The organism is Aliivibrio sp. 1S175 (assembly GCF_001690985.1).
Lineage (GTDB): Bacteria > Pseudomonadota > Gammaproteobacteria > Enterobacterales > Vibrionaceae > Aliivibrio.
Map to the genome: position 1 here is coordinate 1 of NZ_MAJS01000046.1, position 115343 is coordinate 115343.

The following is a 115343-nucleotide window of genomic DNA, read 5'->3' on the forward strand; positions in this document are numbered from 1 at the left end:
AGAAGTCACCATTACGGTGACGGGCTCGAACGATGGCCCAACCATCAGCGGAACAGATACAGGCTCCGTTGTTGAAGATACCGTGGCTGAAGCGACAGGCCAATTGGATGCAACAGACGCCGATGTTACCGATACACACTCGTGGTTAGTGACAGATGGCGCAGGTACTTACGGTGAATTAACCGTCGATGCAACCGGCAAATGGACCTACACGTTAGACAATACACTGGCGGGAACGCAAGCCATTTCTAATGGTGAAGTCAAAACTGAAACCTTTGACATCGTTGCGGATGATGGCAACGGTGGAACCGTAACACATACCGTCACCGTTGAAGTGACGGGCACCAATGATGCTCCAGTAGTTTCAGGTTCATCTATCATTTCTGGTGGTGTTGTCGAAGAAACAACACTTAGCACCAGTGGCGATTTATTTGTTGATGATGTAGACACATTAGATTCGCATACATGGACATTACTTACATCTAATACTGATCCATACGGTTCAATTACGGTAACAACGAATCCCGATGGCTCTGGTAAATGGGAATACACCCTAAATAATACCGCAGCGCAAGTTCAAGCCTTGGCAAATGGTGAAAGACATACTGTTGAATATCAAATTCAAGTTGAGGATGGAGAAGGTGGTTTAACAACAGAAACCATTTCCATTGAGATTACAGGCACAAACGATGAGCCTGTGGTGTCAGGTCAGTCTACTGGTCTAGTGAAAGAAGATACCGCAACTCAATCAGAGGCCGAAGGTCAATTGACTGTCGATGATGTTGATTTAATCGATGTTCATGGTTGGAGTGTAGATACTAATAACGGCACTTATGGCTCGATTACGATAGATCCTGCTACGGGTAAATGGGTTTACACCATAGATAACGGACTAGCAGCAACACAAGAATTAACCGAAGGTCAAAGTGTCGAAGATAAATTTATTGTTACCGTTGATGATAATCAAGGTGGTACAGATACGATCGAAATCGTAATCACCGTAGTTGGTACCAATGGAGTTCCTGTTATTGGTGGCGATATTGTAGGTGATGTTACCGAAGATACAAAATTAACGACAACAGGCACGTTAACCGCTGCAGATGAAGATGCAACAAGCTCGTTTAATTGGGATATCGTAGGTTCAGATACCGGTACTTATGGTAAATTTACATTAGATGCGAGTACAGGAACTTGGGTATATACATTAGATAATGACGCTGCTCAATCTCTTGGTGCAGGTGATGACCCAATCAAAGAATATTACACCGTAGAATTAAGCGATGGTGCTGGTGGTGTAATTACAGAAACCGTTGAAATTACAATTAATGGGACTAATGATGATCCAGAATTATCAGGGCAATTATTAGGTTCCGTAAAAGAAGATTCAATAGAAACAACAGAAGGCCAACTCATTGTTGACGATGTAGACCTTTCAGATACCCATACATGGGAAGTTCTGCCGGCAACTGGCTCTTATGGTTCAATTACGGTGGATGCAAACGGTAAATGGACTTATACCATCAATAACTCATTAGATATCACTCAGCAGCTTGCAGAAGGCGAAAATGCAGAAGATCGTTTTATTGTTACGGTTGATGACGGACAAGGTGGCACTGATCAAAAAGAGATTATCATTTCTTTAGAAGGAACCAATGATCTACCAAGTGTTGTCGACAGTAATGATACCGGAACCGTTAAAGAGGACGAGATCTTAACTATTTCAGATACATTAACGGTTGATGATGTTGACTTATCTGATGTGCATAATTGGTTTGTGATTGGGGCCTCTGAATCGAAATTAGGCAGTTTTTCAGTAGATTCAGTGACAGGTAAGTGGACGTATACACTTAATGGAACTGAATCTCAAGTTCTTGCTGCAGGAGAAAGTGTCGTTGAAAGTTTTGTCGTCGTCGTTGGTGACGGTAATAACGGTTATGCCCAACATACTGTTGAAATAACTATCGAGGGCACTAATGACCAACCTGAAATTACAGGGAGAACAACAGGCACTGCTGTAGAAGATATTATACCGACAGCTACAGGAGCATTAACTGCAGTAGATGTTGATTTTACTGATGATCATACTTGGTTTGTTGATGGTGGTGGCGCCGGTAAGTACGGAACAATGACTGTTGATGGTGATGGTAATTGGTTATATGCCTTAGATCCGTTGAATAGTGATACTCAAGCATTGGCAGAGAACCAACAAGAGTTTGAAACGTTTACTATTCATGTCGATGACGGTAATGGTGGGATGAATACCATCGAGATAAGGGTTGAAGTATTAGGTACGAATGATGCTCCTATCATAGGTGGACGTACAACTAGAACCATTACTGAGGATGATGCAGCTTCCGTTTCGGGTAAATTAAAAGATGGTGATGTCGATTTAACAGATTCACACACTTGGACATTACTTACCGATACACAAGGTGATTATGGCTCATTATCATTAAATGCAAATGGCCGATGGACATATACTATTGATAATACGTTAGCCTCGACTCAAGGTTTATTGGAAAACCAAAGTGAAACTGAAGAATTTATTATTCAAGTAGAAGACCAATACGGTGCTATTGATACAGTTACAGTCACAGTCACAGTCAAAGGAACTAATGATGTTCCTGAGCTATCAGGAGAATTAACTGGAATTGTAGAAGAAGATTCAGTGATTACTGAGATTGATGGACAACTGTACCCTGATGATCAAGATATTGATGACACTTATACATGGTCGTTAGATTCAAGTACCGGCTCGTACGGGACATTAACATTAGATACTAATGGTAAATGGTTTTATGTTCTTGATAATGATAAAAGTTCAGTACAGTCATTGTCTGAAGGAGAAATAGTTCAGGATACCTTTACGGTAACAGTTACGGATGGTTTCGGAGGTTCGACGTCAAAAGATATTGTTATTGATGTTGCTGGTAATAATGACGAACCATCAATTACGGGCGCAACAACGGGCAGTACGATTGAAAATACCACAGGAAAAGATGTCGCAACCGGTGAGTTGACTGCGGTAGATATTGATCATTTAGATAATCATACATGGTCAATCGTCACCCCAGAAGGAGTCTATGGTGAATTAAGTATCGATCCTAATACTGGTATGTGGACGTATCAATTAGATAACTCAAAACCAGAAACAATCGCGATTTCATCAGGGCAGGTAGTGCAAGATACGTTTACCGTTCAGGTTGATGATGGTAAAGGTGGCACTAACCAAATTGAAGTGGTTATTGATATTGCTGGGACAAATAGCTCTCCTGGTATTATTGGTGATACTACAGGTGAAATAAAAGAAGATACGGCTCCAAATGAAATCTCAGGTGATTTACAGTCTGGTGATTTAGATTCAATGGATACCTTAGAATGGGAAATTATTGGTTCGGCAGGCCAATATGGCCAGTTTACTCTCGATAATGACGGGCATTGGACCTATACCCTTAATAACAGTAACAATACCGTTAATGGGCTAAAAGAAGGTGCAGAGCTAGTTGATACCATCACTGTAAAAGTAACCGATTCATTTGGTGAAGTTTCTGAAAAAGACATTGAAATTACGATTGAAGGGACAAATGATGCACCATCATTAAGCGGAGCATTAACCGGGACAGTAATAGAAGATCAAACAACGGTTATTGAAGGGCAACTAGATAGTTCAGATCCTGATGTAGGTGATATTCATGCATGGAACTTACTAAATGGTGTCGGTCAGTATGGTTCATTAACAATGAATTCTAGTGGTCGTTGGACATACACACTAATGAATTCTCTTGCTGCAATTCAAGCACTTGGGCCGAATGAAACATTTACCGAAACATTTACGGTAACGGTAACCGATTCTATGGGATTAGAGTCTACAGATGACATCGTTATTACTATTCAAGGTACCAATGATCTACCAGAAATAACGGGTGGGTTAACCGGTGAATATATTGAAGATGTATCTTCTGATATTGTTGTTGGTCAGTTAATTGCTACTGATATTGATGCCGGAGATACAACAACGTTTGAAAACCGAACTTATGTAGGTAACTATGGAACGTTTTATTTAGAAGCTGATGGTTCATGGCGTTATGAGATAAATAAAGATTCAGCGGCAATTCAATCATTGAACGAAGGTGAACAAATTTCAGAGACGTTTACCGCGGTAGTGCATGATTCTAACGGTGGTTTTACTAGCGAGCAGATTGATTTCACTATTACTGGTACCAATGATTTACCTGTAGTCTCTGGTGAAAATTCAGCAACCGTTCTTGAAGACGCCCAAGAATTTATTCCAGGAGAGTTTACAGGTCAGTTTACAAAAGTATCAGGAAATGTTCTTGCTGACGATATTGATTTAGGTGATGAAGTTGTTAGTTGGCAGGTAACAAATGGTAATGGTACTTACGGTATATTTACAATTGATGAAAATGGCCAATGGACTTATTTATTAGATAATTTTGATAAAGATACAAATGATTTAGATTTTGGAGAGGAGGGTACCGAGACTTTTTATGTTACCGCGACTGATTCTCATGGTGGTGTTTCTGTTCCTTTCCCTGTAACTATTACTGTTGTTGGGAATACAGATAATGATGGCGGTGGTGGTGGTAATATAGACCAAGTTATTGACGTTGATGCAATTGAAGAGGGGGTTGATGGTAATGGCAGCGTTGATTCTGGAACTATTACTCTACCTGCAGGCTGTACAATAAGTGATGTTAGTTCAACGAGCGATGGCGTTTTTGGTTCATTGACAGTTAATGATGATGGAACGTGGAGTTATGAGGTTAATGATGACGCGAGTTATGTTGATGCTTTGTGTGAGGGCGAAGTAGTAACTGAAAAATGGTTCGTCACCGTGTCAACAAGTTGTGGAGATAAGGTTGTTCAGGTAAATGTGACTCTTACTGGTTCAAATGATCAGCCAATAATTATTGCAGATACCGCGACTGGAGAATTAGGTGAAGTGGTTGAAGACAGTATTCTTGATGTATCTGGTCAATTAGAAGTTGTAGACCCTGATTCTTGTGATACTCACACATGGTATTTAGTTGATGCAACTGGCAATAAGATAGGTTCGCTAGACTCAAGTGGCGAAAACATAGTAATTCAAGGTATTTATGGCGAACTGACATTAAACCAAGCAACAGGAGAGTGGACGTATGTGCTTGATAATGACAGTCCACTTGTACAAGCATTAACGCCGGATCAAATTGAAAAAGAATACGTACGTGTTGTTGTTGAAGACGATAAAGGTGCAGTTAGTGCCGATTCAACCATTAATATTAATGTTATTGGTGTGGCAGATGATGCTCCTGCGGTTGCCATCATTGAAGAAATTGCATTTAAAGAAGATGGAAGTCCATTAACTCAAACTGGAGTATTAGACAGTGTCGCCGGCTTAACTCCTGATTTAACCTGGAACCTTGTCACTGGTGATGGTTCATATGGGAACTTAACGCTAGATAATAACGGCAATTGGACTTATGTTCTTGATAATAATTCATTAGCAGTTCAGCAACTGAATGAAGGTGAGTCAGTTACCGATACCTTCAGTGTTACTGTGGTAGATAAATTTGGTAAAACAGTTGTCGATGAAAATGGCGATCCCGTTGAAATGATTTTCAAGGTCGACGTTACCGGTACAAATGATGCGCCAGATATATCTGGTAAATTGAATGGAACGATTTCAAATATAGATTCAGACGGCAAGATTTCAGGAAACCTTAATGATGGTGATGTAGATACCGGGGATACTCATACTTGGAATGTGACTGATAATCAGGGTGATTATGGACGACTTATCCTTATTAATGGCAAATGGACTTATACATTAGATACCAGTCTAGATGCAGTAAAAGTATTAGGTATAGGTGAAACATTATCAGATACTTTTGAAGTTAGCGTAACCGATTCTTATGGTGAAACATCAACAGAAACAATCACCGTCACGATCGATGGGTCTAATTTACCTCCAGAAATAGCTCAAGATGATCAAATCATCATGGAGCTTAAAGAAGACGATAAGACGAGCGATACCAATACATTAACAGCAACGGATCCAAATAGTGATGATGTTACTTTTAGTGCTAAAACATTAACTGGGACGTATGGAACATTTGCCATTAATGAAAACGGAGAGTGGACTTACACCTTAGATAATAATGAGGCTCACATTCAAGGCCTAAAAGAAGGAGAGGTTGTATCCGAAGTCTTTACTGTATTTGCGGTTGATGAACATGGCGCAAAAACGGAACAAAAAGTCACCGTTAATATTACGGGAACAAATGATGAGCCTAAAATTTCAGGAATGGATACCGGAGTCGCTCAGGAAACAGACGGCAGTACTACGTCAGGTAACTTTGTAACCTCAGATGTAGATGTTGGTGATAATGTCGTTGTTACTGCAGGTACACAAGGCAGTTATGGTGCTGTCTCTGTCAATGATGCGACAGGAAAATGGACATATACAGTAGATGGTGAAAACCCAACAGTTAATAGCTTATCAAAAGGTGAAACGCTAACAGATACCGTTACGATCACGGCAACTGATGAATTAGGTGCGACGACCGATATGACGATAACTATCACTATTAATGGTGAAAACGATGCACCAGATTTAGTCGTTACGGTTCCGCCAGAATTAACAGAAGACAGCGGTGTAAGTGGTGCAAATACGATTGAAGTGACAGGTAATTGGGATGATGGTGATCCTGATACTGCAGATTCACATTCTTGGGTTGTATCAAATGGCGATCCTTTAGGTACGCTTACTTTTGAACCTAATGGAGATTATAAGTTAGTTGTTGATAATTCAGCTCTGGCAATTCAACAGCTTGGTGTGGGTGACTCTTTAGAGTTAATTTATACCGTAAAAGTCACTGATGAATATGGCTTAAGTAGTACGCAAAATATTACCTTTACTGTTAATGGTACCAATGATGATCCAGAAGTTGTTAATACAAGTATTACCTCTGTCGATGTGGCAGAGGATGGGGTATTAACTCAATCAGGCCAATTAGATATTTCTGATATTGACCAACTGGATACGACGTTTGATTTTAGTGTGACTAATTCGCCATCAGATGCTTACGGTGAAGTGACAGTGGATTCAGATGGTAAATGGACTTACGTATTAGATAACGATAAAGCACAAGATATCGGTGATGAAGTTATTACAGAAACGTTCACTATTCAGATTGATGATGGCAAAGGCGGAGTGATAACACAAGAGGTGACGGTGAATATTACCGGCACCGATGATGATCCGATTATAGATACGACAGTCACTCAAGTGACAGAAGGAACGGTAGTAGAAGATGGAACACTGACAGCTACCGGTCAAATTGCTTATGTGGATCCTGAAGGGGATGTGATTGATTACAATGTAATTAATCCACCGGCATCATCTTATGGTACTTTTACTGTAGACGCTAATGGTGTATGGACGTATGAGCTAAATAACACCTTAGCTCAAGAAATTGGGATTTCTGGCGCTCAAGAAACGTATACTATTGAAGTTACAGATCAAACTGGCGGAACAATACAACAAGTCATTACTATCAATATTACGGGTGAGAATGATAATCCAACGATTGATGTTTCAAGCGTCATTATTGGCAGTGTTGAAGAAGATGGTACAGCAACGGCTATTGGTCAATTAGATGTATCTGATGTTGATCTTACCGATACAAGCTTCACTTATTCCGTTATTTCTGGTCCAAACACCGCAGGGACACCAGGAGATCTTACGGGGTTATATGGCGCTTTAACGGTTGACGGTAACGGTGAGTGGACATATGTACTTGATAACGATAAAGCCCTAGTCTTAGGTGATGCTGTTGCAACAGAAAAATTCACGATTGAAGTTGCGGATGGCAATGGTGGAACGGTAACTCAAGAAATTACGGTTAACGTTACAGGCAATGATGATCAGCCAATTATTGATGCAGGGGTTACGCAAGAAACAACAGGAACAGTGGTCGAAGATGGTACGTTGCATACAGAAGGTACCATTGCTTACTTAGACCCTGAAGGTACAGATATAGGTTATACCGTATCAACCTCATCCACACCTTTATATGGAACATTTAGTGTTAATCCAACAACAGGTAAATGGGAATACGATCTAGATAATTCCCTTGCACAAGAGATAGGTGTTGATGGCGCTCAAGAATCTTTAGTCATTGATGTGACAGATGCAACAGGCAAAGTGACACAGCAAGTTATCACCATCGATATTACTGGGGAAAATGATTCTCCGGTGATATCAGGAAGTAGCACCTCTGATGTAAAAGAAGGGGTAGTAGAAACAGTTACAGGTCAACTGACAGCAATTGATGCTGAAAATGATCCAATAGGATGGCAAATCGCATCGACGTCATCAGCAACGGGAAGTTACGGAACCCTCAGTATTAATGCGGCAGGGCTATGGACATATATACTTCTTGAAGGCAGTACGTTAGCGCTGGCTGCGGATACGACAGATGAATTTACTATAGAGGCTTCTGATGGAAAAGGAGGGGTGACTCAACAACTCATTACAGTGATCGTTGCAGCTCCGACTATTATTCAAGGTGCTATTGGTTCAGATATTTTAACGGGAACAACCAATGATGAGCTTTTATTTGGTAATCCATTAGATTTATCAGATGTTGGTACAGCTGATACGTTTACATGGACAAATGCCTCTATTGGTGGTGATTTAGGTCGAGATGTCATTAAAGATTTTGATCTCGATAGCGACAAAATTGACTTAAGTGACATTGCAAACATAACAACAGTGTGGGATTCAGCAGTATTAGCGTCTCAAATCCAAATTACAGAAGTCGATGGAAGCACTGAAATTTATATTAATGAAGCAGGAGCAACTGTCCAAACCATTATTGTAGATGGGATTACCCTTGATGATTTAGCGGGAGAGCCAACTGCATCAATGACAGATGAAGAAAAGCTTAATGCATTAACTAACTCAGGTCATTTAGTCGTTTCAGATGCCTTTGGTAATGAGAGCGATAATATATTATACGCATCAGGTCAAAATGATATTTTAACTGGCGGTGGCGGTAATGATATTTTCTATTTTGCAGGAGAAGTGGCCGGAGACGCAATGGACCCAGCGCAAACATCGATTGCTGATTTTGCGGTTGATGGTGTAGCGGCAAATGGAGAAGCTGATATTTTAGACTTAGCTGAGTTATTACCTGATTCAATTCAAACGAACTCAAGCATGGATGACATGCTGCAACACATTAATGTGAATATTGATGATGGTAACTCTCAAACGGTGCTATCAGTCACTGATGAACTAGGAAATCAAACAGATATAACATTAGAAGGTGTTGATAGTACTACGCTTGGAATTAGTGATTTAGGCTCAATGAGCGATCAGGATATTCTGAGTACAATATATAACGATTTCAACATGTTTAAAGTAGATTAATAAGGTTAGTATCATTTAATTTACGCAATTAAAAAGGCGAGAAGGGGTTACCCATCTCGCCTTTTTTAATGCTTTTAAATAGCATCTTGAATTACGTTAGATACTTATACAACGCGACAAGCAAAACCTTTTAGGTAGAAACCTTCAGGATAAGCAGAATCAAGAGGGTGATCCGCTGCTTGTTCAAAACGTTCAATAAATTGAACAGTACGTTTAGCATCAAGTGCCGCATCAGCAACAATTTTTTGGAATAAACCTGTATCCATTAAACCAGAGCAAGAGTATGTTAATAGCGTGCCGCCTGGGTTCAAAATTTGCATCGCAAGCATGTTGATGTCTTTGTAACCACGACACGCACCAACCAATTGGTTTTTAGATTCAGCAAATTTTGGTGGATCCATAATCACAACATCAAATTTAGTGCCGTTATCACGATATTCACGAAGCAACTTAAATACATCAGCATTTAAGAATTCAGCTTTAGATAAATCAAAGCCGTTAATTTCTGTGTTGTTTTTTGCGTTATCCAATGCCAGTTGAGAAACATCAGCGTTGATAACGTGCTTAGCGCCACCTTTAAGGGCGTATAGGCCAAAACCACCCGTATAAGAGAAACAGTTAAGTACTGATTTGTCTTTTACGTATTTGCATGAACGCTCACGGCTGTCACGTTGGTCAAGGTAGAAACCGGTTTTATGACCATTAACGATATCAACGCTAATTTTTACGCCGTTCTCTTCAATGATGACAGATTCAGGTGGCTCTTCACCGTGAAGAACGCCAGTGCGTTGTTGTAGACCTTCTTTTTTACGAACAGAAACGTCAGAACGCTCGTAAATATTACAGTCTGGGTAGCATTCGATTAATGCTTCGACCAACATATCTTTAGTTGCTTCAGCGCCAGCGCTTAGAAGCTGACATACAAAATAATTTTGGTAACGGTCAATAGTGATACCAGGTAAACCATCAGACTCCGCGGCAATTAAACGATAACCCGTTAAGCCTTCACGTTCAGCTAATACGTCACGTAGGCCTTGTGCTTGGTTTAATCGACGAACAAAGAAGTCTTTATCGATGGCTTCATTTTTGTCAAAAGTCCAAACACGAGCACGTATTTGAGATTGTGGAGAAAAAGCACCACGAGCAAGCCACTCACCGCTGTTTGAATAGATCTCTACTGTTTCACCTAGTTCTGGTTTTCCTTCCATACGCTCAATACCGCGAGAGAAAATCCAAGGATGGCGACGACGTAATGCTTTATCACGTCCTTTTACTAAATAAATTGAAACAGTCATATCGATGCTCTGATGAGTAAATTAGGGGGCTATTCTCTTTGATGTGACAAGGAAAAGCAAACGAAGAAGGAGGGAGCAGGAGAATTATCTAAAAGAGAGAGGAGAGATAAAAAGAATGCAGTAATAAAATTAATTATTACTGCATGATATTAAGGCTATTGAAAGGTAAGAATTGATTATATTTACGCTTTTAGTCCATTTAGAAGTAATTCTAAATCTTGTCCTTTTAAGCGTAACTGTTCAATATTAGATTCTGAATCTTTGATCATCTTATGCACTTGGTTCGATTGAACTCGAACATCTTCAACTGTTGCGGCAATACTTGATGCGACTTCGCCTTGTTGAGTTGCTGCAGTGGCAATTTCATTATTACTTTCAGAAATTGTATTGTTGCGATCAGCAATATTTGAAATGTCATTATGAACTTGATGCATTAGTTTTTGGCCAGTTTCTGCGTTACTTACCGTATTCGCTGTTAAGGTTAATAACGATTTACTGTTATTTTGCAGCGCTTCAATCATTGATTGAATCTCAACGGTGGCTTGTTGAGTTCGGCTTGCTAATGTACGAACTTCATCAGCAACCACGGCAAATCCACGACCTTGCTCACCTGCACGAGCCGCTTCAATCGCTGCATTTAACGCTAATAAATTAGTTTGTTGGGAAATACCATTAATAGTCGCAACAGCATCATCAATTTTTGCTGCATTGTTATCTAACTCTTGAACCGCACTGGCTGCTTGATTGATCTCTTCTGATAAGGCTTGAATCGCTTTTACGGCAGAATCTACTTGAGATTGACCAAGGCGAGCAGAGTTCATTGCATCCGTTGATTGAGAAGAGGCTTCATGAGTGTAATTCGCCACTTCTTGAATTGATGTTGCCATCTCTTCGGTTGCACTAGAAAGAAGGTCAAGCTGAGCGAGTTGCTTGTCAGATGCACCTGAACTTTTATGACTATTTTGGCTTAACTCCGAACTCATCTGTTGAATTAACGCGACAGATTCTTGCATAGCTAAAACCAATTGTTGTTCACGGTCTGCTAATTTATCGATAGTAATGGCTATAATGCTGAATTCGTCTCTAACAGGAAAAAAATTCATTCGTTGAGTTAAGTCGCCAGACTCAAGTGTTTCCAATGCTTTATTCATCGTGAACATCGCGCCACCAATAAAGGTCATGATGTAATAAACACCAACGGCCATTATTAATATAATCGCAGATAAAATTGATAGTTGAAGCGTTGTTAATGAAGACCACAAAGTGATGTTTGAATTAGCACTGATCGTGTAATTACCCGCATTGACATAAGCGCTGTGTTCGCCTGTACTAACAGTAAACTCAGCAGATTGAGACAACAGAGTAACCGCTTCTTCACGGGATATATTTTGTTGATTTAGCATAGAAGCAACGAATTGAACTTCGTGCTCAAGAGTGTCCGCCATCATGGTATTCGCTGCCGAATTCATAATAAAGGTTAAACTAATAAGAGCCAAAAGAGGTAAAAAGAAAAGGAGATAGAATTTTTCTTGGATTTTTAAGTGAATAAGGTATTGGTCTATCCAACGGAATGCACTTTCTTTCATTATAAGTCCGTATAAAATGAGGTAAACGCGCATATTATCTTATAATTAAGAATTTCATATTATAATCAATATTTATAGGTGAACTATGTCACAAAAATCGTTTAAATTTGCAGTGAAGGGAAAAGTACAAGGGGTCGGTTTTCGTTTTCATACCGCACATGAAGCAATAAAATTAGGATTAACGGGGTATGCACGAAATCAACAAGATGGTTCTGTTGAGGTGTTTGCCTGCGGTGACGAAGACAATATTGAGAAACTAGCTCTATGGCTAAAAAAAGGACCTCAGCTTTCAAGAGTCGATTCAGTCGAGAAAGCTGATGCGGAATGGCAAGAATTAAGTGATTTTAAAATGTATTAATCGTGCCAGAATTCAGTGTTATAAACACTTCGCAGGTTTTGGTAATCCGGCCAGTTTTGTTGCTTGCTTAGCTGGCCCTAATTTAAATAGTTGGAATAAATACTTACTGTTGCCTTTTTCTGGGCCATGTTCTTTTTCCATCGCTTTAACAAGCATTCGTACTGCTGGAGACGTTTTGAATTCTTCATAAAAAGAACGAACAAAGCGAATGACTTCCCAGTGCGCGTCAGTTAGCTCAATATTTTCTTCTTTTGCTAACATTGGCACTAACTCTTCACACCAATCAGTATGATTCATTAAATACCCTTGAGCGTCGCGTTCAATGTGCTTACCGTTAAATTCCATACAACTTATCTTAATGATTAGGACCGATTCTTTAAGTTTAGCAAATAGAGATTAGATCGGGCAATCTTGTTATTGAATTTACCCCCTATTATTACGTATTGGTAAAAGAGATTTTTATTCCGAGCACGTCGATAAAGTAAAGAATGTGATAGAATTATCAAAGTTAATGAATAATAAAAATTCAGTAGGATATATTTTGAGTCAATCAAATCAAAACTCAGCCTCAGCACTTAGAAAAGCGTTGAGTGAATGTATGATCCGTGATCGTTTCCGCCTAAGTAAACGCATTCAAGGCGCATCACGTATCAAAAATGAAGAATCACGAAATGCCGTGTTTGATGAAATCGCATTAGATATCGCACAATCTATGCAGGTTGCTAACAACCGTGAAATTGATCGCCCAACGATTAAATACCCAGATCTGCCAGTAAGTCAGAAAAAAGATGACATTGCTGAAGCGATTGCGAATAACCAAGTGGTTATCGTTGCCGGCGAAACTGGGTCGGGTAAAACCACTCAGCTACCAAAGATTTGTCTGGAATTAGGTCGAGGCAAGTTTGGTAATATAGGGCACACTCAACCTCGTCGTTTAGCCGCTCGAACCGTTGCTGATCGTATTGCAGAAGAGATGGAAACTCAGCTTGGTAGCCATGTCGGTTATAAAGTTAGATTTAACGATAAAGTATCAGAACGTACGCAAGTTAAATTGATGACTGACGGTATCTTACTTGCTGAGATTCAAAGTGATCGCTATTTAAATCAATACGATACGATTATTATCGATGAAGCGCATGAGCGTAGCTTGAATATCGATTTTATCATGGGTTATTTACGTGAATTATTGCCAAAGCGCCCAGATTTAAAAATCATCATCACATCAGCAACCATTGATCCAGAGCGTTTTTCAAAACATTTTAATAATGCCCCAATTATTGAGGTATCGGGCCGCACGTTCCCAGTAGAAACACGATACCGTCCAATTATTGAAGACGGTGATGATACAGACAGAGATCAATTAGAAGGCATTTTTGATGCAGTTGATGAGCTGTGTGCAGAAGGGCTAGGGGACATTCTGTTATTCATGACGGGTGAGCGAGATATTCGTGATACCGCAGAAGCGTTAGAGAAACGTAACTTACGAGACACTGAAATTGTGCCTCTATATGCACGTTTGTCTTCTCAAGAACAAAATCGTGTTTTTCAACCCCATGCTGGCCGTCGAATTGTATTAGCAACCAACGTAGCAGAAACATCGTTAACCGTTCCAGGCATCAAGTACGTGATTGACCCAGGTACGGCCCGTATTAGTCGCTATAGCTACAGAACAAAAGTTCAACGTTTACCGATTGAAGCGATCTCTCAAGCCAGTGCGAATCAGCGTAAAGGGCGTTGTGGTCGTGTATCAGAAGGTGTATGTATTCGTCTGTATTCAGAGGAAGACTTTGTTGCTCGCCCTGAATTCACCGATCCTGAAATTTTACGAACTAACTTAGCCTCTGTTATTTTACAAATGACAGCGTTAGGTTTGGGTGACATTCAAGCATTCCCATTTGTAGAAGCGCCTGATAATCGAAATATTCAAGATGGTGTGAAACTCCTTGAAGAGCTAGGTGCGATTAATGCTGAGATAAGTGACCCTAAAAAACGCTTAACGAAAGTAGGTCGTGAATTGGCTCGTTTGCCTATCGACCCTCGTTTAGCTCGAATGGTACTTGAAGCGCCGAATCAAAATGCATTGCAAGAAGTGATGATCATTGCTGCGGCGTTATCAATCCAAGATCCACGAGAACGTCCAAGTGATAAAAAACAACAATCAGATGAGAAGCATAAACGTTTTAATCATGAAGATTCTGATTTCTTAACGTTTGTAAATATTTGGCAGTATGTAAAAGAGCAACAGAAAGAGCTATCTAGCAACGCGTTTAGAAAGCAATGTCGCAAAGATTTCTTAAATTATTTACGTATTCGTGAATGGCAAGATGTGCATTATCAATTAACCCAAGTCATGAAAGAACTTAACTATAAAGTGAATCAAGAGGCGGCAGGGTATCAAGGTGTTCATACGGCAATTTTAGCCGGTATGCTTTCTCATATCGGTCAAAAAGATCAAGAGAAAAATGAATACCAAGGCGCACGTAATGCACGCTTCCATATATTCCCAGGATCTGGTTTATTTAAGAAGCAGCCTAAATGGGCAATGGTGGCAGAGCTAGTTGAAACCTCAAAATTATGGGGCCGTATCGTTGCGAAAATTCAACCAGAATGGATAGAACCACTCGCACCGCATTTAATTAAACGCAGTTACAGTGAGCCACATTGGTCGAAAAAATCGGCGGCAGTAATGGCGTACGAAAAAGTGACGATTTATGGCATTCCGATTGTCGTGAAGCGTCAAATTAATTACGGTACGATTGATGCGCCAGTGTGTCGTGAAATATTTATTCGCTCAGCGTTAGTTGAAGGGGAATGGAATACGAACCACAAGTTCTTTAAGCAGAACCGTAAATTATTGCAAGAAGTTGAAGAGTTAGAGCATAAATCTCGTCGTCGTGATCTATTGATTGATGATGACCAACTTGCCGAATTTTATGACCAACGAGTAAATACGGATGTGGTTTCTGGCCGTCATTTTGATTCGTGGTGGAAAAAAGCCCAAAAAGAAACGCCCGATTTACTTAATTTTGAAAAAGAGATGTTATTTCGTAATGACGCAAGTCATGTAACGGATCTCGATTATCCAAATTTTTGGCATCAAGGTAACTTAAAGCTGAAGTTAAGCTATCAATTTGAACCGGGGCAAGATAGTGACGGTGTAACCGTTCATGTTCCATTGCCGATCCTAAACCAAGTGACTCCAGACGGTTTTGATTGGCAAATTCCAGGCTTACGTCATGAAATGGTTGTTGCTTACATTAAATCGCTACCAAAGACACTGCGACGTAATTTTGTACCCGCGCCAAATTATGCAGATGCATTCTTATCGCGCACAACACCATTTGAAATGCCACTGCTCGACAGTCTTGAAAAAGAGCTACGACGAATGACAGGGGTAGAAGTTCTGCGTGAAGATTGGAAGTTAGAACAAATTCCAGATCATTTAAAAGTAACGTATCGTGTTGTTGACCATCATAACCGTAAGTTAAAAGAAAGCCGTGATCTTTACGACTTGAAAGATGGTTTAAAAGATAAAGTACAAGAGACGTTATCTCAGGTCGCTGATGATGATATTGAACAAACGGGCTTGAAAACGTGGAGCTTTGGCGAGCTGCCAGCACTTTATACACAGAAGCGTGGTGGTTTTGAAGTTAAAGCCTATCCAGCGATTGTGGATAGTAAAGACAGTGTTGAAATCAAATTATTTGAGACAGAAGAAGAGCAGCACAATGCAATGAAGGCTGGTCAACGTCGCTTGATCCTTCTGAATGTTCCATCTCCAATTAAGTATTTACACAGTAATCTACCAAATAAATCAAAATTAGGGTTGTATTTTAATCAATATGGTCGAGTATTAGACTTGATTGATGACTGTATCGCTTGTGGTATTGATAAGTTGATCGAAGATAAAGGTGGCCTAGTTTGGGAGCCTGAAGCTTTTGAAAAAATGAAAGAGCACATTCGAGCAGAGCTTGGAGACACGGTTGTTGAGATCGCTAAGTTAGTTGAAACGATTTTAACGACAGCTTTTCAAATACAGAAAAAATTGAAAGGTCGTGTAGATTTAAGCATGGCATTTGCTTTGTCTGATATTAAATCTCAAATTGAAAACCTGATTTTTAAAGGTTTTGCAACAGAGTGTGGTTGGAAAAAATTGACGGATATCCATCGTTACATGAAAGCAATCGAGCGTCGGATGGAGAAGCTACCTATTGACCCAACTCGAGATCGAGGTCATTTATTGAAAGTGGATGGTATCAATAATGAATATAAAGAGTTATTGAATAAAATACCGAAAGGGCAGCCTATTCCAGATAAAGTGAAAGAGATCCGTTGGATGATAGAAGAGCTTAGAGTGAGTTATTTTGCCCAACAACTTGGTACGCCATACCCTGTTTCAGATAAACGAGTGAAAAATGCCATTGCCGATTGTTAAGGTATAACCTAAACTATAGATAATGTCGGCATATTAATTGCTTTATAATTAATAAGATAAAAAAGAGCGGCAAAGATTGCCGTTCCCTTTTCAAAAATAGGATTGAAAATGAAAAAGACACTTTTAGCGTTAGCTCTAGCGAGCGTATCAGTAACAGCAGCGGCTGACTCATGGATTTATGGTGGTGCACAAGTAGGTTCTGCTGATTACAGAGGCGAAAGCTCAACGGTATACGGTGCTCACATTGGTACAGGTATTCTTCCTTTCATCGGTTTAGAGATGGGTGCATGGAATCTAGGTTCTTATGATGTTGCTGGTCAAACTACCGATGTAACTTCTGTTAACTTCGCTGTTAAACCAAGCATCGATTTCGGTCCATTACACGTTTACGGTAAAGCGGGTATGCACAGCTGGGAAGAAAAGGGCGCATTTAAAGACGATGGCGTTGATCCATTCTTTGGATTAGGCATTGAATACAACATCATCCCAATGTTTACTATTGGTGCTGGCTACAACAACTTCACAGTTGATGATAAAAACATTGATTTTGCATCAGTTAACCTAACGGTTCATTTCCTATAATTTTGTAATTATTTGAATACAAAAATGGCGACCAATGTGGTCGCCATTTTTTTAAGCTAAAAAGTTAAATATTAATCAACTAATTGATATTCTTCTTTTAATACTTTAATGATTTCTGCTTTTGGGTTGTCACTAAGCTTGATTGGAGCTCCAGTAATTTTAGCAGCGATGTCTAAATAGGTTTTAGACAAATCCATCATTGCTTCTAATGGCAGTGCATTCTCTTTAGCTAAAGCAAATCGCTCATCCATTCTGTTTTTATTTAAAAGAATATCTGGTTCAGGGAAGTGATTTAATAAGAACTGACGGAAACCTTCTTTAGAGTTCTCAATGATATGACCTGAACGATATGCTTCTTTATCCCAGATACGTGATGAATCAGGTGTACCTACCTCATCCATATAAATCAATTTTTCATTGCCTTGAGAATCATTCACATAACCAAATTCAAATTTTGTATCAACAAATATTTGATCGACTTTATTTAATGCCTTAGAAATAACCGCAAAGCCTTCTTTTAATAACTTCTCATACAATGCGATGTCTTCTTCACAAGAAAAATTAAATTTCGCGTAGTTATCTTCAATATTCTTACGAGTAATGTTTACATCATCGACTTCAGGAACGCCTTCTATTCCTTTTAAAACCCCTTTAGTTGAGGGTGTTAATAGTAATTCAGGTAACTGTTCGTCTTTTTCTAAGCGCTCTGGAATTTGAATCCCACAAAAATCACGCTCACCATTGGTATAAGCACGCCACATAGAACCGGTAATATATTGACGGCAAATGGCTTCAATCATGACAGGTTTTGCTTTTTGAACAATCCATACAAACGGGTGAGGAATATCAAGAATATGGCTGTCAGCTAAGTTGTTATCTTTAAATAGCTGGAACCAATGATTAGAAATAGCGTTTAACGCTGCGCCCTTGCCAGGAATTCCTTTAAGTCCGCCTTCACCATGCCAAATACAATCGAATGCAGAGATACGATCACTGATAACCATGATAGCTAAAGGTGCGTCAGAAGCGACATTGTAGCCTTTTTCTTTGATAAGGCGGCGGCTGTCTTCTTCTGTTAACCAATAGACAGAACGAACCTTACCACTGTGCACGGGTTTATTGGTACGAATTGGCAGATCATCATTAACAGCAAGTACTTGTTCGGAAAGACTCATTATAGAATTCCTATATAAACGGTTTAAATACAGGAAGCATCATACCAGAACTATTAATGACTACCACTAGAAAAGCAAACGTTTGCTTTTTATTTTCACTAAAAAACTGAGTTGAGCTAGTGAGCGTCAATAAGTTAGACTAATACATATAAAATAAATAACTCAATAGGGCACTTATGCGAACTAAAAATATCATTGCTTTAGCTATGTTAATGATTTCAAGCAACAGTTGGGCAAACATGTGTCCAGTCAATGTTGAAAATGATGTAGTACTTACTCCATCAGGAGAAGTTAAAGTTGATAACGCTCAAGATAAATTGAGAATAGATCATGATGGTCGAGTATATGTTAATGGCAAAGAACTTGATTTAACGGCGTCACAAAAGCAAGCTGTTGAAAAGTACCAGCAACAAGTGTCTGATTATATTCCAACCGTTGTCGATTTTACTGATAAAGGTATTGCGGCTGCTAACGATTTTGTGAGCGAAATTGAAACCTCTTTTGATGCAGAAGGCTCATTTGATGCTGTAAAAATCAAAATTGATGAATATGGAGTAACCGCGAAACAAAAATTCTATCAAGGTAAAAATCTAATTTTAGAGCACGACTTTTTTAAAGAAGTAAATACGACTTGGAAACAAGATTTTGAAGTCATGATTAAAAGTCTTGATAAAGAGATATTTGCGAGTGTTTTTAATTCATTATCAGATAAAATGGCAGAAGGGGAATTGAATTTCTCTGAATTACAACAGCAGTTTGCCGATGCACAAACAGCAATGAAATCAAAAATGGAAGAACATCGAGTAGAAGTAAAACAAGAAGCTCAAGAATTGTGTGATTCAGCAAAAGACATTGCAGCAGAAGAGCAAGATTTACATCAACTTATTCCTGAATTAAAAGCATATCCAGTATTTACCATTTAATTAATAAAGAGACAGCAGATTATGTTCGACACAACAGAAACGATTATTTTTTCAAAAACAATATGCCCATTTTGTGTTAAAGCAAAAGCGATTTTGGACGCTAAGAATATAGCGTACAAAATATTAACGTTAGATACAGAATTAAGTAAAGAAGACATGGTAGCGTTAATTCAAGAAAAAGAAGGAATAACAGTGAATACCGTGCCTCAAATTTACCTAGATGGTAAATACATTGGTGGACATGACGATTTAGTGGCGTTTTTTGAACGTCAAGATACCGGCATGGATCTTGGAAGTTTTGAGCTGTAGAATACATTAGCAAATAATAATCATACCGTTCACTTAGTCAGTGCATAATAAATAAGAGTAATAAAAATATGTGGAAATCTCTTCTAACATTAATGGATGATTCAGTGGTTGTACTGCATTTTCCTGATGAGTTTCAGCCGGATGAAGAACCGACATTAAAGAACTTTAAAGATCGTTTAGAAGAGATTAATGCGCATAGTTTTCATTTTGATGAAAAAATTATTACATCAGTTATACAAGATGTTAAAAACGGTATGATTGCACATCATCAAGAACGCATAGTAGCTACGCGACGTGATGCAGAAGTTATCATTGCCATTGAAGATCGTGACATGAAAGCAACCATGGCGGTTATTGGTGCTTATGGTGGTAAAGATTTAGCTAGTAATGACATTATTATCGCATTAACCAGTATGAAAATTACTCGTGGTATCAGTAAAAATGCCTTGAAGAAAATGATGTTCCTTAGCCGAAATTTAATGGCGGGAGAACGTATATCTTTGGTCGTAGCGAAAGGAAAAGAGCCAGTTGATGGTGCAAATGCAAGCTTTACACCTCTAGTCGAAGATTTTCGAGAGCAAGCTTTGAAACCTCAAGAAAAAGAAGGCGAAGCTGATAAAGTTGATATGCGTGATTTAGGTGAAACGATTACGGTTTCTGAAGGCGATGAATTGATACGACGCACCCCTCCAACCAAAGGTACTGAAGGGTACACCGTAAAAGGTGAGATTATTCCTGCTACACCAGGTAAGAATCACAAACTTCGTGTCGGTAAAGGTGCAGCAATTTCACCACATGATCCAGAATTAGTTATTGCGACTATTTCAGGAATGCCGTGGATTAACAAAGATGGGGCAGATGTCGATAATGCTTTATGTTTGAATGCGGTTGATATTTCTACAGGGCATGTGAAATTTAAAGGCAGTGTGATTGTGAGTGGTGATATTGCTGCTGATATGATAGTAAGAGCGACAGGCAGTGTCACTGTCGGAGGTTTTATTGAATCAGCAGATGTTCAAGCTCATGGTGATGTTATTGCAATGAAAGGTATTATTGGCCATCAAGTTGAAGATGGTGAAGAATATTCGTGCTTTGTTAAAGCTGGCGGTAAGATCATCGCTAAATTTGTGCAATCAGCAAATTTACAAGCCTCTGGAGACATTGAACTAGGATTACATTCAATCCAAAGTTTTATAAAAAGTAAGAATGCAGTCACTGTTATGGACAAATCAGGCCTAACTGGATCGATTGTCGGTGGTGAGGTGTATGCGGGCTCTACAATTACGACGGTTAATTTAGGTGCAACTGCAGGCACTCAAACATTAGTAAAAGCTTTTACTCGTTTTGATAAATATAAAGAAAACATTGCAAACTTGAATGCTAAATATAAATCGGCTCAAGAGACAACAATGAAGGTGGTACGTGCCGAAATGGATCTGGCTAAAGTACCAAAAGCCGATCGCACACCTGAGCAAATTGAACGTGTTCAAACAATGAAAGAAGAATCAAACAAAGAAATGACGCTTTCAATGACACGGTTCCAATCAGCAGAAGAAGAGTTAAGAAAACAGCTGAATGAGAATGTCGTTAAAGTAATGGAAAGAATGTATCCCAAAGTGACGATTCAATATGCAGAAGAGCAAGTGACGACAAAGCGTGAGCATAGCCCATGCAAGGTTTACTTTAATGAATATGAAATTAAAATCGACCCCATCATTTCAAAAAATACTAGCCTTTTAAATGGTTAGTTTATAATTGTTAGTTTTAATATGAACCGCTCTTAGTAGCGGTTTTTGTTATTAAAATGTACCTACGTAAACAACATGTTAAGTCAATGATAAGCTTAAGAGCTAATAATTCCTAACTGTGATCAGTAACTAATTTTAAACTTGCGATGCCTCTAATATTCGGGATACTAAATACCTGAAGTAAATCATTTGTGCTTTTCAATAGGATGTTGAGAGTAGATGTGGGAATTATATCGAGGCAAATATGAGTAAGATAATTGATTTTGATTACAGTGCATTTCTTGTCGATTCAAGTAAACAAAAATGGACTTTTTCTCAAGCATTAAAAAGCATGATCCCAACATTTGGCACGGTTTGGAATGCGTCAGTTCATGACTCGACTCCGACAAAAGAAAGGCTCCGTCAAGAGGCTCTACAAGTTCTTTCTTCGCATATCAGTGATGAGTCTAATATGATCCGTCTTATTCGTTTAGCACGCATAGAAGGCATTACAGATCTACAAATTAAATTGCCTTACGTATTAGATAAAGACCAAATTGATTCTATTTTAGAAAATACGTATACCGATATATCTCAATCAAATGATGGTATTGATCTTCTGTATGTTCATTTAAAAGAAAAATAAGCTATTTAAAATAGCGATATTCCTTGAATTAAACTTAGTGCAATACTGTTATTTTTCGGTTTAATGTTAACCACTGTGAATCAGAAAAGTAGTAACAGTTAGAGTTACAAATAATAGCACTAGCAGTACCAAATTGTTTTGCCTTCTCTATCGTCTCTCTTTCTGTAAGATGGTTTGATGCCTTTAATCGAACCAATCTATTTAGTTCAATACCATGCTTCAATAATGTCTCGCAGCTTGGCATTGATGTATTGGCAGTGATAAAAATCCACTTATCTTGTTTTGATAGACTTTTTAATATCTGTATGAAATGAGCCTCACATTGCGCATTAACTTGGCTTGCTGCACTTGTAATGTGTTGTGAGATTGCGTTATTAAATGAGTGTGAGTACGTTGTTAATGCCATTGCGCTGTTCATAATAAAATACCTGTTCATCCATACAGTGTGTATTTATACAGTACTTTTAATTTAATTAATGATCAAGCTATTTTTTCTTTTATATAGGGTTAGTTATACTCTTAAAATACAAATAATTAGAGTAACGTATTGATATTAAAGAGGGTGTAGATTATGCACAGGAAATCCTGAACAGTAAGAGGTAGGTTTGGTATAATTAGATTAGAATTTTTTGATGACAAAAAGTATGTACGATAAATCATTATTAGACCCAATTTACTCTTTTCTACAGTGTGAAACACCAGATGAATGGATCGATGAAGCTAAAAAACCACAGAATTTAGCTATTATTCTTAAAGACCATTTATTATGTGAATTAAAAGCGGCACAAAGTGCGATGTATTTAATTCGTAAATACGCGGTAGATAAAGAAAGTGCAGCTACTTTATTAGAATGGTTCAAGCCCTATGAAGAATTTGCTTATAAAAAAGTGGGATCTTTAGAAACACTCAAAGGCAAAAGCAATATTTCCAAGAAAATCACCGCTCGTAAAGAGGCTAAATATAGCCAAGAACTGATAGATAAAATGGTCTTGCTGATAAAAGAAGAATTACATCATTTTTATCAGGTTCTTGAAATCATGACAGAACGAAATATTCCCTATGAAGGCATTACAGCAAGTCGTTATGCCAAAGGAATGCTGAGTAATATTATTACTCATGAACCTCATACGTTGATTGACAAGCTTATTATTGGTGCTTTTATCGAAGCGCGTTCTTGTGAGCGCTTTGCAAAACTCGCTCCGTATTTAGACGACGATTTAGCGAAATTCTATATTTCTTTATTGCGTTCAGAGTCTAGGCATTATCAAGATTATATTACATTGGCAGAGCAGGTTGCTGGTGGTGATGTGAGCGAGCGAGTGGCGCATTTTGCAAAAGCAGAAGTCGATTTAATTCAATCTGATGATGATGATTTTAAATTTCATAGTGGTAAGCCATCAGTTAAATATCTTCAATCTAACTAGACGAAACAGAAATAAAAAAAGGTCGCAGTGAGCGACCTTTTCATTGTTAATTGAATTAGATGATTACCATTTTTTCTTTGGTTGAAATAAAACATCGATGTCATCATCTTTGTTTTTATCCAATTTATCTTGAAGTTCTTGATCTTGTTTCTTTTTCGTTTTGTTATTTAGTTCATCAAGCATATCTTGTAGTTGGGTACGCGCTTTGTTTGAGTAACCATCATTTTTACTAGATAAAGCATCAATCCCTTTTTTCAGTAGCTGACGAGCAGTACCAGCTTGGCCACGTTGAGTCGCTTCTTTTGCTCGTTTGACTACATTTTCTATATTAATACGAACTTGCATTGATTCAAGACGCGCGTTTTCAGCAACAAATACTTGTGTATTTACTCGACCTTTTCTATGCTCAGCACGCAACGTATCACGAAGACGTTTTACTAACTTCAGCATAATAAGCGCTTGTTTATCATTACTCGGAACTTTGAAGTTTGTGCTGTCACCACCCGTATAATTTGTTTTTAACTGTTGGAGTTGTTGCTCCATGTTTTCGATACGGGCAGGGTAAGAGCGGTCATGTAAGTCTAATTCAGAGATAGATCGTAATGCATCAAGGATTCGTTGGTTTAGGCAAACTAATAGTTCTTTGCTGTATGGGAGATGGTGAGCATTACTGATAAGTTCTTCAGTTGAGTCAATAATAACCATATGCTTTGCAGATTCTTGTTTTTTAGCAGATTCGATCTTTGTTCTATACTGAACAATGATGTTATAGCCAATTATCAAGGTAAGTAGAATCGCAAAAAGTCCAATAATTAGAGCAATATTCATAGTTTATAACATACATCCGTTAGTAGTGATTTCTAGTTTAACATCTTGTAAAGTAAATGAATAGCAAGGGGATAATTCCCACAAGTTAATTACTTGAAAGCGAGTCGTGACGCTAGGTCTTAATTAATGCTATCGACAAGCATTCACATTTCTTTAGCCTAATATTACTTTATTTAAACAAATTATGAATATTAAGCATAAGGCTTTGAAAAGAGATAGGAATAGGTATATAACAGTATCGTATAAGTTAAATAAATTTTACGTAAAGGATTACAGGTAAATTAAGATGAAATTACAACAATTACGGTACATTGTTGAAGTGGTTAACCACAGTCTAAATGTATCTTCAACAGCTGAATCATTGTATACCTCACAGCCAGGCATCAGTAAACAAGTGCGTTTACTAGAAGATGAATTGGGTGTACAAATTTTTGAACGTAGTGGAAAACACTTAACGAGAGTGACCCCTTCGGGTGAAGAGATTATTAAAATATCTCGTGAAATCTTATCTCGTGTTGAAAGTATTAAATCTGTCGCGGGTGAGCATACCCATCCTGAAAGAGGGACATTAAATATTACAACAACCCATACTCAGGCTCGTTATGCTTTACCTGATGTAATTAAAGGCTTCACCACTCGTTACCCTGATGTTTCGCTACATATGCATCAAGGCACACCAGCACAAATGTCAGATGCGATTGCAAAAGGGACTGCGGATTTTGCCATTGCAACAGAAGCGCTTCATTTATATCAAGATGCTATTATGCTTCCTTGTTATCACTGGAATCGTTCAATCGTTGTCACTAAAGATCATCCTTTAGCTAAGAAAACAAGTGTTACGATTGAAGATTTAGCCGCTTATGAATTAGTGACTTATGTGTTTGGGTTTACAGGACGCTCTGCATTAGATAGTGCTTTTAATAAGGCAGGGTTAAAACCTAAAATTGTTTTTACAGCAACAGATGCTGATGTCATTAAAACCTATGTTCGTTTAGGCATTGGTGTCGGTGTAATTGCAAGTATGGCAATGGATCCAGAAAGAGATTCTGATTTAGTCGCATTGGATGCCAGTCATATCTTTGATGCAAGTACAACGACGATTGGCTTTAAGCGTGGCTCATTCTTAAAGAGTTATATGTTTGATTTCATGGAGCGCTTTGCACCTCATTTAACTCGGCCTATTGTTGAACAAGCAACGATGCTAAAAAATAATCATGAAATTGAAGAGATGTTTAAAGACATTAATCTTCCTGTCCGTTAAGATCGGCCCGATACTACTTTTAGGGCCGCTTTCATGCATTCTCAGCAATTTTTAAATATAGACCGTTTGTTAGCTCAGGCGGTCTTTTTTTGGCAATTTTCTGCGTTTCACAGCTCAGATTATCCATGGCGTGAAACCCATACAGAGCTAAGTGATTGGCTTGATGGATTATCACTTCAAGAAGTCCAGAGTTTAAAATTAGATCCTGAAGAACTTACCAATCAACTTTCTGTTTATATTCCGCAATTATCGGAACTCTATTCTCTCGCTCAGTTACCAGAGCTAACAGTATCTATTCCAGCGTGTCCAAAAGGGTTAGATTCCGGAATTAATGGTCGTAAGTGGCAGCAAATAACAAAACTTAGTGCATTAGGGGCTGAGTATCATAAACCACAAGGTGGATGGTTAGAATGGTGTGGTGGAAAGGGGTATTTAGGGCGAGTGTTAACGGCAACAACAGGAATGCCAGTTACGACATTAGAATGGCAACAATCACTTTGCGATAGTGGTCAATCGTATGCAAATAATCACCAACTAGATATGACGTTTATACAAGGTGATGCACTTTCTCCACTGAGTGATGATTTGATAAAAGAGAAGCAACACGCGGTTGCTTTGCATGCTTGTGGTGATTTACATATCAACTTGCTTACGCTTGGTATTGCACACCATATCAATGCAATAACCATTGCTCCTTGTTGTTTTCATTTAACTCAATCTGTGAATTATGTAGGCTTATCTTCATTGTCACAGCAATCAACACTGGAATTATCCAAAGATGATCTGCGTTTGCCTTTACAAGAAACCGTTGTTGCGGGGCTACGGACTCAACATCATCGTGAGTTAGAGATGTGCTTTCGTTTAGGGTTTAAGGCGTTACAGCAGTCATTGAGTGAGAGTAAAACGTATCTTTCTATCCCAAGCATTAAAAAATCATTATTAAGTGATGGATTTGAAGCATTTTGTTATTGGGCGGCAGAGAAAAAAGAACTAATACTGCCAGAAGATATAGTTTATGACGATTGGTTGAAGAAAGGAGAGGCTGCTTTTGTTGTTATGGAAAAATGCGATTTAATTCAACATCTGTTTAAAAGACCATTAGAAGTATGGTTGTGTTTAGATCGGGCTTTATTGATGGAAGAGGCGGATTATGACGTCCGTATTGGTGAGTTTTGCTTAAAAGAAGAAACGCCTCGAAATATTGTTATCCAAGCAAGAAAGCAGAAATAATGACCAGAACTTAAATAATAAAGGCGCTTACATTAAGCGCCTTTATTGGTTTATATAGCTAGCAGAGAATTAAAGAACCGCTGCAATCCCTTTACATAAAGGAAGCATATTGTCTTTTGTCATACCAGCAACACTGATACGGCCAGAGCCGACAATGTAGATAGCAAACTCATCTTTTAGGCGGTTTACTTGCTCTTTAGAAAGACCAGAGAACGAGAACATGCCGTTTTGACCTTCAATAAAGCTAAAGTCAGCAGCAACGCCTTGTTCTTTTAATGTGGTTACAAATAGAGTACGCATTTCTTGAATACGGTCACGCATTTCTGCTACTTCTTGTTCCCACTCTGCACGCAACGCATCATCATTTAAGATGTAGGTAACGACAGCAGCACCGTGAGCTGGTGGGTTAGAGTAAATAGAGCGAATGATAGCTTTAACTTGAGAGAATGCATCAGAAGCAACAGCGGGTTCTTTTGCTACTAGAGTGAAAGCACCAACACGTTCATTGTATAGACCGAAGTTTTTCGAGAATGAACTTGCTACTAATAACTCAGGGCAATATTTAGCGAAAGTACGAAGACCAGACGCATCTTCTTCTACGCCTTTAGCAAAGCCTTGGTATGCGAAATCAAATAAAGGCAGTAATCCTTTTTCTGAACACAGTTTCGCTAGTTCTTCCCACTCAGAAGCCGTTGGATCAATACCTGTTGGGTTATGGCAGCAGCCATGAAGTAGAACAACATCACCTTCGCTTGCTTGTTGAAGATCAGAAAGCATTGCAGCGAAGTCTTTTGATTTAGTTTCAGCGTTATAGTAGCTGTATTGTGCAGTCTCGATACCAGCAGCGGTAAACACACCTATGTGGTTTGCCCATGTAGGATTACTGATCCAGATCTTCACATCGCCAAGCTGACGTTTAATGAATTCACCAGCAACTCGTAATGCACCAGTACCACCTGGAGCTTGAGCGGTTTGAGCGCGTTTTTCTGTAATAACTTCAGCATCGTTACCAAATAACAGTTTTTGAACTGCTAGGCCGTATTCTGCTGTACCTTGGATGGTTAAGTATGACTTTGTTTTTTCAGTATCAAGCAATACTGCTTCTGCTTTTTTTACCGTTTTTAATACAGGTGTTTGACCTGCTTCGTTCTTATAAATACCAACACCTAGGTTGATTTTTTCAGCACGAGGGTCGTTTTTAAATTCATCAGTAAGACCTAAAATTGGGTCAGCTGGTGCAGCAGAGATCTTTTCAAACATAGTCATCATCCATGGTGAGATTAAAATAAAAAAGTTAACGAGCGATTTAGTTATTTATACCCGTTAACCTTGTAAGTTTGCAACGGTTAGATAACTAAAATGCCAAAATTTATTAATTAAAGAATGAAATCAGATGAAAAATGGTAAAAAACACATCAGAACGGTATTCATTCACCATTCTGATGTGTTGATTTAATTCTTTAGTACGTGATCTTAATTTTGTTTGACGCTGAAATCGCATCTTCAATCGCAGTGTCCAGATTATCACGACGAGTAATCGCAACACCTAAACGGCGGCGACCATTTATTTCTGGTTTTCCAAACAGTTTTACTTGAGTTTGCGGTTGGCTTAAAGCCTCTGTTAGCCCATCAAAACGGATATTCGTTGATGTCCCTTGCCCTAAAATAACAGAAGAAGCAGCAGGGCCATATTGCGTAATACTATTAATTGGCATTCCAGTAAAGGCACGAACATGCAGAGCAAACTCAGACATTTCTTGTGACATTAGAGTGACTAACCCAGTATCGTGTGGACGAGGAGAGACTTCATTAAAATAAATATCATTACCTTTAATAAATAACTCTACGCCGAATAAACCGTACCCACCGAGCGCATTCACCACTTTTTCTGCGGCTTGTTGAGCTTGTTTTAATGCGGCTTCTGTCATTACTTGTGGTTGCCAAGATTCACGGTAATCCCCGTCTTCTTGTCGATGACCAATGGGCGCACAAAAATGAACACCATCAATAGCACGAACCGTTAATAATGAGATCTCATAATCGAAATCAACAAAGCCTTCAACTATGACTCGTCCAGCACCGGTACGGCCACCGTCTTGCGCATAATCCCATGAGTTTTTGATATCTGCTTCGGTTTTAATCACACTTTGGCCTTTACCTGATGAACTCATCACAGGCTTAATCACACAAGGCATTCCAACAAATTTAACGGCTTCAACTAACTCATCATAAGTATCGACAAAACGATAAGGTGAAGTCGGCAATTTTAATTCTTCAGCGGCTAAACGACGAATGCCTTCACGGTTCATGGTGAGCTTTGTCGCATTAGCGGTAGGGACGACATTAAGACCTTGCTTCTCTAACTCAACCAATTTATCTGTCGCAATGGCTTCAATTTCAGGCACGACATAATCTGGTTGCTCTTTTTTGATGATTTCTTCTAGTGCGTCAGCGTCTAACATATCAATAGCATAACTACGATGAGCGACTTGCATTGCAGGGGCGTTTAAATAGCGGTCAACCGCAATGACTTCTAAACCAAGACGCTGACATTCAATTGCCACTTCTTTACCAAGTTCGCCAGAGCCAAGCAATAATACTTTTGTTGCAGAAGAAGATAGAGCAGTACCAAACATAATAAATTCTCATGTAATCGTGAAATATGGCGCTATAATACTAAAATTCAGCCAATACGCAAACGTTTGCTTTTGGTTTTATCTTACTTTCAAGTTTATAAATATGGTATCTATATCACACTGCTAACCAAATTATAGGCAGTGTGAATGTGTTCGTTTGTATTCAATCTCACGGCTGTTATGCTATTTTTTTAATAAAGTAGTGGCATTGAATTATGGATGATCAAACCATTTGTGTACCTCATTCTGGAGAGACACAACAATGGGCGTTTTATGGTCTTTTAGAAAACAAGAAATTCGTTGTAAGTGACTGCATTAATATAAAAGACACTCCGAATGGATTAGGAAATCCAACCTGGCTATCTCAACAAAAAGCAGCGAAAGCGAATGCGCCAGTTGTCGATCTGATATTAAAGAAAGGGGCGATATTTGTCGGAAAAACTCAGATGGATGAGTTTGGTTTTGGCTTGCACGGTAATAATGCCCATTACGAAGCCATTTTAAATCCAAATAGTGAAGGGCGATTTATAGGCGGTTCTTCTTGCGGTGCTGTGGCGGCGGTTGCAAATGGGTTTGCTGATATTGGTTTAGGAACTGATTTAAATGGTGGCGTTCGGATCCCCGCGTTATATGCTGGTTTGTATGGGTTTAAATCGTCGACTTGCGGCGTCAATATGAATGGAATTGATAGCATAGCAAAAGAAGATACGTCACTTGGGTGGGTTGCAAAAAATTTATCAGACATAAGAAAAGTAGCAGCAACACTAACGCCAATGTCACCATTAGTGATGATTGATCGTATTGTGGTATTAGACAGCTTATTTCTTGATGTTCCTGATGAAGCAAAAGAAAAATTAGAAAAATTGCTTACGTCATCTCCCTATAATGTGGTTCGCAGTAAAGCGATCAGTAAGATCATTACCACAAAGGCCGCTGAGAGTTTTAAAGTTATCTCTGCAACAAGAGGGCTGCGAAATATCGAGCTTTGGATTGAAAAGAATAATTCAGTTGTTAGTGATGAAATTAAGATGCAAATGAAGTGGCTTGCTTCATTAAAATATAAAGATGAGCGTATCGCTTTAGAGCAAAGAGAGTTAGTTAAATCGGTTTTAGAATCGATTTTAGACGAAAAGACATTAATATTAATGCCAACAACGGCGAATACTGCACCGCCAAGAACGGCATCAGATGAACAGCTGTATAAGCTTAATACTCAAATATTGAAATATACATCGTTGGCCAGTTTAGCTGATTTACCACAATTACATCTTCCATGGTTTTCAGTAAATAATTCACCGTGGGGAATTTCATTAATTGGCCAAAAAGGAATGGACAGACAGCTTATTGATGCCGCTATTCGTTGGAAGAGTAATCAATAGATCTATTGAACTCGATGGGTAAGTAAACCTGAAATAAAAAATAGAGGAGGGCATGACCTCCTCTATTTATTCTTCATTACAAAGAAACGTATTCTAATACCATATTAGGGCTTAGATCTTTTAGCGTACATGTTGTAATCGCTAAATGACTAATCGCCCCTTTATGATCTTCAATCAATGCCGCTTTTTTTATCTCAGATAACGCTTCACGAGACATATTTGCGTGTACTAGAGCCACTTGTAGCGGTGGTAAACTAGGATTGAATGCTGCGTTTTCAGCATACATACCTGAGTAAATATTGCCGTTATTCATTTCTAACGCAACACCACTAAAGTTTTTAGAATAAGGAGCGTGACTGCGATTTGCCGCCTCGAACGCCGTGATTAGTAATGGCGAGTTAGATTCAAAAGTCAGCTCATGAGACACCTTCGCAAGTAAGCCGCCTTCAATGCCTAGATCTTTAGGGCCGAAAGATTCTGGTAAATACTCTTGTAGCGATTTTTCATCACGATCAGGCAGTTGAACCATCAAACTATCAGCGGTCGTTAATTCATTCATAAATTGACGACAGTGACCACAAGGACTGAAATTAATAGTGATGTCTAAAATGCCTGTTTCACCGTGGATCCAAGCGTGACTGATGGCAGATTGTTCTGCATGGATAGTTTGGCCTAGTTGAACATTGCTGAATTCCATGTTCGCACCAAAATATAAATCACCAGAAACACCGCGCGCGATTGCGCCAACATAGAAGTTAGAAATTGGGGCAACAGAAAATGCAGCAGCCAAAGGTAAAAGCGCCAATCTTAATTCTTTATCGCTTAATTCACTTTGAGAAAGTAAAGACAGAAACTGTTCTTTAGTAATGACACCAGTAAATTGCTCATTAATTAAAGGAGCAATAGCAGATAGCAATGAAGAAGGAAGTGTTTTCATCGCATCTTCTAAGCGTTGTTGCAGAGAGTCTTTATGTAGGGTGGTCATCTATATGATCCTTTTTAAATATTATGGGATCATTTTAGAGGGAATTAGAAACGAAACATAGATCAAGTTCACACTCAATGATGCAATTTTACATTAATTACATCATTGAGAGAGATGTCACACCGTATTTGGTGTTCTTTTATCCAATGATTAGTACATTAATAGCATTAGCGAATAAATCACAGGAGCAACTAAAGACGTAATAATTCCACAAATCACGAGGGCTAATGAACTAAATGCCGCATCTTGAGGGTTCACTTCAGCCGCTTGTGCTGTACCTAACGCATGAGAAACATTACCCATTGCTAAACCTCGCGCTAATGAGCTCTTTATCCCTAACAGGTTATAAATAGGGTAAGCGAAAATAGCCCCCATTAACCCTGCTAATAATACCAAGATAGCCGCTATAGCCGCTTCACCTTCAAGTTGTGATGAAATCGCCATCGCAATAGGTGTGGTTACTGATTTTGGTAAAATGCTAGCAACGAGCTGCATATCAGCGCCCATCCACACCGCTAAGAATGCGCCAGATAACATAGAGAACAAAGATCCAACACTACAAGCTAATAAAATAATCTTCCAGTTAGCACGTATATGGGGCAATTGTTCATACAATGGATAAGCTAAAGCAACAACAGCAGGCTGCAGTAAATAACTTAAAAATGCATTATCTGCATAGTAAGTTTCATAGGGAACCTTTAATACCATCAAAATAGGAATGACAATAAAAACACTCAATAATAATGGATTATTAAGCGGATGAGGAAAGCGTTTTGCAAACCAACGGGCTGAATAAAAAACAACGACCGTTAAAATAACCCACATTATTTATTACCTCTATCAAGACGATCGATAAATAATGACAGGCACACTAATACTAATAGCGACCCCCCCGCGGTACTCACAATAATAGGTATGGCGTTATCAAGCAGTAAATCAAAATGCGTCATTAACCCAACTGAAATAGGGATAAATAAGATCAGCATATTGCGCATAAAAAACTGACAGCCAGTTGCTGTCCAATCAGGCTTGCATACGCCAATTACCATTGCAGTAAATAGAATAAGCATTCCAATAATACTGCCGGGAACCGAAATGTTCAGCCACGATTGAAGTCCGTTACCCGCAAATAAGGAAGCAAAAATCCAAGCGAAAGAATAAATATATTTAATCATGATACTAACTGTTGTACGTAATTATAAACGGCGCGAAGAATCGCAGTCTTTTTCTCATTGCCTTCAGATTCAAGGTATAGATTTTCAAAGTTTGATTCATATTCAGGTAAATGAGTTTGGAAATAATCTTGCAAGTGAGCTTGCCACTTTAGCTGTTCTGATTCATTAAGCGTATGCGGGAAATTACGCGCACGATAACGGAACAGTAACGGTTTAATTCGTGGGTCACTGACATTTGGTTCAAAGTCGATTAGCTGCTCAGGTGTCGATTGACGGATCATATCAATCGCTGTTTTATCAGCATGAGAGAAGAAACCATCGTATAGAAGGGTATCTACATTAGTCGACTTTTCATAATTTGGTTCAATGCTGTACAAAGCAATCAGCTTCTGTCTGATCTCAGGATTATCACGGATCACTTTAAGATTTTTTAAACAGGCCGCTCTGTCTACATTTAGGTTTTCAGCATTCTCAGCCGTCAGCGTTTTTGCCGGCGCAAGAATAGGGCACTTGTTTAAATGCACGAGTTTTACCGGAACTGGCAATTCATCAGGCGCAAGATCAGCACGCTTGGTATACATACGTTGATGTAGTTGCTCTGCATCTAATTCTAGGAACACACTTGGGTCTAATGCTAAATCAATCGTAATGACCGCGTTGTTGTTCGTTGGGTGCCAAGCAACAGGCACAATCCAGCTGATATTGCCTCTATCTACGCCAAACATACCAGATACGTGCATTAACGGTGTCATTTCAACGATATCGATTAACGTTGCCGCTTTCTTTTTATGACGCATAGAAAGCAGGTAGTTAAACATTTTAGGTTGTGCTTTTTTAACCACTTTAGCTAACTCGATGGTGGCAATAACATCGGCCATCGCATCGTGGGCATTTTCATGTTCAATGCCATTTGCTTGAGAGAGTTTTTCTAATCTAAAGCTTGGTTTACCTTCTTCGTCTTTTGGCCATTGAATGCCTTCAGGACGTAGCGCATAAACGGCACGCATCACATCAAGTAGATCCCAACGTGAATTACCATTTTGCCAGCTCCAACCATACGGTTCAAAGAAGTTACGGTATAAGGTGTAGCGAGAAACTTCATCATCAAAACGAATGTTGTTGTAGCCTAATGAACACGTATTTGGCTGTGATAATTCCTTATGGATTTGAGTAATGAACTCAGGCTCAGACAAGCCTTTATTTACCGCAGTTTGTGGTGTGATACCCGTAATTAAACACGCTTCAGGAGAAGGTAAGTAATCAATTGGAGGGCGGCAGTAAATAACTAATGGCTCACCAATGATATTGAAATCTTCATCGGTACGAACCCCAGCAAATTGGCATGGGCGATCGAGAGATGGGCTAGTTCCCCATGTCTCATAATCGAAAAAGAAGAAACTTGGTGCGTTATCCTGCGGCATAAGTGTGTCCAATTAATAGCAATACATTAATTATCAGAGATCTATCACATAATCGCAAGGCATTAGAAACAGAAGAGGAAGAAAAATTAGAAGGGTCTTTATTGAGTGATGATCTTTGCTTAACGAGCATATTGACCACGAACAAATACATTCGTCATTTACGTGCGATGTTAAAGCGTGAGTATTGGCGAACGCATGACTTTAGACGCTCGTTATCTACAGGAATTTCAGCGCTTGGTGTTATGTCTTATGAGTGCTATGCAGAAAAGTTGATACTAGGTATGAGATAGAAGAATCCAGCTCAAATTATTAGCGGTTATTTTATTGAGTTGGAATTTTGGATGAATTTAGTCAAATATCTGTAATTTCAAGATAAATCAGTGTTACAGCTTTTGGAATGGTGTCTTAAAAATGAAAATCAGAAACAAATTGAAATCTAAAAGTGTCTATTTTGTTAATCATCACCTATATTCTTTTTGAACAAGAACTTGGTTCGGAATAAAAAATTAAAGCGAAATCAAGTGATAATAATTATATAGGAATCATTATGAATAAATACATGGCAGAGTTTATAGGTACATTTTGGCTAGTGCTAGGAGGGTGTGGTAGTGCCGTATTAGCCGCTGGTTTTCCTGAGCTAGGTATAGGGTTTGCCGGCGTAGCTCTGGCTTTTGGTTTAACCGTATTAACAATGGCATTTGCGATTGGACATATTTCAGGTTGTCACCTAAACCCAGCAGTATCTATCGGCCTTTGGGTTGGTGGACGCTTTGATGTAAAAGATCTCGTACCTTACATTATTTCACAAGTTTTAGGCGGGATTGCAGCAGGTGGTATCTTATATCTAATCGCAAGTGGTCAAGCTGGCTTTGATTTAGCGGGTGGTTTTGCCTCAAATGGTTTTGGTGAACATTCACCTGGTGGTTACACAATGACAGCGGCATTAATTACAGAAATTGTAATGACTGCAATGTTCTTAATTGTCATCATGGGTGCAACAGATAGCCGTGCTCCAGCAGGATTTGCACCGATTGCAATTGGTCTGTGTTTAACACTTATCCATTTAATCAGTATTCCTGTGACTAACACTTCTGTTAACCCTGCACGTAGTACAGCAGTTGCTTTGTATGCGGGTGATTGGGCTATATCTCAGCTTTGGTTATTCTGGATAGCTCCAATTGTGGGTGCTATTATTGGTGCTTTGATCTATAAAGTAATGGCGAAAGAGTCATAATACTTAAATAACCGTTTTAGAGAATAAATAAAAATGCCGATGATTTAATTCATCGGCATTTTTTATAACCATTTTTTAACCGCTATTTTTGATTTATTTGTTCCATCTCAGCTAAATCGTATTCTCTGATATCGATTTTAGCGTAATCATTACAGCTTGAGCAGGCGTAGTACTTTGCGCCATCACAGTATTGATGCTGTAATACCATCGCTGGTTTTTTACACCAGTCGCAGTGACCTTCTAAATTAAACATATGACTTTCTCTATTTATAGTACGATGAGCTTTATATGTTAAGTTATTGTTATTACATTTTGATAACATATTTGAGTGCGAAAATTATATAGAGATGTCTTAAATTGTAAAGCGTTGCCTCTAATATTGGGAGTCATCACGGCTTTAGTTGGCGATAAGCCTTATTTATTTCAGTCAGCATCACACCGTCGGTTCCATGATCAGGGTGGTGAAGTTGAGCAAGTTTACGATATTGTCTTTTAATATCTGAAGTACTGCTTTGTACTGTAATTCCTAATAATTGATAAGGCGTAAAGTTTAGCATTGCTGGTTTTCTTGCTGAATCTAACTCAATATTTAAGCGCTTGATTGTGACCTCTTGAGCGTCCGCTCTGATCTTCAACTTCTCGTTTGTATCTTGCAGACGCTTGAATTTTTCATTTTGCAGTGATTTAGCAAAATTAGTGTGCAGTGGTGAGTTTTCTTTCGTTTGATTAATGGCTTTTTTTAATCGCAATAACAGAAAAACCAGAATAACTATCATGATAACGATAAGTAAATAACTACCAAAAGTGATCAATGCCGTTGGTTTTTCTACTTGCGTGATAATAATTGTTTTTGGTTCAGGTGTTGCTTCTGGTTCAGTAAGTTTTGCTTGAGTTGTTTCAATCTGAAATGTTTCTTCTTGGGTGATTGGAGTTTGTTCCGATTTCTGTTGTTCTTCTGCTAATGACTCCAATACTCGTTTATAGCCAAGCATAGCCTCGCCATGCCCATTATGAGACGCAATTTGATACCACAAAGAGGCATTATATAAATCGACTTTGCCAGATAAGCCGTATTCATAAATCTCACCTAAATAGAATTGAGACGGTGGGTTATTTTGCGTTGCTGCGCGAGTAAACCAATAGATGGCTTGTTTACTGTCTTGAGCTACGCCATAACCATTTTTATAGATTTGGCCAAGGTTAAATTGGGCTGTGGTGTTATCTTGGATAGCCGCTTGTTTATACCACTGAATAGCATGATCAATATTGATGGGACGATTTGTGCCTGATTCATACTCCATTGCCAGTTTTACTTGCGCACGGGCATCACCCAATTCCGCTTTTTCTTCTAAAGAATTGGCATAAGTGGTGAAACTAAAAAGTAGAGCAATAATAAGTAAAATCGAACGAACCATAAATATAAAATTATTAACAATAAAAAGACGGCAACAGTGTAGCGATAGGGAGATAGAAAAGTAAAGGTAAAAGGATAACTAAGAAGGTAGGTAAGTTAATCTCCTTAAGGTTGCCTTTATTTCTTTGGCAGTATTATCATCAAGATACGTAGCTTCTTATTTAAATCCGAGAAAAAGGGCGCATGAGTTTCCTCAATACGCCCTAAATTTACTTGTTAACGCTGATTAGTCTTAGAGTGAATGAAGTATTATTTTACCTCTTCAAACTCTGCATCTACTACATCATCTTCTTGCTTAGGTTGCGCTCCTGCGTCAGCACCTTGTTGTGCTTGCGCTTTCTGTTGAGCAATTTCCATTAGCTTTTGTGCTGCTTGCATTAGCTCTTGAGTTTTCGCATCGATTGCTTCTTTATCATCACCTGACTTAACGTCTTCTAGCGCTTTGATTGCGGCTTCGATTTTTTCTTTCTCATCAGCGGGAAGTGCATCACCTGCTTCTTCGATTTGTTTCTTCGTACCGTGGATCATTTGATCCGCTTGGTTACGTGCTGTTACTAACTCTTCGAACTTTTTGTCCGCGTCTTTGTTTGCTTCAGCTTCTTGTACCATTGCTTCGATTTCTTCAGGAGTTAAACCACCAGATGCTTTAATCGTGATCTTCTGTTCTTTACCTGTTGTCTTATCTTTTGCAGATACGTTTAGGATACCATCAGCATCTAGATCGAACGTTACTTCGATTTGTGCCGTACCACGCGGTGCTGCTTGAATACCTTCTAGGTTAAATTGACCTAGAGATTTATTGTATGTCGCTTGCTTACGCTCACCTTGAAGTACGTGGATTGTTACCGCACTTTGGTTATCTTCAGCCGTTGAGAACGTTTGGTCCGCCTTAGTAGGGATCGTTGTGTTCTTCTCAATTAGTTTAGTCATAACACCACCCATCGTTTCGATACCGAAAGAGAGAGGAGTCACATCTAAAAGAAGGACATCTTTAACATCACCCGCTAGAACGCCACCTTGAACTGCTGCACCCATTGCGACTGCTTCATCAGGGTTTACATCACGACGCGCTTCTTTACCAAAGAAATCAGCCACTTTTGCTTGAACCATAGGCATACGTGTTTGGCCACCAACTAGGATAACATCAGTGATGGAATCAATAGTTAGATCAGCATCGGCTAGAGCCACTTTTAACGGTTCAAGCGTACGAATGACTAAGTCTTCAACTAGAGATTCTAGTTTTGCGCGCGTCACTTTAACGTTCATGTGCTTAGGACCAGTTGCATCAGCAGTAACGTAAGGAAGGTTTACGTCAGTTTGTTGAGCTGAAGACAGTTCAATCTTCGCTTTTTCTGCTGCTTCTTTAACACGTTGCATAGCCAGTGGATCAGTTTTAAGGTTGATACCTTGTTCTTTTTTGAACTCGTCAACTAAGAAATTGATCATACGGTTATCGAAATCTTCACCACCTAGGTGAGTATCGCCGTTTGTTGCAAGCACTTCGAACGTTTGCTCGCCATCAACGTTGTCGATTTCAATGATAGAGATATCGAAGGTACCACCACCAAGATCGTATACTGCGATAGTGCGCTCGCCGCCTTTTTTATCTAGGCCGTAAGCCAGTGCCGCCGCTGTTGGTTCATTGATGATACGTTTAACATCAAGACCTGCGATACGACCTGCATCTTTCGTTGCTTGACGTTGAGCATCATTAAAGTAAGCAGGAACCGTAATTACCGCGCCAGTTACTTCTTCGCCTAGGAAATCTTCCGCTGTTTTCTTCATTTTCTTAAGAATTTCAGCAGACACTTGAGGCGCAGCCATTTTTTGGCCTCGCGCTTCAACCCAAGCATCACCGTTATCAGCTTTAACAATTTTGTACGGCATGATTTCGATATCACGTTGAACTTCTTCGTCTTCAAAACGACGGCCAATAAGACGCTTAATCGCAAACAAGGTATTTTGTGGATTAGTAATCGCTTGACGTTTAGCTGGCTGACCAACAAGTGTTTCGCCATCTGTGTAAGCAATTACCGATGCCGTTGTACGTTCGCCTTCCGCATTTTCTAAGATACGTGGTGTGTCGCCATCTAAAACAGCAACACAAGAATTCGTTGTACCTAGGTCGATACCAATGATTTTACCCATAATAATTTTTCCTTTGAATTCGCATTAGTTATTATAATGCAAATAATTTAAATTTGATGTTATTTAATAAGCGTAAACTTAGTGTGTATTTACGAGTTTACGCTATTCTCAATGAAATATGATGATGCTTATTCGCGTTAATCAATAGGTGAGGGCTGTATTTTTATAGTAAATACAATGCGTTGTTATCACCGATGAGTAACGATAATATGTGTTATTGATTGATTAAAATCTTACGCGCTTGCACGGCTTCTGGTACTTCTCGAACTAGGTCGATATGAAGTAATCCATTTTCCATGCTTGCTGCAGATACGGTTACATAATCAGCAAGTTGAAATTTTCGTTCAAAGTTGCGCTCTGCAATGCCTTGATAGACGTAAGTTGGCTTTATTTCAGATGAAGTAATTTCACCTGACACAATCAGCATATGTTCGTCTTGAGAAATTGTTAACGAATCTTCAGAGAAACCAGCAACAGCCATGGTAATACGGTAGTTGTTCTCGTCTTTCTGTTCGATGTTATAGGGTGGGTAACCAGTTTGAGATGGTTTGTTAGCGCTGTTCTCTACAAGATTAAACAGGCGATCAAAACCAATGGCATGACGGTATAGGGGAGTGAAATCGATATTACGCATAATACTATCCTTTAAAATAAGCAATAGTTCTCGACGCATTAAGCGAGGAGAAAGAACACATATTCAGAGCCAATGTAAACTCATTAATGACATATGGTTCAGGATTAAATGTTAGAAAGAACGCTACTATTCTTAAATAAGTAATCAGTAGAGCCGCTTCATTGTGATAACGTTTTGTTCCCTATAATAAGGCGAACCCGTTATCCATGAACTCCAAATGGCAATTCATGTAATCAATATATGCTTCCGAAACTTTGGTGTCAATACTTTGATTAGAAAATTTAATGATTATTTTTTATGGTGGGTAGTTTTTGAATGTTGATAACGTTATTGTACTTTGAAAATACTTTTAAAACGTAAGGATAATTTATGATAAGAAAAATCTTATTAGTGATTTTAACTCTTATTTTGTTAGTTGTAGCAGCTGGGATCTATCGTTTTAATTTCACTAATGATGATATTTATGTCGTGCAAACTGATGATCAAGTCGTTCCTTTTGATATAACAAATAACGTAGATCCGAAGAATAACGTCATGCTAATGTTATTTAGCTTTGATATCGATCGCTACTGGCAGATCCAATTGCCTGATTCTGAAGCGAAAGCGCCTCTAACTGATCTCAGAGAGTATGATGATCTTCATCTTGCTACAGGGAAATACCAAGATGGTGATGAGCATGGTTTAGTCAGTTTAGATTACTATAACATCACCCCTTTACATCTTGGCAATATTGACGATGAAATGGTTTTCTCTGCGCCATTTTCTGTGTCAAACCAAGGAACTGGCACTTTCTGGTATTTGGGATTATTTAACTTAAATACCAATACAGGCGAGATTGGACAAATAGACACCTTCTTTCTTGGAGACAGAATAAAAGTGAATGAATTGAAAACAGATGAACCGTTTGATGTGACTTCGAGCCTTTATGTCTCTTATTTTAAGCATGATCAAAAACAAAGCATGGCTGAAATACCAAGTGAAAGAGTAGATCAGTACATAAAGGTATCTATTGAAGGCTTTCAGGATAAACCTTGAATGTAATGTAGATAACTGCGGTTATTAACGTGAGAGTTAAGCGTGGCGTAACTGAGGTTTAATTCATTGATTGAGTTTCGGTAACGTCTTAAATTGAATCTGGTTTAAGTTCAACGCAAAAGGCTGTGTCTGCTTATCAGCAATTAAAAACCCGACTTGTTTGACGTCGTCAGCAACAAGTTCAGGAGCATCACTAAGTAATCGCCCTCTAAAGACAGCCTGAAAGTCTGTTAAGTTAAATCCCTTTTTCTGCAGTTTTCCCTTTGTGGTGGAAAATACATGTTTGTAGTGAATAGGGGATCCGTCTTTCCACGTTGTTAGCCTTAATTGGTAGGTGCGTCCATCACCAATGAACATCAGTTCGACCGTGTTCATTTCTTTGGGTAGAGGCTCAATCGAGCGTTTTATTGAACTGAAGCCTCCATTATTGACGAGCGACAATTCACCTTGAAATTGAGACGATTTACCGTCATAGGTGAGTCGTCCCATTGACATTCCGCCCATCACGTTATCATTTATCGCTAACCACTTTTGATGCTCAGTAGGTTTTGTAAAATCAATCCTGTGTATTGCCCGTTCATTCATGCCGAATCCTTTTTATCACAATGATTTTCTGTAATTATGGCTAAGCATTGCTTGGTGAAATACGAATAATTTGATGATTTGTCGAATTCTATTTTAAGTGATCCATGAAACATTAGCGTGACAATAACATCCTTATAACCAAGCCAGCAGGTATAACCATCATAATCGTGCCATGCACATATATCGTCTAAGTGATACTTAGTATTCTGTAGATCGCCAGATGAACGAACGCAATCGAATACTCTGAGAAACTCTTTGGTTGTAAGTCTGCTGTCCATAGGCAACTCCTGTTTCGTATGTGATGGGTACAATAGGTTGTCCTAAACTAACTACGATTGAGCTCCACATTTAGATCACCAAGAGTATGTAGGTTGCTAATAAAAAAATGGATGCAGTCTAATCAACGGCATCCATTACTATTTAAAATTACAGGTACGTATTTAGGCTATTTCTGAGGCGTAATTAAGTACTTTTCACCTGTCGCTTGTTTAGAATAAGCGGCTAATGATTGTAATTTTAATACCTCTGCTAGAGACACTTCATGCGTGTAATGGCTAGCAAATGTGGTGGTGATTTCATCAGCAACACGTTTACGCATTGCAATGACAGTTTCAGTTCCTAGTTTACCTAACGCATTGAATAATAAGAAACCATTAACACCCCAAGCAAAACCGAAGTTACGATTCAACGTAATAGGACCACGATTTAATGCACCATAAATATACACTTGCTTGAAAGTGTCAGAGCCATAAACGCTGTGCTCTTTCATATCACGAGCCGCAGCAACTTCCATGCAGTTAAGTATGTCACTGGTTAATTGACCGCCACCAATTGGGTCAAACGCAATTGTTGCTCCGGTTTCAATAATCGCCGCCGTTAAATCGGCAAGGAAAGTCTCACTGCTTGAGTTAACAACATACTTTGCGCCCATGTCACGTAATAGCGTTTCTTGTTCTTCTTTACGTACAATGTTAATTAAATCGACGCCATCGGCAATACAAATACGGTTTAACATTTGACCAAGATTAGACGCAGCAGCGGCATGGATGATGGCTTTATGACCTTCTGCACGCATTGTTGCAACCATTGCTAATGCAGTAAGCGGGTTAACAAAAGACGAGGCACCTTCTTTCGCTGTCGTACCTTCTTTTAGTTCTAAGCAGCTTTTCACATTCGCGCAGAGAAACTGACGGTAAGTTCCGCCGCCAATTACCGCAACGGTTTTACCCATTAACGCTTGTGCTGCAGGTGATGATCCCGCAGCTATAACGGTTCCTGCGCCTTCATTTCCAACAGGAATTGCTTTACCCACACGCTTTACAAGCGATGGCATAAATTGAGCCGGAACATCAGCAGTAATCACAGGATGTTGAGAAGTACCTGATTGCTCTGCGGTAGTCATATCAGCGGCACTGAATAAAACGCCTAAATCAGATGGGTTTAATGGGGCAGCTTCAATGCGAATAACGACTTCATCGGCATTAGGTTGTGGCATGTCGATGTCTTGTAGAGAAAGTGTGAGCTTATTGTCTTCGCTAATTGTTGAAATAAGTTGGATATTTGTATCTTTCATTGGGTTTCTCCAGCAAATAATTAATTTTTTTAGCCAAAAATGGCATTGTATTTGGTCTGCTTTATTTGTAGTTCACTATTCGTTTTTTATCACTAAGCGTTACTTTGCCAGCCGGACTTATTGTGAGTAACTCATTACTACCACCGTAAATCAGGTTTTCTTGAAAGGGTAGTAGCTTGTATAGCAGTGCATGCTTTACTAGGTTGTAATAGTTACTAGACGCGAAACCGTGCAAAGTAATCATAAATCGTTTTTCCACTACTTAATGTGAAGGTAGCAATAGTTAAGTTACACGTATTATTACTTGTTTTAATTCGGTTATATATAGGGATAAATGCGAATCACTATTGCTTTTAAAGCAACAATAAATAGAGATAGAGAAATGAATGATGCCGTTTTTTAGATGAATATTGATGAGGTATGCAAAGGAAACGGTGTCGAAATGAGAGTTAAAACTGACTAAACCAACTATCATCAGCGGATAAAATAGGTGTTTCTCTGGTTGTTTTGTGAACCATAACGTTTCTTTTTACGTAAGTATCTTGATGAGTATGGGTAGCCACAAAGTAGACGATTACAGCTATCTGTAGCGAAGTTGAAGAAGAGTGAAAATGGTGTTGTTACGATAGGTTTGGTGAATGGAAAAGGATGAAAAAATCACAGTTACCAGAAAAAATATGTGTCGTTTGTCATAGGCCATTCAGTTGGCGAAAGAAATGGGAGCGAGATTGGCCTATGGTTAAATATTGCTCCAAACGCTGTCAGTCTTTACGACATCAACGTGAATAATAAATCTACGAACGAAGATTTAAGATAGAGGATGATTATGAGCGCTACCCCTTACCGTTTACGACTCATTTTAGGTGACCAATTAAATGCCAGTCACTCTTGGTTTAGCCAAACCGATCCACAAACACTCTATGTCATTGCTGAAATGCATCAAGAGGCTGTCTACGTAAAACACCACGTTCAAAAGGTGTGCGCTTTTTTTGCTGCAATGGCGCAATTTGCAACAGCGTTAGAAAGCGCGGGGCATCGGGTAATACAGTTAACCTTAGATGATACTGAGCGATTTGAAAAAATAGACGATCTATTAAATTATCTTATTACTGAGCATCAAATTACTCACTTTGAATATCAGCTCCCTGATGAATATCGTTTACGTAACATGCTCGATAAATATTGCTTGTCGCTATCGATATCTTCTCGAGTTTATGAAAGCGAGCACTTCTTTCTCTCTGAAGCGCAAATTGAAAAAGAGTTTAAGCCGAACCATCATCATCGCATGGAACCCTTTTATCGTAAGATGAGAAAGCGCTTTAATATTCTGATGGAAGAGGGAGAGCCCGTTGCAGGGAAGTGGAACTTTGACAGTGCAAATCAAAATAAATTAAAGCGTACTGAATTTGATAGTGTGCCAACGCCCTTATTATTTGCTAACGATGTATCTGATATTCTTGAACGTTTAGAGCGGCATAATATAAAGACCATTGGCCAAGCAGATAAGCAATTATTGTGGCCTGTAAATCGACAGCAAGCGAGTGAATTGTTGGTGTTTTTCTGTCGTTATTGTTTGCCATTGTTTGGTCAGTTTCAAGATGCGATGACGTGTAAGCTTGATGATATGCTCACTCAAAAGCAATGGAGTTTGTTCCACAGCCGTTTATCCTTCGCATTAAACGCAAAAATACTCAGCCCTAAGCAAGTAATAGATGCCGCCATTATGGAATTTAACCAACGACCTGATGATATTAATATTGCACAGATAGAAGGTTTTGTGCGTCAGATATTAGGTTGGAGGGAGTTTGTACGCGGGATCTACTGGCGGAATATGCCAACCTATCAGAGTTTGAACAAACTCAACGCTTCATTGTCATTACCAAGTTGGTTTTGGACAGGGGAAACAAAAATGAATTGTATGCATCATGCGATACAGCAGTCTCTTGATTTCGCCTATGCACACCATATTCAACGGTTAATGATTACCGGTAATTTTTGTTTATTAACAGGCATTAAACCTGACGAAGTAGATGAGTGGTATTTAGGGATTTATATTGACGCGATTGAGTGGGTTGAAATGCCGAACACACGCGGCATGAGTCAGTTTGCAGATGGGGGCATTGTTGCTTCTAAGGCTTACGCAGCCAGCGGTAACTACGTGAATAAAATGAGTGATTATTGCCCTGATTGTCACTATAACGTAAAGCAGGTGAGTGAAGAGACAGCGTGCCCATTAAATGCGTTGTATTGGCACTTTATGCATACACACATTGAGCAGTTTACTAATAATCCACGAACCAGAATGGTCTATGCGAATTGGAAGAAAAAATCAGCAGAGCAGCAGCAAGCGATATTAGATAGAGCGAAACTGTTGTTATTGAATATTGAGGGGTTGTAAGTGTTTCTAACAAAATATAGTCCAAGCTAACTCGTTTTTTCCTTAAAATTATTTAGCACTTGCTGAGCTAGAAATATCAGTATCATTCTTTATTCTATTTTTTCTAATACCTAATAAGTGCCTATAAAGTTGGTAGCTATTCATTATTAGTGTTTGACTCACCCTGACAGGCAATACAGTGGGAAAGTCCAAATAATTACCACAAAATAATTAATTATGACTTCAACTCACTGACTTTAAAGTAAAATCTTGATGTTGTCTTCTCAAACACATATGATTTGTAAGTGTTTATGTAAATACATTATTAGAGTGCTACGTATGGGTAAAGATACGGATAATCGAAAGGGCCTTACTGAAAATAAAGTAAGACTTTTGCATGGCGAAGTTAATGGGAAGTGTCCAAAATGTTCGAAAATTCTGATTAAAGAAAAAAATGGTAGGTATACAAATGATGGTGAAATTGCGCATATCTACCCTTGCAATCCTTTACCCTATGAAGAGAAGCTTTTAGCGGGGCAAGTTCTCTTGCATGATGATGTAAATAATTTGACCAATCTTATTGCGTTATGTAAGTCCTGCCATAATGAGTTTGACAACCCCAGAACGCTCGAAGGCTATCTGGCGATGGTTGAGATAAAGAAAGCTATTTTGGCTCAAAGAAAGTTAGAAAAAAAAAGAGATTCCATAAAAATAGAACAAGAGATTAACAATGTCTTAGATTGGCTTTCTGTACATTGTGAGGCTGATGAACAACGAAAGAACTCTAATGAGGAGCCCAAATATGATGTTAAAGAGTTAGATAATAAAGCTGACGAAACTCTTAAGTATCGTACGAAGAAAAAGATAAGAGCAAATATCGATGAGTTCTATGTACATATCAATAGTAAGTTAGCTGATTTAGATGCACTTTATGATGACGTGTCTACTGAAATAAGAATAGAAGTACAGCATTTTTATACCGCGTTAAAGCGACAAGGATATGACCAAACTAGAGTTTTTCAAGAAATGGTTAAGTGGCTTGCCGAAAATAGTACGTGTGATTGCTACGATACTTGTGAAATTATGATTTCATTCTTCGTACAAGACTGTGAGGTGTTTTGATGATCATACCTAATAAGAGTGTGCCTTTTAAAAAAACTGTAATGCATAAAATGCTTGTTATAGTTGAGCTTGATTTCGAAGAAATGGCTATTTCTGAATTGTATAAAAAAACAAAAACAAAATTTAGTAGTATGGACGAGTTTGTCTACTCGTTAGACCTGCTTTACGTCCTAGACAAAATTACGATAAATGAGTTTGGTTTGGTGAAGAAATGTTAAAGAAAATATTTTGCGATAAACTTGTACAACCCTTGCTTACTTTTTCATCGGGTCTCAACTCATTAGTAGGCTCGCATTCAGGGTCTAACTCGATTGGAAAGTCGTCGGTTCTTATGATGATCGACTTTTGCTTTGGTGGTGATGATTTTTTAAAAACAAGCTCTGATGTATTTGAGCAAGTTGGTCACTTAGATATAGATTTTGTGTTCGAATTTGATGAAGAGCTTTACACCTTCACGAGATCAACATCTAACCCAAAGGTTGTTATCTTCAATAATGATATTGAAAATCCCAAAACAATTACTGACCTTAGAAACTTTTTGAAGGTTAAGTATACTGCTCCTGATTCACTGTCTTTTCGAGATTTAGTGAATCTTACAAGTCGTATTTGGGGCAAGGGAAATTTCAATCCTAATCGTCCATTGAACTTTGATGACTCAAAGTTTTATGATCAAACAACTAAATATCTATTGGTTTTATTTGACTTGTATCGTGATGTTTCAAAGCAGCGTGGTGAACAAGCAGCTTTAGAATCTAAAAAAACATCCCTTAAAGGCGCTTTTGATCAAGAACTTATTGCACGAAAGCTTAAGAAAAGTGAGATAGAACCTAAAAAGAAAGAGTTACTAGAGCTAGAGGATCAAACTGAAGAGCTAAAGACAAATCTTTCTAAGTACACCATCAATATTAGCGAAATTGTAAATCAACGTTCGTTGTCCATTAAGAAAGATAAAGACTTGTTGCTCAAACTTTTGAGCTATGAGGAGCAAAGACTTCTTCGCTCTGAAAAATCTCTTGCTTTCGGCACTTTTGCCAACAGAAAACAATTTGGTAGATTGGTGAATTTTTTTCCTGATGTAAATCTGGAGAAACTTCAAAAGATAGAGGGTTTTCATAGTGGTGTAACGAAACTCCTTAAAAATGAAATAAAGGTCGAGAAACTTTCTATTGAGCAAAACATACAAGGTTTTAAAGATCAAATATCTGATTTAGACAAGCAGCTAGAAGAGGTGTTTAAGCTAAAAGAGAAACCAAGTCTCTTAATCGATGACCTACTATCTCTAACTATTAAGACAAAAGAGCTTAAGCAACAGCTCGACTATAGAGAACTTAGTGACAGTATCGATGAGAATGTAAAACTCAGCAGAGAAGAAGGTAAACGACTTAAGTTAGATAAGCTAGAAGAGGTAAGCAAAATTCTTATAGAAGAAATAGACTCTGTTATATCTACAATCTATGAAGATCCTGCCATACCATACTTTACATTTTTTGATAAAAGCTATGAATTTAATGCTAATGGAGATACAGGTACAGGTAAGTGTTTTTCAAACATGATCTCACTAGATTTTTCTCTTTTGAATAACACGAAGTTACCATTTTTTATTCATGACTCTGTAGTACTAAAAAATATTGAAGTTAATGCGGTCAACAACATAATCAGGCTTTACTATTCTATAGTAAATCATAAGCAGGTGTTCATTTCTATAGACGAAGTGACTAAATACTCTGCTAAAGCACAGCAAATCATAGCTAAAACAAAGTTTCTAACACTTTCAAGCGATAGACTAGCTTTTAACAATAAATGGGAAAAAAAATAAACCTATAAGGGCTCATCGAGCCCTTAATTATTTAAGATTTGAAATAGTTCTTGAAGAGTCTGCATGGTCAGCTATTTATTTTGGTTAGCTAAGACTTGGCTACTTTCTCTAATCTAATTTTTACTAAGTGAGAAATCCCGTTAACTCACTTTTGTCCAAAAACAAGTTATCTAACTAGAAAAATGGATGCAGCCAATACCTACATCCTTTTTTTAATCACTCCAAGCTATAAATAAATCTTTAGCTTTTACTTTAAATTATCATTACTTAAGCGGATCTTATTTACCATTCTCAATGCATTACTGAATATGCTGTCAGAGATACTTTTTGGAAAATCGTTTGGTAATTCTGCTTCTAATTCCTTAATGGCCTTAGGCATATCAACTGCAAATTCCTTTATTATCTCTTCCATTCTCGCAGTATCAAATCCAACAGATTTAGCCGTATCAATAAAATGACGAGTGTATATTTTATCAATAGGATATTTCTTTCCTTTCGATGCTATTAGTCCCATTGCCAGTTTTAATGAGCGGATATTCATTCCTTTACCACCTAAGATAGGATAGGCGGATAAAATGTCATAAAAGGGCGTAAGGTGATAACTGCCTTGTGCATTAATAAAAATGGAAAAGTTTTTTGCGTGTCCGTCTGTTGCACCAATTAACCATTGAAATACCTGAAATCGCATGAAAGCATCACGATCTTTTAGTGATTGGCTTGAGCCCATAAGAAGGTCCATAATAGTTTTTATACTTGGACCTCCATCTGCTTCATATTTTATTGATGAGGGTAATCCAAATGCTTGGCACATATCTTCTTGCGGCAATCTTAATAGCTTGGTGTTATTTTTAATCCATCTTCTATCAAATCGTTCTACAGCAATGGCTTTTATTCCATCACAATGAATTATTTCAACATTAGGTACATTGAATCCTAACTTCTTCGCTAATTGGATGCACAGGTATTCATTTTCTACACTATCACTCATATCGAGAGTGGCATTAGGTTGTTGAATTTTACCTATGGGTAATTTGATTATATGCGTTGTTGGGGTAGATGCTTTCGGTATGCACCATTCATCATTTATTTTGAGTAGCGCTGTTTTTTCTTGTGCTCCTGCAACCGAGATCCGAAAGTCTGATTCATCTTCTAGCATTCCTAATGGAATATTGGATTGATAGGCTGAGAGTACTTGTTTGAGCCGTGCTGGAGTTAAAATTTCATAATCCAGTTGTTTGGTATTTGGTTCTTCATCGTTAGTTAATAAAGAAATTGCACCGACGCTGTCTTTACCCACTTCATGAAGTAAATCGAACGTTTGACGAGATTTAGCTTGGTATCTGGCAACGATGCGATCTCTGACTTCTGATAAATCAGGTAATAGGTTGTCGAAGTAATTAATAACGCAATCACTGGTTATCTTTGGATATTGTAGGGGGAGGGATAATGACAGAGGTCTTCCTACCGTGCTTTCAATCCATGATTTATCGTATTGAAACTGGTGCGCACCGTTACTGAGTTTAGTAAATTCTCCAACACGCTCACCATTCATGTATGCAATTAATACAGCCATTACCATGCCTCATCGTCTAGATTATTATCGAGACTCGTTGGCACTTGCTCTTGAATAATGCAATGAACTTCTAACGCATGAAGGATCTTAAAGAGTGTCTGTAACTGAGTAGTTTCAGGATGATTCTCAAAGCTAGATAGGGTGGATTGTTTTACACCAACTTTTTTAGCAAGCTCTGTTTGAGTCAAATTGTGTTTGGTTCTGATAAGCTTTAAGTGGTTAGCTAATTGCTTTGGATTATAAATCATCATACACCCCATCATATTATGTGATATCCCCGATAGAGGATAATCAATAATATATACCCGATCGGGGATAAGTCAATGTATATCCCCGAACGAGGATAAAGTTGGTTTTATCCCTTGTCGGGGATAAAGTGATATTTAAAAACCAAATACAAAAAATGGATGCAGCTAAAACTACATCCATTTTCTTAATTACTTAGAGTAAAGTGGCGAATTAACGTCTAGCTCTTATCCCAAGTAACGCTTCTCTAAGTGCGCCTTAAAGAAACTCGCATTTAGCACATCACCCGTTGCTTGCTTCACTAAATCATCAGTTGAGCATAATGATGCTTTGCTCCAGATATTGTCTGACAGCCAAGTGAAAATAGGGCTTAAATCACCGCTTAATGTGGCTTTTTCTACATCTACGGTTTGTTTCATTGCCGCCATAAATTGTGCTGCGTACATTGCACCTAATGTGTAACTTGGGAAGTAACCAAAGCTACCGTCTGTCCAGTGAATGTCTTGCATGCAACCGTTTTTGTAATTGCCTTTGGTGGTTAAACCTAGGTACTGCTGCATCTTTGTATCCCATAATTCAGGGATATCTTTATAGCCAATTTTACCGTTCATTAAATCACGTTCAATTTCATAACGTAAAATAACGTGAGCAGGGTATGTCGCTTCATCTGCATCTACACGGATAAAATCAGGGTTTACGCGTGTGTATATTTTTTGCAGATTATCTGTCTCAAAGATTTTTTGATCAGCATTCACAAAGTTCTTTTGCACTAATGGAGACAGTTGAGAAATAAACTCAGCACTGCGGCCTAATTGCATCTCAAAAAATAAGCTTTGAGACTCATGAATACCCATTGAGCGAGCTTGACCAACAGCAAGGCCTGCAAACTCTTTTGGTAACCCTTGCTCATAACGTGCGTGGCCTGTTTCATGTACTGTACCCATTAATGATTGCACAAAATCGTTTTCATCATAACGAGTGGTAATACGAACATCAGTAGGAACGCCGCCACAGAAAGGGTGCATGCTTACATCAAGACGACCATGATTAAAATCGAAGTTTAAAAACTTCATCACATCTACGCTAAGTTGGCGTTGTTGCTCTGTCGGGTAGTGGCCATCAGGTAAGTAGATGGACTCAGTAGATTGTTTCTCTTGTATGTTTTGAATAAGAGTAGGAAGCCACGTTTTTACATCGTTAAATACCACATCAAGTTTTGCCGTTGTTGTGCCTGGTTCATATAAATCAAGCATGGCGTCGTAAGGCGTTAATCCTGAGATATTTGCTCGTATCTGCGCTTCTTCTTGAGAAAGGGCGACAACTTCTGCAAAATTTTTACTAAATCCTTCCCAATCGTTTTCTCCACGTTGAGTTCGCCATGCGTGTTCACATTTAGAACCCGCTAAAGATTGTGCTTGAACCAAGGCTTCAGGAAGGGCTGTGGATTGTTGCCATTTTAATTTCATTTCACGAAGGCTAGCTTGTTCGTTATCAGATAGAGACTCTGATTCTGCTTTATCAAACCATTCGGCCAGTTGTGGTGCATTGCCTAGTTGATGTAAATGAACAGACAGTTCAGCCATTGCTTCTGAGCGAGCTTCGTTACCGCCAGACGGCATTACTGCTGCTTGGTCCCATCCACAAATCGAACCTAAATGCTCGAATCGAGAAATTTTTAAACTATGTTCAACCAATTTTTGATAATGACTCATGGATATTCCTTCATTATTATTTTTTATTCGTGTTTTCATTGTTGATCGGTTTTACTTAGAAAGGAATGCTTCATGTATTTATAACGCAGTTTTTAAGACATAAAGGTTCAGTAAAATTCATGGTGAACATTTTTCTCAAAGTGCAGATAAAAAATACCCCGCAGCGAGCGAGGTAAGAAATTTATTTTAAATTAGGTGCTTAGCTGATTTTTACTGGCCAGCCATAAGATCGATACTCTTCGGCTAATGTATTTGCAATATCTGCTGATACGGTTGCTGAAATCCAGTTGCCAAAACCCATTACTTGATATTCAAATGTTACGTGATTCATTAATTTTCTCTCCTCGATTGATGCGCGTACTTTATCGGGCTTTGTTCTTAATAACTTTCGTATTAAGGTCAAATGGTTTGATATTTGGGTTAATTTATATAAATACGGTAAATAGATTAAATCTCGAAAAATGAATAGAGTAAATGTTCGATTTTATAAGTTGATTGAAATTAAGTAGTAATTAAAAGAAAACGAGATATATTAATGAAACTCACAATTAAATGGATATTCACGTGATTCTAGATTTTTGGGCATTTTTTATTGCCATTGTACTATTAACAATGACGCCAGGATTGGATACAGCTTTGGTGATCCGCAATACGACCCGTGGTGGTTGGAAAGATGGTATTACCTGCAGTTTGGGGATTTGTTGTGGTTTATTTGTTCATGCGACTATGTCGGCGATTGGTTTATCGGTATTGTTAGTAAGCTCTGCGGAGTTATTTACCGTTATAAAAACGATAGGGGCTGCGTACCTGATTTGGTTAGGCATTCAATCAATTAGAAGTACGTTTAAGCAACGTAAACAAACAACGAAAGTAAAAGCGATAAAAGAAAAGAAAGAATCGTTAACCTTGTCTTTTAAAGAAGGTTTTTTATCGAATATTTTAAACCCTAAAACAGCCGTATTTTATTTGGCTTTATTGCCGCAATTTATTAACCCTGAATATAATGCTTTTATTCAATCATTGTTGATGGCAAGTGTGCATTTTATTGTTGCTATGTTTTGGCAAGGTGGAATTGCATTGTTAGTTGAAAAAGCACAGGAATTAATGTCGAGCGAGAAAATGACTCACCGAATAGAAAGGGTAACAGGCAGCGTGCTTATCTTGTTGGGTGTGAATTTATTAGTATCTAAGTAGATTGTAAAAATAAGAATGCTATACCTGAAAATTTAAAATCATAGGTATAGAATTCTTTTTGTTTCATTTATTGAAACTGATAACTTGATGGGTTAACTGTCTTTATTGCGGACAGATTCAATCACGTTACCAATTTTTTCGGTTATTGGGTTTGGTTTCTTTGGTTTTTTTTCTTTTTTAGCAAAATGAACATGCACATCTTGTTGAGCAAAAGGAATTGAGATCCCTTCTTTATCAAAACGCAATTTCACTTCACGAGTGACATCCCAATAGACATCCCAATAATCATCGGTTTTAACCCAAGGACGAACGATGAAATCAACAGAAGAAGCGCCTAGAACGTGAACACGAATGTTTGGCTCTGGTTTTTTTAATGCAGCAGGGTGAGCATCGACAATTTCAGCTAAGATCTTTTCTGCTTTTTCGATACTGTCTTCATATCCAATGCCAAATACCATATCGACACGGCGTAATCGTTCATGCGTTACGTTTTTTATTACGTCTCCCCAAATTTTACTATTGGGTAAAATAATGATTTGGTTATCAAAGGTTTTGATCGTGGTATTTACCAAGCTCATTGAGCTTACCTTGCCAGTTACGCCACCTGCCTCAACCAGATCACCAACATCAAATGGACGATAGATAAGCAACATCATGCCCGATGCAAAGTTGGATAAGGTATCTTGCAATGCGAAGCCAATAATAATACCGGCAACACCAAAGCCGGTTAGAACTGGTGCGAGATCTAAACCCACTTTGGAGAAGGCGATTAAAATACCAATGAAGTAAATAAGTTTACTCGACATAGAGACAAAGAAGTCCTGCATCAATTTACTCATTCGTAAGTGAGGCTGTACCACCGCTTTTAATACGACTTTACGAGTTAATTTTGCCAGTAATCGTGTTGCAAATAGGATTAAGAAGAAAACAAAGAACTTAAGGAGTTGGTCTGGTGCGTGTTTAAGTAACCAGTTACTGCCAGATGAAATCCAATTACTTAAAATGGCAGCAATAACGGGGAAATTGAGAATATCTTCGGTTAAGTTACCGGTAGTGGTAAATAATTGACGTTTATAATTTGTGGTGTTGATATTTAATTGATCAGCAATTGCAATTAATTTGCCTAAACCGTAAGTGGAATTTGTGACTTTACGTTCAAAAAAGAGGTGCTCTAAGGTTAATGATGTTTTTTCTGAATCGGAAGAGCGTTGAAGCTGATTTGAAAGTAATTGCTCTCGGCTTGTATCAAAACTTAGTGACGCGGAAAGGAATTTGATTTTTTGATCAATAAATAGTTTATAAGCAACAAGCTGAGCGTCTGTTGATTGACCTAACGTAGTCAGCCATTGGTAGTTTTCTAATTGATCATTAAGAGAAAGGTAATAGTAATCTCTAGATTCTTTTAAGGTGTTTTGCAAAGCAAGTTTGTGCTCGATATCCGCTTTATCTAATTTTTCTTGTTTGTCTTTTATGTCTTTATCAAGGTACGCGATAGCTCGTTCGGCATAGATTACTTGTCCTTCGACTTCTTTGATTAAAAGAGGGGTTGTGGTTTCATCATGGCGCTTAATTAAATCAGCGAGTACGGCTCGAAGTTGATTATTTTTATCGACTTGTTGAACTCGAATAACGGCAAGATCACTTCCAGAGAATGAAGACGCTTCTTTTTTTAATCGCACAACTTCATTATTGATTTTATTTAAATCAGCCAGATCTTGGGCTTCATTAGCAAAAGTGAAGGAACTAAATATAAGAAGGAACCAAATAAAGATACGCATAGAGCCTCTATTGCTTTGAAATGAAATTAGCGAATAACTAACTTATTGTAGTGAAATATAAGGAAAAGTGGCAGGAGAACTTTTTAAGGGGGTGTCACAAAAATGAAAAAGCAGCCATTAAGACTGCTTTTATCGTATTGTATTGTACTTTTATTTAAGATTTTTATATTCAATGATTAAGGCTTTAAAAAAAGAAAAGAAAAACCCAAGTATCATGACTAATAGTACTGAGCCGAGTATCAGAGTTAATATGTCCATATATCACCTCGTAAAATAGTACTAGTGAGTATATCAAATTATTAACATCTTGTTGGTCAACTCGGTTAAATAAATGTTTCAAAATGTCTCTATCGTTTATTATAGAGACATTTTTAATGATCGTTATATTTGATTTAAAGCGACCTTTTCTTCTTTACTATCTTGTTTATTAAAGAAAAGATGAGTTTCTTCAATAATAATGTGACGTAATGCGATTAAACCAATTAAGTTTGGAATTGCCATTAATCCATTAACAATATCAGCAATTACCCAAATGGTATCCAAGTGCATATAAGCGCCCGATGCCACTAAAGCAATAAAGATGATTTTGTATGGCAGCACGCCTTTAGTACCAAATAGATAGGTTACACAACGTTCACCATAATAGTTCCAGCCTAAAATGGTAGTGAAAGCAAAAAACATCAAACCAATAGAAACTAAATAAGGGCCAAATTGGTCAGAGCCTAAACCAATAGCAAACGCTTGGGTTGTCATTAACGCACCTGCGGCATCACCTTGCCAAACACCGGTAACCACTAAGGTTAAACCTGTCATAGTACAGATAATCACGGTATCAAAAAACGTACCAGTCATAGAGACTAAGCCTTGTTTTACACAAGAATCCGTTTTTGCGGCTGCGGCTGCGATAGGAGCACTACCAAGACCTGATTCATTTGAGAACACACCACGCGCAACACCAGATTGAATGGCTAACATGATAGATGCACCAACAAAACCACCCGTTGCTGCGCTTCCTGTAAAGGCTGACGTAATAACCAATTGAATCGCTGCTGGTAATGCTTCTGCTTGCATGATGAGGACCGTTAGACAAGAAACCACATAGACTACGGCCATGGTTGGTACGACTTTTTCAGCGACTTTAGCAATGGATTTAATACCACCTAAAGTAACAATAGCAACTAAAACAGTAAGGACCCCACCGGTTAGCCAAGCAGGCGCATTCATTGTTAAATGAGCGGAGTCAACGATTGCATTGATTTGTGGAAAAGTACCGATACCAAAACAGGCAACGCCTAACGCGAATAATGCAAATAGCTTAGCTAACCATTTATTACCCATGCCATATTCAATGTAATACATTGGGCCACCAATCATTTGGCCTTTGCTGTCTGTTTTTCTGAATTTTACGGCTAATAAGCATTCTGCGTATTTTGTTGCCATGCCAAAGACAGCAGCAAGCCACATCCAAAATAGTGCACCAGGGCCCCCCATTTTAATGGCGGTTGCGACACCAACAATATTACCCGTACCAATAGTGGCTGATAGGGCAGTACATAGTGCGGCAAAGCTAGAAACATCGCCTTTACCTGTACTTTGGTTTTCTTCTTTTGAGAAGACCATTTTAAGCGCAGTTGGTAGGTGACGTAATTGAAAAATACGAAGTCGGAACGTAAAGTAGATACCTGTACCCACTAATAAGATCAAAAGAGGCGGTCCCCAGATGAAGTTATCGACAGTAACAAGCGTGTTGTGAAAGGTGTTCATAGTTTCCCCTTAATAATACATATAGTAAGGAGAAGAGAGAGTGGTGTACCAAGACTACAAAAAATAGGCAATAGTATAGAGCCGAGATTAATCGGATCACTTTCTCCTCTGTCCTTTTGCCTGAGAGTTTCACCTTTATCATTTTTCAGATAAGGGCTTGCTCCTTCGGCGGCCGATTTAACGGCTCTCTCCAGAGATTCCTCCAACTACAGTCCTCACCAGAAATATCTGGCGCCTGAAAGATTTACTTCTTCGGCGGGCGTAACCAATTTCTGGTTATTGCCTCTCTCCTGCAGTCTTCATCGGATCAACAAATTGTAAGCTACGTAGTAGCCAAGTCAGGTATGTTAGACAAGTCACATTTTTTTGTCATGCATTTTCTTTACAAATTAGATATAAATTGACCGAAATCGTTTTCCTTGTTCAAAATTACAACGATAACTCAAGTATTTAGATGCTTAAAGTATGCTAAAATAAAGAAAAAGTGAGGTGTACTATGTTACGAATTGCTGTGATAATTTTATTGTTGGCTATTTCCGCATTACTATTTAAATACAGATCAAACGAAAAAGTTCAAAAATCGGTGATTTATACTTCTGTAGCGGGTGTAGTTATTTATGTGGCTTATGTCATGATTTCAGAATTGATCCGATAAATTGTCTTATAATTAACAAATGTGTAGAGAACAAATCTATACTATTCACTATCTATAATGTTTGGGGTTAACGCGTGAGTGTAGAAAATCAGACCAGAACGACTGACGAACATGATGAAGATGTCATCATCATTGAAGAAAAATCAAAATCGAGTCACTGGGTTGCCGGAGTCACACTAATTATTGGTGTTATTGCGGGGGGACTAATAGGTACGAGTGTCTCAGATAATAAATGGTCTGATACTTATGCTCAGTTAGAAGCTAAAACGAAGCAATACCAAACAGAATTAAAGCAAGCCAATGTAAAAAGTACTGAAGTTGATGAATTGGTTGAGCAAGAAAAACAACAAGCACTTGAAGAACAAAAGAAAACGCTTGATGAAGAAAAAGCACAAGCAATTGTGACAGAATCAAAAAAACACGCATCGATGAAAAAAGAAGTCGGTTCATTACAATCGAAAAATGCGTCATTAGATATGCAAGTTGAAGAACAAAATAAACAAATTGATAAATTGACCAACCAAGTTGATTTACAGATCACGATGCTTTCTCGTGCTAAACAGTTATTTCAGCGTCAGCTTCAATTAAAAGAAGAAGCGAGTGATTTAGAAGTTAAAATCGAAGTGACTAAATCAAATGAAAAGAAATTAGCGAAAGAATGTGCCGTTTATCTTGAAGGCAAAAGCTGGGATGTGAAATCTGATGTTTGTAAGCGTCAAGAAGAAGCGAAAAAAGTTATCGCTAAATATAATGATGAGCTGCAACTTTTAATGATGGACATTAAAGAAATCGACAACATTAGCGATGATCTAGGTATGTAAGTCGGTTTATCTTAAAGAAAAGCTACAGAATATTGTGGCTTTTTTTATACCTTGAATTTGAGGTGATAATAATTGTCATTATCTTTTTTAGGGAATGTTTAGAACAATGGCACGGTATAGTTTGATATTGAAGGAGAACATGAATGAGTAGTCAAACGGCTAAGTTTGTCCAAGGTTCGACAATGCGTCACATTTTAGTGATGTCAGGAACGGCTTCAATCGGATTAATGGCATTGTTTGTGGTTGATCTTCTAGACATGTTTTTTATTAGCTTATTAGGGCAGGTTGAATTGGCTGCCGCGATTGGCTTTGCCGGAACCATTATTTTCTTTTCAACGTCCGTTTCTATCGGTTCTTCGATTGCGATGGGGGCTTTAGTATCAAAAGCTCTAGGTGCAAAAGAAAACGAGAAAGCGAAACAACTGGCCTCAAGTACGCTTGTTATTGCCTTTATCGTAAATAGTATTATTACGATCGCGATGTTTTGTTTTATCCCTGAGTTATTATCAATGATTGGGGCTAAAGGGGGTGTAGCTGAACGAGCACAAGCTTATCTGTCCATTTTATTACCAAGTACACCTTTGATTGCAATTGCAATGGCTGCTGGTGCGGGTTTAAGAGCGGTGGGCGACGCGAAACGTTCAATGTTAGCAACGTTATATGGTGGCATTGTTAATGCGATTTTAGATCCTATTTTTATCTTTGGATTTAACATGAACGTTGAAGGGGCTGCGATTGCCTCTGTGATCTCAAGAGCAACGGTATTGGCCTTTTCACTTTATCCATTGATTGTGACTCATAAACTGATTTCTCTGCCTAAGTGGGCAGATATTAAGCATCATTCTCCTGCTATTTTTACTATTGCTATTCCCGCTATTGTTACCAATACAGCGACGCCTATTGGTAATGCAATTGTTACATCAACCCTCGCTCCATTTGGTGAGGATTTTGTGGCTGGTTTTGCTGTGATTGGACGTTTAATTCCGGTTACTTTTGCGGTGATCTTTGCTATGTCTGGGGCTGTTGGGTCTATTATTGGGCAAAATTACGGTGCCGAGCGAATTGATCGAGTAAAAGAGACATTGAGGAATTCGTTATTTTTCTCTTCTATTTATTGTGTTGTGGTGTCTTTGATTTTATATGTGATTCAAGACCAAATCATAAGTGCTTTTAATTTGGTTGGTGATGCGGCATTAATAATGGGCACGTTCTGTACTGTCGTTGCAATCACGTTTATTTTTAATGGTGCGATGTTTGTGGCTAACACGTCATTTAATAACCTGGGTAAACCTTTGTATTCCACAGCCCTTAATTTGAGCAAAGCGACCATCGGTACGTTACCATTTGTGTATTTTGGTGCTCAATGGTTTGGTGGGTTAGGGGTATTGTATGGCCAGGCTTTGGGTAATGTCATTTTTGGTATTATCAGTATCATTGCGTTGAGAACACACGTTATTTATATGGTGAAAGAGCAATGTCAAAAAGTATGCACAGAGGATACTTTGGCTGATATTAGCGTAACCATGACCCCATTTTGTAATAATGATGCGGTGATAATGCAAAGCGGTATTGAGAATGAGAAAAAGTTAGAAAGCCCGTCTCTTTCTGGTTAAATGCATAAAGAAATGGTGGAACTGTATTCTTAGGATTTAAGATACAGAGCCACCATTTTTTGGTTCTCTTATTGGGTATTAGCTTTTTTTAGCCGTTCTTCTACGTAAGAAACCAAAACCGAATAGAGAAACTAAAGCGAATAAATTGAATGAAGCTGCTTTTTTATACTCAAGTGAAATCACGATAGGATCATGATCGGATGCAGAATACATGTCGTTGTATTTTACCATGTCACCCGTGTATTTAGAGCTGTATTCAAATAAGTTACTTTCTGCGGCATTGATGTGCCAATCTTCAATTTCAGTGACTCGATCAGCCAGTGATTCATTGGCTAATGCGTGATCAAGATTACCCAGTTCACCTGAGTAGGTATAAGAGAAGGTATCTGTGCCATGTAGATGTGTGTTTAAATTTATATAGCCATAGCCTTGAGTAATTTGGCTGCCAGTTTCTTCATAAGGAAGTGGATTGCCTTCTTTATCAGTACCTAGCGTTGTATAAGCTGCGGTGAAAATATCACGGTCGTATTTTTCTTTGCTGTAGTCAGTTAGTGTTAGTAGGGGATCTTCCATTCCATAGGCATTCATGTCACCTAAGATTAGAATATCGCCTTTAACCGTTTCTAGATCATCACCGAGAGCTTTAGCTGCTGATACTCTAAAGCGGTTACAGTTGCCTTGTAGATCGGCTGGATCACTGTCTTCTTCAAAGTTTTGCCATTGCTCAATACACTCAGAGCCTTTTGATTTTAAGTGATTAACCACCACGGTTAATGGCTCTTTGGCTTCTTTAACCATAAATTCTTGAACTAGACTGTGACGTTGATATTTGTCATACGCTGGGTTGAATTCAATGGTGCCATTATTATCACGAGTGACGGTATTTTCAGCTACGTGTTGTTCTGGTGTTTTGATAACACGCGCTTTGCCTTTGAGTTTCACTTCACTTGGGCGGTACAGTAGGGCAACCATGATGGCATCTGAACCTAAATATTCACCTTGGTATTTGTCTTTTTTTTTAATCTCTACGTATTTGTAGTGATCGTCTTCATCTTCAAATTTAGAATTTAAAGCCGTTGTTAAATCACTAATGGCGCTGTTTTCACCAAAGCCATTATTTTCAACTTCCATTAAACCAATAATATCGGCATCAATAGCAACGAGTGCAGATAGGATTTTTGCTTGTTGAATAGCAAAGTCATCGGCATTTTCAGCACCGCGATTTTGCCCCGTTGGATTAGCATCACCGCCAGTAGCGACGGATGTAAAGTAGTTTAATACGTTAAAACTTGTGATGGTTAAATCGTCATCATCAATGCTTGGCTCGTCTGTTCGTTCTACGTTGAATAGTGTGTCACCATTCGCGTTAAACGCCTTAGTAATGATGTTTTCTTGCGTGATTGTATTGGTTGCTACTAAACGGTATTGACCGTAAGAATAAGCGATAACACCTTCTAGACCTTCAATACGAGCACCTAAACGTAGGTAGGAATCAGCACTGCCATCTTGATTTGCATCGTTTGCAAAATCAGGGAAGTAAGGAACTTTTCCGTTAGCGGCTTTGTTGTCTGATTCAATCGTAATTTGGCGTTTTGCATTATCTTCAGCTAAGGCTATTGCTTCTGGACTTTCTGCTGCAAACAGCTGAGTTGGTTTAAATAGAGGGTCACCATGAGAAAGCACCATGTTGTTGCGCTTACTGCCATAATCAAAGCTAAAATTTCGTGTGATACGTAGATCAGAATGAGAGGTTAATTTAACTTGCATGCCTTCGTGACGCTCTAATGCATCTGCCAGCGTTTCACCGTTATTAATGATTAATTCATTTACTTGTGCAGGGGATTCAGTCCTTTGAACTAGATAGTTATTAGTATCAGGCTTTAATTGTGTTTGGCTGTAGTACTCTTGAACTTTGGCTTTTACACACACAATTGCACCGGGTTGGATCTCTTGAGATGGCGCACTGCCAGTACTTACAAAAATACCTTCAGAGCTATTTGAATCATGATCATCATTTAAGCCTTGTAGGTAAAAGCCTTTTAGTAAGCTTTCGCCACGAGCTGTGACAATGCCTTGCACAAAATAATCATCATCAGAAATGAAGCCACTCGTGATTAGAGGTGATTTATCACCGGTGCCTTGAATTTGGTTAATTTCGGTAAAGGTTGGGGTATTACCTGAATCGGTTTCACAAGCAAACGGTGGTGGTGGCGTTACACCTTCTTGGTATAAGCCTAAACCATCAATATTGTCTTTTGGCTTTTCAAGCCACATGTTGGCATCAAATGTTGTACTTGGCGTTTGAATTGCACGTACAAAACTTTTGTCTTTGCCCCAGTCAACGTCACCATCAATACCAATTCGGTCATGCTCTGCACCGTCTTTAAATAGCATGTATGTTTCATCGCCATTATGGTTGACGATGCTTTCAATACGGTCGGTTACGGCTTTAATTTCATCAGAAGCACGGCTATTTGAAATAACATAAACACTTTTCGCGTTTAGTGTTATTGCGGATAGGTCGAGATCGTTCTTCCATTCATCCAATCCGTTGTATTTAGATTTAAGGACATAACCAGAAAGAGATACGGGGTTATCACCTGTGTTACTGATTTCTAATGATTTATTGTAGCTAGCGCCTTCAACATATTGAGAAATAATAATTTCTGCATAAGCATTGCCAGAGAGCGCTAAGCCAATGGCCATAGCAAGGGAGGTTTTTAACTGAGTTGTTTTCATTTCACTGCTTTCCATAGTCGTTGTTATATGAATTAAAGGTATATTTATAAAAACTATCGATTAAAGCTCTCACATTGATATGTCATATTCATTACTTTTACATTAGGAGTGAGATCTAAATTGGATTGAAGAGGTGTAAATTTGGCAGGGGTCAATTAAATAACAAGATCAGTAATAGTGGATATTTACACAGGTTTCTCTGGTATAAGACAAAACTGAGAGTTATTAATATTGACACTTACATTGATTGTGGATATGGATCGAAACTGTATGACATTATAATAAAAAGAACTAATGAAACTCCGGTTGACGTGTAATTATAAAAAATATCTATTTATAGGCGTATTTTAATGAAAAAAAGCACTCTTTCTGTTTTAGTTTCAATAGGGTTTATGGCAACTCCTGCATATTCACATGATGAGCCAAATACGGCCTCTATCGCGGTATCGCTTGCTGGAACCTATAAAGAAGGCGTGGATATTGATGCGTATTGGGCAAGTGAGAAACTTGATGGGATCAGAGCGTATTGGACTGGGTCCGAATTGCTTACTCGAAAAGGACATACGATTGTCGCCCCGGATTGGTTTATTGAACCTTTGCCTGAATACCCGATAGATGGTGAACTTTGGGCTGGAAGAGGGGGATTTCAACAGGTCGCAAGGACAGTACTGGATAGCCAACCCGATGATGAGCAATGGGCTAAGATTCGTTTTATGATGTTTGATTTACCGCAGTCGGCAGGTATGTTTCCTAAGCGTTATTACGAACTAGAAACGCTTGTTAATAAATTAGACCATCCTCATTTGAAACTAGTTGAACATTATCCGATAAGCACAGAAGAGGCACTCTTGAGAGCGTTAGAAGATATTTCTAGCCAGAATGGAGAAGGGGTAATGCTAAGAAAATTGGCTGAAGTGTACCGCCCTGGACGCAGTGATGATCTGATTAAAGTAAAAAAGCATCAAGATGATGAAGCGGTTATTGTGGGTTATACCGACGGGAAAGGAAAATTTAGAGGGATGGTTGGTGCCTTGATATTGCGTATGCCGAATGGGCAAGAATTTAAAATTGGTAGTGGATTAAGCCTTGCTGTGAGAGAAGATCCACCGGCGTTAGGGGCTCAAGTGACCTATCGTTATAACGGATTCACTGATAGTGGAATTCCTAGATTCGCTCGATACATCGCAGTACGAGAAGGGTATTAATAGAGCACCTCGGGGGAAAGGGTGCTCTATTTTTACGGTAGGTATAATGTATTTATAAAAGAGCTTATAAAGCTTTAACGCTGTCTCGAACCATTAAGTTTGGTTCTAGTTGAAATACTCGGTTGGTTTCTGATTTTGTTGCAATTTTTTCTAACAGTGAATCAACGGCTTGTTGACCTAAACGATGTTTTGGTTGATGAATAGTGGTCAATGATGGCGTGATGTATTTTGCCATTTTAATGTCATCGTAACCAACAATCGAAATATCATTGGGAACAGAAATTCCTTTCTTACTCGCACAATTGATCACGCCCATTGCCATCATGTCATTTGATACAAACAGAGCGGTAGGTAATTTACCTCTGCCATGCAGTTCATTAAATGCAGTTTCTCCACCTTCACATTCAAAGTCACCAGAGGCGATCCACTGTTTATTAATCTCTAATCCAGACTCTTCCATCGCTTGCACAAAACCACTTAAACGTTGCTGCGCTTGCAGTTTGTTCAGAGGGCCAGTTAAACAACCGATTTCAGTGTGACCTTGTTCAATAAGATGTTTAGTTGCTAAATAACCACCGTGATGAGAGTTGTCTTGAATTTTGTCACTAGGAAAATCAATTAAGCCCCAATCCATAACGACGGTTGGAACTGGTTGGTAACGAGAGAAAAGCTCAAGCACTTGGTCTTCAATCTCGGTACACATAAGTAACAAACCATCAACGCGCTTTTGTAATAGGGTGTCTAAGCTAGAATGAACACGTTGTGCATCGCCTTCGGTATTACACAAAATAAGGTTATAACCCATTTCATAGCAACGACGTTCTACACCATTAACAACCTCCCCAAAAAAGGGGTTGGTAGAGGTAGTAACGAGCATACCAAAGGTTTTCGTGTTATTTACTTTTAAACTGCGCGCCAATGCCGATGGGGTATAGTTGAGTAATTTTACGGCCGCCAACACTCGAACTGAAATATCTTCACTAACAAACCGTGTTTTATTTAATACATGGCTAACTGTTGAGGTGGAAACACCAACGTGTTTAGCGATGTCTTTAATGGTGGCCATATATATCCTTAATGTCTATCAATCCTACGCATTAGCGGTTTATTATGACCAGCTAAATGAATGCTTAGTATAATGAATCGCTTAAGTAATGATATCTATATTATTCTTGTTTAAGTAAAAAAGCATTTACCTCATCAAGAGAAGGAATTGAGGTTTGAGCGCCCATTCGAGTCACTGAAATTGCAGCCGCTGCGTGAGCAAATTTAATCGCATCATCCAATTTACGACCAGATTGAAGACCAGTTAAAAAGGCACCATTAAAGGTATCGCCAGCCCCCGTTGTATCTGTCGCTTGAACTCTAAAACCTTCTACTTGACGACCTTCACCATTTTGGCTAATCCAAACACCTTTACTACCAAGGGTGATCATCACCGTTTCAATGCCTTTTGCATGTAGCGCATTTGCCGCTTGTTGAGCACTCAACGTATCTGTTACTTCAATGCCTGTTAATAGTTCCGCTTCGGTTTCATTAGGAGTGATTACATCCACTAATTTCAATAAATCATCACTTAATTGGTGGGCAGGGGCAGGGTTTAGTACCACTTTAGTCCCAGCCGCTTTTGCAATTTTCGCTGCTTTTTCGATAGTTTCGATCGGTGTTTCAAGCTGCATTAACAAGGTATCAGCCGCTTCAATTAATCCGTGGTGTGGTGCAATGCGATCTGCGGTTAAACGAGCATTTGCTTCAGCAGAAATACAGATGCTGTTTTCACCGGTTGCTGCAACTTGGATCATCGCAATGCCGGTGGGTGTGTTTTCTTCAATCATCACTCCTTCAGTATTAATACCATCGAACTTAAATGCTTCTATCATTTTGTGACCAAAACTGTCGTCACCTACGCTTGCAATGAAAGCGATATCCGCACCTAAACGCGCAGCAGCAACCGCTTGATTTGCGCCTTTACCGCCAGGAATAACAGAATAGCTGTGACCGTGTAACGTTTCGCCTGGACGAGGGAAAGAAGCAACTTGAAGAACGTGGTCTGCGTTTACACTACCTAAAACAACTAATTTATTCATAATATGCCTTTATTTCTTATTATATATATGACGATTATCTGGATTGTAAAGCGGATGAGAAAAAGGGTTCTCTTTTAAATTACGCTTTAAATATGATCTTAAAATGATGAAGTTTACGCGTTAAAAAACAACGCCAGACTGAAAAATCACATTAGCGTAAGGCGTACATTCTCCAGTTCGAACAATCGCTTTACTTTGATGGGTTTTAACTTTGAATGCTTCATGAGAAATATATGAAATAGCAATAGATTTACCACGCAAGGCTTCTTCTTTTTCTATTAATGCTAATAACTCAGAGTGGCATTCTGGGTTGATTGTTTTAAATTCTTCTGCAAGTACGACACCTTCAATTTGCATTTCAGAAAGTGTTGCTTTTACGGTATCAATAAAAGTAGGAATGCCTTGAATTAAAGCGAGGTCGATACGTTTGGATGGAGTAGGGATTGGTAAACCAGCATCACAAATCGTAATTTCGTCTGTATGGCCAAGTGTTGCTATTACATATGACAAATCAGCATTTAAGAGAGTGTTCTTTTTCATAAATATCCTTAGATTAATGAAATGATAACTACTATATGAAGTCTATAGCAGCCATCGAAACGTTTCGATGGGTGTATTTTAGGGTAAAATAAATAGCATTTCATCTAATACTTTTACTAAGTGTGATCAAAACGTAGTTGTTAATTTATATTGATGGCAAGTGTAAAGCGTGTTGGTTCTGCTTACTTTGGAGGTTCGTGAGTAAACCTCCAAATATGAAGATAAACCTATATATACTGCTCACAAATACCGGTACGAACCGTAAAACTACGTTCTTCATTAGGTTTGAGATAAATGAGTGTTTCTTTTTCTTTTGCGGTAAGGAACCCTTCTGGGCGACAAGTCGCGGGTAATGCATAAGCTGCGACTTGCTGGTCTCCGTTATATAAGAGCCATCTTGTGGCACTATTAAACTCTAGAGTACTAAACTCAGTAAGTAGATACTTATCGCCGATGTGCATTTTGAACGACGCATTTTTGATATACTGAGAAATATTATCCATACAATATACAATTTCAGGGTCATACATATTAGGCGTATCAAGCGTATTGATTGGCGCTGATATTTTTAAATTTTCATTATAAGCAGACCATTGCTCTGTCGGGCGGACATGAGCAGGAATACTTTCTCGTAAAGTAATGGCTTCATCTGGTAGGTTTTGCGTCATTACCGCATTATCAAAATACGCGGCATTAATATGACACATATATTGTAAAGGCATATCGACACTAGCAAGGTTTTTTATTCTCATATTAATATCAAACAAACTTGCGTCTTTTTCTAAGCATACAGATGGAATCGCAAGGTAGTGATCACCAAACCCCATCACGTATTCATAAGACCCTTTAATTGTAATTTGTTCCGCCGAAACTTCTAACCAAGCTTGATCCATTGGCGCGCATGGCATTTCACCGTGTAATGTATGGCTATCTTGTGGAGTAGGGCACCCCATGCTGATCATTCCAGCGTGGAATGCAAAGCAACCATAAGTTTCGATAATAGATTTTGCCTGTTTTGGCTCACTAAACATATTTTTCATACAAAGGTCAGTATTTAAAAATTCAGCATCCCAGATCATTTGTCCCATGAATGGCAATACGATTAAATGACCCTTCGAATTTTTAATTTCTAACGCTTCAATGCCGGAATTATAACGAAAAGTATTTACTTCAAAATCATCCGATTTAATAACCGTGTTCTTTTCTTTTTTAAATAGGTCTTTAGATAGAGGAATAGTAAACATAATGACTCTCTAAATGAAATAGTCACCCAATGCAGGGTGACTATTAAATAATAATTAAGCGTTAGTTGCTGCGTTGTAAGTAAATGCTTGTTTGTATTTTTTCTCGCTCATGAAGTAGAAGAAGACAACAGAGAAACAAACCGCATTAACAATAAACGATGGTTGCATACCAATTGAATCTGCTAGTAAACCTTGCAGTACAGGGATTGCTGCGCCACCAATGATTGACATTACAACGAAGCCACCAGCGGTTTCTGTGTATCGAGTGTCTACTGATTGTAGCGTTGATGCGAAGATAGTTGCCCAGCAAGGTGCAAATAACGCAGAAGTACCAACTGCAAACCATACAGCACTAAAGTCATGAACAAACGTTACGTAGATTAAACAGGCGAAACCAACAGCAGAGTAACCCATTAATACATTTTCTTGTGAGGTTTTAGTAAATAAGTAGTTGGCAACAAGCTTACCTAGGAAATACATAATGAAGGCATACAATAAGTAGTTAGCGGCATCTCGTTCTACCATATTATGGTCTAATTCAAGGGCTAAACGAATAGTGAATGACCAAACTGCCACTTGCATACCAACATAAGCAAATTGTGTTGCGATACCTTTAAAGAAGCGTTTGTTACCCATAAGGTAAGTCAACGTTTCACCAAATGAAGGTTGTACCGCTTTTTTGTTCATTTCTGATTTGCAATTAGGGTATTCAGTAATAGCAATAAGTGTCGCCACCGTTGCGATAACGCCTACAAGCCATTTGTATGGTTCTAATGTTTGTTGCAGTACTTGTATTTTGAACGCTTCAAGGTCTGCACCTGTTAGTGTGTTCATCATATGCTCAACGTCTACGCCTTCTTGGAAAATTAGATATTTACCAAGAAGAAGGCCAACAATATAGCCCATAGCATTAATAGTATGAGAAATATTTAGACGTAATGTTGCACGTTCCGGTTCCCCAATCATCGCTGAATAGGTATTACATGATGTTTCTAGAAATGAAAGACCAATCGCAATACAGAAAATAGCGGCTAAGAACATGGTATAAGTGCCTGCCAGAGACGCAGGGAAGAACATTAAGCAACCTAAAATATACAATGCTAAACCAAGCAAAATCGCGTACTTATAAGAAGCTTTTTTTACAACCATAGAGGCAGGAATAGCAACCAAAAAATACGCGCCGTAAAAAGCGGATTGAACTAATGCTGATGCAAAATTAGATAAATCAAAAATAGCTCTAAACTGTGTAATTAATACGTCGTTAAGTGCGGCAGCAGCAGACCAAAGGGCAAAAACGGAAGACAATAATAAAAATTGAAATATAGGAGTTTTGTTTAAGAATCCGTCAGGGTGTTGAATTGTATGGTTTTTAATAAACATAATGTGCCTTCCATTTACGGTATTGGCCAGAAAACTCTGGATAATGGGTTCGGTTATTTAAATAATTTTCGAGGGGTTAACGCCTCGAAAATTATTTATATTTGATTTATTTTATTTTTATACTGCTTCATCGAAACGTTTCGCTGCGATAATAGAACTAATTTTAAAATTGACTAGAGGGAAAGCAACAAGCTGTGAATACGATCAATTCTTTAAGAAAAAAGGTGGAGTAAAAAGAGAATAAGATCACATTTCTATTGGGGTAGTCTAATGGTGTTGTTTTTATAATTAGGGGATTCTGCTGGAAAACTGAGACTAAATTGTTCTATTTTTAATCTCATGTATAGTCATAACTAAAGGGGTACTATTTACCTCATTGAACTATCAAGGAGGATAGAGTTATTAGTCATGCAATCGAGTTTATTGAAACCCCCGTTGTTTGAATCTCAGCGAAAATCACTAATCACGGATGAAGAAATTAGTTTCTATATTGAAAAATGAGGTACAACCATGAGTCGTATTGCAGATGACATCATTAAATCACTAGAGCAAGCGGTTGAAATAAAAAAAGGAAATTTAGAAGGTAACATTACTCGTTATGAAATTGCTGACGTAAAGGCCATCCGAGAACAGTTACATGTAACGCAAAAAGAGTTGGCAATGGCAATGGATGTCAGCGTTGATACAGTGAAAAGTTGTGAGCAAAGAAGGCGTAACCCGACAGGTTTAGCCAGTAAGGTACTTAACTTGTTAAGCAAAGAACCAGAGTTGTATTCTAAATTTAAAGAGAATGCATAGTGAACAATTACTTTGAAAGCCCATTTGTTGGTAAATCATTAAAAGAACAAGTAACTAACCCGAATATTATCGTTGGTGAGCACAGCTACTATTCTGGTTATTATCATAATCACAGCTTTGATGATTGTGCTCGCTATTTACTGCCAGATAGAACAGACATTGATAAGCTTATTATTGGTAGCTATTGTTCCATTGGTTCGGGAGCTGTCTTTATGATGGCAGGAAACCAAGGGCATCAAAATAAGTGGGTGAGTAGCTTTCCTTTTTTCTATCAAGATAATGATAACTTTACTGATGCTAAAGATGGCTTTGAGCGTGCTGGTAATACCGTTATTGGTAATGATGTTTGGATTGGCACAGAAGCAATGATCATGAGTGGTGTCTCTGTGGGTGATGGGGCAATCATTGCAAGTCGTGCTGTAGTTACAAAAGATGTCGCTCCTTACTCTATTGTTGGTTCAAACCCTGCAAAACATATTCGTTATCGTTTTACTGAGAGTGAAATATCACAACTGCTAGAAATGAAGTGGTGGCAGTGGAGCGATGAGCAAATCAAAGGAGCGATGAATTTAATGTGTTCATCAGATATCTCTGGTTTGTACTTATATTGGAAAAACAGTAAAAATTTATAGCGACTAATGAGCCTATTATAATAGTTAGAAATTATCTAAATTCATTATGGTGTAAATAATAAATAAACTTGAATGCCAAGTTGTAACTATGACTTGGCATTTTTTGTACCGAAATCATTCCAACTGTAATTATTAGTGTTCAAACTAATATTTTCGTTTAACGGCTATCTTTGATACAATCTCGCGCCTGTTTTTGATGGAAGATTAAATGAAATTATTATATTGGTTAGATGAGTGGTTAACCAACTCACGTTCAGAGCAACAAGCACAACTGCCAATGTCTGGTGGAGACTTACTAGACAATGTGTATGTTAAATATAACTTTGTTGATGTGAACAAGCCGCTATTATTCACTTTTTCTCCTGCTGGTACTAACGTACAAGAGCAAGATATCCATGAGGATTTTTCTCCTTGGGGTTACCATTTAGCGCAAAAACAACAAGTAAATGTTATCTCTTTCCAACACTTAGGGAAAAGCAATTGGTTCCGTAGCCGTAATTTAATTTTCTTTTTAGAACAATTAGCTACGCTGCTAGAACCTTTCACTTATCGTTTAGGCTATGGCCTGAGTCGTGGTGGTTTCGCTGTGGGTGCATTTGCAAATTTATTGCAGCTTGACCAAGTATTGCTGTTTCACCCGGTGAGTACTAAAAACCAACAAATAGCGCCTTGGGATGACAGGTCTAGTACCGAACTAGCACAGCAATTTGATTGGGAAGGGGATTATCACGATCTCGATTTAGGTAAAGCTAAGGGGTACATTATTTATGACCCAACCAATCGTATCGATCGTTTGCATGCGAAACGTTATCCAGAACTGACCCATTTACGAGTCTTTGGGATGGGGCATGGAACTCATGCAACGTACTTGAATAAATTTGGCTTTTATAAGCAAGTTGCGGTGGATTTCATTCGTAATCAACAGATTGACATTGCACAGTTCCGTCAACAAACGAGAACATTACGTTTTAAAGAAGATTATTATAAACGTCTCAGTAAAGTTAATTCGACTTCAGAACATCGTTTAGGGCTATTAAGTAAAGCTCACAATATTCTGATTGATGAAAAAGAAGAACATGTGCAAGAACACCAAGCGCAAATTGATGTGCAGCCGCTTATTGATATCGCACTTAGACACCAAGATGAACACCCAAAAGATGCGATCAAATTGTTAGAAATGGCTCAACAATTAGTTCCTAATGATCCTTTAGTTGAGCATAAACTTAAACAGCTACTTTAAGCTTATTTTATTGTCTAAATATCGAAGCGCCCCGTTTTAAATGGGGCGTTGTTGTATCTGAGGTATTATTTTTTATTAAGCGAGAACCTAGAATGATTGATTTAATTCACTCTAGAAAGAAAAAATAAGTTAAAATAGCCGGCTATTATCTTAGCTTTGAGCCCTTTATATTAATGAGCACTATCACAACTCCAGCCAATTTTACGGAACTTGGCCTTATTTCACCTTTGTTAGCACGATTAACTGAGCTGGAATACCAACAGCCAACGCCTATTCAAGCGCAAGCTATCCCAAGTGTCTTAGCTGGACGTGACTTAATTGCAGGGGCAAATACAGGCTCTGGTAAAACAGCGACCTTTGCTTTACCTATGTTGCAACAAGTATCTGAACAACAGCAATCTACTAAATCACAAAATACGAAAGGTAACTATGTTACTGGTTTAGTGTTAGTTCCTACTCGTGAACTAGCGAAACAAGTAGCTGATAGCATTAAATCTTATGCAGTGCATTTTAACGGTGCGATTAAAACCGTTGCAGTATTTGGTGGCGTATCTGCTAATACTCAAATGCTTGCCCTACGTGGTGGTGCCGATATTTTGGTGGCAACGCCAGGTCGACTACTTGATTTGATTTCAAGCAACGCGATTAAGCTTGATAAAGTAAAAACCTTAGTGCTTGATGAAGCCGATAGAATGCTAAGCCTTGGTTTTACCGACGAATTATCTCAGCTGCTAGCATTAGTGCCAAAGCAAAAACAAACATTATTATTCTCAGCAACATTCCCTGAAGAAGTAGAAGCGTTAACTCAAGCGCTACTGAATAATCCAGTAGAACTTCAATTACAAAGTGCAGATGCAAGTACATTAGTACAGCGTGTATTTACCGTTAATAAAGGCGAAAAAACAGCCGTATTAGCGCATTTGATCCATCAGCAGCAGTGGCGCCAAGCGCTTATTTTCGTTAATGCGAAAAACAGCTGTAATCACTTAGCGGATAAGTTATCTAAACGTGGAATTACCGCTGAAGTATTTCATGGTGATAAAGGCCAGGGCGCTCGTAGTCGTGTGCTTGAAGGATTTAAAGCAGGTGAGATTGATGTACTAATCGCGACAGATATTGCGGCTCGTGGTTTAGATATTGAAAAACTGCCTGTAGTAATTAACTTTGACTTACCAAGAAGTCCTGCTGATTACATGCACCGTATTGGTCGAAGTGGCCGTGCTGGTGAAGTGGGTCTAGCGCTATCATTAATTGATTTTGAAGATTACCATCACTTTAAAATCATTGAAAAGAAAAACAAAATTCGACTTGATCGTGAACAGGTTGAAGGTTTTGAAGTAGATGAAGACATCACAGCCGCTTTATTAGAAGCGATTAAACCTGTAGCAAAACCAGAAGGTACAGGTAAGAAGAATAAAAGAAAATACCCAGATAACTGGTAAATTATACCGTTATTAAATTAGCATAATTACAAACACTCGGTAGGTATACTTACCGGGTGTTTTTCGTTTAAACGTTGGATATCATAATCTAACTTGAGGAAATAAAATGAGAAAACATTACACAACTGAAGGCGATGTAAACTCTAAAAAGCAGAAAGAAGCTTATCCTGTTCTGGCTTTATGTGATAAATGTGTAAGTAATTACATTGTCATTAGTGAAGGTAATAGAACGTATGACAGATGTGCAAAATGTGGTGCTGACGATTAAGCGTTTTGTATTCTTCATTATTAGAGTTTACTCTATACCCAATAACTGCATTTTAAGTAAGGAAAGAAAATGAGCGCAATTGGTAATTTAATTTGGTTTCTTTTTGGCGGCGTCTTCATGGGGCTGGCGTGGTGTTTTTTTGGAATATTAGCTTTTGTTAGTATTATTGGTATCCCTTGGGGGAGAGCGTGTTTTGTTATTGCAGGATTTTCCTTCTTCCCATTTGGTAAAGAAGCCATTGCTCGTGATGAATTGACGCTGAATGAAGACATTGGTACGGGTAGTCTTGGTTTTATCGGTAATGTGTTGTGGTTTATTTTTGCCGGTTTTTGGCTGGCGATTGGGCACGTCATGTCTGCTATCGCGTGTTTTGTAACGATTATTGGTATCCCGTTTGCCATTCAGCACTTAAAACTGGCAGTGATTTCAATTGCGCCTATTGGACAAACAATCGTTGATAAAGAAGTAGCAGCGGCAGTTCGTCGTGCTAATGGTGAAGCCGAAGCGAATAAGTGGCGATAACTCACACATTAAATAGTGTCGATAATATAACGCCAGTTATCGATGCTATTTATTTTGATATGAATCATTAAATATGACTTTAGTCTTCTTTATTTAAATTGAATAAAAACAGATTAATCTTGTTGAACTTGCGAAAGATAATACAAAAAATAAAATTAATTTATATAATGTAGCCATTAATAATAAAAATATGTGATGATATTGATTCAATAACACATTTTTTATTATTCGTGTAATGAGGTGCATTATGACAGAGATGGCGATATCAGGTTATCTTGGGTGGTTCTTTTTATTATTAATTAGCTATCCATTTATTTTGGTTGTTATTAATATTGCATGTTATGAGCCAGATCGAAAAAAAACGACTTTTTGGTTTAATATCATCTGTTTTTTATTGGCTGTCTTTCTTTTAATTATGCATATGAATATAGAAATAATTTATGGAAAAGAATTATTAGATGCTTGGTATAGTGCGAATCCGGATGAATAATGCAATATTAAAATCATTAGCAACAAGGTCACAGCAGTAACCTATTATCGTTCAGTTCTTATTAAATTGAGCTATTCTTCATTTTCTACTTGCCAGCGGCGAAATTTTCACTAAAATCGCGCAACATTTATTTGGTTAGTGATTAATTAATGAAAACGCTAATAGCTAGTGTAGTACTAGCATCAACAATGTTATTAACAGGCTGTGTAACTTTTCCAACTCAAGAATCAAAAAAAGTAGACGTGATTTGGGATGAAGTTGATGCAGTCAAAGAGTGTAAACGCATGGGTATCGTATTTGGTTCAGAAGGCCATTTTTATGATTACTGGCTTCATGCAGATAAAGATATGGTTTGGGGAACGTTAAATCAAATGCGTATTAAAACTGCGTCATTAGGTGCTGATACACTATATTTGTTTCAACCACTTAATTTTTCAAGCTCAGTAACTATGTTTGGTAATGCTTACTTGTGTGGTAAAAAAGAAGAAGAAAAACCGTCAGTAGAATAATAAATATAATTAATCATATTTAAACGTTTTATTTAGAACAAAAGTTAAAATAAGCGTAACCGGAGATTTAGATACTTAATTCCCTCCGGTTACGTTAAATACTGGAAAAGATAGCAGCAAAAAGAATAATGTTTTTTTCATTATCATCTTACCGATTTAATTTATTATTCTTGGGATCTAAGTAGTGATAATTGAAGGTGAAAACCCTGTTATGAATGTGCAAAATATGGCGCTAATGATTAATATCTGTATTGATTAGTAATAGTAGTATTATGACGTCACTTTAATATAAATAATCGTATTTTAGGAAAGAATTCAAGTTACAATAAGTGAAACTCGCGAGCAGCCTGATATTGTGCTGCTAGATTTAATGCTTCCTGTAACCGATGGACTTACAATTTGTAGACAGACGCGTACACACTATAAAGGTAAAATCTTAATGCTCACCGCTAGCGATGACGATTTTGATCATGTCGCAGGCTTAGAGACAGGGGCTGATGATTATGTCACCAAGCCAATTAAACCAAGAGTTTTGCTGGCAAGGGTTCGCTCGCTATTACGTCGTCAAGACGTTACAACCCTTTCAATCGATGATTCAGACACCCTTCAGTTTGGTCAGCTCGTTTTGAAAAACACGTATAAGAAGTGTGAACTTTCAGGTGTGGTTTTATCGCTTACAGACAGTGAGTTTGACTTACTTTGGTTATTGGCAAGCAACCCAGATACTTCTTTGTCACGTGATTATTTGACGCAAACACTCCGAGGTATTGAATACGACGGGGTAGACCGAACGATTGATAATAAGATTGTACGTCTAAGAAAAATACTTGGCGATGACAAAGCGCCAGCAGAGAAAATTCAGACCATTCGTGGTAAAGGGTATTTATTTGTAACAACCGCTTGGCATTAACCTCGCTCAATACGAGCGTAATGAAAGAGAATAATTATGCGACGTATCTATTTAGAGTCCTTATTTGGGTTGTTAGCTTGTTTTATAACGGGCCTTTTTGCCTACGAAATTTGTGTCTATCAGCTCAATACTGACTACGAATATGTACTGCAAGATTACGAAGCAACCGCCCACCAGCAACTTATAGAAAATATCGCAAAAAATCAGGGGCTTGAAGCGGCCCACCAAGCGATCAATCAGTTTGTTGAAACCACTCGAAATACACTTGTTACTTTTAGCTCAAATGATGATATACCTATTCTTGTTTCTAGATTCTTCAACACTCATCCAAATAACGTTATCTTTCACGATGAAGAACGAGAACTATGGTTTCGCTTAGCGGACAGCGACAACGTCTACTACTCACAGCACACGCTGAAAGCTTCAATATTGTCGGTTTCCAAGTTCCTGGTAACACACAAGATCGTGCAATGGAGTTAGTGCCTGAAGGCGCAACGCTTGAAACTATTCGTGCCACAAATTCTGATACGAGTTCTGTTCTAGGTATTGTTAACCGTATTATCGGTATTGATTATGTTCAAGTAGGCGGTAAAAAACAGTAATTCGCTTAAGTCATAAATTGCTAAGTGATAGATTATGTTTAAGTAATTATATTGCTAAAGTAGGTGAAATATACACCATTATTAAATAAGCAGTGAAGATAGTGACTCGTCACTGCTCATTTTTAATTGTACTAATTGGAAGCGATACGCTTTAACTTATTTATCTGTAGGCTCTGAGATTTGATAAAGCTTATGATCGTCACACGTTGTTTCACAATTACATACTTTATTGACACCGACGGTATTTAACCCGCCACAACTTCCTTGTATTTCTTTTCGACCAAATATTACGCCTAGTGCCATTAATAAAATAACAAGAACAAAAACACTGAAAGTAATTAATAGGGTGCTCATTACTTTACTCCAAAAATAGTGAACTTTCGTATTAACTGTGGCGTATTTAGCTTTGTCACTGGCATTGAGCTTGTTTTCTTTTTACTGCAACCGCTTTGTTTTTTATTTTTACATGGACGACCTTGAGAAGGGTCAGTGAGTTCAGTAAGACTTGATAATTTTATCGTTTCAAAAGACTCTTTTCCTGAAGTGCGAAATACTCGAATATTAGCGTTAAGAAGTTTCGTTAACATCTTTTCGCCAATATTACGTATTAACACAATATCAGTGTGTTGGCTTTTTAATAGGGCTAATAACGATTTTTTACCACGACAACCTTCACCTTTTAAAGCTGGGTTTGCTCTTCGTTCTGATGTGTTCTGATCCGTAAAAATAAATTCTTCAGCCTTCGTGAAATGGCCGGCAATACGTTCATTTTGATAAGGAATTGCAAATATCATTCTTCTGTCTCCGTTTGTAGCATTAAGGCTTTACCTTCAACCAAACAGCTTGTTACTTTAAATCTTGCTTGTTTAACAATGTTGCCGAAGGTTTGGCGGGATACCATCATTTGATCGGCTCCTTCTTGTTGACTCAGTCCTTCAAAATCAGCTAAACGCAATGCTTCTAATTCTTCAGCAAGTAACTCAACTTGTGGTAACTCGACGGTAGGTACCCCGTTTGGTTTAAAGCAACTGTAAGGTGCTCTGCCGCAAATACGACGGCATTTTTTAGGTCTTGCCATGAATGCTCTCCATTAAATATGAAAGAAGTATAAGTAAGTTTATAGCATATGCCAATAACTATTTTTGGCATATGCTATAAACCCTATGAGTAATTCAGATTAAAAAATAGTCATTAGGTTCTTTTTCTTTACTTAGATCAAATGGATTTAAGAAGGAGTAACGACAAGCTTATTTTTATTCGTTATTATCCGATTCAATTAGAATAATTAACTTGGCTAAATATTATGAAAATTTCTGTTGATGGTGGTTCTTTTAAAGTTTCTGTAGATACTGAGTACGAAGGTTTGGTGAGTGAAGCGACTCACATCTTCCATACTACGCGTGAAGAAGCTGGCTCAAACGACAGAGCAATCTTACGTTTTCTGCAAATTATTATTGAGCACCGTGAAGATAATGACGCCATTGGTTATGCATCAATGGGTCTATTAGGTTGGTATAACGAAGTAATTTATCCAGTAGAAGATAAAGATATCGTATTGAACTTACCTAAAATTTTACCGCATTTGTTAAATCCAGCGGGTGATCTTACGGCAACAAGTGAAACAGAAGGAAACACCTTTAAACACTGACCGATCACTATTTCTAGACAAAAAATAAACGCCCTTAATGTGATGAAATTGGGGCGTTTTTTGTTGGTGGCACTTTTAATTATCTTAAATTAAGATAAATACGGACTACATCAATACCTCAAATAGCATTCACTTTACACTGACGCAAAACCATTAATAATGTAACCCATGAGCCAAGAAGACATTCAAAAAACGATAGCGAGTTTTACTTGCATAGAACAAGCGTTAGATCACTTTGACATTGGATTTGATAGTCGATTTATTGATGATAATCGTCTACAACTCATGAAACGGTTTAATGGGTATCTGCTGCTGACAAAACCAGACGATTGGTTTTCTGCTCGTCGTGCACTTAAAAATGCTTACTGCAAGGTACAACGGAGTTATTTAAGCAAACACTCTCGGTCTGCTTGTCGAGGTTGCACAACTTGTCAGCGTCGGTAGATGAAACATGCTTGTAATTAACAAAGCCCACTAAACTCTCAATGGATTTAAAGTCTATATTAAGTTTCAACAAGGCGTTTTTTCTTTTATCACAATACATTACATTGTAGATATAAGTGAAAATGTGATGCCACTGCATATAAACTTTGTGCGAGAGCACTCTTTGTTTAGAGATAGGCAGCCATTGAGTGAAGTGCTGTTCAAAATCTGCGTGCCAATCAAGACGTATAGAATTTAAATTAGGATGCGGACCATTCGTGAGGTTACATAATGTAATATCCCAATGTTTGTTTTGGCATTGCTGCGTAAATTTTTCCCATGTCTCATTCCACCAGCCAATGTTTTTTCGGTTAATCTGATTGGAATAGTCAGGCGTTGATGGAGAAGCATATAGATAATAAAGATCGCATTGATTTTGTTTAACTCGCTTTTCAAAATTAGTGATTGAAGATCCTCGTAAAAAGCTTTCATGCTCAAGTAATAATTGAAATTTTTTATTCTCGGATATAAGAGTATTTAACAGTAAGTAATGAGCATGAGCTACATATACAGGACGTAATATAACGCCTTCTTTAGTCTTAGTTTCAGACTGGTAAGCGTAAGCAATATCATCAAACTTATGTCGTGAAAATATTTTTTTATAAGTCATTTCGACAGATGAAAAAGAAGAGTGGCTTTCTTTATGTTTAGGTTCAACGTTATTTAATTGATATAGATCTTTACTGTGTGAGTTGTCTAATAATAAATTATCACTATTGAGAATTTGAAAACCGAGCTTACAATCCACTGTACTTAATCCCCAACATTTTAATCCAGACTGTCGAGCGCTTCCTGAGCGTAGCATCACGGTATTTGTTTTTGTATGAAGTATAAGCGGGTTTTCTGTTTGGACAATATCAGTAACTAACAACTGAGTGACGTGTTCTAGTAATTGAGATAGCTGTGTTAAGCGAGTATAAAAAACTTTACTGTTTAATCCTAAATGATGATGTAGTAATGATGGTGTCTTACCATTTGTGATTGCATCTAACATAGACTGAAGTTTTAGAGAGAGCGTAGCTGGATTTAATAAGCTAAATATATGCGCGCATTGGCAGCATCTTCGTCGCGGACTGCCTGATTTTGTTGTGCCATAAGCCTGTGTGCGAGTCTTTTTGGCACAGTTAGGGCAATAGGGGGCTTGTATTGCATTTTTACTTTGTGAGATTTGATTATAGAGTGTCAACATTGAATTATTATCAAGGACCGGGGTAAATGCCCCACACTCTAAGCACTGGTAAGAATCAAAACCAAGTTGATTATTGCGCTTATAAATTGACAAGTCAGGGTTAGCTAGATTAATGCAATCAAATGATTTACATCCATTAAACTCTGTTTTCATTGTTTAATTATCCAACTAACCACTGAGAATTAATTACCTATTTATGGTGACATCAACTTGTCGACCAAGCTTTGGTACGATGATTTTCTTATGCTGTTTAAAGCCATCAATTAGTACTTGAGTCACCGAATCACCTTGAGACAGTTCAGTACCTTTATTAAATACAGTATAACCATCTCCGCCACTTGCTGCATATGAATAAGTTGCTACAGTATATTTCTGAGTATTAGAAACCGGCTTACCATTGATGTTAAGGCTAATTAAACGATTATATTCTGGTTTTGAACTGTCATAATGTGCAGTTATCCCCGAGAATTGAGCGAGACCATAAGGAAGAGTATAGCTGTACTCAAGTAACTCCTTAACATCTTTTCCGGTTAGCTCTACGACGGTTAATTTGTCAGTAAACGGGAATAGATTCATTACATTTTCACGGGTAACGTCGCCTTCGTTTAAATCAACTCGAATACTACCAGAGCTAAGCATTGCGATGTCAGCATTTACATTTTGGCGCATTAAGTCTGCTGCTAGATTTCCAATGTTTGATTCTCGGTAGTAACGACGGAAGGCAGGAGCATCAATTGTCGCTAATTTATCTTCTAGACTTGGATTATCAGTACGAACCTTTTGAATTAATTTGTAGGTTTCTTCATCACGTTTTAGGTTGTTTGAATCAACAGGGATTAGTTTTCCACCAAGAAATGTAACGTCATGCTTTTCAGTATCGACAGTAAATTTAGTGTAACCAAGGTGCATGCCTTGTCCAAAAGTTAGGCCAATAACCGTACCTGTATCAGGATGAACAACCGGTTCATTTAAGCCATTATCTGAATGACCTCCAAAAATTACATCAACGCCTTTCAGTTTTCCAGCCATTGCGAAATCTTCGTCAAACCCACGTTGCACTTCAGCGTCAGCTTCTTTATCTGTTTGCATTGGCGCTGTTTTATTTTGGTGGGTAAGAATAACAATCATGTCAACGTCGTCACGTATCTTATCAGCCCATAATTGTGCCGTTTCTGTTGGATCTTTTATGCTTAACCCTTTACGGTTTCCCTTCCACATGGTGTTGTAAAACGCATCAATACCCATGACACCAATAACACCGATTTTGACGCCATCACGTTCAATAATGGTGTATGGTTTGGCAAGCAGTTCATTAGAAGATTCATGGTAAATGTTGGCGTTTAGAACTGGGAAGTTTGCTCGTGGCATCGTTTTTACTAGAGATTCCCAACCATATTCAAATTCATGATTACCTAGAGTAATTACGTCATATCCCATTGAGTTGTAAAGGTCAAAAGGAAGGGCGCCTTTAGTTTTTTTAGATAAAGCACCAGTATAAATGTCACCTGCATCAAGTAAAAAACTTGTACCTTCTTCGCTTCTAATATTTTTAATTAACGTTGCGATATAAGGAATACCGCCCATCATTTCAATATCATCTCGCCAGAAAGCTTCAACAGGTTCATAAACGCTTTCAATGTCATTGGTATGCAATAAGGTAACTTCTTTTATTTCTGCCCATGCAGGAAGAGATGTCGCTGCGCTGATTAGGGATAAAGAAAGGAAAAGAGGTTTCATTTTATATGATTTCATTACGGTCTCATTCTGTAGAAGTAAGGTTAACGGTTGCTATTCTACGAATCACGGCAAATGTAAGCGTGATGTTAATCACATTTGATAAATCAATCAATAGTTCGGTTTGCAGGTTTTACCATTTGAGTTGGTTGTTGATATAAAAAGCCCTCAATGATCAACATTGGGGGCTTTTGGTTTATTAGCTTTAAAAATAAATTACTTAACGTTTAAGTTATTCATCTGTTGCTGTAGTTTATCTAACTGTTGCATCTTTCCTTGTAACTGAAGCGATTGAGAACTGATTGCAGCAGGGTTCATTAATTGACCTGATTGCATTGGATAATCAGGTAGTGTGCTAAAGAACTCACCTAGTACGTCTTGCATCGGCACAAATAACCACATGTTATCAGCCATCCAACGCATATACATACCTGATTCATGTGGTGCTTTTTCAAATGGGTCAGCACGTAGGTGAATGATTTGAGGCCAGTTTGGTTCTAGACGAACGGCATTTGAAATATTACCTTCCATTACAGCAAAGTTAAGTTTCCAATCCTTCCAGCGTACCGCATTCAGCTCACCATTTGCAGTGAAGTAGAGTAGGGATTCGCGAGGGCCTTTATCTGTTTTGCCTTCAAAGTACGGCTTGAAATCGTAACCATCAATATGAACTTTGAACTCTTTGCCGTTGGCTTTGTAGCCTTTAGCTAGCTTCTCTTTCACATTAGGAACGCCAGCGGCATCAAGTAAGGTTGGAAGCCAATCTTGGTGTGCCATCATTTCATTGATTTTAGTGCCCGGTTCGATAGTTCCCGGCCAACGAACAAGTTGTGGAACACGCATACCGCCTTCCCATGTCGTGCCTTTTTCGCCATAGAATGGGGTTGCACCGCCATCAGGCCATGTCGCTGTTTCTGCACCGTTATCGGTTGAATAAATAACAATGGTGTTATCTGCCACGCCTAAATCGTCTAGCTTATCCAGAAGGATACCAACTTGATCATCGTGTTCCATCATGCCATCAGCATAAATACTTACGCCAGATACGCCTTGGTATTTCTCTTGTAGACGAGTCCAAACGTGCATACGCGTCGTATTGTGCCAGATGAAGAAAGGTTTATCGGCTTTAACTGCTTTTTCCATAAACGCGAGTGAAGTGTCTAGGAATTCTTCATCCGCATGTTCCATACGTTTACGCGTCATTGGGCCGGTATCTTCGATCTTACCGTCAGCAAACGACTTAATCACACCGCGAGGACCGTAATTTTTACGGAATTCAGGGTCTTTAGGGTAGTAATACGTTTCTGGTTCTTCTTCCGCATTTAAGTGATAAAGATTTCCGAAAAACTCATCAAAACCGTGGTTAGTTGGTAGGTGTTTATCTTGATCACCAAGATGGTTTTTACCAAACTGAGCAGTCATGTAACCCTGTTCTTTTAATAGATCTGCAATAGTAGGAGCCCAATCTGGAATCCCATGATCAGAGCCTGGCATACCAATTGTCAACAGACCGGTACGGAAAGGTTCTTGGCCTGTAATGAAAGCGGCACGCCCAGCGGTACAAGATTGTTGTCCATAGTGGTCGGTAAAGAGTGCGCCTTCGTTAGCAATACGATCAATGTTTGGTGTGTCGTAGCCCATCATGCCTTGGTTGTAAGCACTGATGTTCCAGTAACCCACATCATCACCAAAAATAGCTAGAATGTTTGGCTGAGCTGCGGCCATTGCCGCACCAGAGGTAGCCAGTAAACCAACGCCAACAGCGATTTTATTTAAATTATGTCCCATAAAGAACTCCAATTAGTTGCGATTAATTATCTGTACTCTAAATGAGAAATAATAACTCGTCGCTTTATAGGCGTTATAACCAAAGGTTATATTTTAACTTAAATTATTGATTATAAATAAATTGTGTGTGTATTTGTATTATCTTGATTTAAGAGAGAATGAGATCTTTATCAAAGAGTTTTAATTGGTAACTCTTTAAAAATAGTAGAATATCTGCTGGCATAGCGAGACCATCGGTAAACATCACTCGCAATAGCTGCATCAAATACGGTGATAATTTCTGGTTGCTTTAAAGCACGCCGAAACGCAAAGAGTTTACTTATTTTTTCAAATTCTTTTGGGGTGAAGCCTGTGATGTATTTAAATGCATTTCGAATGGTTTTTTCAGATATATTCTGCTGCTTGGAGAGAAGTTTGATCGCCTCGGTAGAAGACATTTCCATCATAAAATTAATACACTTTGGAATAAAATCTTTTCTTGATAACTTACTTCTACCGGTTGGCGCTTCTTGGCGCATAGGGGTCGGGTGAAATGCGAGTAATTCTACAATCCGAATGAGTAATATAGCACCAATGTTTACGGTATTATCAGGAAAGGATTTAGCCGCTTTTTGGGTGATTTCTCTTAATTCTTGAGCATAATTTACATCGATACTTACTGGTACCATGCTATGGCAAAGTTGGTTGAATTTTTTGTTGTTGCTTTTTATATCACACACTAAAATTGGTGAATTGGCAGGGATCTGAAAACAAAAAGGTAATTGGCTTTGCTCTGAGATTAAAGCGAATTGATTATTTTTACACTCAATGCCATTCAAGCGCAAACCACCGCTGTTAACATCTAATAGTAATAACGTTTTTGAATGGGGTGATAATGGTAAGTGAAAACTAAATAAAATGATTGGATCTGGACTTTCGAATAAATAAAAATTAACGTTATCTCGTTCTAGATATTGAAAGGTAAAGTTTGCAGTATCAAGCGTAGAGGAGAAATTGGGGATTAATGCTTGCCCATTAAATAATTCCCACAGTTTTTCGCTAAATTCATCGAATGTGAAGTGATTTAGATTTGTCATTATTTACCTTTAAAGCTAATTCAATCATAAACAGAGCCCAGAATGAGCCCTGTTTATTTAGGTGTTACTTATTTACCCGCGTTGGATATTTTTTCCATATTCATCATTTGATTCATTACTTTATCAACTGAGAAACTAGGGATTTCTTGACGTGGAGGGAACTCTTTGAAGCTCTGAAGCATTTTGGCAACTTTAGCCTGCGCAGGAACAAATAAGAACACATGGTCAAATGCCCATTCATCATAACCAAACCCTTGATCTGCTTTTTCATATGGGTCAACTTGTAGATCGAAAATCATTGGCATACGTAACGTAGTAAGTTCACGAGTCCATACTTCCCAACCTTGGTGCTCTTGTATCTTAAAGTGTAGCTTCCAGCGACCATCACGCATTGCAAGTAGATCACCATCATCCGACCAATAGAAGAACTCTTTACGTGCACTTTCTTTTGATTTTCCTGTTAGGTAATTGACTTGGTTATAACCGTCTAGGTGATTTTTGTAAGTCACACCATTATCGGCTTTGTAGCCTGTTAATAATTCTTTCTTAATCTCTTTATTACCAGCGATAGCAGCTAGGGTAGGTAGCCAATCTTCACCTGCAAACATTCCGTTAAGTTTTGTGCCGGGTTTTATATGTCCAGGCCACTTCACAACAGCTGGAACTCGGAATCCGCCTTCCCACCCAGTGTTTTTTTCTCCTCGGAATGGGCTGAAAGCGGCATCAGGCCAAGTGGCATTCATTGGACCATTATCGGTGGTATAAATAATTATAGTGTTATCATTAATACCAAGATCATCGACCTTATCTAATAATTTACCGATGATATTGTCATGCTCAACCATGCCATCTGCGTAATCTCCAAGGCCTGTTTTTCCTGAGTTTTCGGCTTTTATGTGTGTTCGTGCGTGCATTCGTGTGGTGTTATACCATGTAAAAAATGGCTTATCGGCTTTTACTGCTTTCGTCATGAAGTTGACGGCTGCATCTAATGTTTCTTCATCAACGGTTTCCATACGCTTACGTGTTAGAGGGCCTGTGTCTTCAATTTTTCCGTCAGCGTATGAGTGAATAACGCCACGGGGCCCAAAGTCTTTACGGAAGTTCGGATCTTTTGGATAATCAGGATTTTCTGGTTCTTCTTCTGCATTTAAGTGATAAAGATTACCGAAAAATTCGTCAAAACCGTGGTTGGTTGGCAACATATCATCATTGTCACCAAGATGATTTTTACCAAATTGCCCTGTGGAATAACCTAAATCTTTTAAGGTTTGAGCAAGGGTAATATCTTCTGCTTGTAGACCTTGTTTTGCACCCGGCATACCGACTTTAGTTAACCCTGTTCGGATCGGCATTTGTCCAGTAATGAATGCCGATCGCCCAGCCGTACAAGACTGCTGACCATAATAGGAGGTAAATAGAGCGCCGTCGTTTGCAATACTATCAATATTCGGAGTTTGATAGCCTAGCATGCCTTGGTTGTAAGCTGAGATATTTCCGTAACCAACGTCATCTCCAAAAATAACGAGAATATTAGGTTGCGCTGCTGCATAGGCAACATGCATTCCTGAAATGACTATTCCAGTAGCAATAGCGGTTTTCTTTAGTATTTTATTCATAAATTTTTCCTAAAAGAATGTATCTATATATCGTGGTTTTCGATTAGAAGAATATTTGAAAGAAACCCTTATCATCCTGTAAAAACGGAAATAACGCTGTATTGGAATTGGTTATGTTGCTCATATCTGAAAGTTATAGTTAGTATTGTAAATAAAATGTTTATTATTTGGTTGAAAATGTTTACTTTGTAAGCTATACATTAATCGATACTCTTTTATTAATGGAAACAGGAGTTTATATGGAAGTTAAAAAGGGAACAAAACGCCGCTTAAGTATTATATCTGCAGTTCTTATGGGGGCTTCAGGGTATTCTTTGGCTGCTGAACAACCAAATATTCTCGTTATTTGGGGTGATGATATAGGCCAATCAAATATCAGTGCTTATACCTTTGGTCTGATGGGGTATAAAACACCGAATATCGATAGTATCGCCAAAGAAGGGATGATGTTTACTGATTACTATGGTGAGCAATCATGTACTGCAGGACGTTCTACTTTCATTACTGGGCAAAGTGTTTTACGCACAGGTTTGAGTAAAGTTGGTTTACCTGGTGCAGATATTGGTCTGCAAGCAGAAGACGCCACCATTGCTGAAGTGCTAAAACCAATGGGGTATATGACTGGGCAATTTGGTAAAAACCACCTTGGTGATAAAGATGAATTTTTACCGACAGCGCACGGATTTGATGAGTTTTTTGGCAACCTTTACCATCTAAACGCTGAAGAAGAACCTGAGAATATTGATTACCCTAAAGATCCTGAATTCCGTAAGAAATTTGGTCCTCGTGGTGTTATTAAATCTTATGCTGATGGCAAGATTGAAGATACCGGCCCTCTAACGCGTAAGCGTATGGAAACGGTAGATGATGAAACAATGGCAGCAGCGATTGATTTCATGGGACGAGCAGTAAAAGCGGAGAAACCATTCTTTGTATGGTGGAACGCGACTCGAATGCACTTTAGAACTCACGTGAAACCTGAACTACAAGGTTCTACAGGCATCAGTAACTATGCGGATGGCATGGTTGAACATGATAATCACGTAGGTGAAATTCTAAAAGCCGTTGATAAATTAGGCATTAAAGACAATACCATCGTGTTCTATTCTACCGATAATGGTCCACACATGAACTCGTGGCCTGATGCCGGTACAACCCCATTCCGTAGTGAGAAAAATACAAACTGGGAAGGGGCATATCGTGTTCCTGCGATGGTTCGTTGGCCTGGTAAAATTGAACCAGGTGTCGTATCAAATGAAATCATGCACCACATGGATTGGCTACCAACGTTTGCCGCCGCTGCGGGTGATGACAAGATTAAAGAGGAGTTGAAAAAAGGAACAAAACTTGGTAACAAGAGTTTCAAAAATCATCTTGATGGCTACAACTTTTTACCTTACTTAACGGGTAAAGAAGATAAAGGCCGACGTGAAGAGATTTTCTACTTTACCGATGATGGCGATTTAGCAGCGCTTCGTTATAACAAGTGGAAAGCGGTATTCATGGAGCAACGAGTGAATGGTACGCTTCAAATTTGGTCTGAACCGTTTGTAACACTACGTTTGCCTAAGTTGTTTAACTTACGTATGGACCCATACGAAGTGGCTGATGTAACGTCAAATACGTATTACGATTGGTTATTAGATCACGCGTATATGTTTGTTCCTGCACAAGCGTATGTGGGTAAATTCTTAGAGACATTTGAAGAGTTCCCTCCTCGTCAAAAAGCAGCAAGCTTTAGTTTGGATCAGGTTATGGAAAAACTTCAACAACCGCATAATAAGTAAGTGAACCTCCAGTAATATTTGGGCTCTTCGGAGCCCTTTTTATTTTTAGTCAAAACCTTTGTTAATTCACAGAACCTATAGCTTGGGTGGAAAGTTGGCACTATATAAGCTATATCTAAATGATTGTTATCTTTAGTTTTAAAGATAAAGAACTAAATAAATATCAATACAAGGATGTATATGAGCAGTAAAAGAATCGTCTATGGTTTTTTCGTTGTATGGATGAGCATAATGACATTTTCATCAACTGTATTTTCTGCGGATTTTGTGGGCAGTGATACGTGTGTTGGTTGCCATGAAGACGCGGTTGACGCATGGAAAGGGTCGGATCATGAAATGGCAATGAAACACGCAGATAAAGACAGCGTGTTTGGTGATTTTAATGACGCGATTTTTGAGTTTAAAGGAAAACCAAATCGCTTTTTTAAAAAAGGCGATGAATACTGGGTCAATATCGAAGGGCCTGATGGACAACTTCACGATTACAAAATTAGCTACACCTTTGGGTTCGAGCCATTGCAGCAATACATGGTGGAATTTGAAGATGGGCGTATTCAATTAATTCCATTCGCGTGGGATTCAAGAGAAAAGAAAGAGGGTGGCCAACGTTGGTATCACCTTTACCCGGATATGGAAAAAACCGATGAGTTTTATTGGACTAATACAGGCCAAAATTGGAACTTTATGTGCGCCGATTGCCATTCAACCGATGTAAAGAAGAATTACGACGCAAAAACAGATACCTATAACACGAGTTGGTTTGAAATTAATGTCGGTTGTGAAGCCTGTCATGGCCCGGCAAGTGAGCATATTGCATGGAGTGAAAACCAAGAGAAAACCACCAACCCCCATTATGGTTTTGAACGTGATTTAAGCAAATCAGTAAAAGAGTGGGTGTTTAAAGAAGGGCATACAACGCTTCAACCAAAAGAGATTACACAAACCGACCAAGTCGCGGTGTGCGCGCAATGCCATAGCCGTCGAGTTCAAATTAATGAAGATCAAGCACATGTAGAAGGATCTTTATTAGACAGTTATTTACCGAGCTTAATTACTTCTGATTTATACCATAACGATGGTCAGATTTACGATGAAGATTATGTATACGGTTCTTTCATGCAATCGAAAATGGCGAAAAAAGGCGTCACTTGTACTAATTGCCATAACCCGCATTCAACCAAATTAGATATTCCAGAGCAAGCCGTGTGTAGTCAATGTCACATTGCCTCAGAATATACACCAGAAAAACACACCTTCCATGAAGCCAATACAGAAGCATCACAATGTACGACGTGTCACATGCCAGAAACAACGTACATGGGCGTAGACGCAAGGCGAGATCACAGTTGGCAAATACCAAGACCCGATTTAAGTAAAAACATAGGCACACCTAATGTGTGTACTCAATGTCATGAAGAGAAAGACGATGTGTGGGCAGATAAAAAAGTCGGTGAATGGTTCCCTGATTCAGCCTATCGAAATCAGCAACATTTTGCGGTGGCATTTTATGCCTCGGACATTAATTATCGCGGAGCAGGAGATGCACTTTCATATACCGCGCAAGATGCGAAGCAATCTGGGATTATTCGTGGTTCTGCTTTGCAACGTTTAAGCGCGTTCCCAAGTAAGAATACCTTAGTGGCATTGGGACGAGCGGTAAAAAATGATGATGAATTAATTCGATTAGGCGCTATTCAAGGATCGGCAGGGTACCCATCTCATGATCGTTGGCAAATATTATCGCCGTTATTAACAGATAGTGTGTTAGGTATTCGTGCCGAAGCGGCGGGAGCATTAGCGGCGTACTGGCCGGAATGGAATCCATTGCAACGTGAGCAGTTATCTTCAGCTTTAAATGAATACATGAATGTTCAATTGTTTAATGCAGACAGAGGTTTTGGGCGTACCAATTTAGGTAATGTTTATCGTTCTCAAGGTCAACTTGAAAAGGCAGAAGAAGCCTATTTAGGGGCGATTAATGTAGAGCCGTACTTTGTGAACAGCTATGTAAATCTTGCGGATTTGTATCGTTCACAAGGCGATGAAATGAAAGGTCTTTCGTTGATGCAACAAGGGATCAAAGCACAACCTAAGTCTGGAGCATTACGCTACAGCGCAGGATTAGCACTATTGCGTTTAGGTAAAAAAGCAGAAGCAGCTAATTACTTTAAACAAGCAACTGAAACTGAAGCTCAAAATGCACAATATTGGTATGTGTACGGCTTATCACTTGAAGGTATTAATCTTAATCAAGGTGCGACTGCATTAGCAAAAGCCTTTAGTTTAAGCGGTAATCCTCAGCATTTATTTGCACAGTGTGATCAATTGTTAAAAGCCAAATCAGCACAAGCAAAACAATGTATTACCCAATTGGAGCAATATGCTCCTAAAAATGTGATCGAAGATCTTAAAAAACGGCTTTATTAATGAGCACTATAACCAATAGTTATGATGGATTTAACTAGAATATTTTATAGATAAAAAACCAGATAAGTGGACTTAAGGAGAAAACATGAATCAAACACAACAGGCCATTACTTCGCTCATTTCTCAAGTGGAGAAATCAGTGATTGGCCAATCCCATGTGGTTCGTTCACTTGTTATTGGGTTATTAACTCAAGGACACGTTTTATTAGAGGGCTTACCGGGAACGGCCAAAACGCGCTCGGTAAAATCACTGGCAGACAATTTACATACGTCGTTTGGGCGTATTCAGTTTACGCCCGATTTACTGCCATCCGATGTAACGGGTACAGAAGTGTACCAAGAACAAAATGGCAAACCTCAATTGCATTTTCAACCGGGTCCTATTTTTAACAGCATTGTATTAGCGGATGAAATTAACCGTGCGCCAGCCAAGGTTCAAGCTGCGTTGTTAGAAGCAATGGCAGAAGGCACCATTACCGTTGGCGATCAAACCCATACATTACCAGAATTGTTCATGGTGCTTGCGACACAGAACCCAGTAGAGCAAGAAGGGACCTATCCATTGCCTGAAGCGCAAATGGACCGATTCATCATGAAGGTGTCTGTTGATTACCCAGACGATGACGCTGAATTGGATATTATTCGCCTTGTGCGGGGGGAAGAGTCCGGCAATAAAACACATCAAGCAGAACCCTCAGAAGTAGAAGCATCAATTCAGTTAGATCCTTCAATTGTTATGCAAGCCAGATCTGAACTTTCGTCTGTCGAGGTTTCAGAGATCAGTGAGCGTTACATTGTTGCTTTAGTCATGGCAACGCGTAAACCTGAACGTTATCCCGACTCTAGTCTTTCTCGTTGGATAGAGGTAGGTTCAAGCCCCCGAGCATCGATTTCATTGGATAAGTGTGCTCGCGCCTATGCATGGTTACAAGGTCGAGATTTCGTAGAACCGGATGATATTCGAGCAATGGCTCACGCTGTATTAGGTCACCGTGTCACTTTGAGCTATGACGCATTAGCAGATGGTGTGACTCAGCAACAGGTGATTGACGAGTTGTTGGATCACGTTGTTATTGGGTAGGGCTTTTTATGAATAAAAAAAGCACAGATACACGCATACACAGTGAGTATAGCCAGCTAGTTAAACTTCAAGCTCAAGCGAGAGCGTTCAGTTTATTGCCGAATTTAAAATCAGGTACGGCGTTGTCTGGGCGTCATTCCTCTATTTTTCGTGGTCGTGGATTAAATTTTGAAGAGTTAAGACATTATCAACTCGGAGATGATATCCGTAATTTGGACTGGAAAGTCACAATGCGAACAGGCAAGCCACACGTACGGTCATATACCGAAGAAAAAGATCGTAATTTTATCGTGTGTGTTGATCAACGTAGCAGTATGTATTTTTCTTCGGTTGATACGATGAAATCAGTCGTTGCAGCAGAGCTTGCCGCGTTAACCGCTTGGCGAATATTACAAGACAGTGATCGCGTTGGTTTTGTTATTAATGCCACAGAAAAAATGCATTGGCTTAAACCTAAGCGATCTCAAAGTGATTTACTCCACCGATTGAAATTGTTAGCCAATATAAATCAATCGTTAGATGTGAGCAGTAAAGATGAAGAGGCGGTAAGTTTTTCTCAATTTGTAACCTTACTTGGGCGATTAAAACTCAAAGAAGCGACTATTATTATCTTTAGTGATTGGCATGGTGTAAGCGAAGGTGAAATAACGCACTTAAAGCACCTACAAAAACACAATGATGTATTAGGAGTGCTTATATCTGATCCTTTTGAATCTAATTTCCCTTCTCAAAACAGTGATTGGGTGGTGGGTGATGGCTCATATCAACTAAACTTGAGCGATACAAAGAAGTTTGATTTGGCCAATAAAGGGTTAAGTGAACATCAAGCACTTAAAAAAGATCAATTGATTCAGTTAATGGCAGCGAAAGGGCTTCCTATAATTGAAGCTGATACGTCCGGTCATCATATTGAGCAATTTAAACGCGCAATAGGAGGAAGACGATGAGTATTCATGAGCCACCAAGCAGTTATATGCTTCGTAAAATCAGTGAAGTGACGGTGCCTGATCATGTCAGTTGGTTTCCTCAGACGATTGGTTGGCAGATTTTAGCGTGTATATTAATGGCCTTTATTTCCTATAAAACAGTGTTGTGGGGAAAAGAATGGTGGGCAAATCGTTATCGTCGAGAGGCTCTTTCTTTAGTACTATCGATGCAAAAATCTAGTCTTAATGCAGAGAGTCAGAATTCGCAAATTACGCTTGATTTGTTTGAAGTAATGAAAGCGGTGGTGACCTATCTAAACCCCAAAAAAGCGAATGCTTTTGGACATGCATTTCTTATTGAATTAGATGATTTCTTACCTCAAGAACAAGCGGAATTTACTAATGAAATTGGACAGCATTGGATGCGTGCATTAGTCCAAAAACGCCATGCATTATCGACTCAAGAATTGAAGCAATTATTCGTTATGTCTGAACGTTGGTTGAGAGAGCATGATCGTATAATTAAAAAAGAAAAAGGGGACAATCATGCAGTTTAGTCAACTTGAATTGGCCAATCCGTATTGGTTATGGATATTGCCATTACCTATTATTATCTATTGGTTAATTCCAGCGTACCGAACTCGTCAATCTGCAATAAAAGTGCCTTTTTTCGACGTATTAGTGCAAGCTTTAGATGAAACGCCATCTGAGGGAGCAAGCGAACTGACTGCAAGTGTGTGGCAAAAGGCCTTTCTCGTTATTTCATGGTCTTTATTGATTTTGGCGTTAACGAAACCAACAATTCTAGGAGAACCTCAAACTCGTGAAAGGTTAGGTAGAGATGTCATGGTAGTGGTTGATCTATCAGGTTCGATGGCCGAGCCTGATTTTGTCTCAAAACATGCCTCGGGTAAAGAATCTGATGTTGGTGAAATAAAAAAAATATCCCGCTTAGAAGCCACAAAAGAAGTACTAGCTGATTTTGTCAAAACGAGAAAAGGTGACCGTTTAGGTTTGATATTATTTGGGGATGCTGCTTTTGTTCAAACGCCATTCACGGCTGACCAAAAAGTATGGTTAGAGTTATTGAATCAAACCGATGTTGCGATGGCAGGGCAAAGCACGCATTTGGGTGATGCTATTGGTCTTGCTATTAAAGTTTTCGAGGACAGCTCATCAGAAAATAAGGCACCAAAAGAGCATTCTGGAGATGAAAATTCAAAGAATAAAAAACGAGAAAAAGTGGCCATTGTGCTAACCGATGGCAATGATACTGGCAGTTATGTTGAACCCATTGATGCAGCCAAAGTCGCAGCCGCGAAAGATGTGAGGATTCATATGATAGCGATGGGCGATCCAAGAACTGTTGGAGAGCAAGCGTTAGATATGGACGTCATTAACCGAGTCGCAGAAGCATCGGGTGGAAAAGCCTTTCAAGCAATAAATAGAGACGAATTAGAGCAAGCCTATGAAGCGATTGGTGAATTAGAACCTCAATTGTATGAGAGCACAACGTATCGACCAAAAGAGTCAGTACATCAATATCCTGTGATGTTAATTGTTGCAATGTATTTATTGGCATTTGGTTTTGCAACCATTAAGCGTCACCTTAAATCGTCAACAGTAAAATCAACCAAACAATCTACTAACCAATCAGGAGAGAGAAATGTTTGATTCCCTGATGTGGCAACAAATCATCGTTCAGTTTCATTTTATTCGACCATTGTGGCTATTAGTTATGGTGCCATTTGGTCTGGTTATTTATCTGCGTTGGAAACAAGACTCAAAAAATGAATGGCAGAAAGCATTACCTAAGCATTTACGGTCAGCATTGACGATTAACGATGCCGGGTGGAAAAAACAATTGCCATTAAAATTGCTTGGTGTTGCCATGTTTGTGGCGATTATTGTGTGTGCAGGACCAACTTGGGAGCGTGAAGCGTCCCCTTTTGGTGAAGACAAAGCTGCGTTGCTTATCGTGTTAGATAACAGTCCATCTATGCTACAAAAAGATCTTGCACCAAATCGACTCGAGCGTTCAAAGCAAAAGATCCGAGACTTAACCGCATTGCGAAAAGGCGGGAAAACAGGTTTAGTGGTATTTTCTGGTTCAGCACATCTTGCGATGCCATTAACCAAAGATGATTCTGTATTCGCTCCCTTTCTAGCGGCTATTCAACCCGATATTATGCCTGTTGAAGGAAAAAGTGCAGAAACGGCGCTGCCTTTGATTTCGCCACAATTAGGTAAAGAAAATGTAGGTACCGTTTTGCTCATTACTGATGGAGTGAACCCAACTACGATTACCACTTATCAAGATTATTTTGCCGACAGTCGACACCAATTATTGGTATTAGCTGCGGGTAATGGGGATAGAGCCAGTGAAAATCCGATGGATTTATCATCATTAAAAACATTGGCAAGTAAGAGTAAGGGCAGCGTGGTAGAAGTTACGATTGATGATGCTGATATAAAAAGCATAAACAGCAAAATTGAACGTCACATGCAATTGAATAACGAATCAGCAATGCCATGGCGAGATATGGGGTATTTCTTATTATTTCCAGTGGCATTATTTATGTTGTCCTGGTTTAGAAAAGGCTGGTTAGTAAAGTGGTGTTTGGTTGCTTTGGTTGTATTTCCTAGTTTTTATTCACAACCCACTTATGCTGAAACCGTGAGTTTGAAAGCAAAAACAAATGAACCACTTAAAGAGGTGACTTTATGGGAAAAAACAACTCAGTTTTGGATGAACTTATGGTTTACGCCTGATCAACAAGGTCAATGGTACTTTAATCAATCGGAATATCTTGAGGCCGCGAAAGGATATAAAGACCCGCTTAAAAAAGGCATTGCGTATTACTATGCTGGTGAATACAAATTAGCTCACAGTACTTTTTTACAAGTGAAATCAGATTTGGGTTTGTTTAACGCGGCTAATTCTCTTGCTAGGCAGCGAGAATATGTTGCAGCGCGTGATGTATACCAGTTGCTGTTAAAAAGAGAACTTGATGATGAACTGAAAAAAAAGGTCGAAATTAACTTAGCAGTAATGCAAGGCATTGTTGATGAAGTCAATCGGATGAGTGAAAGCCAGAAAGGGACAACAGATGGCCCAGAAGAGTCTTTTGAACTAGGCGACGATAAGCCCAAAACGGGCGATGGTGCTGATGAAGAAGTTGATGCTTCAATGATGAAAGAAGAAAAACTAAATGCGAATGAGATCTTAGGAAGCCAAGAGTTAGCCGATAAATGGTTACGTCGTGTAGAGGCGGATCCTAAGTATTTTTTACGCGCAAAATTTCAATTACAATTGCGAGCTCAATCTTCTACAGAACAACCTAAGAAAGAAGAGGTGAAATAATGTCTCGAAACAATGATAACCGCAGAGGTATTCATCTTGTTATCTTCATGCTTGTGTTACTTATGACCGTGAGTTTCAGTTCTCGATCCGATGCAGCAGAAAAACTGACGAAAGCAGATCAAGTGACAATTAAGAGTTGGTTAAGTGATTCAAAAATCAATCAAAGTGGTGATAAAAAAACGCCAACGTATTCAATAAATCAGCAAGTTATCTTATATATAGAGGTGGTGACGCCTAGATGGTTTACCGGAGGGACTCGAATTGCTCCGATTGAAATTCCTAACGTGGTCGCAAAACAGCGTAACCAATTGGCCACTAACTTTACGGAAAGACGAAATGGAGTCACCTGGACTCATCAGCGATGGGAGGTGACATTATATCCGCAATCGGAAGGGACATTTGTTATTCCACCAACGGCAGTAAAAGTACAGGTTTCGCGTGAAGGTGTTGGTAATGTATCTGGTGTGCTTTATACCGATCCACAGAGGTTTAGTGCGATTACGCCTTCTGGGCTTTTGAGTGATGATATAGAATGGGTAGCAGGACGTAATTTCACGCTAGAGCAAGAGTGGGAAAGTTCGAACGAGGATCTAAAAGTTGGAGACGCTATCACTCGTACTGTCATTATCAAAGGTGCCGATACATTAGCAATGCTGATCCCTGAGCTAATTGAATTAAACTCAAATGATGGGTATCAAACTTACGCCCAACCGAATCAATTGAGAGATACGCAAACTCGAGGCGATTATTTATCAGAAAGAAAAGAATCGGTTGTGTACGTATTGCAAAATGGAGGAGAGGTAACGTTTCCTCCGATAACGCTTACTTGGTGGGACAACGAAACACAACAGTTGAAAAGCAGTAAATTAGAAGGAAATACTTTTGCTGTTACACATACCTTTAGTTCTTGGTTAACTCAATATTGGAAAGCATTAGTTATCGTTTTTGGGCTATGTTTTGTATTGATAGTACTGGTAGTTAACGTTGTGCGTTATTATCAAACTCATCCATTACCTGCTTGGTTTATTTATTCTAAAGCGGTGAAAAATCAACAATGGGGCAAAGTGAGAGTATTGCTTTACCGGTCATTGAGATCAAATTATCAAATAATGGAATTAAAGCAGTACAAGAAAACAACAGAATGGCAGCAGGATGTTAAAGAATTTCAGACCAATAATATAACCAAATCATTATCGACACGAGTATGGAAAGGGATGACTCAACCATTAACGCTATTTACTTTTATTTTAGCAAGGTTTAAACCAGATGATGTCTTTCCTAAATTAAAAAAGAAAAAAGAAAAATATAAGAAAAAGCAAGATAATCAACACAAAAGTAGCTAATTGTTGTTGTTTCAGGCTGTCAATTCTATACAGTAACGTTAAAAGCAATAAACCATGTTGGTGATAATGAAAAGTACAGAACTCAATTTAATTCCAATCTTTGTTGCTATTTATGAAGAAAAAAATCTGTCTAAAGCCGCGGCAAGGATGAGTATTAGTCAGCCCGCTGTAAGTAAAGCGTTAAAACGACTTCGTGAAATTTATGATGATCCACTTTTTTATCGAAATACATCAGGGGTAGAACCAACGGTGTTCTCCTCTGATATTTATCCTGCGATGTCAGCGGCGCTTAAAAACTTTACGTCAACGCTATCTGCATCGAGAGAGTTTGATCCAAAAACATCGAATCGTATTTTTTCTATTGCAGTCGTTTCTACAGTAAGTTATTCGCTTGTTCCGAAATTAGTTAAGCAAATAAGAACGGTTGCTCCTAATATTTCATTGGAAGTCCACCCTCAATTTACTGAAGATCTTGAGGCTGATTTACGCTTACAACGATACGACCTTGTGATTGATATGGCAATAAGGGGCCGTTCGCTCTTAAAATCAGAAGTCATTTATTCTGAAAAACTAAAAGTGGTGTGCGGTAAAAGTCACCCACGCATAGGTGATACGATTTCCCTTGAAGAGTTTTTAAAAGAAGAACACGTTGCGGCTTCTCGTTGGCATAGCCGTAGCAGCTTGCTTAATGCTGAAGATATAGGTGAATTGGATGCTCGTAATATTGTGATACGAGCCGCAGGGGCTTTTGAAATGATGCCAATTATCGCTTCAACGGAAATGATTGGTATTTTGCCACAATCATCGATTGATGATTTAGGGGCATATTATAACTTAAAGTCGATGGACCTTCCTTTTGGCCAGCATCAACATGATTTATGTTCTATTTGGCATCCAAGCAGAACGTCAGAAAGTGGACATCGTTGGTTACGTCAGCAGATTCAAAAGGCTGTGAAATCAGAACTTACTCTTAGTCCCTAGAATTAACTATATTTTGGGTAAAATACGAATAAAAAAGCAGCGTTAGATTTCTCTACGCTGCTTTTTTGTTGGTGCAAGTTTATACTTAATTGTCAAAAACTTCGGTTAAGATCTTTCCTGTTGCCCCACTTGGTTGAGTTATCCCTAAGATACTTGATAGGGTTGGCGCAATATCATATGGCGTTACTTCTCGACTGACTTTTTGGTCATCAATATTGTATCCTGCGAAAATGATCGGTACATAGGTATCATAACGCCATGGGGAACCATGAGTTGATGCGATAGTTAACCCATCCATATCATTGATAAAGTTACGAGGTTCATAAACCACATACACATCACCAGAGCGAAGCGGGTGGTAGTTGTTTTTCACCAATTGCATCGTGTGAGTCTTTGGAACTTGATTTTTATCTATGTCAGAACTTGTGACTGCATATGCAATCCCTTTAATTTTTAGCAGCTCTTTGGCAACGGTTTTTTGTACTTCTTCAAGGGAGGCTCCCTTTTTCTTAATTACGTCATGATTTAAGTAAATATAAGGCTGAGCGTATAAGCGTATCGCGTCTTCACCTAATCCAAACTCTGTTTTTAAACGGGTTAATAGTTGAGGAGAGATTAGTTTTTTCTGATCAAAGAGTGCAGGTTGCTGAGCGCCTAATGCATTGACTACCGCAGGTGCTTCGGGCGCACCGTGGTCGGCAGACAGTACAATCAGAGTGTTTTCTAACCCAACGTGCTCGTCGACATTTTTCAACAGCTTTGTAATGGTTTTATCCAACCTAATTAAGTTGTCTTCCGCTTCTAAACTTGTAGGGCCATACATGTGGATCACGTAATCATTTGCTGAAAAGCTGACGGCTAAATAATCAGTAAACTTTCCTTTTCCTAAGTTTTCTTTTTTAAGTAAGGTACTCGCAAAATTCTCAGTTAATTCATCACCCGCAGGGCTTAATGTCAGCATGGTACTGTAATATTTATAACTTGCAGGGCCGTATGGGTGAGGGAAAGTACGTTTAAAGCCCGCTAAATCGACTTTATAATCCGTGTTGCCTTCTTTTAAGGTGTATTTTTCAGGAGGAAGAGATAACTCCCAACGTTTCCCTGAATATTGATTAGGTAGCTTTTTTTCATTCCATGTGGTTACCCATTGAGGGTATTCGTCATAGTAGTAATTGCTGGTAACGAATTCTGATTCTGCTTTTGAAAACCAGAAGGCTTTGCCTGAATGCCCCCCAAGAGAAATAGCGCCTCTGTCTTTAACTGAAACCGAAAATATTTTTGATTCGCCGTTGCTTGAAATCGCAAGTTCATCGCTAAATGTGGTGGCTAAAATAGGATCAGGAGAGCGACCATCTTCTGTTGCAACTTTTTGTGTAGGGTCAATCTCGGTAGATTTATTTACCCCAGCCCCCGAAGTTAGCATGCTGTAATTGCCATCTTCAACGTTATATACCAAACGTTCTTTGTTTCGGTCGTACCACACGTTTCCTACCATGCCATGGACACTAGGCGGCGCTCCTGTTGCAAGTGATACGTGTCCGACAATGGTTTCCGTATTGCCATGTTGAAAATACGCATTGGTGTAATAAGTGCCATCGTCCATGAGATAGCGAAAACCACCATCCCCAAAGTTTGCTTTGTAGCGTTCGAGTAGATCGCCTCTGAGCGCATCAACCGTAATTTGTAATACGAGCTTTGGTTTGCTCTCGGCTGAGACTGAAGTCATTGGCACTATAAGCACGCCAGCTAACGTCATATAATGTAATGTTTTACTTTTCATTATTTGCTTCCTTGCTAAAGTTAAACGGGGTTATTTTATATCTTTTACTAAACGTAGGCCCATATCAGCCATAATGATGGATTGACTTGCAAAATCTCGGCGGTAATTTTCTGATTCGTTTGCATTATAAGAAAAACTACTACCACGCACCGATTTATGCGCTAAACCACTCGCTTCATTACGTGCATTGTTTGGATTGTCTTTTGGTGAATAACGATAAAAATTAGCATCATAAGCATCACTCACAAACTCACCAACATTTCCTGTCATGTCATATAAGCCTAGTTCATTGGGCTGTTTCATTCCAACGGGATGAGCTTGATTATTGGCATTTTGTGAATACCATGCGACATCATCAATGTTATTTGATCCACTGTAAGCATAACCTTTACTTTCATTCCCACCACGAGCAGCATATTCCCACTCAGCTTCAGTTGGTAAACGATACGTTTCACCTGTCATTTCATTTAGCTTTTCAATAAAGAAGTTTGCTTGTTGCCAACTTAAATTATTTACTGGGATATTTGGTGATTGGAAATAACTCATTGATGAGCCCATAACGGCTTCAAAAATTTCTTGGGTTACTTCAAATTTAGAAATGTAAAACCCATTAACCGTGACTGGGTGCGCTGGTTTTTCTGCTTTTTTAGCTTCAGGAGCATCAGACCCCATTACATATTCACCGGGGTCAACTCGCACCATATTGTTATCTATTTTTAAGGCGATGGGGTGAGGGGGGGTACTCGCGCATCCGACTAATGCGGAGCTAAGAATAATCGTGGTGAGTAATGTTTTTGTATTGCTTAAAAAAGACACTCTAAACATGATGTTCTCTACAGTAATGATTAAGTATTTATTATATAGTGAAAACACTTTCTAAAATGGAATAACGTATATAACTAATTCGTTTGTTCTTTTTGTTTATTATGAGGTTAGAACTTATCTTTGCCGCGTCTCTGGGTGGAGAAGCATTTGCTTAGTTAGTTCTTTTTTTGAATATATTTAAGTTATAGGAATCAATATGATTATTACTCAAGGTCCTCAATTTCAAGGTAAGGCATCAAAGCGATTGCATGTTATGGCAAAGCCAATTGGGGCTGTATGTAATATTGATTGCACTTATTGTTATTACTTGAGTAAAGAAGATTTACTTGAATATAAAAAAGGCTGTTCGCCGCAAATGGACGACGAAACTCTTGAAATCTATATTCGTCAATATATTGAAGGCCAGAATACACCGGAGATTATCTTTTCATGGCAAGGCGGAGAGCCGACTTTACTGGGGTTAGAATACTTTGAAAAAATTGTTCATTTTCAAAAAAAATACCAGCCTGATGGGATCGTAATTTCAAATGATTTGCAAACCAATGGTACGTTATTAACGGATAAATGGTGTGAGTTTTTAGCTGAGAATAATTTTCTCGTCGGTTTAAGTATTGATGGGCCTGAGTTATTACATAATGCATATCGTACAAATAAAGCCGGTCGCGGTACGTTTAATCAAGTAATGAAAGCGGTGGATTTATTACATAAGCATAACGTGAAATTTGCGACGTTAACCTGTGTAAATAACCTAACCAGTCGTAACCCTCTAGAAGTTTACCGATTCTTACGTGATGTAGTTAAATCGCCTCAAATGCAATTTATTCCTATCGTAGAGCAAAAAACATTCAGAACCGTTGCGCCACAAACAGAACAAATAACAGCGCAGTTACGTCAAGGCGACAAACGTTTAATTCCTGGTAATAAAGAATCCATTATGGAACCGTGGTGTGTATCAGACGAAGCGTGGGGTAATTTCTTAATTGCAGTGTTTGATGAATGGGCACAACATGATTTAGGTAAAGTGTTTGTTCAATACTTTGAAGCCAGTGTTGAAACGTGGATGGGGCGTAAAAATCCATTATGTACACTCGGTGAGATTTGTGGGAAAGGGTTAGCAATGGAACATAACGGTGATGTGTTTTCTTGTGACCATTATGTCTATCCTGAATATAAAATTGGCAACATTCATGAGCAAGAATTAGATGAACTGGCATACAGTAGAAAGCAGCAAGAATTTGGCTTTGCTAAAGCGAAAACCCTAACAACGCAATGTCAGAAGTGTGAATATAAATTTGCCTGCCATGGAGAGTGTCCTAAAAACCGTTTTATTAAAACTCGTGATGGCGAACCTGGCTTGAATTATTTATGTGCTGGTTGGTACAAATTCTTCGCTCATGCCGATAAATCCATTGCATACATTCTTAAAATGCTAGGTAACCCGGTGCAACAAGGAAAGTACAGCGATGCTAAGGTAATGGAAGCTCAGAGAGCCGCTATTTTTCCGACCAAATTTTAAAGTGTGCTCCTAAATAATGATTATTTATTACCAATCTAACAGGGCATCTAGTTAGGGTGCTTTAGCTACCTGCTTAGGTTGGTATGATTGAAAAAGTGAATGAAGAAATTGGGGAGTGTTTGTGAATAATGTAGTAAAAAAATATGCAGCAATTGGGTTAGTGAGTTTATTAGGTTTTTCGATGCCATCTTATGCAGCAGAAGGGGCTGAACCTGTTAATCAGGCGCAAAAATTAAGTCCTGAACAACAATTAGCTTATACCGCTCAAAATAAAAATGAGAGTGTAGAAAAAAGAGCCGACGCCTTACGTCAACTCGCACGTTACCCAAATCAAAATAGCCTAGTGGCTGTTGCTAGAGGCTTGAAAGAAAGCGATCCACAGTTACGTGAGGCGGCGATTATTGGGTCAGACTTATATCAGTTTGAATATCGTTGGCGCATGATTTCCCCTTTACTAACGGATTCAGACTTAACCGTTCGTATGACTGCGACGACTAATTTATTGCGCGAATACAGTGCGATGACGGCAGAGCAGCAACAGCAAATAGAACAACCTTACAATGAAGTGGTTGTTTATCTTTCTGAACAACTGGAAGAGCCGAAAAATACAGATTCTCAATTGTTATTAGCCGACGTTTACCGTTGGCATAAAGAATGGAAAAAAGCAGATTCTTTATATCAGCCTTTAGTTAAAAATTCGCCTAACAATAGTCAAGCATGGTTAAATTTATCGGATAATTACCGTGCGCAGAATAAAGATATAGAGGCGTTAGAGGTATTAAATAAAGGCATCGCTCAATTACCCAAAGAGGCAAGTTTATATTACTCAAAGGCCTTGACTCAGGTTCGTCTAAACCAAAAAGAAAGTGCGGCTAACGCGATAAAAATAGCAGCAACATTGGCTGAAAACAATAGCTACTATTGGTATTTAACCGGTGTGTTACAAGAAAATATTGATATAGATTTTGCGACGGAGTCACTAGAGAAAGCATACCTGATTTCGGGTTCTCCAGAGCAATTATACGCCGTGTGTGATATTTATGTTCGTCATGGTAATGAAAAAGCAGACGCTTGCTTGGTAGAACTGGCGAAGATAGCTCCAGAATATGTCATTACACAATTGAAAGAAAAGCAAACACAATCAAAATAGTCCATGGCATAAAAAGTTATGTTATAAAAAAAGCCCAAGACCTAATGCTTTGGGCTTTTTAATTTATAGCGTTTTTGAATTAATGCATAATTTGCAGTTCATCAACTTCCATATTAATGTGTGTTGGATTTTTATGTAACCAGCGTAAGCGTATACTTAATAGTACGGCTGATGTAGTTAACCCACCAATAAAGCCAAACCAGAAACCGTAAACGCCCATTGGTTCAACAATCCAATCTGTCATGCCTAGAATATAACCCGCAGGCAAACCCACAATCCAATAAGAGACAAAGGTACGCTTAAAGATCGCATTCATGTCTTTATAACCACGAAGTGCGCCAGCAGCAACGACTTGTACAGCATCTGTACATTGGTAAATCGCAGCAAGTAGCATCAAGCTAACAGCAAGTTCGACAACTTCTTTGTTATCTGAATATAAGTACGCAATTTGCTCACGGAATATCAGCGTTAAAACGGCCGTGCAGCATGCCATTAATAAACCAAAGGCAAGACCACAGAAACTAGCAATTCTTGCGCCTTCAAGATTGTTTTCACCTAATTGGTGGCCAACACGGATACTAACCGCAATGGCGATGCTCATTGGTACCATAAAGATCAATGAAGAGAAATTAATGGCGACTTGGTGAGCAGCAACAACGATAGAACCTAATGGTGAAACCAATAGGGCAACGGCCGCAAATAGGGTGACTTCAAAGAAGATAGAAAGAGCAACAGGTAAACCTAGTTTGAACAAACGGTAGATCTCTTTAGTTTGTGGTTTGCTCCAGTTTTCATATAAGTTTACGCGGCGTAATTTTGGTGCGATAAACGTATAAATAACCATTGTGATGAACATTAGCCAGTACACAATCGCAGTTGCTACACCACAACCTACGCCACCAAGAGCAGGAGCTCCCATTTCGCCATAGACAAACATCCAGTTTAATGGAATATTTGCAGCAAGACCGATAAAACCAATGATCATCGCTGGCGTTGTTAGAGATAACCCTTCACAGAAGCTACGTAATGCTTGGAAGAGTAAAAAGGCAGGAGCCGCCCATAAAACAGCGTGTAAGTACCCTTGTGTTTTTGCAAAAAGTTCAGGCTCTACATCCATGGCTGCAATGATAAACCCTGCATTGTAAAGGATAAGCATAATAGGGATAGAAACTATTAGGGCTAAATAAATACCTTGATGGATCTCAAAAGGAACTTTTTTTGATTTTCCTGAGCCATTTAATTGCGCAACAACGGGAACAAGTGCCATTAATAAGCCAACACCAAATAATACTGATGGAAGCCAAACACTTGCAGCAATAGCTACGGCAGCCATGTCGGTTGCACTTACGCCACCAGCCATAACTGTGTCCACAAAACCCATGCCTGTTTGAGCAACACTAGCAATAAGGACTGGAGTGGATAATTTTATTAATCGAACGATTTCTTTCTGGTATCTGTGCACTACGTCACCGTATAAATATATATGTAAATAAGGATTATAACTGTCGATTCATTATTACGATGGTCGTCGTAATAAGAATAAAAAAGGTCTGATTGAGTGCTTTAAACAGAGAAACTGTTAAAGGTAAGCAGTAAGTCGACAGTATATAGAAGTCATGGCACTTCACAAAAGGAAATATTAGATGTATGGTGGATATTTTTTAAGAAGTAAGTAAATAATATTACTCTTGAATTATTTGCATTACACTTATTGGAGACGCGGATGTTTACTGGGATTGTAGCTACTACGGCAAAAGTTATTGAGATCATTAAAAAAGAGAGTTTTCAAACTCATGTCATTGAGATCCCAACACCTTACCAGCAAAACTTAGAGATTGGTGCATCTGTTGCTCATAATGGTTGCTGTCTGACGGTGACTAAAGTGGATGGTAACCATGTTTGGTTTGATTTAATTGAAGAAACATTGCGTTTAACTAATCTTGGCTTACTTGACGCTGGACAACTGATCAATATAGAACGTGCCGCTCGTTTTGGTGATGAGATTGGGGGGCATTCAATGTCTGGTCATATCGTCGGTGTAATGACGGTACGTCAAATTAATAAAACAGAAGAAAACTGCCAAATTTGGTTTGATGTACCGAATGAGTGGTCTAAGTACATTTTACATAAAGGTTATGTTGGTGTTGATGGGATCAGTTTAACCGTTGGTGATGTTGATGAATGCGGTTTTAATGTGAACCTAATTCCTGAAACCTTAGAAAGAACAAATTTAAGTCAACGCAGTATTGGCGATAAAATTAATTTAGAAATAGATCCGCAAACACAAGCAATTGTAGATACTGTGGAACGTGTGCTAGCGAATCAAAATAAAGCATAAATGTTAAAACAACCCGTCTTCAACGCTATCAAAAGTTAAGTTAACTGATTGATTTGACGGGTTAACGACCATTTTCATTTCAATGGCACGATGACAAGATGGACAGTCATCATAGATTTGTTGACTCGACTGATTTTCAGCGATAACTAACCCAATTGTGTATTGGCAGTTGGGGCATTTAATATCCTTCTTTATGTAATTCATCACAATAACTCCTTATTTATATCGGGTGAATACTATTCACTTTAAATTGTAGTTAATTCAAAGTGAGTCACTTTGTCTAAAATGTAGAATTTAAAAGAGACAACGATGTAATACGTAAATAATAAGAAAAAGAGTTCGTTTTTGAAGTGAATTAAGTGAAAAAGTAGATCAATGGTTAATTTATGAAATTGTTACAATGATAAGGTAGACATTCATCTACCTTATCAACCTGCTTTATTTTTGATTTAGATTTAATTTATCAATAAGTTGTTGGGCGTGAAACATATACTCTCCACCAAACATAGTGCAATGATTAAGTATATGGTAGAGGCTATATAGGTGTTGACGGGTTTCAAATCCTTCAGAAATAGGGGAGATAGATTCATAACCTTCAAAAAAGCTGTCTTGAAATCCCCCAAATAATTCTGCCATCGCAAGATCGCATTCAGGATCACCCCAATAAGATGCGGGATCGTAACTGATTGGGCCTTTTACGCTTAATGCAATATTTCCATGCCAAAAATCACCATGCAATAATGCAGGTTTTGGTTGGTGGTTGTGTAAAATACGTTTTGTATTTTGAACGAGTGTTTTTATATCACCCAATTCCATGCCTTTTTCATGCAATAATTGCAATTGCCATCCGATACGTTGCTCTGCAAAAAAACAATCCCATCTTCTATGCCATGTATTTACTTGTAATACATTACCTAAATAGTTATCGCAATCAAATCCGTATTCTAGTTGGTCTCCCCATAAATGATGGTTTGCCAAGCTGACACCAAGGTCAAACGAAGTGGGTGGACTCATCGGTTTAGTTGGTAGAAAGTTCAGTACTAAAAAAGAGTGGTCTTTTGTGGTTCCGACATGAAGAGGAGATGGCACAAACATATGGTCTGATTGGTCAAGTTGATTCAGGCTTTCTACCTCCGTTTCAAAAATAGGAAGTTCTGCCCGTTCATTCACTTTAACGAAGTAACGTTGGTTTCCATCACTGATCATATAGCAATCATTAATCTCACCACCATTGACCGTTTCACGTTCAGAAATGATAAAAGGGCGCCCAGTTACATCAGAGATTTGTTTTGCGATAGCTTGCCACATAATTACCTCTCTTTAATTATCTGAAAAATTACTTAATTAAGAATAGTGTATTCTTAATAAATATCTGTGAACTAAGGCTAAAAATTACGCGGATTTTTAAGGAATCAGGTAAATGATTGAGTTTAAAGGTCTGAAAGCGTTAGATTTAGGTTGTCAATATAAATGGAAAGTATTTGAGAGTTATTCTCTATTTTGATAAATTAACGTTAAGAGCTTATATAAAATAAGCATTTATCATTATTATGAACCATTACAGAACGGACAGATTATGATTGTCAATACAGAGGGTTACCATGCACTTATTGAATATCTTACCGAACATTTAGTTATTTTTGCTAATCAGCAAGGTGATACGGGAGATGAAACGGTAGAAGATATCGTAAATGATTTAGTTGCTTCTAACTTAATGGTCGTATTTCAGCAAAATCCTGAGTTGGATGCCGATGTTAGATTTACGTTATTGCGTGAAGCTGATGCTGTAGTGGATGATTTAGGGGAAGTACTTGCTGGTGCTTGGGTTCAAAAAGCAACCAATGAACAAGTTATGTTTTTAGATGATTATATTGGTCTTATTAAAAACTTATTCGATAGTGCATTTAAATAACGTAAAGCTATTGTACTTGTAAAGCCAAGTAAAATAAGAGACACATCGCTATTATTTTACTTGGTTAATTTTCCTTCCTATAACACTCGTCTTACTTGCCAAAATGCTTTTTTCCAATAAGGGTTATCTAAACTGGAAATGATTACCCCTTTTGAGGTTGATGCGTGCATAAATTCTCGATGACCAATATACACACCAACATGCCTTACTTTTACGCTGGTTTTAAAGAAAACAAGATCCCCTTTTTTTGCGTCAGCTAATGGGATTTTGATGCCTTTCGACGCTTGATATTCAGTGGTTCTAGGTAATGATAGCTGATGAAGACTGACAAGTGCATCTTGAGTAAAGGCGGAGCAATCAACGCCGGTCTTAGTCGACCCACCGTATTTATAAGGGACGCCTTGCCACTCTTGATAATAGCTTTGATAGTCATCTGATTGTGATAATTGTGGGTGTTTAGCTTTAATCTCTTGTTTAGTTAATTGTGACGATGGGGGTGAAGAGGCACAGCCAAATAAACTGAGTAGTACAAAAATATAGACAGACTGGCGAATCATAATCAACCCTAGATGATAAAAACAATATGACTATTTTTACCGATTATAGATGGAGAAAGCAATATCAATGCTAACTTGATGAAATAATCATTCATATTGTAATTAATTATCGGGATATCTTGATTTAAAGTGTTAGTTTTAAATATATTTCTGGCTATAAAATCTACAAGAGAAACATTTTGTGACATTTTGAACTATTAATGAATTTTACAATCATGTAACCTTTGCGTGAATTTTGGATGTACTTACTTTTAACTCATGTGCTCATTATTTAACTATTTGTTCGATAATAGTGTGTGGGATTATAAAAAAGGTAAGACAAAAACAAGGAGTTACAGATGAGTTCGTCTGCATCGCAACAACAGAACCAACAACAGCCAAAAAGGCCGTTGTTCACACGTTTTCTTGATTCAGTAGAATATTTAGGAAACCTATTACCACACCCAATTACCCTTTTTGCAATCTTTTGTGTGGCAATTTTAGTTTCATCAGGTATTGCTGGTTATTTTGAATTATCAGTAATGGATCCTCGCCCAGAAGGGGCAAAAGGTCGAGCCGCTGATGGTATGATCCACGTGGTTAGCCTATTCAACGCTGAAGGCTTACAGCTTATCGTTACTAACTTAGTGAAAAACTTTGTTGGGTTTGCTCCATTAGGTACCGTTCTTGTCGCGATGCTTGGCGTTGCAATCGCAGAGCACTCAGGCATGTTATCTGCTGCAATGCGTGGCATGGTAATGGGTGCGTCTAAGCGTATGGTTACAGTAACCGTTGTATTTGCAGGTATTATTTCAAATACGGCATCAGAGCTTGGTTACGTCGTACTTATCCCATTAGCTGCAATGCTTTTCCACTCACTAGGTCGTCACCCGTTAGCAGGTCTTGCTGCGGCGTTCGCTGGTGTATCAGGTGGTTACTCTGCAAACCTGCTAATCGGTACGGTTGATCCATTGCTTTCTGGTATTACAGAAACAGCAGCACAAATGATTGACCCTACTTATACCGTTGGTCCTGAAGCAAACTGGTACTTTATGTTTGTTTCTACATTCTTTATCGCAATCACTGGTGCGTTTGTAACAGAGAAAATTGTTGAGCCAAAACTTGGCAAATATAACGATGAAGAAGCGGCAGAAGATTTATCAAACGATAAAATGGGTAAACTGACTGCTGTTGAGAAGAAAGGCCTTAAGTTTGCAGGTCTTGCTGTTCTTGTTGTGAGTGCATTACTTGCATGGACGATTGTTCCTGAAGATGGTGTATTACGCTCAGCGACAGGTACGATTTCAGGGTCTCCATTCTTGAAAAGTATTGTGGCATTCATCTTTGTATTCTTCGCGGTTCCTGGTTTTGTTTACGGTAAAATTGTAGGCACAATGAAGAATGATCGTGATGTGATCAATGCAATGGCAACATCAATGTCTTCAATGGGCATGTACATTGTTCTTGTATTCTTTGCTGCACAGTTTGTTGCTTTCTTTAAGTGGACTAACTTTGGTCAAGTCATTGCGGTAGGTGGTGCGAGCTTCCTACAAGATATCGGTCTTACTGGTCCTATGTTGTTCTTCGCATTCATCTTAATGTGTGGCTTCATTAACTTAATGATCGGTTCAGCATCTGCACAGTGGGCAGTAACAGCACCAATCTTTGTTCCAATGTTAATGCTAGTAGGTTACGCACCAGAGACAATTCAAGCGGCTTACCGTATTGGTGATTCAACAACGAACATCATCACACCAATGATGAGCTACTTCGGTCTTATTCTTGCGGTAGCAACTCGATACATGAAGAATCTAGGTATTGGTACACTGATTGCGACAATGTTACCTTATTCAATGGTATTCATGTTTGGTTGGAGTATCTTGTTCTACCTATGGGTATTCGTATTCGGCTTACCAGTAGGTCCAGGTGCGGCAACATTCTACACGCCATAGTAGGCAATAGAATAAGTACTTAGTCCTGAATATATAATTAGCTCTAAGCATATAAATAAAAAGGCGATCTTCGGGTCGCCTTTTTTGATCGTTCGTTTTTGTAATGCGATTGCTTATTTGAATAGAGCAAGGATAATGACGTTATGATGAGTGGTAATGTGTGGTCCTATGCGTCTTGATAAGTTTATTTGTAAAAGTACAGAACTAACGAAAACCCAAGCGGTTGAGTTGATTGTTGAGGGAAGGGTAAAAGTAAATAGTGACACTGTCACATTAGAGTCAGCTCAAGTTCATGAGAATAATGACATTACTCTTGATGGAAAAGAGTTAGTCGCTCGACCTTTCCGTTATCTGTTAATGAATAAGCCAGCCGATACTATTTGCTCGAATATTGATGAAGTTTATCCCTCTTTGTTTAATTACATCAATGAAGGGAATAATGCAGAGCTTCATATTGCAGGGCGCTTAGATGCAGATACGACAGGGTTAGTGTTAATTACCGATGATGGCCGTTGGTCTTACAATATTATTACTCCAGCGAAGAAGTGTGAAAAAGTGTATCGAGTAGGTTTACGTAAACCCATAATAGAGACTGAGAGTGTGATTGAGCAATTTGCACTAGGTCTTCAGTTACAAGGTGAGGTAGAGCTTACTCGTCCTGCGCAATTAGACATAGTTGCACCACAGGAAGCACTGCTGACAATTACCGAAGGAAAGTTTCATCAAGTAAAGCGCATGTTTTCAGCCATTGGTAATAAAGTAATTTCTTTGCATCGAGAAAAAATTGGAGAAATAAGCTTAGATGTTGGCGTTGGTGAATGGCGTTATTTAAGTGAGGATGAAGTGAAGTCATTCATAAAGTAAAATAATGAGGTGTTATAAACACCTCATTATAAAGTTTATTTCTTTCTAAATGGTTGAGTAAGCATTTTATCTAATCGTTGCTCTTTCTCACTTCTAAATCGACCCAATCCAATTTTCATTTCTTCATGGCCATCTCGTGGCTTTACTAAATATGTTTTACCGAAGTGATCCCAAATCGATAAAAAGAACCCATAATTATTATGCATTTCAGAAATATGAACGGAATGATGAACTCGATGAAAATCAGGTGTAACCACCAATACTCGCACATAGCGATCTAACCACTTTGGAATAAAGAGATTACTGTGATTAAACATCGCGCTTACGTTTAAAATAATTTCAAATAAAATGACCGCTTCAACAGGAATACCTAACAATCCAATGGCTGCAATTTTAATTAACATAGAGAAAATGATTTCAATAGGATGAAAGCGTGTGCCTGTAGTGACATCAATATCCTGATCGGAATGGTGCATTCGATGTAAGCGCCATAACAAAGGAACACGATGAAATGCACGATGTTGCCAGTAGATCAGCCAATCCAATAACAAAATGGATAAGAGTCCTGTTAGGAAAGGAGGGGGCGGTAAGTAGTTAAATAATCCCCATTGTTCTTGCTCTGCGATCAACGCGGCATCAACCGCCAGTAAGGGCAGTGTAAGACGAAGAATTAAGCTGTTAAAAAAGACCAATCCAATATTACTGAACCACCGTGTGGATTTTTGTTGAGTTAAGGATTTTCGTGGCCATTTGTATTCGGCTAAGGCAAAAATAGTGAATGCAATGATAAAAAAGCCAAGGCGGATCGTATCACTTTGTTCAATCCAGTTATTTTCCATAAGGAATTCTCTTGTAGAACTTGTTATTACCGACACTGTAAGTAAAATGCGTTTTTTTTTCCATATAAAAAACTTGGTTATTGTAAATGCGTATTCATTCTGTTCATCAATTATACAAAGAAAGATTAGCTCGCTCCACAAAACCCTTTAATGCGCGTGGTGGCAATGTGGACCGTTGTGAATTTTGCCAGGTACGTAAAGATTATTGTATTTGTGAATATCAACCTAACACCACATCAACAGCGGCTTTTTTATTGATTATGTTTGATACTGAAGTGTTAAAACCAAGTAATACAGGAAAATTAATTGCCGATATAGTTCCTGATACTCATGCCTACCTATGGTCTCGTACTGAACCAAATTCAGAGATGCTAGCGCTACTGCAAGATGAATCATACCAGCCGTTTGTTATTTTCCCTGAAGAGCTGATTGAGAATAAAGACCTAGTCACTAATGATATAGTGGTTGGAGAGGGTAAAGCACCGTTGTTTATTCTTCTTGATGGCAGTTGGCGTGAAGCGGGACGTATGTATCGTAAAAGTCCATATTTACATCACTTACCTGTATTGTCATTTAATCGTGAACATCTTTCTAATTACATCATGCGTAAAGCAACAAAAGACCATCAATTAGCAACTGCGGAAGTCGCCAGTTTAGTGTTGGATTTATTCGGTGAAAAAGAGAATGCTCAGCACCTTGAGTGTTGGTTTAATTTATTTCGAGAGCATTACCTTTACAGTAAACGTCCAGTAAAAGGTGAAGAAAGAGGAATGGGCTTAAAACGCTTGATTGAATTTCGTACAGATCTGAAATAAAGCAACGAAATCTAGTATCACTTTGAGGTTGATCTCACACTAAAAACCAATGAATATCGTTTAGGTCACAGTCTGTATTTATAAAAATTAGGTAAAATAACACCATAAAAATTTAAATAGATTAGGACAAGGATACCTTATGTACTACGGTTTTGATGTGGGTGGCACAAAGATTGAATTTGGTGCGTTTAATGAAAAGCTTGAGCGTGTTGCTACTGAACGCATTCCAACGCAAACAGAAGATTACGCCTTATTGGTTGATGACATCGCGGGTTTAATTGCGAAATACGATGCTGAGTTTGGTGTTGAAGGTAAAGTCGGTTTGGGTATTCCAGGAATGGAAGATGCCGAGACAGGTGCTTTATTAACAAGTAATGTTCCTGCTGCTAAAGGTCAATTTTTACGTAAAGACTTAGAAGCAAAAATTGGTCGTTCAGTAAAAATTGATAACGACGCGAACTGTTTTGCATTATCAGAAGCCTGGGATGAAGAGTTAAAAGATTCTCCATCAGTGATGGGTCTAATTCTAGGTACTGGCTTTGGTGGCGGTTTAATTTTTGATGGTAAAGCATTCTCTGGTTATAGCCATGTAGCTGGTGAGTTAGGTCATTCGCGTTTACCAATCGATGCATGGTTCCATTTAGGTGAGAACGCACCTCTATTAGGCTGTGGTTGTGGTAATAAAGGCTGTTTAGATAGCTACCTTTCTGGTCGTGGTTTTGAGCTACTTTATGCTCATTATTACGGTGAAGAGAAAAAAGCAATTGATATCATTAAAGCAAATGAAGCTGGGGAAACGAATGCTGTAGAGCATGTTGAACGCTTCATGGAGCTATTAGCTATTTGTTTTGCTAATCTATTTACTTGTTTTGACCCACACGTGGTTGCACTAGGTGGTGGTTTATCAAACTTTGAATTGATTTATGAAGAACTACCAAAGCGTCTACCAAAACACTTACTGTCGGTTGCTCGTGTCCCTCGTATTATGAAAGCGAAGCATGGTGATTCTGGCGGTGTTCGTGGTGCGGCGTTCTTAAATATTAAAGACTAATTTCGACTCGATATTTAGAATAGAAAATGCAGATATAAAAAGAGCCTCATGCTATTTGTTATTAACAACAGATAAGCAGAGGCTCTTTTTTTTGCAGTACAATTAGTTACATTGTTAACTAACGATTAAGCACAACATTTTTTGTATTTTTTACCACTACCACAAGGACATGCTTCATTGCGGTTAGGTGTTTTTTCAAAGCGAGTTGTTTTAGGCTTGTTTAATACACCATCAAGCTCAAGAATATTTTCTTCTTTTTCAGCATTCACTTCGATGTTTGCGAATAAGTTGTGCTCAGTAATCTGCGCTTCAATTTCAACTTTACGTTCTTCTGTTTGAACAACTAAAGTTAGTGGTGCTTCTTCAGTACCTAACTTAACGTCACGCTTAGTGTTAAAACCAGATTTAACGTGGTTTTGACGAGTTTCGATACGACCTTTGAAGAACATTTTAGACATCTTGGAGCCTTATAATTTTTGAACACAGTATTTTAGCCACTTTATACCATCAAAGTGGCTAGCAATAAACTAGAATACGACGCTATATGCGATTAAGCAGCGGAATAATTGTTACCTTCTGACCAATATCTACCGACTCTACTTCAGGCTGCACTTCAATTAAGCAGTTTGCTTCGCTCATGGAACGTAAAATACCTGAGCCTTGCTTCCCTGTGGTTACCACTTCCATTTGACCATTTTGGTTAATCGAGTAAATGCCACGGCTGTATTCAGTTCGGCCAGTGCGAGAACGAATAAACTCTTTAGCAATTGCCGTAAAAGTCTCCGGTTTCCAGTCATCTTCACCTTGAAGTTTACGTAATGCAGGCTCAACAAACTGTAAGAACGCCACCATTACTGCTACAGGGTTACCCGGTAAACCAAAGAAAGGGGTATCACCAATATGACCAAACGCAAGAGGGCGACCCGGACGCATATTTATACGCCAGAAGTTAATGTTGCCTAGCTTATCTAAAATTGTTTTGATGTAATCGGCATCACCAACCGAGACTCCACCAGAAGATAAAATCATATCCGCTTGTTGCGAGGCTTGAGAAAGCGTTGATTCTAAAGCATTTTCACTGTCTTCAATGATGCCAAAATCAATCACTTCACAACCGATCTTCTGTAATAACGCCGTCAACGTGAAGCGGTTAGAATCATAAATTGAATTGGCTTTTTGTGCTTCACCCGGTGCTTGAACTTCATCACCAGTAGAAAAAATAGCGACTTTTGTTTTTGAAATAACAGGAATAGAAGCAATACCTAAAGAAGCAAGCATACCGACTTCAGGCGCTGTAATGCGTGAACCTTTAGCAACACAGATTTGATCGATAGCGAGATCTTCACCCGCAAGACGAACGTTTTGGCCTTTACGAATGCCAGATTTTCCTGCATCAAAGCGGACTTGATCGCCTTCTTGAATCGCTTGTTCTCGCATGATCACAGTATTGCCATTTTCAGGGACTGGTGCCCCCGTCATGATCTTGGCGGCTTGGCCGTGTTGAAGAGAGAGATCATAACTGTGACCAGCCATAATTTCGGCAACCACAGTGTAACTTTCACGCTCTACATCATCACCACAAATAACATAACCATCCATTGCC

General features: G+C 38.5%; 102 protein-coding genes, 2 pseudogenes and 1 riboswitch (1 of these 105 running past the window's edge). Of the genes and pseudogenes, 55 read left to right on the plus strand and 49 right to left on the minus strand.

The features are described from left to right. Positions 1-16 precede the first annotated feature (16 nt). Positions 17-9439 (plus strand): VCBS domain-containing protein, encoded by a 9423-nt coding sequence (locus A6E06_RS12960; RefSeq protein ID WP_255312095.1) that lies wholly within the window; start codon positions 17-19, stop codon positions 9437-9439. Positions 9440-9543: 104 nt separating this feature from the next. Here A6E06_RS12960 and A6E06_RS12965 read toward each other — a convergent pair whose 3' ends face one another. Together A6E06_RS12965 and A6E06_RS12970 are read right to left on the minus strand one after the other, a co-directional pair. Continuing rightward, the gene (locus A6E06_RS12965) at positions 9544-10734 is read right to left on the minus strand and encodes a class I SAM-dependent methyltransferase (RefSeq protein WP_065591315.1); all 1191 of its coding nucleotides are present in this window, start codon (positions 10732-10734) and stop codon (positions 9544-9546) included. 182 nt (positions 10735-10916) lie between these two features. After that, entirely contained in the window at positions 10917-12320 is a 1404-nt protein-coding gene (locus tag A6E06_RS12970) for a methyl-accepting chemotaxis protein (RefSeq protein WP_065591314.1), read from the minus strand. Between the two features lie 85 nt (positions 12321-12405). On the opposite strand from A6E06_RS12970, the gene yccX reads away from it, so the two are divergent. Beyond that, entirely contained in the window at positions 12406-12678 is a 273-nt protein-coding gene (yccX, locus tag A6E06_RS12975; protein ID WP_065591313.1) for an acylphosphatase, read from the plus strand. 18 nt (positions 12679-12696) lie between these two features. Here the strand turns inward: yccX and A6E06_RS12980 are convergent, their stop codons facing one another. Further along, the gene (locus A6E06_RS12980) at positions 12697-13023 is read right to left on the minus strand and encodes a TusE/DsrC/DsvC family sulfur relay protein (protein WP_065591312.1); all 327 of its coding nucleotides are present in this window, start codon (positions 13021-13023) and stop codon (positions 12697-12699) included. Positions 13024-13189: 166 nt separating this feature from the next. On the opposite strand from A6E06_RS12980, the gene hrpA reads away from it, so the two are divergent. Both hrpA and A6E06_RS12990 read left to right on the plus strand, forming a co-directional pair. Beyond that, the gene (gene hrpA / locus A6E06_RS12985; protein WP_255310620.1) at positions 13190-17113 is read left to right on the plus strand and encodes an ATP-dependent RNA helicase HrpA; all 3924 of its coding nucleotides are present in this window, start codon (positions 13190-13192) and stop codon (positions 17111-17113) included. 108 nt (positions 17114-17221) lie between these two features. Further along, the gene (locus A6E06_RS12990) at positions 17222-17695 is read left to right on the plus strand and encodes an outer membrane beta-barrel protein (RefSeq protein ID WP_065591311.1); all 474 of its coding nucleotides are present in this window, start codon (positions 17222-17224) and stop codon (positions 17693-17695) included. Between the two features lie 71 nt (positions 17696-17766). On the opposite strand, the gene A6E06_RS12995 is transcribed toward A6E06_RS12990, so the two are convergent. Continuing rightward, entirely contained in the window at positions 17767-18870 is a 1104-nt protein-coding gene (locus tag A6E06_RS12995; RefSeq protein ID WP_065591310.1) for a phosphoribosylaminoimidazolesuccinocarboxamide synthase, read from the minus strand. Positions 18871-19046: 176 nt separating this feature from the next. Here A6E06_RS12995 and A6E06_RS13000 point away from each other — a divergent pair, with 176 nt between their 5' ends. From A6E06_RS13000 to A6E06_RS13015, 4 genes are all read left to right on the plus strand, one after another. Beyond that, complete coding sequence (locus A6E06_RS13000; protein ID WP_065591309.1) at positions 19047-19793, plus strand: YggN family protein; 747 nt, start codon at positions 19047-19049, stop codon at positions 19791-19793. Between the two features lie 21 nt (positions 19794-19814). Further along, entirely contained in the window at positions 19815-20102 is a 288-nt protein-coding gene (locus A6E06_RS13005; RefSeq protein ID WP_065591308.1) for a glutaredoxin domain-containing protein, read from the plus strand. A gap of 68 nt (positions 20103-20170) precedes the next feature. After that, positions 20171-21850, plus strand: coding sequence for a DUF342 domain-containing protein (locus A6E06_RS13010; RefSeq protein ID WP_065591307.1), 1680 nt, complete (start codon positions 20171-20173; stop codon positions 21848-21850). 244 nt (positions 21851-22094) lie between these two features. Continuing rightward, on the plus strand, positions 22095-22475 hold the full coding sequence (locus A6E06_RS13015; protein WP_065591306.1) for a transporter: 381 nt from the start codon (positions 22095-22097) through the stop codon (positions 22473-22475). A gap of 34 nt (positions 22476-22509) precedes the next feature. Here A6E06_RS13015 and A6E06_RS13020 read toward each other — a convergent pair whose 3' ends face one another. Beyond that, positions 22510-22893: a hypothetical protein gene (locus tag A6E06_RS13020; protein WP_065591305.1), complete on the minus strand. Its 384-nt coding sequence runs from the start codon at positions 22891-22893 to the stop codon at positions 22510-22512. A gap of 226 nt (positions 22894-23119) precedes the next feature. Between A6E06_RS13020 and miaE the strand changes: the two genes are divergently transcribed. Then, positions 23120-23899 carry a tRNA isopentenyl-2-thiomethyl-A-37 hydroxylase MiaE gene (gene miaE, locus A6E06_RS13025; RefSeq protein WP_065591330.1) on the plus strand — a complete coding sequence of 260 codons (780 nt, stop codon included), beginning with the start codon at positions 23120-23122 and terminating at the stop codon, positions 23897-23899. A gap of 63 nt (positions 23900-23962) precedes the next feature. On the opposite strand, the gene A6E06_RS13030 is transcribed toward miaE, so the two are convergent. Next, a complete protein-coding gene (locus A6E06_RS13030; RefSeq protein WP_065591304.1) occupies positions 23963-24727 on the minus strand; it encodes a DNA repair protein in 765 nt (254 codons plus the stop codon). A gap of 286 nt (positions 24728-25013) precedes the next feature. Between A6E06_RS13030 and cysB the strand changes: the two genes are divergently transcribed. Together cysB and A6E06_RS13040 are read left to right on the plus strand one after the other, a co-directional pair. Then, positions 25014-25988 carry an HTH-type transcriptional regulator CysB gene (gene cysB / locus A6E06_RS13035; RefSeq protein WP_065591303.1) on the plus strand — a complete coding sequence of 325 codons (975 nt, stop codon included), beginning with the start codon at positions 25014-25016 and terminating at the stop codon, positions 25986-25988. 33 nt (positions 25989-26021) lie between these two features. Beyond that, complete coding sequence (locus tag A6E06_RS13040; RefSeq protein ID WP_065591302.1) at positions 26022-27218, plus strand: methyltransferase; 1197 nt, start codon at positions 26022-26024, stop codon at positions 27216-27218. Positions 27219-27287: 69 nt separating this feature from the next. Here A6E06_RS13040 and A6E06_RS13045 read toward each other — a convergent pair whose 3' ends face one another. Further along, complete coding sequence (locus A6E06_RS13045) at positions 27288-28478, minus strand: amino acid aminotransferase (RefSeq protein WP_065591301.1); 1191 nt, start codon at positions 28476-28478, stop codon at positions 27288-27290. A gap of 200 nt (positions 28479-28678) precedes the next feature. Then, on the minus strand, positions 28679-29854 hold the full coding sequence (gene purT, locus A6E06_RS13050; protein WP_065591300.1) for a formate-dependent phosphoribosylglycinamide formyltransferase: 1176 nt from the start codon (positions 29852-29854) through the stop codon (positions 28679-28681). 215 nt (positions 29855-30069) lie between these two features. Here purT and A6E06_RS13055 point away from each other — a divergent pair, with 215 nt between their 5' ends. Continuing rightward, on the plus strand, positions 30070-31233 hold the full coding sequence (locus tag A6E06_RS13055; protein ID WP_065591299.1) for an amidase family protein: 1164 nt from the start codon (positions 30070-30072) through the stop codon (positions 31231-31233). Between the two features lie 76 nt (positions 31234-31309). Here A6E06_RS13055 and cdd read toward each other — a convergent pair whose 3' ends face one another. The 4 genes from cdd to sbcB all read right to left on the minus strand — a co-directional run bounded on the left by cdd (position 31310) and on the right by sbcB (position 34814). Beyond that, positions 31310-32218, minus strand: a complete 909-nt coding sequence (gene cdd, locus A6E06_RS13060; RefSeq protein ID WP_065591298.1) for a cytidine deaminase — start codon at positions 32216-32218, stop codon at positions 31310-31312. 150 nt (positions 32219-32368) lie between these two features. Next, positions 32369-33043, minus strand: a complete 675-nt coding sequence (locus tag A6E06_RS13065) for a CidB/LrgB family autolysis modulator (protein WP_065591297.1) — start codon at positions 33041-33043, stop codon at positions 32369-32371. Continuing rightward, the gene (locus A6E06_RS13070) at positions 33043-33393 is read right to left on the minus strand and encodes a CidA/LrgA family protein (RefSeq protein ID WP_065591296.1); all 351 of its coding nucleotides are present in this window, start codon (positions 33391-33393) and stop codon (positions 33043-33045) included. Before A6E06_RS13070 ends, A6E06_RS13065 begins: the two co-directional genes overlap by 1 nt. Continuing rightward, positions 33390-34814, minus strand: a complete 1425-nt coding sequence (gene sbcB / locus A6E06_RS13075; RefSeq protein WP_065591295.1) for an exodeoxyribonuclease I — start codon at positions 34812-34814, stop codon at positions 33390-33392. Before sbcB ends, A6E06_RS13070 begins: the two co-directional genes overlap by 4 nt. A 2-nt stretch (positions 34815-34816) precedes the next feature. On the opposite strand from sbcB, the gene A6E06_RS19985 reads away from it, so the two are divergent. Together A6E06_RS19985 and aqpZ are read left to right on the plus strand one after the other, a co-directional pair. Continuing rightward, complete coding sequence (locus A6E06_RS19985) at positions 34817-35104, plus strand: hypothetical protein (RefSeq protein ID WP_065591294.1); 288 nt, start codon at positions 34817-34819, stop codon at positions 35102-35104. A 257-nt stretch (positions 35105-35361) separates the two neighbouring features. Next, a complete protein-coding gene (aqpZ, locus tag A6E06_RS13085) occupies positions 35362-36048 on the plus strand; it encodes an aquaporin Z (protein ID WP_065591293.1) in 687 nt (228 codons plus the stop codon). A gap of 82 nt (positions 36049-36130) precedes the next feature. Here aqpZ and A6E06_RS19845 read toward each other — a convergent pair whose 3' ends face one another. The 4 genes from A6E06_RS19845 to A6E06_RS13100 form a co-directional block, all read right to left on the minus strand. Then, complete coding sequence (locus tag A6E06_RS19845; RefSeq protein WP_141676968.1) at positions 36131-36301, minus strand: hypothetical protein; 171 nt, start codon at positions 36299-36301, stop codon at positions 36131-36133. A gap of 136 nt (positions 36302-36437) precedes the next feature. Continuing rightward, entirely contained in the window at positions 36438-37463 is a 1026-nt protein-coding gene (locus A6E06_RS13090; protein WP_065591292.1) for a J domain-containing protein, read from the minus strand. Positions 37464-37711: 248 nt separating this feature from the next. Then, positions 37712-39610: a molecular chaperone DnaK gene (dnaK, locus tag A6E06_RS13095; protein WP_065591291.1), complete on the minus strand. Its 1899-nt coding sequence runs from the start codon at positions 39608-39610 to the stop codon at positions 37712-37714. A gap of 214 nt (positions 39611-39824) precedes the next feature. Next, positions 39825-40244: an Hsp20 family protein gene (locus A6E06_RS13100; protein ID WP_065591290.1), complete on the minus strand. Its 420-nt coding sequence runs from the start codon at positions 40242-40244 to the stop codon at positions 39825-39827. Positions 40245-40613: 369 nt separating this feature from the next. Here A6E06_RS13100 and A6E06_RS13105 point away from each other — a divergent pair, with 369 nt between their 5' ends. Continuing rightward, positions 40614-41279, plus strand: a complete 666-nt coding sequence (locus tag A6E06_RS13105; RefSeq protein WP_065591289.1) for a hypothetical protein — start codon at positions 40614-40616, stop codon at positions 41277-41279. Positions 41280-41342: 63 nt separating this feature from the next. Here the strand turns inward: A6E06_RS13105 and A6E06_RS13110 are convergent, their stop codons facing one another. From A6E06_RS13110 to A6E06_RS20220, 4 genes are all read right to left on the minus strand, one after another. Continuing rightward, entirely contained in the window at positions 41343-41864 is a 522-nt protein-coding gene (locus tag A6E06_RS13110; RefSeq protein ID WP_065591288.1) for a CIA30 family protein, read from the minus strand. Beyond that, positions 41861-42142 (minus strand): DUF3081 domain-containing protein, encoded by a 282-nt coding sequence (locus A6E06_RS13115; RefSeq protein ID WP_065591287.1) that lies wholly within the window; start codon positions 42140-42142, stop codon positions 41861-41863. The genes A6E06_RS13110 and A6E06_RS13115 overlap by 4 nt, the downstream gene beginning before the upstream one ends. A gap of 167 nt (positions 42143-42309) precedes the next feature. Then, a complete protein-coding gene (locus tag A6E06_RS13120) occupies positions 42310-43437 on the minus strand; it encodes a zinc-binding dehydrogenase (protein ID WP_065591286.1) in 1128 nt (375 codons plus the stop codon). Positions 43438-43498: 61 nt separating this feature from the next. Then, complete coding sequence (locus A6E06_RS20220) at positions 43499-43681, minus strand: glutathione S-transferase N-terminal domain-containing protein (protein WP_065591285.1); 183 nt, start codon at positions 43679-43681, stop codon at positions 43499-43501. A gap of 404 nt (positions 43682-44085) precedes the next feature. Between A6E06_RS20220 and A6E06_RS19620 the strand changes: the two genes are divergently transcribed. From A6E06_RS19620 to A6E06_RS13140, 5 genes are all read left to right on the plus strand, one after another. After that, positions 44086-44226: a DUF2256 domain-containing protein gene (locus A6E06_RS19620; RefSeq protein WP_083190336.1), complete on the plus strand. Its 141-nt coding sequence runs from the start codon at positions 44086-44088 to the stop codon at positions 44224-44226. Positions 44227-44263: 37 nt separating this feature from the next. Then, on the plus strand, positions 44264-45835 hold the full coding sequence (locus A6E06_RS13125; protein WP_065591284.1) for a cryptochrome/photolyase family protein: 1572 nt from the start codon (positions 44264-44266) through the stop codon (positions 45833-45835). 318 nt (positions 45836-46153) lie between these two features. After that, a complete protein-coding gene (locus A6E06_RS13130; RefSeq protein WP_065591283.1) occupies positions 46154-46936 on the plus strand; it encodes an ABC-three component system protein in 783 nt (260 codons plus the stop codon). Beyond that, a complete protein-coding gene (locus tag A6E06_RS13135) occupies positions 46936-47154 on the plus strand; it encodes an ABC-three component system middle component 7 (RefSeq protein WP_065591282.1) in 219 nt (72 codons plus the stop codon). Before A6E06_RS13130 ends, A6E06_RS13135 begins: the two co-directional genes overlap by 1 nt. Beyond that, positions 47148-48752 carry a DUF2326 domain-containing protein gene (locus A6E06_RS13140; protein WP_065591281.1) on the plus strand — a complete coding sequence of 535 codons (1605 nt, stop codon included), beginning with the start codon at positions 47148-47150 and terminating at the stop codon, positions 48750-48752. The genes A6E06_RS13135 and A6E06_RS13140 overlap by 7 nt, the downstream gene beginning before the upstream one ends. Positions 48753-48999: 247 nt before the next feature. On the opposite strand, the gene A6E06_RS13145 is transcribed toward A6E06_RS13140, so the two are convergent. The 4 genes from A6E06_RS13145 to A6E06_RS20130 form a co-directional block, all read right to left on the minus strand. Then, positions 49000-50325, minus strand: a complete 1326-nt coding sequence (locus A6E06_RS13145) for a type II toxin-antitoxin system HipA family toxin (RefSeq protein ID WP_065591280.1) — start codon at positions 50323-50325, stop codon at positions 49000-49002. Next, a complete protein-coding gene (hipB, locus tag A6E06_RS13150) occupies positions 50325-50588 on the minus strand; it encodes a type II toxin-antitoxin system antitoxin HipB (protein ID WP_065591279.1) in 264 nt (87 codons plus the stop codon). Before hipB ends, A6E06_RS13145 begins: the two co-directional genes overlap by 1 nt. A 210-nt stretch (positions 50589-50798) precedes the next feature. Beyond that, a complete protein-coding gene (locus A6E06_RS13155; protein ID WP_065591278.1) occupies positions 50799-52283 on the minus strand; it encodes a carboxypeptidase M32 in 1485 nt (494 codons plus the stop codon). A 199-nt stretch (positions 52284-52482) separates the two neighbouring features. Continuing rightward, positions 52483-52614, minus strand: coding sequence for a hypothetical protein (locus A6E06_RS20130; protein ID WP_105063021.1), 132 nt, complete (start codon positions 52612-52614; stop codon positions 52483-52485). Between the two features lie 221 nt (positions 52615-52835). Between A6E06_RS20130 and A6E06_RS13160 the strand changes: the two genes are divergently transcribed. After that, a complete protein-coding gene (locus A6E06_RS13160; protein WP_061011359.1) occupies positions 52836-53477 on the plus strand; it encodes a LysE family translocator in 642 nt (213 codons plus the stop codon). A gap of 92 nt (positions 53478-53569) precedes the next feature. On the opposite strand, the gene A6E06_RS13165 is transcribed toward A6E06_RS13160, so the two are convergent. Further along, complete coding sequence (locus tag A6E06_RS13165) at positions 53570-55255, minus strand: mechanosensitive ion channel family protein (protein ID WP_065591277.1); 1686 nt, start codon at positions 55253-55255, stop codon at positions 53570-53572. A gap of 381 nt (positions 55256-55636) precedes the next feature. Further along, on the minus strand, positions 55637-57019 hold the full coding sequence (locus tag A6E06_RS13170) for a sodium:alanine symporter family protein (RefSeq protein WP_065591276.1): 1383 nt from the start codon (positions 57017-57019) through the stop codon (positions 55637-55639). Between the two features lie 98 nt (positions 57020-57117). After that, a riboswitch (glycine riboswitch) is annotated at positions 57118-57223 on the minus strand. Between the two features lie 292 nt (positions 57224-57515). Between A6E06_RS13170 and A6E06_RS19855 the strand changes: the two genes are divergently transcribed. The 3 genes from A6E06_RS19855 (at position 57516) to A6E06_RS13180 (ending at position 60108) form a co-directional block, all read left to right on the plus strand. Beyond that, positions 57516-57674, plus strand: coding sequence for a hypothetical protein (locus tag A6E06_RS19855; protein ID WP_141676970.1), 159 nt, complete (start codon positions 57516-57518; stop codon positions 57672-57674). Between the two features lie 74 nt (positions 57675-57748). After that, complete coding sequence (locus A6E06_RS13175; protein ID WP_065591275.1) at positions 57749-58495, plus strand: hypothetical protein; 747 nt, start codon at positions 57749-57751, stop codon at positions 58493-58495. A gap of 143 nt (positions 58496-58638) precedes the next feature. After that, positions 58639-60108, plus strand: a complete 1470-nt coding sequence (locus A6E06_RS13180) for an MATE family efflux transporter (RefSeq protein WP_065591274.1) — start codon at positions 58639-58641, stop codon at positions 60106-60108. Positions 60109-60186: 78 nt separating this feature from the next. Here the strand turns inward: A6E06_RS13180 and A6E06_RS13185 are convergent, their stop codons facing one another. Next, positions 60187-62847, minus strand: a complete 2661-nt coding sequence (locus A6E06_RS13185) for an ExeM/NucH family extracellular endonuclease (RefSeq protein WP_065591273.1) — start codon at positions 62845-62847, stop codon at positions 60187-60189. A gap of 350 nt (positions 62848-63197) precedes the next feature. On the opposite strand from A6E06_RS13185, the gene A6E06_RS13190 reads away from it, so the two are divergent. Then, positions 63198-64052: a DNA ligase gene (locus A6E06_RS13190; RefSeq protein ID WP_065591272.1), complete on the plus strand. Its 855-nt coding sequence runs from the start codon at positions 63198-63200 to the stop codon at positions 64050-64052. 64 nt (positions 64053-64116) lie between these two features. On the opposite strand, the gene A6E06_RS13195 is transcribed toward A6E06_RS13190, so the two are convergent. From A6E06_RS13195 to fucP, 5 genes are all read right to left on the minus strand, one after another. Further along, the gene (locus A6E06_RS13195; protein ID WP_065591271.1) at positions 64117-65118 is read right to left on the minus strand and encodes a substrate-binding domain-containing protein; all 1002 of its coding nucleotides are present in this window, start codon (positions 65116-65118) and stop codon (positions 64117-64119) included. Between the two features lie 100 nt (positions 65119-65218). After that, positions 65219-66139: a ribokinase gene (gene rbsK, locus A6E06_RS13200; protein ID WP_065591270.1), complete on the minus strand. Its 921-nt coding sequence runs from the start codon at positions 66137-66139 to the stop codon at positions 65219-65221. Between the two features lie 120 nt (positions 66140-66259). Next, the gene (gene rbsD, locus A6E06_RS13205) at positions 66260-66679 is read right to left on the minus strand and encodes a D-ribose pyranase (RefSeq protein ID WP_065591269.1); all 420 of its coding nucleotides are present in this window, start codon (positions 66677-66679) and stop codon (positions 66260-66262) included. Positions 66680-66906: 227 nt separating this feature from the next. Continuing rightward, positions 66907-67923 carry an aldose 1-epimerase family protein gene (locus A6E06_RS13210; protein ID WP_065591268.1) on the minus strand — a complete coding sequence of 339 codons (1017 nt, stop codon included), beginning with the start codon at positions 67921-67923 and terminating at the stop codon, positions 66907-66909. 54 nt (positions 67924-67977) lie between these two features. Next, positions 67978-69303: an L-fucose:H+ symporter permease gene (gene fucP, locus A6E06_RS13215; protein WP_065591267.1), complete on the minus strand. Its 1326-nt coding sequence runs from the start codon at positions 69301-69303 to the stop codon at positions 67978-67980. 510 nt (positions 69304-69813) lie between these two features. On the opposite strand from fucP, the gene nadS reads away from it, so the two are divergent. The 11 genes and pseudogenes from nadS to A6E06_RS13260 all read left to right on the plus strand — a co-directional run bounded on the left by nadS (position 69814) and on the right by A6E06_RS13260 (position 76716). Beyond that, positions 69814-70101: a NadS family protein gene (gene nadS, locus A6E06_RS13220; RefSeq protein WP_065591266.1), complete on the plus strand. Its 288-nt coding sequence runs from the start codon at positions 69814-69816 to the stop codon at positions 70099-70101. After that, entirely contained in the window at positions 70101-70733 is a 633-nt protein-coding gene (gene catB / locus A6E06_RS13225; protein ID WP_065591265.1) for a type B chloramphenicol O-acetyltransferase, read from the plus strand. Before nadS ends, catB begins: the two co-directional genes overlap by 1 nt. Before the next feature lie 208 nt (positions 70734-70941). After that, positions 70942-71973, plus strand: a complete 1032-nt coding sequence (locus tag A6E06_RS13230; protein ID WP_065591264.1) for a cytosolic protein — start codon at positions 70942-70944, stop codon at positions 71971-71973. A 173-nt stretch (positions 71974-72146) separates the two neighbouring features. Further along, on the plus strand, positions 72147-73415 hold the full coding sequence (locus A6E06_RS13235; protein ID WP_065591263.1) for a DEAD/DEAH box helicase: 1269 nt from the start codon (positions 72147-72149) through the stop codon (positions 73413-73415). A gap of 106 nt (positions 73416-73521) precedes the next feature. Further along, positions 73522-73683: a hypothetical protein gene (locus tag A6E06_RS19860; RefSeq protein WP_141676972.1), complete on the plus strand. Its 162-nt coding sequence runs from the start codon at positions 73522-73524 to the stop codon at positions 73681-73683. A 69-nt stretch (positions 73684-73752) separates the two neighbouring features. Beyond that, positions 73753-74205 carry a YccF domain-containing protein gene (locus A6E06_RS13240; protein WP_065591262.1) on the plus strand — a complete coding sequence of 151 codons (453 nt, stop codon included), beginning with the start codon at positions 73753-73755 and terminating at the stop codon, positions 74203-74205. A 247-nt stretch (positions 74206-74452) separates the two neighbouring features. Further along, positions 74453-74695 (plus strand): hypothetical protein, encoded by a 243-nt coding sequence (locus A6E06_RS13245; RefSeq protein ID WP_065591261.1) that lies wholly within the window; start codon positions 74453-74455, stop codon positions 74693-74695. A 149-nt stretch (positions 74696-74844) separates the two neighbouring features. Beyond that, the gene (locus A6E06_RS13250) at positions 74845-75204 is read left to right on the plus strand and encodes a DUF4156 domain-containing protein (RefSeq protein ID WP_065591260.1); all 360 of its coding nucleotides are present in this window, start codon (positions 74845-74847) and stop codon (positions 75202-75204) included. Positions 75205-75544: 340 nt separating this feature from the next. After that, positions 75545-76114 (plus strand): annotated as a pseudogene (locus A6E06_RS13255) (winged helix-turn-helix domain-containing protein); the annotation flags it as partial. A gap of 36 nt (positions 76115-76150) precedes the next feature. Next, positions 76151-76513, plus strand: a pseudogene (locus tag A6E06_RS20135) (two-component sensor histidine kinase); the annotation flags it as partial. Next, complete coding sequence (locus A6E06_RS13260) at positions 76480-76716, plus strand: hypothetical protein (protein WP_065591259.1); 237 nt, start codon at positions 76480-76482, stop codon at positions 76714-76716. The pseudogene A6E06_RS20135 and the gene A6E06_RS13260, both read left to right, overlap by 34 nt. A 156-nt stretch (positions 76717-76872) precedes the next feature. On the opposite strand, the gene nqrM is transcribed toward A6E06_RS13260, so the two are convergent. From nqrM to A6E06_RS13275, 3 genes are read right to left on the minus strand one after another with little or no spacing between them, the layout of a single operon-like run. Beyond that, positions 76873-77070, minus strand: coding sequence for a (Na+)-NQR maturation NqrM (nqrM, locus tag A6E06_RS13265; RefSeq protein WP_065591258.1), 198 nt, complete (start codon positions 77068-77070; stop codon positions 76873-76875). After that, positions 77070-77510, minus strand: coding sequence for a NifB/NifX family molybdenum-iron cluster-binding protein (locus A6E06_RS13270; RefSeq protein ID WP_065591257.1), 441 nt, complete (start codon positions 77508-77510; stop codon positions 77070-77072). Before A6E06_RS13270 ends, nqrM begins: the two co-directional genes overlap by 1 nt. Next, a complete protein-coding gene (locus tag A6E06_RS13275; protein ID WP_065591256.1) occupies positions 77507-77794 on the minus strand; it encodes a DUF134 domain-containing protein in 288 nt (95 codons plus the stop codon). The genes A6E06_RS13270 and A6E06_RS13275 overlap by 4 nt, the downstream gene beginning before the upstream one ends. Positions 77795-78019: 225 nt before the next feature. Between A6E06_RS13275 and A6E06_RS13280 the strand changes: the two genes are divergently transcribed. Together A6E06_RS13280 and A6E06_RS19630 are read left to right on the plus strand one after the other, a co-directional pair. Then, positions 78020-78364 (plus strand): hypothetical protein, encoded by a 345-nt coding sequence (locus A6E06_RS13280; RefSeq protein ID WP_065591255.1) that lies wholly within the window; start codon positions 78020-78022, stop codon positions 78362-78364. 168 nt (positions 78365-78532) lie between these two features. Next, entirely contained in the window at positions 78533-78808 is a 276-nt protein-coding gene (locus A6E06_RS19630) for a nitrogenase-stabilizing/protective protein NifW (protein ID WP_083190337.1), read from the plus strand. Here the strand turns inward: A6E06_RS19630 and A6E06_RS19865 are convergent. From A6E06_RS19865 to A6E06_RS13305, 5 genes are all read right to left on the minus strand, one after another. Then, positions 78717-80189: a hypothetical protein gene (locus tag A6E06_RS19865; protein WP_065591254.1), complete on the minus strand. Its 1473-nt coding sequence runs from the start codon at positions 80187-80189 to the stop codon at positions 78717-78719. The genes A6E06_RS19630 and A6E06_RS19865 overlap by 92 nt on opposite strands. A gap of 33 nt (positions 80190-80222) precedes the next feature. Further along, positions 80223-81788, minus strand: coding sequence for a bifunctional UDP-sugar hydrolase/5'-nucleotidase (locus A6E06_RS13290; RefSeq protein ID WP_065591253.1), 1566 nt, complete (start codon positions 81786-81788; stop codon positions 80223-80225). Positions 81789-81986: 198 nt separating this feature from the next. Further along, entirely contained in the window at positions 81987-83558 is a 1572-nt protein-coding gene (locus A6E06_RS13295) for an arylsulfatase (RefSeq protein WP_065591252.1), read from the minus strand. 170 nt (positions 83559-83728) lie between these two features. Then, on the minus strand, positions 83729-84634 hold the full coding sequence (locus A6E06_RS13300; protein WP_065591251.1) for a hypothetical protein: 906 nt from the start codon (positions 84632-84634) through the stop codon (positions 83729-83731). 68 nt (positions 84635-84702) lie between these two features. Further along, complete coding sequence (locus A6E06_RS13305; RefSeq protein ID WP_065591250.1) at positions 84703-86253, minus strand: arylsulfatase; 1551 nt, start codon at positions 86251-86253, stop codon at positions 84703-84705. A gap of 239 nt (positions 86254-86492) precedes the next feature. On the opposite strand from A6E06_RS13305, the gene A6E06_RS13310 reads away from it, so the two are divergent. The 9 genes from A6E06_RS13310 to A6E06_RS13350 all read left to right on the plus strand — a co-directional run bounded on the left by A6E06_RS13310 (position 86493) and on the right by A6E06_RS13350 (position 98162). After that, positions 86493-88040, plus strand: a complete 1548-nt coding sequence (locus A6E06_RS13310) for an arylsulfatase (protein WP_065591249.1) — start codon at positions 86493-86495, stop codon at positions 88038-88040. 231 nt (positions 88041-88271) lie between these two features. Next, complete coding sequence (locus tag A6E06_RS13315; protein ID WP_255312096.1) at positions 88272-90467, plus strand: multiheme c-type cytochrome; 2196 nt, start codon at positions 88272-88274, stop codon at positions 90465-90467. Between the two features lie 85 nt (positions 90468-90552). Next, entirely contained in the window at positions 90553-91548 is a 996-nt protein-coding gene (locus tag A6E06_RS13320; protein WP_065591247.1) for a MoxR family ATPase, read from the plus strand. Between the two features lie 8 nt (positions 91549-91556). Beyond that, positions 91557-92495: a DUF58 domain-containing protein gene (locus A6E06_RS13325; protein ID WP_065591246.1), complete on the plus strand. Its 939-nt coding sequence runs from the start codon at positions 91557-91559 to the stop codon at positions 92493-92495. Beyond that, the gene (locus A6E06_RS13330) at positions 92492-93031 is read left to right on the plus strand and encodes a DUF4381 domain-containing protein (RefSeq protein WP_065591245.1); all 540 of its coding nucleotides are present in this window, start codon (positions 92492-92494) and stop codon (positions 93029-93031) included. The genes A6E06_RS13325 and A6E06_RS13330 overlap by 4 nt, the downstream gene beginning before the upstream one ends. After that, the gene (locus A6E06_RS13335) at positions 93021-94148 is read left to right on the plus strand and encodes a VWA domain-containing protein (protein ID WP_065591244.1); all 1128 of its coding nucleotides are present in this window, start codon (positions 93021-93023) and stop codon (positions 94146-94148) included. Before A6E06_RS13330 ends, A6E06_RS13335 begins: the two co-directional genes overlap by 11 nt. Then, a complete protein-coding gene (locus A6E06_RS13340) occupies positions 94141-95838 on the plus strand; it encodes a VWA domain-containing protein (RefSeq protein ID WP_065591243.1) in 1698 nt (565 codons plus the stop codon). Before A6E06_RS13335 ends, A6E06_RS13340 begins: the two co-directional genes overlap by 8 nt. Next, the gene (locus tag A6E06_RS13345) at positions 95838-97181 is read left to right on the plus strand and encodes a BatD family protein (RefSeq protein WP_065591242.1); all 1344 of its coding nucleotides are present in this window, start codon (positions 95838-95840) and stop codon (positions 97179-97181) included. Before A6E06_RS13340 ends, A6E06_RS13345 begins: the two co-directional genes overlap by 1 nt. A 66-nt stretch (positions 97182-97247) precedes the next feature. After that, positions 97248-98162, plus strand: a complete 915-nt coding sequence (locus A6E06_RS13350; protein WP_083190338.1) for a LysR family transcriptional regulator — start codon at positions 97248-97250, stop codon at positions 98160-98162. An 85-nt stretch (positions 98163-98247) separates the two neighbouring features. On the opposite strand, the gene A6E06_RS13355 is transcribed toward A6E06_RS13350, so the two are convergent. Both A6E06_RS13355 and A6E06_RS13360 read right to left on the minus strand, forming a co-directional pair. After that, on the minus strand, positions 98248-99942 hold the full coding sequence (locus A6E06_RS13355) for an alkaline phosphatase family protein (protein ID WP_065591241.1): 1695 nt from the start codon (positions 99940-99942) through the stop codon (positions 98248-98250). A gap of 30 nt (positions 99943-99972) precedes the next feature. Then, entirely contained in the window at positions 99973-100758 is a 786-nt protein-coding gene (locus A6E06_RS13360) for an SUMF1/EgtB/PvdO family nonheme iron enzyme (protein WP_255310619.1), read from the minus strand. Between the two features lie 205 nt (positions 100759-100963). Here A6E06_RS13360 and A6E06_RS13365 point away from each other — a divergent pair, with 205 nt between their 5' ends. Together A6E06_RS13365 and A6E06_RS13370 are read left to right on the plus strand one after the other, a co-directional pair. Then, the gene (locus A6E06_RS13365; RefSeq protein ID WP_065591239.1) at positions 100964-102283 is read left to right on the plus strand and encodes an anaerobic sulfatase maturase; all 1320 of its coding nucleotides are present in this window, start codon (positions 100964-100966) and stop codon (positions 102281-102283) included. Positions 102284-102404: 121 nt separating this feature from the next. Continuing rightward, a complete protein-coding gene (locus tag A6E06_RS13370; protein WP_255312097.1) occupies positions 102405-103433 on the plus strand; it encodes a lipopolysaccharide assembly protein LapB in 1029 nt (342 codons plus the stop codon). A 79-nt stretch (positions 103434-103512) separates the two neighbouring features. Here the strand turns inward: A6E06_RS13370 and A6E06_RS13375 are convergent, their stop codons facing one another. Beyond that, positions 103513-104895, minus strand: coding sequence for an MATE family efflux transporter (locus A6E06_RS13375; RefSeq protein ID WP_065591238.1), 1383 nt, complete (start codon positions 104893-104895; stop codon positions 103513-103515). A gap of 261 nt (positions 104896-105156) precedes the next feature. Between A6E06_RS13375 and A6E06_RS13380 the strand changes: the two genes are divergently transcribed. Beyond that, positions 105157-105771 carry a riboflavin synthase gene (locus A6E06_RS13380; protein ID WP_065591237.1) on the plus strand — a complete coding sequence of 205 codons (615 nt, stop codon included), beginning with the start codon at positions 105157-105159 and terminating at the stop codon, positions 105769-105771. Between the two features lie 3 nt (positions 105772-105774). On the opposite strand, the gene A6E06_RS13385 is transcribed toward A6E06_RS13380, so the two are convergent. Further along, a complete protein-coding gene (locus A6E06_RS13385; protein WP_255310618.1) occupies positions 105775-105975 on the minus strand; it encodes a CPXCG motif-containing cysteine-rich protein in 201 nt (66 codons plus the stop codon). Between the two features lie 234 nt (positions 105976-106209). Next, positions 106210-107079, minus strand: coding sequence for a fructosamine kinase family protein (locus A6E06_RS13390; protein ID WP_065591235.1), 870 nt, complete (start codon positions 107077-107079; stop codon positions 106210-106212). Between the two features lie 268 nt (positions 107080-107347). Here A6E06_RS13390 and A6E06_RS13395 point away from each other — a divergent pair, with 268 nt between their 5' ends. After that, the gene (locus A6E06_RS13395) at positions 107348-107683 is read left to right on the plus strand and encodes a DUF3802 family protein (protein WP_065591234.1); all 336 of its coding nucleotides are present in this window, start codon (positions 107348-107350) and stop codon (positions 107681-107683) included. A gap of 77 nt (positions 107684-107760) precedes the next feature. On the opposite strand, the gene A6E06_RS13400 is transcribed toward A6E06_RS13395, so the two are convergent. Further along, positions 107761-108240, minus strand: a complete 480-nt coding sequence (locus A6E06_RS13400; protein WP_065591233.1) for a C40 family peptidase — start codon at positions 108238-108240, stop codon at positions 107761-107763. A gap of 338 nt (positions 108241-108578) precedes the next feature. Here A6E06_RS13400 and A6E06_RS13405 point away from each other — a divergent pair, with 338 nt between their 5' ends. Both A6E06_RS13405 and A6E06_RS13410 read left to right on the plus strand, forming a co-directional pair. Further along, positions 108579-110171, plus strand: a complete 1593-nt coding sequence (locus A6E06_RS13405; RefSeq protein ID WP_065591232.1) for an AbgT family transporter — start codon at positions 108579-108581, stop codon at positions 110169-110171. A 168-nt stretch (positions 110172-110339) separates the two neighbouring features. Next, positions 110340-111035 carry a pseudouridine synthase gene (locus tag A6E06_RS13410; protein WP_065591327.1) on the plus strand — a complete coding sequence of 232 codons (696 nt, stop codon included), beginning with the start codon at positions 110340-110342 and terminating at the stop codon, positions 111033-111035. A 35-nt stretch (positions 111036-111070) separates the two neighbouring features. Here A6E06_RS13410 and A6E06_RS13415 read toward each other — a convergent pair whose 3' ends face one another. Beyond that, on the minus strand, positions 111071-111874 hold the full coding sequence (locus A6E06_RS13415; RefSeq protein WP_065591231.1) for a sterol desaturase family protein: 804 nt from the start codon (positions 111872-111874) through the stop codon (positions 111071-111073). 86 nt (positions 111875-111960) lie between these two features. Between A6E06_RS13415 and A6E06_RS13420 the strand changes: the two genes are divergently transcribed. Together A6E06_RS13420 and nagK are read left to right on the plus strand one after the other, a co-directional pair. After that, positions 111961-112689, plus strand: coding sequence for a tRNA-uridine aminocarboxypropyltransferase (locus A6E06_RS13420; protein WP_065591230.1), 729 nt, complete (start codon positions 111961-111963; stop codon positions 112687-112689). A 139-nt stretch (positions 112690-112828) separates the two neighbouring features. Continuing rightward, positions 112829-113740 (plus strand): N-acetylglucosamine kinase, encoded by a 912-nt coding sequence (nagK, locus tag A6E06_RS13425; protein ID WP_065591229.1) that lies wholly within the window; start codon positions 112829-112831, stop codon positions 113738-113740. 125 nt (positions 113741-113865) lie between these two features. Here the strand turns inward: nagK and A6E06_RS13430 are convergent, their stop codons facing one another. Together A6E06_RS13430 and A6E06_RS13435 are read right to left on the minus strand one after the other, a co-directional pair. Next, positions 113866-114198 carry a PBPRA1643 family SWIM/SEC-C metal-binding motif protein gene (locus A6E06_RS13430; RefSeq protein ID WP_065591228.1) on the minus strand — a complete coding sequence of 111 codons (333 nt, stop codon included), beginning with the start codon at positions 114196-114198 and terminating at the stop codon, positions 113866-113868. 82 nt (positions 114199-114280) lie between these two features. Next, positions 114281-115343 carry the 3' portion of a bifunctional molybdopterin-guanine dinucleotide biosynthesis adaptor protein MobB/molybdopterin molybdotransferase MoeA gene (locus tag A6E06_RS13435; protein ID WP_065591227.1) on the minus strand. Its footprint extends 719 nt past the window's final position, so the window shows 1063 of its 1782 coding nt (coding positions 720-1782); the start codon falls outside the window, past its right edge; its stop codon occupies positions 114281-114283.

Coding starts and splice junctions, on each gene's coding strand:
- A6E06_RS12980 (WP_065591312.1), bottom strand. CDS start 13,023: ATGGAATTTAACGGTAAGCACATTGAACGCGACGCTCAAGGGTATTTA.
- A6E06_RS13240 (WP_065591262.1), top strand. CDS start 73,753: ATGAGCGCAATTGGTAATTTAATTTGGTTTCTTTTTGGCGGCGTCTTC.
- A6E06_RS13160 (WP_061011359.1), top strand. CDS start 52,836: ATGGATATTCACGTGATTCTAGATTTTTGGGCATTTTTTATTGCCATT.
- A6E06_RS13210 (WP_065591268.1), bottom strand. CDS start 67,923: ATGTTTACTATTCCTCTATCTAAAGACCTATTTAAAAAAGAAAAGAAC.
- A6E06_RS12970 (WP_065591314.1), bottom strand. CDS start 12,320: ATGAAAGAAAGTGCATTCCGTTGGATAGACCAATACCTTATTCACTTA.
- A6E06_RS13185 (WP_065591273.1), bottom strand. CDS start 62,847: ATGAAAACAACTCAGTTAAAAACCTCCCTTGCTATGGCCATTGGCTTA.
- A6E06_RS13070 (WP_065591296.1), bottom strand. CDS start 33,393: ATGATTAAATATATTTATTCTTTCGCTTGGATTTTTGCTTCCTTATTT.
- A6E06_RS13350 (WP_083190338.1), top strand. CDS start 97,248: ATGAAAAGTACAGAACTCAATTTAATTCCAATCTTTGTTGCTATTTAT.
- A6E06_RS12965 (WP_065591315.1), bottom strand. CDS start 10,734: ATGACTGTTTCAATTTATTTAGTAAAAGGACGTGATAAAGCATTACGT.
- A6E06_RS13420 (WP_065591230.1), top strand. CDS start 111,961: ATGCGTATTCATTCTGTTCATCAATTATACAAAGAAAGATTAGCTCGC.
- miaE (WP_065591330.1), top strand. CDS start 23,120: ATGTACGATAAATCATTATTAGACCCAATTTACTCTTTTCTACAGTGT.
- A6E06_RS19630 (WP_083190337.1), top strand. CDS start 78,533: ATGAGCCAAGAAGACATTCAAAAAACGATAGCGAGTTTTACTTGCATA.
- A6E06_RS13345 (WP_065591242.1), top strand. CDS start 95,838: ATGTCTCGAAACAATGATAACCGCAGAGGTATTCATCTTGTTATCTTC.
- A6E06_RS13125 (WP_065591284.1), top strand. CDS start 44,264: ATGAGCGCTACCCCTTACCGTTTACGACTCATTTTAGGTGACCAATTA.
- hrpA (WP_255310620.1), top strand. CDS start 13,190: ATGAATAATAAAAATTCAGTAGGATATATTTTGAGTCAATCAAATCAA.
- A6E06_RS13010 (WP_065591307.1), top strand. CDS start 20,171: ATGTGGAAATCTCTTCTAACATTAATGGATGATTCAGTGGTTGTACTG.
- A6E06_RS19865 (WP_065591254.1), bottom strand. CDS start 80,189: ATGAAAACAGAGTTTAATGGATGTAAATCATTTGATTGCATTAATCTA.
- nadS (WP_065591266.1), top strand. CDS start 69,814: ATGAGTCGTATTGCAGATGACATCATTAAATCACTAGAGCAAGCGGTT.
- rbsD (WP_065591269.1), bottom strand. CDS start 66,679: ATGAAAAAGAACACTCTCTTAAATGCTGATTTGTCATATGTAATAGCA.
- A6E06_RS13310 (WP_065591249.1), top strand. CDS start 86,493: ATGGAAGTTAAAAAGGGAACAAAACGCCGCTTAAGTATTATATCTGCA.
- A6E06_RS13000 (WP_065591309.1), top strand. CDS start 19,047: ATGCGAACTAAAAATATCATTGCTTTAGCTATGTTAATGATTTCAAGC.
- A6E06_RS13190 (WP_065591272.1), top strand. CDS start 63,198: ATGAAAAAAAGCACTCTTTCTGTTTTAGTTTCAATAGGGTTTATGGCA.
- dnaK (WP_065591291.1), bottom strand. CDS start 39,610: ATGGGTAAAATCATTGGTATCGACCTAGGTACAACGAATTCTTGTGTT.
- A6E06_RS13290 (WP_065591253.1), bottom strand. CDS start 81,788: ATGAAATCATATAAAATGAAACCTCTTTTCCTTTCTTTATCCCTAATC.
- aqpZ (WP_065591293.1), top strand. CDS start 35,362: ATGAATAAATACATGGCAGAGTTTATAGGTACATTTTGGCTAGTGCTA.
- A6E06_RS13315 (WP_255312096.1), top strand. CDS start 88,272: ATGACATTTTCATCAACTGTATTTTCTGCGGATTTTGTGGGCAGTGAT.
- A6E06_RS13415 (WP_065591231.1), bottom strand. CDS start 111,874: ATGGAAAATAACTGGATTGAACAAAGTGATACGATCCGCCTTGGCTTT.
- A6E06_RS13005 (WP_065591308.1), top strand. CDS start 19,815: ATGTTCGACACAACAGAAACGATTATTTTTTCAAAAACAATATGCCCA.
- A6E06_RS13065 (WP_065591297.1), bottom strand. CDS start 33,043: ATGTGGGTTATTTTAACGGTCGTTGTTTTTTATTCAGCCCGTTGGTTT.
- cdd (WP_065591298.1), bottom strand. CDS start 32,218: ATGACCACCCTACATAAAGACTCTCTGCAACAACGCTTAGAAGATGCG.
- A6E06_RS13385 (WP_255310618.1), bottom strand. CDS start 105,975: ATGAATTACATAAAGAAGGATATTAAATGCCCCAACTGCCAATACACA.
- A6E06_RS13280 (WP_065591255.1), top strand. CDS start 78,020: ATGAAAATTTCTGTTGATGGTGGTTCTTTTAAAGTTTCTGTAGATACT.
- A6E06_RS13170 (WP_065591276.1), bottom strand. CDS start 57,019: ATGAACACCTTTCACAACACGCTTGTTACTGTCGATAACTTCATCTGG.
- A6E06_RS13355 (WP_065591241.1), bottom strand. CDS start 99,942: ATGAAAAGTAAAACATTACATTATATGACGTTAGCTGGCGTGCTTATA.
- A6E06_RS13105 (WP_065591289.1), top strand. CDS start 40,614: ATGATAAGAAAAATCTTATTAGTGATTTTAACTCTTATTTTGTTAGTT.
- A6E06_RS19860 (WP_141676972.1), top strand. CDS start 73,522: ATGAGAAAACATTACACAACTGAAGGCGATGTAAACTCTAAAAAGCAG.
- purT (WP_065591300.1), bottom strand. CDS start 29,854: ATGTTTGGTACTGCTCTATCTTCTTCTGCAACAAAAGTATTATTGCTT.
- A6E06_RS13330 (WP_065591245.1), top strand. CDS start 92,492: ATGAGTATTCATGAGCCACCAAGCAGTTATATGCTTCGTAAAATCAGT.
- A6E06_RS13195 (WP_065591271.1), bottom strand. CDS start 65,118: ATGGCCACCATTAAAGACATCGCTAAACACGTTGGTGTTTCCACCTCA.
- A6E06_RS13155 (WP_065591278.1), bottom strand. CDS start 52,283: ATGAGTCATTATCAAAAATTGGTTGAACATAGTTTAAAAATTTCTCGA.
- A6E06_RS12990 (WP_065591311.1), top strand. CDS start 17,222: ATGAAAAAGACACTTTTAGCGTTAGCTCTAGCGAGCGTATCAGTAACA.
- A6E06_RS13130 (WP_065591283.1), top strand. CDS start 46,154: ATGGGTAAAGATACGGATAATCGAAAGGGCCTTACTGAAAATAAAGTA.
- A6E06_RS13340 (WP_065591243.1), top strand. CDS start 94,141: ATGTTTGATTCCCTGATGTGGCAACAAATCATCGTTCAGTTTCATTTT.
- A6E06_RS13395 (WP_065591234.1), top strand. CDS start 107,348: ATGATTGTCAATACAGAGGGTTACCATGCACTTATTGAATATCTTACC.
- A6E06_RS13275 (WP_065591256.1), bottom strand. CDS start 77,794: ATGGCAAGACCTAAAAAATGCCGTCGTATTTGCGGCAGAGCACCTTAC.
- A6E06_RS13120 (WP_065591286.1), bottom strand. CDS start 43,437: ATGAAAGATACAAATATCCAACTTATTTCAACAATTAGCGAAGACAAT.
- A6E06_RS13015 (WP_065591306.1), top strand. CDS start 22,095: ATGAGTAAGATAATTGATTTTGATTACAGTGCATTTCTTGTCGATTCA.
- fucP (WP_065591267.1), bottom strand. CDS start 69,303: ATGTTTATTAAAAACCATACAATTCAACACCCTGACGGATTCTTAAAC.
- A6E06_RS19845 (WP_141676968.1), bottom strand. CDS start 36,301: ATGTTTAATTTAGAAGGTCACTGCGACTGGTGTAAAAAACCAGCGATG.
- hipB (WP_065591279.1), bottom strand. CDS start 50,588: ATGATGGGGTGTATGATGATTTATAATCCAAAGCAATTAGCTAACCAC.
- A6E06_RS13260 (WP_065591259.1), top strand. CDS start 76,480: ATGGTTTCGCTTAGCGGACAGCGACAACGTCTACTACTCACAGCACAC.
- A6E06_RS13135 (WP_065591282.1), top strand. CDS start 46,936: ATGATCATACCTAATAAGAGTGTGCCTTTTAAAAAAACTGTAATGCAT.
- A6E06_RS13390 (WP_065591235.1), bottom strand. CDS start 107,079: ATGTGGCAAGCTATCGCAAAACAAATCTCTGATGTAACTGGGCGCCCT.
- A6E06_RS13090 (WP_065591292.1), bottom strand. CDS start 37,463: ATGGTTCGTTCGATTTTACTTATTATTGCTCTACTTTTTAGTTTCACC.
- cysB (WP_065591303.1), top strand. CDS start 25,014: ATGAAATTACAACAATTACGGTACATTGTTGAAGTGGTTAACCACAGT.
- A6E06_RS19620 (WP_083190336.1), top strand. CDS start 44,086: ATGAAAAAATCACAGTTACCAGAAAAAATATGTGTCGTTTGTCATAGG.
- A6E06_RS13040 (WP_065591302.1), top strand. CDS start 26,022: ATGCATTCTCAGCAATTTTTAAATATAGACCGTTTGTTAGCTCAGGCG.
- A6E06_RS13110 (WP_065591288.1), bottom strand. CDS start 41,864: ATGAATGAACGGGCAATACACAGGATTGATTTTACAAAACCTACTGAG.
- A6E06_RS13320 (WP_065591247.1), top strand. CDS start 90,553: ATGAATCAAACACAACAGGCCATTACTTCGCTCATTTCTCAAGTGGAG.
- A6E06_RS13100 (WP_065591290.1), bottom strand. CDS start 40,244: ATGCGTAATATCGATTTCACTCCCCTATACCGTCATGCCATTGGTTTT.
- A6E06_RS13400 (WP_065591233.1), bottom strand. CDS start 108,240: ATGATTCGCCAGTCTGTCTATATTTTTGTACTACTCAGTTTATTTGGC.
- A6E06_RS13430 (WP_065591228.1), bottom strand. CDS start 114,198: ATGTCTAAAATGTTCTTCAAAGGTCGTATCGAAACTCGTCAAAACCAC.
- A6E06_RS13380 (WP_065591237.1), top strand. CDS start 105,157: ATGTTTACTGGGATTGTAGCTACTACGGCAAAAGTTATTGAGATCATT.
- A6E06_RS19855 (WP_141676970.1), top strand. CDS start 57,516: ATGTTACGAATTGCTGTGATAATTTTATTGTTGGCTATTTCCGCATTA.
- A6E06_RS13140 (WP_065591281.1), top strand. CDS start 47,148: ATGTTAAAGAAAATATTTTGCGATAAACTTGTACAACCCTTGCTTACT.
- A6E06_RS13055 (WP_065591299.1), top strand. CDS start 30,070: ATGGATGATCAAACCATTTGTGTACCTCATTCTGGAGAGACACAACAA.
- A6E06_RS13325 (WP_065591246.1), top strand. CDS start 91,557: ATGAATAAAAAAAGCACAGATACACGCATACACAGTGAGTATAGCCAG.
- A6E06_RS13300 (WP_065591251.1), bottom strand. CDS start 84,634: ATGACAAATCTAAATCACTTCACATTCGATGAATTTAGCGAAAAACTG.
- nagK (WP_065591229.1), top strand. CDS start 112,829: ATGTACTACGGTTTTGATGTGGGTGGCACAAAGATTGAATTTGGTGCG.
- A6E06_RS13045 (WP_065591301.1), bottom strand. CDS start 28,478: ATGTTTGAAAAGATCTCTGCTGCACCAGCTGACCCAATTTTAGGTCTT.
- A6E06_RS13270 (WP_065591257.1), bottom strand. CDS start 77,510: ATGATATTTGCAATTCCTTATCAAAATGAACGTATTGCCGGCCATTTC.
- A6E06_RS13235 (WP_065591263.1), top strand. CDS start 72,147: ATGAGCACTATCACAACTCCAGCCAATTTTACGGAACTTGGCCTTATT.
- A6E06_RS13030 (WP_065591304.1), bottom strand. CDS start 24,727: ATGAATATTGCTCTAATTATTGGACTTTTTGCGATTCTACTTACCTTG.
- A6E06_RS12995 (WP_065591310.1), bottom strand. CDS start 18,870: ATGAGTCTTTCCGAACAAGTACTTGCTGTTAATGATGATCTGCCAATT.
- A6E06_RS13115 (WP_065591287.1), bottom strand. CDS start 42,142: ATGGACAGCAGACTTACAACCAAAGAGTTTCTCAGAGTATTCGATTGC.
- A6E06_RS13250 (WP_065591260.1), top strand. CDS start 74,845: ATGAAAACGCTAATAGCTAGTGTAGTACTAGCATCAACAATGTTATTA.
- rbsK (WP_065591270.1), bottom strand. CDS start 66,139: ATGAATAAATTAGTTGTTTTAGGTAGTGTAAACGCAGACCACGTTCTT.
- A6E06_RS20130 (WP_105063021.1), bottom strand. CDS start 52,614: ATGAATCACGTAACATTTGAATATCAAGTAATGGGTTTTGGCAACTGG.
- A6E06_RS13180 (WP_065591274.1), top strand. CDS start 58,639: ATGAGTAGTCAAACGGCTAAGTTTGTCCAAGGTTCGACAATGCGTCAC.
- A6E06_RS13165 (WP_065591277.1), bottom strand. CDS start 55,255: ATGCGTATCTTTATTTGGTTCCTTCTTATATTTAGTTCCTTCACTTTT.
- A6E06_RS13405 (WP_065591232.1), top strand. CDS start 108,579: ATGAGTTCGTCTGCATCGCAACAACAGAACCAACAACAGCCAAAAAGG.
- A6E06_RS13295 (WP_065591252.1), bottom strand. CDS start 83,558: ATGGGACATAATTTAAATAAAATCGCTGTTGGCGTTGGTTTACTGGCT.
- A6E06_RS20220 (WP_065591285.1), bottom strand. CDS start 43,681: ATGATTACTTTGCACGGTTTCGCGTCTAGTAACTATTACAACCTAGTA.
- yccX (WP_065591313.1), top strand. CDS start 12,406: ATGTCACAAAAATCGTTTAAATTTGCAGTGAAGGGAAAAGTACAAGGG.
- A6E06_RS13230 (WP_065591264.1), top strand. CDS start 70,942: ATGAAATTATTATATTGGTTAGATGAGTGGTTAACCAACTCACGTTCA.
- sbcB (WP_065591295.1), bottom strand. CDS start 34,814: ATGCCGCAGGATAACGCACCAAGTTTCTTCTTTTTCGATTATGAGACA.
- A6E06_RS13245 (WP_065591261.1), top strand. CDS start 74,453: ATGACAGAGATGGCGATATCAGGTTATCTTGGGTGGTTCTTTTTATTA.
- A6E06_RS13020 (WP_065591305.1), bottom strand. CDS start 22,893: ATGAACAGCGCAATGGCATTAACAACGTACTCACACTCATTTAATAAC.
- A6E06_RS13145 (WP_065591280.1), bottom strand. CDS start 50,325: ATGGCTGTATTAATTGCATACATGAATGGTGAGCGTGTTGGAGAATTT.
- A6E06_RS13410 (WP_065591327.1), top strand. CDS start 110,340: ATGCGTCTTGATAAGTTTATTTGTAAAAGTACAGAACTAACGAAAACC.
- nqrM (WP_065591258.1), bottom strand. CDS start 77,070: ATGAGCACCCTATTAATTACTTTCAGTGTTTTTGTTCTTGTTATTTTA.
- A6E06_RS13305 (WP_065591250.1), bottom strand. CDS start 86,253: ATGAATAAAATACTAAAGAAAACCGCTATTGCTACTGGAATAGTCATT.
- A6E06_RS13365 (WP_065591239.1), top strand. CDS start 100,964: ATGATTATTACTCAAGGTCCTCAATTTCAAGGTAAGGCATCAAAGCGA.
- A6E06_RS13335 (WP_065591244.1), top strand. CDS start 93,021: ATGCAGTTTAGTCAACTTGAATTGGCCAATCCGTATTGGTTATGGATA.